Below are 82,212 nucleotides of genomic sequence, written 5' to 3'. Positions count from 1 at the left end.
GAAGGAAGGGGAAGAAGAGGGTAGTAAGAAAGGGGGGGGGGCGGGGAGAAGGGAAAGGGGTGGATGGGTGGGGGGTAGGGGGGGGGAGGGGGCGGGAGCCCGGCTGTTGGCCGACGGCCCGCGCACCCCGTTCGACGGTCACCGTCATTGCTTCGGCGCGCCCTTGTCGTAGGCCTGCTGGAGGGCGTCGAGATACGCGTCCGGCTTCTCGCCGCCCGTCATCAGCTTCTGCGTCTCGGAGACCAGGACGTCGTAGAAGCCGTTGACCGGCCAGTCCGGGTAGAACGCGAGCCCGTCCCGGCCGCTGACGGTGTTGAAGTTGGAGATCAGCTCCTTGGACTTCGGGTCGGTGATGGCGGCGGTGTCGGCCGCGACGGGGATGCCGCCCTTGTTGCCGAGCAGGTTCTGGATCTTCTTCGACATGGTGATGTCGATGAAGTCGTAGGCCAGTTCCTTGTTCTTGGCGTTCTTCGGGACGACCCAGAGGTTGCCGCCGGAGCCCGGGGTCAGGTTCGAGCCGGGCCACAGGGTGGAGTCCCAGTCGAACTTGGCCTCCGTCTGGAAGCGGCCGTACCACCAGCTGCCGGAGAACAGGATCGGAGACTTGCCCTGGATGAAGGAGACGCCCGCGTCCTCGGCCTTGGTGCTGGTGGACTTCTTGCTGATGTAGCCCTTCTTCACCCAGTCCGCGAAGGTGGTCGCGCCGTACGTCCAGGCCGCGTCGTGGAAGTCGGTCCTGCCCTTGTACAGCTCGTAGGAGTCGACCCACGAGCGGTCGGCCTTGGAGAGGGCGAGCTGGTACAGGTACTGCTGCGCCATGTACTCGGCGCCGGCGTTGGCGAGCGGGGTGACGCCCTTCTTCACGAAGGCGTCCATGGCCGCCGTGAGCTGCGCGAACGTCTTCGGCTCGGCGATGTTGTACTTCTTGAAGAGGTCCTTGTTGTAGTAGACCATCGTGTACTCGGCGTAGTTGGGCACGCCGTACCACTTGCCGGAGCCCATCACGCCGTTCGTGTCGTACCGGCTGGTCGTGGCCACGCCCGCGCTGAGCTTCTTGTCCCAGCCGTGCTGGGCCGCCTCGGCGCTCAGATCGGTGAGCAGGCCCTGCTTGGCGAGCTGTCCCGCGGTCGCGTTGCCCTTGTTGTACTCCATGATGTCGGGCGCGTCCGAGGAGTTGAGGATCATGGGCGCGGTCTTCTGGATCTGTTCGAAGCCCTTCTCCTCGAACTTCACCTTCACGCCCGGATGCTTCGCCTCGAACTCCTTGATCGCCTCTTTCCAGGCCACGCCCATCGCGCTGTCGGGGCCTTCGTAGTGCCAGAGCCGGAGCGTCTTGGCGTCGGAGGACGAACCTCCGTCCGAGCCGCCGCAACCCGCCATGACCAGCGATCCACCCAGGATCGTGGCCGTGATCGTCATCACACGCCTTCGTGCCGTCAACATCCCTGCCTCCAGGAGAGCCGGACAGGTATCAGTGCGCCACGCGGCGATCCTGCCCTCGTGTCGAATCGATTCGATGCGTGACGTCGAAGCGCTTCGACGGGCGAAGGTAGGTGGGGTCGGCGGGCCCGTCAATGCATCGGACGGGAAATCCTGTTCGGATCTGTGGGGATGCGGTGGGCGAGGGAGATCATCAGGGCCACCGCCGCGGCCGTCGCGGGCACCCCGAACCCGGCCTCGGGCGAGAGGTGGTCGACCGTCCAGCCGCCGGTCGCGGAGCCGCAGGCGATACCGCCGAGCAGGCCCGTCACGGCGAGCGTCATGCCCTCGTTCAGCCGGCCCTCGGGGGTGCGCCGCTGCACCAGCGTCATGGTCGTGACCATGGTCGGGGCGGTCGCCATGCCGGCGACGAGCAGGGCACCCGCGAGCAGCAGGAGCGAACCGGTGAGGGAGGCGGCGAGCAGGGGGAGGGTGAGCAGGGCCGTCATCGCCGCGACGCACCACGGCAGCCGGGCGGCGGCGGGCCCGGTCAGCGGCAGCGCGCCGAACAGCAGCCCGGCAGCGCACGAGCCCGCCGCCTGCAGCGCGAGCACGACGCCCGCCGCCGAGCGGTGCCCCTGCTCGTCCGCGAAGGCGATCGTGACGACCTCCGTGGACCCGAACACCGCGCCCGTCGCGAGGCAGACGGCGAGCAGCGGGGGCATGCCGGGGGCGCGGAACGGGGACCGGGCGCGGGTGTGCGGCCGTACCGGCGGCTCGGTCGAGCGCTGTGCCGCGAACAGCAGCATGCCGCTCAGCAGCAGCACCGCCCCGGCCAGCGTGCCCGCCTCCGGGAAGAACGTGCCGCACAGGAAGGCCGCGAGCACCGGGCCGAGCATGAAGCACAGCTCGTCGGCGGCCTGTTCGAAGGAGTTCGCGGTGTGCACTGCACGGTCGTCGCCCTTGAGCAGATGGGCCCAGCGGGCGCGGGACATGCCGCCGGTGTTCGGGGTCGTGGCGGTGGCGGCGTAGGAGGCGAACAGGGTCCAGGCGGGGGCGCGCAGATGCACGCACAGGACGAGGGCGAGCGAGCCGAGCACGGCGAGGGCCGTCGCCGGTACGGCGATCCGCGCCTGGCCGTGCCGGTCGACGAGCCGCGCGGTCCACGGCGCCACCACCGCGGTCGCCGCGAGACCGGTCGCGGTGACGGCGCCGGCGAGCGCGTACGAGCCGCGCGCCCCGGCGATCATCACGACCGCGCTGAGGCTGAACATGCCCATGGGCAGCCGGGCCAGCAGGTTGCCGGCGGTGAAGGCGCGGGCACCGGGGACGGTGAAGAGGCGGCGGTAGGGGCCGGGCGGGCGGTGGCCGGTACGGGGGCGGAGGTCGACGGCGACGAGGGTGTCGGCGGTGACGGTGAACAGCAGGTCTTTCCGGGGCGTCGGCTGCGGCATGGCCACCACCGTCGCGCGTACCCGATCAAGGGGTCCAACACCTTCTGCGTACCGATTGACGCACTCCTGTTGTAAGTTCGCCGGATGCCCGCGTCCGGTCACCTCGACCCCCGCCTCCTGCGCGCCTTCGTCACCGTCGCCGAGGAGCTGCACTTCACCCGCGCCGCCGCCCGGCTCTACGTCGCCCAGCAGGCGCTCAGCCGGGACGTGCGGCGGCTGGAACGGGAGCTCGGCACCGCTGTGTTCGTGCGCTCCACCCGGCAGGTCGCGCTGACCGCCGACGGCGAGCGGCTGCTGCCGTACGCGCGAAGGGTGCTGGACGCGCAGGACGCGCTGCTCGCCGCCTTCGGGCAGGCGCGGCCCCTGCTGGTCGACCTCAACTACCGGGACCAGGTGACCGCGCGCCGCGTGCTGCACCGGGCCCGTGAACTCGCCCCCGACCAGGAGCTGATGGCCCGCTACGAGAGCGGCCTGACCGGCGCCGCCGGCGAGCTGCTCGCGGGGCGGCTCGACGCGTCCTTCGGGCGGTTCGCGGGCCTCGACCCGGCGCTGCGGTCCGGCCTGGAGCACCAGCTCGTGCGCTACGAGCCGATGGCGGTCGTGCTGCCCGCGGACCACCGGCTGGCCGCGCGCGAGGCGGTGCCGCTCGCCGCGCTCGCGGGGGAGACGGTGTACGCGGGGGCCGGGAACCCGCGGACGACCGAATGGACCGATCTGGCTCGGCGATTGTTCGACGGTCGTGGCATCGATATCGCGCCGCCCGTTCCCCTGGCCGTCGGGGACGAGGAATTCCAGCGGATCATGGCCAAGGCGCGGAACCCGATTCTGGCGGTGGTGGATTTTCCGGCCATGCCGGGAACGATCAGGCGGCCTCTGGTGGACCCTGTTCCTTTGTCACCCGTGTCGCTTGTATGGCGGAAGGGCCTGGTGCACCCCGGATTCGACGCGCTTCGACGGGCGGCGCGTGAGTTGTCGGCCGCGGAAGGGTGGCTTCAGGTACCGACTGATGGGTGGTTTCCAGCCATCGATGCGGCTCTCAGCCGTCCCATTAATTGACACGTGGCCAACACAGGACCTGCCCGTGCGCTACATTCTTCGTCCGAGCACGTTGTGGTAAAGGGGGCGCTCGAATCCAGTGGGGGCTGGGTTCGGTCGACGTGTGCTCGAGTCGTACGCGCACCCGGAACAGTCCCGTGGGGGGATGTGCGTGCATGTGAAAAAGTGGCGGAAAGACGCCCAACTGGAATGGCCCGAGCCTGCATCAGGGACCCAGGTCGTTCCGACATCGGGGGACGTCGGCGGAGAGTCGACCACCCAGTCGTTTCCGGACACCCGGGCAAGCGGAGTCTCTCGTGGGGACTTCGCCGGCCTCGGCCCCGGGGACTTCCCCGACCTCGACCGCAAGCAGCCGCCGACCGACAGCACCGAGGTGCTGACCGGCGGCTCCAGAGCCGTGGCCGGATACGGCAGAGCCGCGGCCGGGCACGACCGGGCCGCCGGGCTGCGCGACCCGTGGGAGCCGGTGGGCGAGTCCGCCCACTCCCACGATCCGCACGAGGTGACCGTCCAGCTCGACGCCGTGAGCCTGCACGACGCCCGGCTGCGTTCGGCCGCCGGCGAACCGGGCGGCGGCTCCGAGAGCTCCGACAGACCGGTCTTCGTCGACGAGTCGGGCCGGCGCAGCCGCCGCTTCCGCCGCCTGGGCATAGCCGTCGGCATCGCCTGCGCGGTCTACGCCGTGGTCATCGTCGCCACGCTGCTCTCCGGCAGCTCCGACGCGCCCTGGCTGCCGGTGCCCGGCCAGAAGGACGAGAAGCCGGCCGGCCAGGTCGAGCCCACCACGCGCCCCGCCGACTCGGCGGTGCCGTCCGGCACCTCCGGTCTGCCGGCCGGTGCGACGCCGACGGCCGCCGACGGTTCGACGCCGTCGCCGGGTGCGAGCGCCGCGGCTCCCGGCGCGTCCTCCGGCCCGACCACGCCGGGGGCGTCCACCTCTCCCGACGCCAAGCCGTCCAAGTCGACCAGCAAGCCGACGTCCGGCCTGGGTGACCCGAAACCGACGACGACGGCCGGCTCGACCAAGCCGGCCACCTCGGACCCGACCCCCACCGAGACCACCGTCGCGCCCACCGAGACCCCGGTCGACGGCTCGGGCGGCAACGCCCCCGTGGCCAACGACGCCGGCAGTCCCTCGCCCGTCGCCGAGGGCCCGGCCACCGCCCTCGCCTCCTTCGCGCCGTCCCCGGAGACCACCCTCTGATGGCATCCCGCACCCGCCGTCACGGGCCCGCCACCACGGCCCGTGGCGGCTCCCCGCGTCGCCGCCTGCCCATGCGCCTGCTGCTGCCCATGCTCCTGCTCGTCGCCCTGGTGGCGATGCTGATGCTGCGCGGCTACGTGCACAGCGAGATCCTCGCCGACCACCGCATCCAGCCCGAGGCGGCCACCGACAAGGTCCCGGAGAAGATCCTGGACGGCGGCCCGGTCATCGACACCCGCAGCGGCCGTACCACCAGCCTGAAGGTGCCCGACCACCGCCTGGTCCTCACCTTCGACGACGGCCCCGACCCGACCTGGACCCCCAAGGTCCTGGACGTGCTCAAGAAGCACCACGCGCACGCGGTCTTCTTCGTCACCGGCACGATGACCTCGCGCTACCCCGAGCTCGTCAGGCGCATGGTCGACGAGGGTCACGAGGTGGGCCTGCACACCTTCAACCACCCCGACCTCTCCTACCAGTCCAAGAGCCGTATCGACTGGGAGCTGTCGCAGAACCAGCTGGCGCTCGCCGGCGCGGCCGGCATCCGCAGCTCGCTCTTCCGCCCGCCCTACTCCTCCTTCGCCGACGCCATGGACGACAAGTCGTGGCCGGTGACGGAGTACATCGGCACCAAGGGCTATCTCACCGTCGTCAACAACACCGACAGTGAGGACTGGCAGAAGCCGGGCGTCGACCGGATCATCCGCAACGCCACCCCGCACGGCGGCAAGGGCGCCATCGTGCTGATGCACGACTCCGGCGGCGACCGCCACCAGACCGTCGAGGCCCTCGACACATTCCTGCCGGAGATGCAGGAGAAGGGCTACCGGTTCGACAACCTCACCGAGGCGCTCGACGCTCCCAGCGCGCTGACCCCGGTCACCGGCGTCGACCTGTGGAAGGGCAGGGCGTGGATCTTCCTGGTCGGCGCCTCGGACGACATCACCGGCGTGATGGTCGTCGCCCTCGCGGTCGTCGGCGCCACGGTCATCGGCCGCTTCGTGCTGATGCTCCTGCTGTCCGGGGCCCATGCGCGCCGGGTGCGCCGCAAGGGCTTCCGCTGGGGACCGCCGGTCACCGAACCGGTGACGGTGCTGGTGCCGGCGTACAACGAGGCCAAGTGCATCGAGAACACGGTGCGTTCACTGATGGCGAGCGAGCACCCCGTCGAGGTGATCGTCGTCGACGACGGCTCCAGCGACGGCACGGCGCGCATCGTGGAGGCGATGGGCCTGCCGAACGTGCGGGTCGTGCGCCAGCTGAACGCGGGCAAGCCCGCCGCCCTCAACCGCGGCCTGGCCAACGCCAGTCACGACATCATCGTGATGATGGACGGCGACACCGTCTTCGAACCGGCCACCGTACGGGAGCTCGTGCAGCCCTTCGGCGACCCGAAGGTCGGCGCGGTGGCCGGCAACGCCAAGGTCGGCAACCGGGACTCGATGATCGGCGCCTGGCAGCACATCGAGTACGTGATGGGCTTCAACCTCGACCGCAGGATGTACGACATCCTGCGCTGCATGCCGACGATCCCCGGCGCGGTCGGCGCCTTCCGGCGCTCGGCGCTGGAGCGGGTCGGCGGCATGAGCGACGACACGCTCGCCGAGGACACCGACATCACCATGGCCATGCACCGCGACGGCTGGCGCGTCGTCTACGCCGAGAACGCGCGGGCCTGGACGGAGGCGCCGGAGTCGGTCCAGCAGCTGTGGTCGCAGCGCTACCGCTGGTCGTACGGCACCATGCAGGCGATCTGGAAGCACCGCCGGGCGATCGTGGAGAAGGGCCCCTCGGGCCGCTTCGGCCGCGTCGGACTGCCCCTGGTGGCGATGTTCATGGTCGTCGCGCCGCTGCTCGCGCCCCTCATCGACGTCTTCCTGCTGTACGGCGTCGTGTTCGGCCCCACACAGAAGACGATCGTGGCGTGGCTCGGCGTGCTCGCCGTCCAGCTGGTCTGCGCGGCGTACGCCTTCCGCCTCGACCGCGAACGCATGACCCATCTCATCTCGCTGCCCCTGCAGCAGATCCTCTACCGCCAACTCATGTACGTCGTGCTGCTCCAGTCCTGGATCACGGCGCTCACCGGCGGCCGCCTGCGCTGGCAGAAGCTGCGGCGCACGGGTGTCGTGGAGGCACCCGGCGGCCCGGTGCCCTCCCAGCGGACGCGCAGCAGTGATCGGAGGCCCGTGGCATGACCCACGGATACACGACCGGGACCGGGACCCCGGAGTCGACGCCGGCGTACGGCGTCCAGCAGCAGCGGCCGCCGGCCTGGCCCCAGCAGCGGGCCCGGACCGGGGCACCGGCGCCCGAAGCGGCCCCGGCGCCCGAGGCCGCGCCGGCTCCCGGGACCGGGCCCGCGCCCAAGAAGCCGGGCCGGGACCGCTACCTGGACCTGCTGCGCTCGATCGCGCTGGTCCGCGTGGTCGTCTACCACCTGTTCGGCTGGGCCTGGCTGTCGGTGCTGTTCCCCTCCATGGGTGTGATGTTCGCGCTCGCCGGCTCGTTGATGGCGCGCTCGCTCAGCCGTCCGGCGGTGAGCGTGATCCGGGGCAGGCTGCGCAGGCTGCTGCCGCCGCTGTGGGCGTTCAGCGCGGTGGTGCTGGTGATGATGTTCGCCGGCGGCTACAACCCGGTGAAGGACCCGGACACCGGCGGCACCTGGGGCATCGTCGACCTGTTCAACTACCTCGTGCCGATCGGCGCTCCGCCCTACCCCTGGCATATCGGCTCCAAGTCGGGCCTGCTGGAGGACAGTTGGGCGGTGCAGGCGTGCGGCCCGCTGTGGTACCTGCGGGCGTACCTGTGGTTCGTGGTCGCCTCGCCCCTGCTGCTGTGGGCGTTCCGCCGCGTGCCGTGGGCGACGCTGCTCGCCCCGCTGGCCCTGACGGCGGTCGTCGGCACGGGCCTGGTGTCCATCCCCGGCGAGACCGGCAACGCCATCACCGACTTCACCGTCTACGGCGGCTGCTGGGTGCTGGGCTTCGCCCACCACGAGGGCCTGCTCCAGCGCGTCCCGCGCTACATCGCCGTCTCCTGCGCGACGCTGGTGATGGCCTTCGGCCTGTGGTGGGCGTCGGGCCATCTCGGCCCCGACGGCTGGGACCTCAACGACATCCCGCTGGCCCAGGCCACCTGGTCCTTCGGCTTCGTCGTGATCCTGCTCCAGTACTCGCCGTCCTGGCAGCAGCTCCCGGGCCGCCTCGCCAGGTGGGACAAGCTGGTGACCCTGGCCAACAACCGGGCCGTCACCATCTACCTCTGGCACAACCTGCTGATCATGGCCACGGTCCCGATCATCGACCAGGCCTACAACCTCCCCTTCATGCAGAGCGACCGGGCCTCCGCGACCCTCGACTCCACCTACATGCTCTGGATGTTCGTCCTCGTCTGGCCGCTGATCGGCCTGGCGATCGTCTCCTTCGGCTGGATCGAGGACATCGCGGCGAAGCGGAGCCCCCGGCTGTGGCCGAACGGGGCGAAGCGCGGGGGACGCCGGAGGGCGTGACGGGTCGATGTGGGTTCCGTGCCACCCGGCTGTCGATCGCTAAGATGCGCCAGGCATGACGGGGGCTCCGTCGCCAGGTCCAGGACCAGCCAGTTCTGCAGGGCGGGCAGCGCCACGCGGCATTCGGTCCAGTCCCCGAGGCCTGGGCCCGCGCCCTCGCCGACGAGCACCTCGACAGCGGGGCGCGGCCTCAGTGGCGTGAGGCATTCACCTCGGATCTGCTCTGGTACTGGGGCGGGGCACGGCGGCAGGGTGCCCTGTGCGCGGCCCTGCTGGCACCGGCCGACGGCGCGGTCATGGCGAGCTACACCGTGCGGGAGCTCAGAGTTCCGCCGGAGTGCCTGACCATGGCGGCGTTCCGGGCCGAGGTCGCGGGGGCGGAGGGGCCGTTCTTCGGGGAGCAGGACCTCGATGTGGTCGACCTCCCCCTCGGACCGGCACTGCGCGTCCACCGCCTGGAACCCACGGCCCCCGAGTCCGACAGCGGCGGTGTCCTTGAAGGGATGGCCCACTACGTCCTGGCGAGCCGCCACTCCACGGCGCTGGAATGCCGGCTGCTGTGGTCGACGCTGGGCTTCGGCGAGGAACTGGAGAAGGTCGCGGACGGGCTGGCGGAGTCACTCAGCCTGACGTGAAGGCAGCCCGAGCCTCTCCCGGGGGATCATGGCCAGGGGAGGAGCCAGCCGAGCTGGGCCACGACCACCGCGAGGATCAGCACGTAGACATCGAAGGCCAGCAGGGCGAACAGCTTCCGCCCGGCCGCGCCGGCGCCGACCCTGGGTGTCTCCTCGCTGCCCTTCACCATGCCGAACAACACCACCGGCAGCACCAGTCCGGTGGCCCCGCCGAGTGCGATCCCCCCGATCACCAGGGCGTTGCGCCCGTCGTCGGGGATCGCCGAGGACAGCGGTCCTGTGTCGGCCGCGTCGAGGAGAAGCGCAACCGCCGCGAAGGCGCCGAGGACCGTGGTCGCCAGAACGACGATCAACCCCAGGGCGAAGACGGCATTCCCGGCAGCGGAGCGCTGTGTTTCGAGTGCTCGGGCCTCGACTCGGCCGACATGGACTCTCCCATTCCTGTGCGGGGTCCGGTAGAGAATAACCGGGCCAGGGGCGCGGCCCCCTGTGCGTACGACGGTCAAGCCCCCGTCAAGTGCCCCAGCCGCGATTCCCTGCCGCCTCGCGTGCATGACAGACTGCCCCGGTTGCTGAAGTGAACGGCGTGTCCACGGGGGAGCAGGAGCGATGAGCAAGCGGCAGGTCCAGAAGATGCTGCGGTTGATGGCGGGCGGGGAGCCCGTCGAACTCACCAGTCCGATGGCGTCCGTGAAGAAGCTGTCCCGGCTCGCCTTCGTCGCCCAGCAGTTCGGCTACGAGTACATGGACGCCCGGCACACCGGCTCCCGCAACAACCAGCTGAAGATGCTGATCGTGCCCGACCCGAGCCCGCAGGCGCGGGCCCGGGCGGCGCAGAACTGGGCGCAGTACCCGAACGCCGGGGACGGGGTGTCCCTGCCGCCGCTCGTCCCCGACGCCCTCGAACTCCTCAAGGCCCGCATCCAGTTCGACCTCACCGGCAAGAACGCCGAGAAGCGGATGGGGTACGGAGCACTGGGGGTCACCGCCGCCTGCGCGATCGCCGGGGTGCGGGCGGGCGGCGAGGTCGTCGACTTCGTGGTGGCGGGCATCGTCTGGGTCCTGCTCATGGGGATCTTCGGCATCGGCCTGCTCGTGAACCGCAAGCGCAACGCCAAGTTCGCCCAGCGGCTCCAGGCGGCCGGCTTCATGCCGATCACGGACGAGACCGGCCGGCAGCGGTATCTGCCGCCGGGGATGCAGGCGCCGGGTGCGCAGATGCCGGGGATGCCGGGCCAGGGCAACCCCTTCGCGAACGGCCCGTACGGCGCGCAGCCGCAGCCCCAGCAGCCACCGTACGGATACCCTCAGCAGCCGCCCCAGCCCTACGGCCAGCCGCAGGGTCACGGTCAGCCCCAGCCCTACGGGCAGCCCGCGCAGGCCTCCGGCCCCTACGCCCCGCAGCAGCCGTACCCGCAGCAGCCCTACCCCCAGCAGCCGTACCCGCCGCAGCAGCCCTACCCCCAGCAGAACCCCAACTGGCAGTCGCCCCAGCGCTGAGAGCTGTTCGTAACGTACGAGCGCGGTACCTCTCATCCCGCCGGCGTGCGGGGTGAGAGCAACGTTCCCTTCCGGTCACCCGGTGCCACAGCGCGGAAACTCTGCCTCCCTAACTTCGGGACATCACCCCGGAGCACGTGGAGGCGCCATGAAAGCCGCTGGCCGCTGGATCCAGCAGTGGGATCCCGAGGACGAGACCTTCTGGAACGAGACCGGAGAGAAGGTCGCACGCCGCAACCTCCTCTTCTCCGTGCTCTCCGAGCACATCGGCTTCTCGATCTGGACCCTGTGGTCCGTGCTGGTGCTCTTCATGGGCCCGGAGTACGGGCTCACCCCGGCCGACAAGTTCCTGCTGACGTCGATGGTGACCCTGGTCGGCGCGGTCGTCCGGGTGCCCTACACCTTCGCCGTCGCGGTCTTCGGCGGCCGGAACTGGACGGTCATCTCGGCCGGCCTGCTGCTCGTGCCGAGCGTGGCCGCGTTCGCGGTCATGGAGCCCGGGACCTCCTTCTCCACCTTCCTGCTGGTCGGCCTGCTGGCCGGCATCGGCGGCGGCAACTTCGCCTCCTCCATGACCAACATCAACGCCTTCTTCCCGCTGCGGAAGAAGGGGTGGGCGCTCGGGCTCAACGCCGGCGGCGGCAACATCGGCGTGGCCGCGATCCAGCTGGTGGCCCTCGCGGTCATCGGTGCCGGCGGCGGTCCGCGGGTGCTGCTCGGGATCTACATCCCGCTGATCGTCGTCGCGGCCGTCCTCGCCGCGTCCTTCATGGACAACATCGAGAACGTGAAGAACGACACCGGCGCGGCCAAGGACGCCGCCAGGGACCCGCACACCTGGATCATGTCCGTCCTCTACATCGGGACGTTCGGTTCCTTCATCGGCTACAGCTTCGCCTTCGGGCAGGTGCTGACGAACCAGTTCGGCCGCACCCCGCTGCAGGCCACGTACCTCACCTTCGTCGGCCCGCTGCTCGGCTCGCTGATCCGCCCGGTGGGCGGCTGGCTCGCCGACAAGTACGGCGGCGCGAAGATCACCCTCTACAACTACGTGGCCATGGCCGCCGCCACCGCGGTCCTGGTCGCCGCCGGCATGCAGAAGTCGCTGCCGCTGTTCGTGAGCGCCTTCGTGGTCCTGTTCTCGCTGACCGGCATCGGGAACGGCTCCACGTTCAAGATGATCCCGGGCATCTTCCAGGCCAAGGCCCTGGCCAAGGGGCTGGAGGGCGAGGAGGCCGCCAAGTACGGGCGCCGGCTCTCCGGCGCCTCCATGGGCCTGATCGGCGCGGTCGGCGCGCTCGGCGGTGTCGGCATCAACCTGGCCTTCCGCCAGTCCTTCCTCTCCTACGGCTCCGGCACGGGCGCCTTCGTCGCCTTCCTCGCCTACTACGCGCTCTGCTTCATGGTCACCTGGGCCGTATACCTTCGAAGGGCGGCGGCGAACACCACGACGACAGCCGCCGCAGAGGCGAAGCCGCAGCTCAGCTATGCCGAGGTGTGACGTAACACCGGCGACATCAAGCCGAACCGAGCCTGTCACGGACCGTTGACAGGCTCGATCGGCATGCAGGCAGTACCGCCGTACTGCAGGCACGACGACTCTTCGGGACGAGAGCCATGTACGACGAACAGCAGCAACCCGACACCGGCCGGCACGGGCCGCTCTCCGGCTTCACGGTCGGCGTGACGGCCGCGCGCCGCGCCGACGAGCTGGGCGCGCTGCTGCAGCGACGGGGAGCCGCCGTCCTGCACGCACCCGCCCTGCGCATCGTTCCGCTGGCCGACGACAGCGAACTGCTCGCGGCGACCAAGGATCTGCTCGACCAGGCACCGGACGTGGTCGTGGCCACCACCGCCATCGGCTTCCGGGGGTGGGTGGAGGCCGCCGAGGGCTGGGGGCTCGGCGAGTCGCTGCTCGCACGGCTGCGCGAGGTCGAGCTGCTCGCGCGCGGGCCCAAGGTCAAGGGCGCGATCCGGGCCGCCGGGCTGACGGAGGACTGGTCGCCGTCGAGCGAGTCCATGGCCGAGGTGCTGGACCGGCTGCTGGAGGAGGGCGTCGACGGGCGCCGGGTCGCCGTACAGCTGCACGGCGAGCCGCTGCCCGGGTTCGTGGAGTCGCTGCGGGCCGGGGGAGCGGAGGTCGTCGGGGTGCCGGTGTACCGGTGGATGCCGCCGGAGGACATCGGGCCGGTGGACCGGCTGCTGGACGCCGCCGTCTCGCGCGGCCTGGACGCGATCACCTTCACCAGCGCGCCCGCCGCGGTGTCGCTGCTGGACCGGGCCGAGCGGCGGGGGCTGACGGCCGAGCTGCTCGCCGCGCTCCACCACGACGTGCTGCCGGCCTGCGTGGGCCCGGTGACCGCGCTGCCGCTGCAGGCCCACGGCATCGACACCGTCCAGCCCGAGCGGTTCCGGCTCGGGCCCCTTGTGCAGCTGCTCTGCCAGGAGCTGCCGGGGCGGGCGCGCTCGCTGCCCGTCGCCGGGCACCGGATGGAGATCCGCGGCCACGCGGTCCTCGTCGACGGCGAGCTCAAGCCGGTGCCGCCGGCCGGGATGTCGCTGCTGCGGGCGCTGTCGCGGCGGCCGGGCTGGGTGGTGGCGCGGTCGGAGCTGCTGCGGGCGCTTCCCGGCGCCGGGCGCGACGAGCACGCGGTGGAGACCGCGATGGCCCGCCTGCGCACGGCACTCGGTGCTCCGAAACTGATCCAGACGGTGGTGAAGCGCGGCTACCGCCTGGCACTGGACCCGGCGGCCGACGCGAAGTACGCGGACGCGTGAGGAAGGCACCCGGCGTCGGTGGCGACGTCGCTGGGGGCTTGCGGCCCCCAGACCCCCGCTTCGGCCTGAACGGCCTCGTCCTCAAGCACCGGACGGGCTGAGAGTGTCTGCCCGGTGCTCACAGGCCCCCCGAGTCATGCGGCCGTAGAGCACCAGCGCCCGCGCCAGACAGCCCAGCGCCACCGTCGTGAGCACCGCCCGCACCACGTTCCATGCCACCCACGGGTCCTCGAAGTGCGCGCGGGCCGCCGTCGGGTCGGTCATGTGGGACAGGTCGTCGTTGAGGGGGATGTTGACGGCGATCGTGGTGAGGAAGCCGAGGGCGTAGGCCGCGAGCCCCGCCCACACCCACCAGCGGTGGGGCAGGCCCCGCAGCTGCCAGGCCGACACCGCCGTCAGCAGCAGCGCGCCCAGGAAGCTGAGGAAGAAGACCGGGTTCTGGATCACGTCGTTGATGTTGCGCATCACCTCGACGTAGACCCGGTCGTCGCTGCGGGCCAGCGCCGGCATCACGCAGCACGCGAAGATGTAGTAGACCCCGGCGATCAGGCCCATGGCGACCGTGGCCGCGCCCAGTACGAGTCCCGTACTCCTGCTGTGGGTTGTCATGGAACCCAGTCAACGGACGGCGCCCGGCCCGGAACATCGCCGAGACGCGCACCCGCATAAGCGGCCGTCCACCGGCCGCCGTTCCGAGGGGTTCCGGCCGCGCGAACGGGCATGCACTGTAGAGGGATCGGTTCTCCCCCCTCTCGGGTCCCCTAGCCAGGCGGTGACAGGCACATGGCACTGGGTACGGCCACGGTCGCGTACGAGTTGCGGTTCGATGCCGGGCGGATCTGCCTGGACCTCCTCGCGACCACCCATCCCGAGGAACGGTTCGACTCCCTCGACGTGCTGCGCGCCTGGATCACCGCGGCCGGCCTCGCCCCGCCCGGCACCCCGCTCGCCCACGCCGACGCGTCCTGGCTGATGGGCTTCCGCGAACTGCGCGGACACGTGGGCGAGTTGATCCGCGGCCGGTTCGCGGTCGAGCCCCGCCCCTCGTACGACATCGCGCTCGCCCGGGTGAACGAGGCCGCCCGCGTCGCACCGCCCGCCCCGCGGGCCGCACGCACCCCGGACGGCTCCCTCGTCCGCGAGCTGGACGCGCCGCCCGAGTGCGCGCAGCTGCTGGGAGCGATCGCCCGGGACGCCGTGGAGCTGCTCACCGACCCCGTCGCCTGGGCCGGCCTGCGGCAGTGCGAGGGCGACAACTGCCCGATCGTCTACGTCGATTCGTCCCGGGGACGCAGGAGGCGATGGTGCTCCAGTGAGGTCTGTGGGAACCGGGAGAGGGTGGCCCGGCACCGCCGGAGGGCCGCGCTGGCACGCGCCTGACATCCCTTATGTCGCTTCTATGCTGTTTCTGTGAAACTGCTGTCGAAGTGATTTCGATTACACACCGTTTGCCTCAGGCGTGACACGGGCACCAGCGCAGATCTTGCCAGTGTGGCGGAAATGTAAAGATCGCCGGGTGGGAATGTGACCGCATGTCCCCCCTCGTCACGTCACGCCGCAGAAAACTGTCACCCCACTTTGAACATGGCGCGCACCACATCCGTACGTGTGGGCGAGCGACCGGCTGGGGGAACCCCCGGACATCGGAGGTGGGCGTGCGCAAGGATTCCGTCGTGGCCAATGAACGTGGATCGAGGGCCCGACATCGCATGTCCCAGCCCTCGGAACCAGATGAGGAGCTGATGCGTGCCCTGTATCGAGAGCACGCCGGACCTCTCCTTGCGTACGTCCTCCGGCTCGTGGCCGGAGACCGGCAACGCGCCGAGGACGTGGTTCAGGAGACGCTAATCCGTGCCTGGAAGAACGCCGGTCAGCTCAATCGAGCGACCGGATCGGTACGCCCCTGGCTGGTGACGGTCGCGCGTCGCATCGTCATCGACGGCCACCGCAGCCGGCAGGCCCGGCCGCAGGAGGTCGATCCGTCGCCGCTGGAGGTCATCCCCGCGGAGGACGAGATCGACAAGGCGCTGTGGTTGATGACGCTGTCGGACGCGCTGGACGACCTGACCCCGGCCCACCGGGAGGTGCTCGTCGAGACGTATTTCAAGGGGCGTACGGTCAATGAGGCGGCTGAGACGCTGGGCATCCCCAGTGGCACGGTGCGGTCTCGGGTGTTCTACGCCCTGCGGTCGATGAAGCTGGCACTGGAGGAGCGGGGGGTGACGGCGTGATGAGTGTTTACGGGGGTAACCAGGGATTCGGCACAGGTGGTTCGGGTATGTCTGGCTCCATGATGGGATCTCCGGGCCCGAGCGAGCACGAGACGGTCGGTGCCTACGCCCTCGGCATCCTGGACGACGCCGAGGCCACGGCCTTCGAGGCACACCTCGCCACCTGTGAATGGTGCGCCCAGCAGCTCGACGAGCTGGCCGGGATGGAGCCCATGCTGGCCGCCCTCGCGGACCTGCCGGGCACCGGATCGCCCGCGATCGGCGAGTCCCTCTCCGCACGGCCCAGCCCACGGCTCGCGGAGAAGCTCGTCGACGAGGTCTCCGAGCGCCGGGCGCAGAAGCGCCGCAAGGGCTTCTACCTCGTGGCGGCCGCGGCCGCGCTGATCATCGGCGGCCCGCTGACGGTCATGGCGGCCAGTGGCGGCAACGACTCCGGCACCCAGGCCACCCCGCTGGCGGCGGGCGCCAAGGCGGCCTTCGGCACCATCTCCGACAAGGTGACGGCGACCGACGCCTCCACCAAGGTCAAGGCGACCGTGGCGATGGAGAAGAAGGACTGGGGCACCTGGGGCGTCGTCGAGCTCAGCAACGTCAAGGGCCCGCTGAAGTGCTCGCTCATCGCCGTCGGCAAGAACGGCGAGCGCGAGACGATGTCGTCCTGGTCCGTCCCCAAGTGGGGCTACGGCATCCCGAACGCCAAGGCACCCGAGGCCAAGCTGCCCCTCTACGCGCAGGGCGGCGCCGCCTTCCAGCCCAACCAGATCGACCACTTCGAGGTCATGACCTTCGACGGCAAGAAGCTGGTGCAGATCGACGCGTAGCCTACGTAGCTTTGCCGGGTCCCCTTCGCGTACGGTTGACGGCTGCCCAGCACGTCAGAAGGGGGCCCGGTGGCCGCACAGGCTCAGCAGGAAACCGCGGTCGGCCCGGATCACGACTCACGTCGCGACCGGGAGATCAGCGTCGAACAGGAACACCTCGACCGGGTGTACCGGCGCCTCGAGGAGAAGATCCACGAGGCCGAGTTCCTGATGAACGACGCGGCCCAGCGCGGCCAGGTCGGCACACCCGGCGCCCTCGCCGAACGGGACGCCCAGGTCTTCCGGGCCGGCATCCATCTCAACCGCCTGAACAACGAGTTCGAGGACTTCCTCTTCGGCCGGATCGACCTGCTGCTCGGCAAGGACGGCAAGAAGGGGCCCGACGGCGCCTACACCGCCGTGGAACCCGCCGAGGGAGCCGTGCGCGAGGACGGCACGGCCGACATCGCCGAGACCCTGCACATCGGCCGGATCGGCGTCCTCGACTCCGAGTACGCCCCGCTCGTCATCGACTGGCGGGCGCCCGCGGCCGCCCCCTTCTACCGCTCCACCCCCGTCGACCCCGGCCGGGTCGTGCGCCGCCGCGTCATCCGCTCCAAGGGCCGCAAGGTCCTCGGCGTCGAGGACGACCTGATGCGCCCCGAGCTCAAGGCCTTCCTCGGCGGCGACGAGCTGGCCGTGGTCGGCGACGGCGCCCTGATGGCCGCGCTCGGCCAGGCCCGCAGCCACACCATGCGGGACATCGTCGCCTCCATCCAGGCCGAGCAGGACCTGGTCATCCGCGCCCCCGCCGCCTCCGTGACCTACGTGGAGGGCGGCCCCGGCACCGGCAAGACGGCCGTCGCCCTGCACCGCGCCGCCTACCTCCTCTACCAGGACCGGCGCCGTTACTCGGGCGGCATCCTCATCGTCTCCCCGACCCCGCTGCTGGTCGCCTACACCGAGGGCGTCCTGCCCTCGCTCGGAGAGGAGGGCCAGGTCGCCATCCGCGCGATCGGCTCGCTGGTCGACGGCGCCGAGGCCACGCTCTACGACTCCCCGTCCACCGCCCGCGCCAAGGGCTCGTACCGCATGCTCAAGGTGCTGCGGAAGGCGGCGCGGGGCGCGCTGGAGCGGGACGGCGCGCCGCAGCGGCTGCGCGTGGTGGCCTTCGGGCGCCGTCTGGAGCTGGAGGCGGAAGCGCTGGAACGCATCCGCCGCGCCGCCCTCGGCGGCACCGCGCCCGTGAACCTGCTGCGCCCGCGCGCCCGCAAGCTGCTGCTCGACGCGCTGTGGGAGCAGTCGGGCTCCGCCGCCCGCCACACCGACCCGGAACTCGCCGCCGAACTGCGCTCCTCCTTCGACGACGACATCTCCTCCGAGGACCCCTTCATCGAGTTCCTCGACGCCTGGTGGCCGGAGCTGACCCCCAGGTCCGTGCTGGAGGCGATGGCGGACGAGCGGCGCCTGGGCCGCTGGGCCCGCCGCATCCTGAACCCCGGCGAGGTCCGCCGTGTCGCCCGCTCGCTCAGACGCGACGGCCTCTCGGTGCACGACATCGCCATGCTCGACGAGCTCCAGGCGATCCTCGGCCTCCCGGCCCGCCCGAAGCGGAGGCGCGAGCTGGACCCGCTCGACCAGCTGACCGGCTTGGAGGAACTGATGCCGGTGCGCGAGGAGTCGCAGCGCGAGCGCGCCGAGCGGCTGGCGCAGGAGCGCACCGAGTACGCGCACGTCATCGTCGACGAGGCCCAGGACCTCACGCCGATGCAGTGGCGCATGGTCGGCCGCCGCGGCCGGCACGCCACCTGGACGGTCGTCGGCGACCCGGCCCAGTCCTCCTGGTCCGACGTGGACGAGGCGGCCGAGGCCCGCGACGAGGCCCTCGGCACCCGCCCCCGCCGCCGCTTCCAGCTGACCGTGAACTACCGCAACCCGGCCGAGATCGCCGAGCTGGCCGCCAAGGTGCTCGCCCTCGCCATGCCCGGCACCGAGTCCCCGGCGGCCGTGCGGTCCACGGGGGTGCGCCCCCGCTTCACGGTCGTGGAGACGTCTCTCGCACAGACCGTCCGCCAGGAGGCCGCCCGGCTCCTCGACCGCGTCGACGGCACCGTCGGCGTCGTCGTCGCCATGCAGCGCCGGGAGGAGGCCGCGCGCTGGCTCACCGGGCTCGACGACCGGGTGGTGGCCCTCGGCAGCCTGGAGGCGAAGGGCCTGGAGTACGACGCGACCGTCGTCGTCTCCCCGGCCGAGATCGCCGACGAGTCCCCGGCCGGACTGCGGGTGCTCTACGTCGCGCTCACCCGAGCGACCCAGCAGCTGACGGTGGTGTCGGGTGACCGGGACCAGCCGGACGCGGACGGCGTGCCCGACCTGCTGCGCGATTGATGAGAACCGGATGAACTCTCGGCACGGGAATGGCCCTACGGGATCTGTTTGTTAGCCTGGATGTGGCACCGGCTCGATCCAAGCCCCCGGGCCCAACCTTCGTCGCTACGAGCGACCACTTGCCGCGAGGCGAGCATGGCGGGTCGGTGCCACTTGAACTGCGGGAGGCCCGCGTCACTCACTCTGTGACGCGGGCCTCTTCTCGTCGTGAACAAAACGTTCGCAATCCGGGGCGACTAACGCCTACTCGACAGTAGGTGCGACGATCGGACGGCAAATCCAGCGTCACGGTGAAAGCAGAGGAAGTCGGCCATGGCAACGGCGCCCAGCGTCTCCTACTCGATTACGGTCCGGTTGGAGGTGCCCGCGAGCGGCACCGCGGTCTCCCAGATCACCACCGCCGTGGAGTCCCACGGAGGCTCGGTGACCGGCCTCGACGTCACCGCCTCCGGCCACGAGAAGCTCCGTATCGACGTCACGATCGCGGCGAGTTCCACGGCCCACGCCGACGAGATCGTCCAGCAGCTGCGCGGCATCGAGGGCGTGACCCTCGGCAAGGTGTCCGACCGTACGTTCCTGATGCACCTCGGCGGCAAGATCGAGATGGCGTCGAAGCACCCCATCCGCAACCGTGACGACCTGTCCATGGTCTACACGCCCGGTGTGGCCCGCGTGTGCATGGCGATCGCGGAGAACCCCGAGGACGCCCGCCGGCTGACCATCAAGCGCAACTCCGTTGCGGTCGTGACGGACGGCTCGGCGGTGCTGGGCCTGGGCAACATCGGCCCGAAGGCCGCGCTGCCGGTCATGGAGGGCAAGGCGGCCCTCTTCAAGCGGTTCGCCGGCATCGACGCCTGGCCCATCTGCCTGGACACCCAGGACTCCGACGCGATCGTCGAGATCGTGAAGGCGATCGCCCCCGGCTTCGCCGGCATCAACCTGGAGGACATCTCCGCGCCGCGCTGCTTCGAGATCGAGGCGCGGCTGCGTGAGGCCCTGGACATCCCGGTCTTCCACGACGACCAGCACGGCACCGCGATCGTCGTCCTCGCCGCCCTGACGAACGCACTGCGCGTCACGGACAAGGCGATGGAGAACATCCGGGTCGTCATGTCCGGTGCGGGCGCGGCCGGTACGGCCATCCTGAAGCTGCTGCTGGCCGCGGGTGTGAAGAACGCCGTCGTGGCCGACATCCACGGCGTCGTGCACGCGGGCCGCGAGGACCTGCGCGAGGCGCCCGCGGACTCGCCGCTGCGCTGGATCGCCGACAACACCAACCCCGAGGGCCTGACCGGCACGCTGAAGGAGGCCGTGCGCGGCGCCGACGTGTTCATCGGCGTCTCGGCCCCGAACGTGCTGGACGGCGACGACGTGGCCGCCATGGCGGACGGCGCCATCGTGTTCGCGCTCGCGAACCCCGACCCCGAGGTGGACCCGGCAATCGCCCGTCAGACGGCGGCGGTTGTGGCCACCGGCCGCTCCGACTTCCCGAACCAGATCAACAACGTGCTGGTCTTCCCGGGTGTCTTCCGCGGTCTGCTGGACGCGCAGTCCCGCACCGTCAACACGGACATGATGCTTGCGGCCGCGACGGCCCTCGCGGACGTGGTCACCGAGGACGAGCTCAACCCGAACTACATCATCCCGAGCGTGTTCAACGACAAGGTCGCGGGCGCGGTGGCGGGTGCGGTGCGGGATGCCGCGAAGGCCGCGACGGGGGCGTAATCGCCGGGGCGGCGCGGATGTGCGTAGGCTGTGAGTATCGCCACGGCAAGGCCTTGCACCGGCGCGTCGTGGAACCAGGGCCTGCCGATCGCCGTTTATCGTGTCGGCCAGGCTCAGGCCCTCTTTTCGTGTGACTCCCAAGGGTGTTCTCACGACTCCTGCGGGTGCCGGATTGGCTTTCGCGCCGCAGGTGGGGGCAGGATGCGTCTCTGGGCGCGAGGGTCTGACGTCGGACCCGGGTCCGGGGCCTCACCGAGGGCCCTGGCAGCATCGGCTTCACCGTGCCCACTCGCGGCTCCGCCGCGTGGCACGCCTCAACGGCAAGAAGAACACGGGAGTAACAACATGAACCGCAGTGAGCTGGTGGCCGCGCTGGCCGACCGCGCCGAGGTGACCCGCAAGGACGCCGACGCCGTGCTGGCCGCGTTCGCCGAGACCGTCGGCGAGATCGTCGCCAAGGGCGACGAGAAGGTCACCATCCCTGGCTTCCTGACCTTCGAGCGCACCCACCGTGCCGCTCGCACCGCGCGCAACCCGCAGACCGGCGACCCGATCCAGATCCCGGCCGGCTACAGCGTGAAGGTCTCCGCGGGCAGCAAGCTCAAGGAAGCCGCGAAGGGCAAGTGACCCCGCCGTCTGTGCATCACGGGACGATGTACGGCGCGTAGCACGTCCGGACGATGCACGGCGCAAGAACGCCAATGGGGCGGCACCCACCAGGGTGCCGCCCCATCGTCGTGCGGATCGCCGTCCGGCAGGCCCTGGGCGTCAGCCGCGCTGTGTCTGCCCGGGGGACGACCCCCGGGCGTCCGGCCGGAAACGGCGCGACCCCGTGCCGCGGCGCGACGCGGCCTGTCGGGCCATGTCCTGCCGCGGGGCGCTCCCCGGGGGCCGGCTCAGCCGAGGGCCTTGCCCGGGAGTTCGACCTTGGCGCCGAGTTCGACCAGCTTCTCCATGAAGTTCTCGTAGCCGCGGTTGATGAGGTCGATGCCGTGGACCCGGGACGTGCCCTGGGCCGCGAGGGCGGCGATGAGGTACGAGAAACCGCCGCGCAGGTCGGGAATGACCAGGTCGGCGCCCTGCAGCTTGGTGGGGCCCGAGACGACGGCCGAGTGCAGGAAGTTGCGCTGGCCGAAGCGGCAGTCCGAGCCGCCCAGGCACTCGCGGTACAGCTGGATGTGAGCACCCATCTGGTTGAGCGCGGAGGTGAAGCCGAGCCGGGACTCGTAGACCGTCTCGTGGATGATCGAGAGGCCGGTGGCCTGGGTCAGGGCGACCACCAGCGGCTGCTGCCAGTCCGTCTGGAAGCCCGGGTGCACGTCCGTCTCCAGCGCGATGGACTTCAACTGGCCGCCGGGGTGCCAGAACCGGATGCCCTGGTCGTCGATCTCGAAGGCGCCACCCACCTTCCGGTAGGTGTTGAGGAACGTCATCATCGAGCGCTGCTGGGCGCCGCGGACGTAGATGTTGCCCTCGGTCGCGAGCGCGGCGGACGCCCACGAGGCGGCCTCCAGGCGGTCGGAGAGGGCGCGGTGGGTGTAACCGCCCAGTTTGTCCACGCCGGTGATGCGGATGGTGCGGTCGGTGTCCATCGCGATGATGGCGCCCATCTTCTGCAGGACGCAGATCAGGTCCTCGATCTCCGGCTCCACGGCCGCGTTCGAGAGCTCCGTGACACCTTCGGCCAGCACCGCGGTGAGCAGTACCTGTTCGGTCGCGCCGACGGACGGGTACGGCAGCCGGATCTTCGTGCCGCGCAGCCGCTGCGGCGCCTCCAGGTACTGCCCGTCCGCCCGCTTCTCGATCCGCGCGCCGAACTGCCGCAGCACGTCGAAGTGGAAGTCGATGGGCCGGCCGCCGATGTCGCAGCCGCCGAGACCCGGGATGAACGCGTGCCCGAGGCGGTGCAGCAGCGGCCCGCAGAAGAGGATCGGGATGCGGCTCGAGCCCGCGTGGGCATCGATGTCAGCCACGTTGGCGCTCTCGACATGCGTCGGGTCCATGACCAGTTCGCCCGGCTCCTCACCCGGACGGACCGTCACACCGTGCAGCTGCAGGAGTCCGCGTACGACACGAACGTCACGGATGTCCGGTACGTTGCGCAGCCGACTCGGTTCACTGCCCAGCAGGGCGGCGACCATGGCCTTCGGTACGAGGTTCTTCGCACCGCGGACACGGATCTCGCCCTCCAGCGGGGTTCCGCCGTGGACAAGCAGGACATCGTCAGAGCCGTTGACGGTCATGTATCTCGCGTTCCGATAAGTGGGACAGGGGCCGGAAGGGAAAGGGTAATCGCCGCCTACCCCCCTTCTGTAAGCCCAAGGCCCACCCAGGTACGTCATAGCTTCGTCACAACACGAACCGCTCCTGGCCGGGCACATGGGGTCACCGAGGCCCATTGTGCGCCGGGCATGCCTCATTCCGCCCTGAGCTGCAATCACCCTTCTTACCCGCATTGCCTCCCCCAGCCCAGGCAAGATGCGGGATCATGTCTGCCATGACCGAGGTGTCCTCGCTCACAGGGCGGTTGCTCGTGGCAACGCCCGCCCTGGCGGACCCGAACTTCGACCGCGCGGTGGTGCTCCTTCTCGACCACGACGAGGAGGGGTCCCTCGGTGTCGTCCTCAATCGCCCGACCCCGGTGGACGTCGGCGACATCCTGGAGGGCTGGGCGGACCTCGCCGGTGAGCCGGGCGTCGTCTTCCAGGGCGGCCCGGTGTCCCTGGACTCGGCGCTGGGGGTGGCGGTCATCCCCGGCGGAGCGAGCGCGGACGGAGCGCCGCTGGGCTGGCGCAGAGTGCACGGCGCGATCGGGCTGGTCGACCTGGAGGCACCGCCGGAGCTGCTCGCCTCGGCCCTCGGTTCCCTGCGGATCTTCGCCGGATACGCGGGCTGGGGTCCCGGCCAGCTGGAGGACGAGCTGGTCGAGGGTGCGTGGTACGTCGTCGAGTCGGAGCCCGGTGACGTCTCGTCCCCGTCGCCGGAAAGACTCTGGCGCGAGGTCCTGCGCCGGCAGCGCAACGAGCTCGCGATGGTGGCCACGTACCCGGACGACCCATCGCTCAACTGATCCGGGTGACCTTCAGTACCCTTGGCACTTATGAGCACTCTTGAGCCCGAGCGCGGGACTGGTACGGGGACCCTCGTTGAGCCGACGCCACAGGTGTCCCACGGCGACGGCGACCACGAGCGCTTCGCCCACTACGTCCAGAAGGACAAGATCATGGCGAGTGCCCTCGACGGGACCCCCGTCGTGGCGCTGTGCGGCAAGGTGTGGGTGCCCGGCCGCGATCCGAAGAAGTACCCCGTGTGTCCCATGTGCAAGGAGATCTACGAGTCCATGGGCGCCGGCGGCGGCGACGACAAGGGCAAGGGCGGCGACAAGTAGCCCTGCTCGCTCCCGCCTGAGAGCCGCGAGGCCCCCGGGGCGCGTTTTGACGCGCTTCGGGGGCCTTTGTGCTGCCCGCCGTTGCAGGGGATGCGTCGGCCGGTCACGAAGTGGTTGAGACCTCTTGTGGTCATGTTCATGTGATCCCTAGCCTCCGTGGTGTTGTGCAGAGCGAAACCGTCATTGCATATGTTGCAACGCCTGCCCGGAGGGTCACTCCATGAAGCTGTCCCCGCGTCTCGCCGTCCTGCTCGCGGCCCTGGCCGTCAGCGCCTGCGCCCCCCAGACGTCCTCCAACTCCTCCTCCGACAAGGACGAGAAGACCGGCACGCTGCGGGTCTGGCTCTTCCAGGAGGTCGGCAACAAGCCGAAGGAGAAGGCCGTCGACGCCGTGGTGGCCGACTTCGAGAAGGCCCACAAGGGCACCAGGGTCCACGTCGAGTACATCCCGGTCGAGACCCGGGCCCAGCGCGTCAAGGCCGCCTTCAACGACCCGAAGTCCGCGCCCGACGTGATGGAGTTCGGCAACACCGACACGGCCGGCTACGTGAAGGACGGCGGACTCCTCGACGTCACCAAGGAGTTCGGCGCCTGGAAGGAGTCCAAGGACACCGACCCCACCGCGAAGACGTCCGTCACCGTCGACGGCCGGCTCTACGGCTCCCCGTACTACGTCGGCGTCCGCGCCCTGTACTACCGCACGGACGTCTTCAAGGACCTGGGCCTGCAACCGCCGAGGACCATGGACGAGTTGGCGTCCACCGCCCGCAAGATCCACGCCGCGAGGCCCGGTCTCTACGGCATCGTCGTCGGCGGCGCCTACACGTACGGCGCCATGCCCTTCGTCTGGGCCAACGGCGGTGAACTCGCCACCGGCAAGGGCGGTTCGTACGCCTCCGCCATCGACAGCGCGGCCGCGCAGAAGGGCATCAAGGCGTACACCTCGCTCTTCGGCGACGCCAACTGCCCCGCGGCCAAGTGCGCGGGCATGGGCGGCAACGACACGATCACCGCGTTCGCGGCCGGCAAGGCCGGCATGGCGATCGGCGGCGACTTCAGCCACACCGCCGTCGAGGCCGGCAAGGTCAAGGGCAAGTACGCCGTCGTACCGCTGCCTGGCGTGAAGTCCGGGTCGATCGCACCCGCCTTCGCGGGCGGCAACAACATCGGCGTGCTCAGGAGCACCTCGCACCGCACCCTCGCCGTCGACCTGATGGAACAGCTCACCTCGAAGAAGACGCAGGCCGCCATGTTCGGCGCGATGGGCTTCCTGCCGACGTTCGCGGACGTCCGTGCGCAGGTGGCCGCGGAGCACCCGTACGTGAAGCCGTTCGCGCAGACCCTCTCCGCCGGGACCAAGTTCGTGCCGGCCTCGGCGGGTTGGTCCCAGATCGACTCCCAGCTGGTGCTGCCGACGATGCTCCAGGAGGTCATCAGCGGCAAGAAGGACGTGGGCGCCGCCGCTGAGGAGGCGGCGAAGAAGATGAACGACGCGTTCGGCTCCGTCGGATGACGGCGCCTGCCGGCTCGGGGGTCGCCGAGCGCCGGCGGGAGCGGGTCGTCGGTGGCCGATCGCACAGTTCCCCGCGCCCCTTGAGGGGGTGGGCCGTCCCCTGGCTCTATCTGGCGCCGGCGCTCGTCGTTCTTGGCGGGCTGCTGCTCTATCCGATCTACCAGCTCGGGCTGATCTCGTTCTTCCACTACACGCAGGCGCAGGTCAGCGGGGGCGAGCCGACCACCTTCGAGGGGTTCGGGAACTACTCCCGGCTGTTCTCCGACGGAGAGTTCTGGCGCGTGCTGCTGGCCACCGTGCTGTTCGCGGCGGCTTGCGTCGTGTCGACGCTCGCCGTCGGGTGCGCGCTCGCGGTGCTGCTCACCCGGGTGCGGGCGCTGCCGCGGCTGGCGCTGATGCTGGCCGCGCTGGGCGCGTGGGCGACCCCGGCCGTCACGGGGTCGACGGTCTGGCTGTTCCTCTTCGACCCCGACTTCGGGCCGGTCGACCGCGTGCTCGGGCTCGGCGACCACTCCTGGACGTACGGACGGCTGAGCGCCTTCCTCCTCGTCCTGCTCGAAGTGGTGTGGTGCTCCTTCCCGTTCGTCATGGTCACGGTGTACGCCGGCATCCGCGCCGTACCGGCCGAGGTGCTGGAGGCCGCCGCGCTCGACGGCGCCTCGCAGTGGCGCATCTGGCGCTCGGTGCTCGCGCCGATGCTGCGCCCGATCCTGACCGTCGTCACCATCCAGTCGGTCATCTGGGACTTCAAGGTCTTCACGCAGATCTACGTCATGACGGGGGGCGGCGGCATCGCGGGCCAGAACCTGGTCCTGAACGTCTACGCCTACCAGCAGGCGTTCGCGTCCTCGCAGTACAGCCTGGGCTCGGCGATCGGCGTGGTGATGCTGCTGATCCTGCTCGCCGTGACGCTGGTGTACCTGCGGCTGCTGCGCCGCCAGGGGGAGGAGCTGTGAATCTTCTGCGCGCGCGTGTGCGGCGCCCGGGGCGGCTCGCGGCGGAGGCCTCGGCGCTGCTGATCGCCGTCGTCGTGGCCTTCCCGCTGTACTGGATGGTGCTGAGCGCCTTCAAGCCGGCCGGAGAGATCGAGTCGAGCGAGCCGCGGCCGTGGACCAGGGCGCCTTCGCTGGATTCCTTCCGGCGGGTGTTCGGGCAGCAGGATTTCGGCCGGTATTTCGTCAACAGCCTGGTGGTGGCGGGCAGTGTCGTGCTCGTCTCGGCGTTCATCGCCTTTCTCGCCGCGACCGCCGTGACCCGATTCCGCTTCCGCTTCCGGACCACCCTGCTGATCATGTTTCTGGTGGCGCAGATGGTGCCGGTGGAGGCGCTCACCATCCCCTTGTTCTTCCAGATGCGGGACTTCGGTCTGCTGAACACACTCGGCTCGCTGATCCTGCCGCACATCGCCTTCTCGCTGCCGTTCGCGATCTGGATGCTGCGGGGGTTTGTGAAGGCGGTTCCGGAAGCCCTGGAGGAGGCCGCCTACCTCGACGGCGCGAGCCGTGCGCGATTTCTGTGGCAGATCCTTTTCCCGCTCGTCCTGCCGGGCCTCGTGGCGACGAGCGTGTTCTCCTTCATCTCCGCCTGGAACGACTTCCTCTACGCCAAGTCCTTCATCATCAGCGACACTTCGCAGTCGACCCTGCCGATGGCGTTGCTGGTGTTCTACAAGCCGGACGACCCGGACTGGGGAGGCGTCATGGCCGCCTCCACGGTGATGACCGTTCCGGTGCTGGTGTTCTTCGTACTCGTACAGCGACGGCTGGTCTCCGGACTGGGCGGAGCGGTAAAGGACTGACGTGACTTCAGAGACGGAACTGATTCCCGCGCCGAACAGCATCGCGCAGGCACTGCCCGGCGGGGGCGTGGGCTACGTCCTCGACGCCGGGACGGAGGTCGACGCGGGTCCCGGCACCGAGCGGGTCGCGCAGTGGCTGCGCGCCACCGTCGGTGCGGCGACCGGACTTCCGCTGCGGCCCCACACCGACAGCGGCAGCCGCATCATGCTGCGCATCGACCCGCGGGACGCCGAAGGCCCGGAGGCCTACGGCCTGGTCGTCGACGGGTATCTGATCCAGCTCAGAGGGGCCGACGAGGCCGGGCTGTTCTACGCCGCCCAGACCTTCCGCCAGCTCCTCGGCCCCGACGCCTTCCGACGGGCGCCGGTCACCCCGAAGCGGCGGTGGGAGGTGCCCGCGGTCAGCATCGGCGACGCGCCCCGCTTCCGCTGGCGCGGCCTCATGCTCGACGTCGCCCGGCACTTCATGCCCAAGGACGGCGTCCTGCGCCAGCTCGACCTGATGGCCGCGCACAAACTCAACGTCCTCCACTTCCACTTGACGGACGACCAGGGCTGGCGCATCGAGATCCGGCGGTACCCGAAGCTGACGGAGACCGGCTCCTGGCGGGTGCGCACCAAATTCGGCCACCGCGCCTCACCGCTGTGGGAGGACAAGCCGCACGGCGGCTTCTACACCCAGGACGACATCCGCGAGATCGTCGCCTACGCCGCCGAGCGGCATATCACCGTCGTCCCCGAAATCGACGTACCGGGACACTCGCAGGCCGCCATCGCCGCGTACCCGGAACTCGGCAACACCGACGTCATCGACACCACCGCCCTCTCCGTCTGGGACTCCTGGGGAATCTCTCCCAACGTACTCGCGCCCACCGACAACACCCTTCGCTTCTACGAGGGGGTGTTCGAGGAAGTGCTGGAGCTGTTCCCCTCGGAGTTCGTCCACGTGGGCGGCGACGAATGCCGCAAGGACCAGTGGCGGCAGTCGCCGGCCGCGCAGGCCCGTATCGCGGAACTCGGGCTGGCGGACGAGGACGCGTTGCAGTCCTGGTTCGTCGGGCACTTCGACAGCTGGCTGAGCGCGCGCGGGCGCCGGCTCATCGGCTGGGACGAAATCATCGAGGGCGGTCTCGCCAAGGGCGCGGCGGTGTCCTCGTGGCGCGGCTACGCGGGCGGGGTCGCCGCCGCGCGGGCGGGCCACGACGTCGTCATGTGCCCCGAGCAGTACGTGTATCTGGACCACCGGCAGGCGGCGGGCGAGGAGGAGCCGGTGCCGATCGGCTTCGTCCGCACCCTGGAGGACGTCTACCGGTTCGAGCCGGTGCCCGCGCAGCTCACCGGGGACGAGGCCCGTCATGTGCTCGGCACGCAGGCCAACGTGTGGACCGAGGTGATGGAGGATCAGGGGCGCGTGGACTACCAGACGTACCCGAGGCTCTCGGCCTTCGCGGAGGTGGCCTGGAGCGACCTGCCCGCCCCGGCCGAGCGGGACTTCGCCGGCTTCGAGCGGCGGATGTCCGCGCACTACCGGCGACTTGACGCCCTGGGGGTGGGCTACCGGCCGCCGGCCGGCCCGCTGCCCTGGCAGCAGCGCCCCGGGGTGCTCGGGCGGCCCATCGAGGGAGCGCCCCCGAACAGGTAGCCCAGCTCCCGAACAGGTGAGGCAAAAGCATCGTAAGCATCACCGAAGAGTGCCAATCGGAGCGCTTCGGTGATGCCGTGCGAAAACGGGCCATCTCGCTGGTGAGGTGGGCGAATGCCTCCTAGTGGACCCCTGTCTTCGGCCCTTGCGAAGATGTGCCAGAGTTGCCACGTCCGCCCTGTCAGCACGTACCGTACGGCAACACAGGTGGGACCAGGTGGGGCAGCGGGAAGGGGCAGCCGGTTTGACCACGCACGCACCGCAGGCGGCGCAGGCCGTCACGCTGCCCACGACGCTCGACGAGGCCGTGGCGGCGCTCACCGCCGTGCCCACCGCCGTGCCGGTGGCAGGCGGCACCGATCTCATGGCCGCCGTCAACTCCGGGCAGCTCCGGCCGTCCGCGCTGGTCGGGCTCGGCAGGATCAGCGAGATCCGCGGCTGGCAGTACCAGGACGGACACGCCCTGCTGGGCGCCGGGCTCACGCACGCGCGCATGGGCCGCCCCGACTTCGCCGCGCTGATCCCGGCGCTCGCCGCCGCCGCGCGCGCGGCCGGCCCGCCGCAGATCCGCAATGCGGGCACCCTGGGCGGCAACATCGCCTCGGCCGCCCCCACCGGGGACGCGCTGCCGGTGCTGGCCGCCCTGGAGGCGACCCTGATCATCGCGGGCCCGGGCGGGGCCCGCCGCGAGCTGCCGGTGTCGCACCTGCTGGCGGGTGTGGACATGCTGCGCGGCGGCGAACTCATCGGGTACGTGCGCGTGCCGCTGCTGCACGCGCCGCAGGTCTTCCTGAAGGCGACCGGCCGCACCGGCCCCGGGCGCGCGGTCGCCTCCGTCGCCCTCGTCCTCGACCCCGCCCGGCGCGGAGTGCGGTGCGCCGTCGGTGCCATAGCGCCGATGCCGCTCAGGCCCCTGGACGCCGAGCAGTGGGTCGCCCGGCTCATCGACTGGGACAACGGCCGCACGATCGTCCCGGACGCGCTGAACGCCTTCGGGGAGTACGTCGCCGCGGCCTGCATCCCCGACCCCGTCCCCGAGGCGGACGGCAGCGTCCAGCCGCTCCCGCCCGCCGTACTGCACCTGCGGCGCACCGTCGCCGCGCTGGCCCGACGAGCACTGGGGAGGGCGCTGTCGTGAGCGACGACCAGCACGGAGAGGGCACGCCCCGCAGCGGCGGCCGCTGGGACCCGCTGCCCCAGGGCGACTACGACGACGGCGCCACCGCCTTCGTGAAACTCCCGGAGGGCGGCATCGAAGCCCTGCTGGCCGGCGAGGGCAGCCCGCTCGCGGCGCCCGGCCACGGGTACGTGCCGCCGCCGATAACGCCCGACCCGGAGTCGGCCGCGGGGGGCGACCCGAACGCCGGCGCCTGGGGGGCGCCCGCCGACGGTGGCCGGTGGCCCGACCCGAACGCCGTGCCGCAGGAGGGCGCGGACGACCGGTTCTCGTACAACCCGGCGGCCACCCAGCAGTGGAACTTCGAGGAGCCCGCGGGCACAGAGCCGGGGTCCGCCCCCGGGCACGACGTGACCGGGCAGTGGTCGATCCCCGTCGCCGGAGGCGACCTTCCGGACGAATCGGGCGAGTTCACCACGTCGTCCCTGGTGCAGCAGTGGGGCGGTACCCCGCCCGCCACGCTTCCCGGCGGCGCCGCGGCCCCCTGGGCGACGGACGGCGCGGGACAGCAGTGGGCCCCGCCGCAGTCCGAGGAGCAGGCCCCGCACGGCGAGGAGTCCGGACCGGGGCACGCGCCCGCCGAGACTCCCGGCCACCCGTACGAGCGCCCCGCGGCGCACCCCGGCGGCCGCCCGCCCGCGGAGCCGGACCCGGCCGCGCACGAGGCGGACGGCGCGCGGGCGCACACCGCGGACCGGTCCCGGGCGCGGGCCGCCGAGGACCACGCCCGCCCGCACAGCAGCGATCCGTACGCGGAGGCGCCCGCCGACGGCCGCTACGCCGAGACGCCCGCCGAGGGCACCGTGGACGCCGCACAGGACCCGCACGGGCCCGGTGAGGTCCCTGGGGCGGACGAGGCCTCCCAGGGGCCCGCAGAGGCGCCTGAGGAGGCCGTGGAGCGGCGTGCGGAGCCCGCGGCGGACGCCGCCCCCGCACCCGCCGCCCCCAACGCGCCCGCGCCCGACGGGAGTTCGGCCGGACCGCAGTCCGCCGACGAGCAGGACGCCGAGGGCGAGGCGCCGCCGCCGTTCCCCGGCGAGGAGCACCCCCTCGCCTCCTACGTGCTGCGCGTGAACGGCGTGGAGCGCCCCGTCTCGGACGCCTGGATCGGCGAGTCGCTGCTGTACGTGCTGCGCGAGCGCCTGGGGCTCGCGGGCGCCAAGGACGGCTGCTCGCAGGGCGAGTGCGGGGCGTGCAACGTGCAGGTCGACGGGCGGCTCGTGGCCTCCTGCCTGGTACCCGCCGTGACCGCCGCCGGCAGCGAGGTCCGCACGGTCGAGGGGCTCGCCGTCGACGGCCAGCCCTCCGACGTGCAGCGCGCGCTCGCCCGGTGCGGCGCCGTGCAGTGCGGCTTCTGCGTGCCCGGCATGGCGATGACCGTGCACGACCTGCTGGAGGGCAACCCGGCGCCCACCCGCCTGGAGACCCGCCAGGCGCTGTGCGGCAACCTGTGCCGCTGCTCCGGCTACCGCGGCGTGGTGGAGGCCGTCCAGGAGGTCGTCGCCGAACGCGAGGCGCTGTCCGCGGGCGACCCCTCCGAACAGGACGGCGACGAGGCCCGTATCCCTCACCAGGCGGGCCCGGGAGCCGGCGGCGTCAACGCGTCGGGGTTCGAGTCACCCGGTGCCCAGGCGGCGCCGGGACCGCATGACCAGCCGTACGGCCAGGACGGAGGCCAGGCGTGAGCAACGAAACCGTGACAGCGACCGCCGCGACGGAGCCGGTACCCGCCCCCGAGCCCCTGCCGCACGGCCTCGGCGCCTCCCTGCCGGCCGCGGACACCCGCGCCAAGACCGAGGGCACCTTCCCGTACGCGGCCGACCTGTGGGCCGAGGGCCTGCTGTGGGCCGCCGTGCTGCGCTCCCCGCACCCGCACGCGCGCATCGTCTCCATCGACACCACCCACGCGCGCGAGATGCCCGGCGTACGCGCCGTCGTCACGCACGAGGACGTGCCGGGCGACGCGCGCTACGGCCGCGGCAGCGCCGACCGGCCGGTGTTCGCCTCCGAGGTCGTACGCCACCACGGCGAGCCCATCGCCGCCGTGGCCGCCGACCACCCCGACACCGCGCGGATGGCCGCCGCGGCCGTCATCGTCGAGTACGAGGTGCTCGACCCGGTGATCGACCCCGAGCTGGCCTTCGAGGCCGAGCCGCTGCACCCCGACGGCAACCTGATCCGGCACATCCCGCTGCGCCACGGCGACCCGGAGGCGGCCGGCGACATCGTCGTCGAGGGCCAGTACCGCATCGGCCGGCAGGACCCGGCCCCCATCGGCGCCGAGGCCGGCCTCGCCGTGCCCCGCCCCGACGGCGGCGTCGAGCTCTACCTGGCCTCCACCGACCCGCACGCCGACCGCGACACCGCCGCCGCCTGCTTCGGCCTCGAACCCGAGCGCGTCAAGATCGTCGTCACCGGTGTGCCCGGCGCGACCGCCGACCGCGAGGACCAGGGCTTCCAGCTGCCGCTCGGCCTGCTCGCGCTCAGAACGGGCTGCCCGGTGAAGCTCACCGCGACGCGCGAAGAGTCCTTCCTCGGCCACACCCACCGGCACCCGACGCTCCTGCGCTACCGCCACCACGCCGACGCCGAGGGCAGGCTGGTGAAGGTCGAGGCGCAGATCCTGCTCGACGCGGGCGCCTACGCCGACACCTCCGCCGAGGCACTGGCCGCCGCCGTGGCCTTCGCCTGTGGCCCCTACGTCGTCCCGAACGCCTTCATCGAGGGCTGGGCCGTACGCACCAACAACCCGCCCTCCGGCCATGTGCGCGGCGAGGGCGCGATGCAGGTCTGCGCCGCCTACGAGGCGCAGATGGACAAGCTCGCCAAGAAGCTGGGCATCGACCCGGCGGAGCTGCGCCTGCGCAACGCCATGGCCACCGGGGACGTCCTGCCGACGGGACAGACGGTGACCTGCCCGGCGCCGGTCGCCGAACTCCTGCAAGCGGTACGGGACTTCCCCCTGCCGCCGCTGCCCAAGGACACCCCCGAGGACGAGTGGCTGCTGCCGGGCGGCCCCGAGGGCGCGGGCGAACCGGGCGCGGTGCGCCGGGGCGTGGGCTACGGCCTGGGCATGGTGCACATGCTCGGCACCGAGGGCGCCGACGAGGTCTCCACGGCCACCGTCAAGGTCCAGGACGGTGTGGCGACCGTGCTCTGCGCGGCCGTCGAGACCGGCCAGGGGTTCACCACGCTGGCCCGCCAGATCGTCCAGGAGACCCTCGGCATCGACGAGGTGCACGTCGCGCCCGTCGACACCGACCAGCCTCCGGCCGGCGCGGGCTGCCGCGGCCGTCACACCTGGGTGTCGGGCGGGGCGGTGGAGCGCGCGGCGAAGATGGTCCGCACCCAGCTCCTGCAGCCCCTCGCCCACAAGTTCGGCATGTCGACGGAGCTGCTGCAGATCACCGACGGCAAGATCACGTCGTACGACGGCGTCCTGTCGACCACCGTCACCGAGGCGATGGACGGCAAGGAGCTGTGGGCGACCGCGCAGTGCCGTCCGCACCCCACCGAGCCGCTGAACGAGGCCGGTCAGGGCGACGCGTTCGTGGGCATGTCCTTCTGCGCGATCCGCGCGGTGGTGGACGTGGACATCGAACTCGGTTCGGTACGGGTCGTGGAGCTGGCGCTCGCGCAGGACGTGGGCCGGGTGCTCAACCCCGCCCAGCTGGCCGCCCGGATCGAGGCCGGCGTCACCCAGGGCGTGGGCATCGCGCTGACGGAGAACCTGCGCACCGCGCGCGGGCTGATCCGCCACCCGGACCTCACGGGCTACGCGCTCCCGACCGCCCTGGACGCCCCGGACCTCCGGATCGTCAAGCTCGTCGAGGAGCGCGACGTGGTCGCCCCCTTCGGCGCGAAGGCGGTCAGCGCGGTCCCGGTGGTCACCTCCCCGGCGGCGATCGCCTCCGCGGTGCGCGCCGCCACGGGACGCCCGGTGAACCGACTCCCGATAAGGCCCCAGGCAGCGGTGGTGACGGACCGATGACCAACCCGGAACCCGAACCCGGCTCCGACGAACCCCGCTACGAACCCCCGCCCAGCGTCGGCAAGTTGCTGGTCTGGCTGCTGGTGTTCATGGTGGCGGCGCTGGCTGTCGTGCTGGGCGGCGTGTACTTCACCTAGGCCGTCCGCCGGTGCCTGTGCTTTTACCGCTGCCGCTGCCGCTGCCGCTGCCGGTTGGGGTGATCCTTCGATCCTTGCCGCACGGGAACGGACGAGGCGATCTCTGCGTCCTGTGATCCAGAGGGCGTTGTCAGTGGCGAGGCGTAGTGTTCTGGGCAGTGGGGACGGCTGCCCGGGTCGTACGGCGTCATGACGCGCACCCGGCCGTGCCCTGCACGGGGACTGTGGGCAAGCACATGCGGGGGACGCAATGAGCACGACCGGTGCCGCCATGACGGCGATCACCCTGAGCGAGGACCAGCTCGATCCGTACGTCACGCACGCGCCGACGCGCCGCCGGCTGACGGGGCCCGGACTGCCGGGCGACTGCCACCTGTTCACCTTCGAGGAGCTGTGCCGGGAGGGCCTGCGCACGGTCGGGGACTCCACGGGTGACCCCGGCGGGCGCCTGACGGCGGAGCTGCGGGACCAGCTGGTGATCGGCGCGCTGCTCGATCCGCGGGGCGCGGCGGGGGAGTCGGTGCTGCTGGACGGCGCGACGGGCGCGGTGACGACGACGTCCTTCCTCCACGACCGCCCGGACCTGATGGACCGCCGGCCCCTCGCCCCGTCCCTCACGACGCTGGTGCGCTTCGCCACGGCCGCGGACGAACTGGCCGGGCTGCGGGGCCAGTTCGCCTCCTACGCCGGCCGGTACGGCCCGAAGGCGGCGGCGGAGGCGACCCGTCATCTGCTGGCGCTGTTCGAGGAGGGCACGGACGGCGAGATCCCGCCGTTCTGGAAGGCGGCCGCGCTGATCCGCCCCCTCGCCCTGGTGCCGGGCCCGGGTGCCGCCTCCGGGCTCGCCCTGGACCTTCCCGCCCGGCTGCTGGACCGGGAGTTCGGCCCCGGCAGGATGTGGCGCTTCGAGGACGTCGACTTCCCCTCGACGCTCACGCACGAGCCGACCCGCCGCTTCCTGCGCGAGACGGGACTGCCGGAGGGCGGCACCCTGCTCCACCTCGACACGGACGTACCCCTGCCGACCCTGGCCGAGCACTACGCGTACCAGGGCCCCTACGGCTTCGACCCCGCCCGGCTGCCGCACAGGGCCTCGCACCTGATCCGGCTCGGCCACCTCGTCGAGGGCAACAGCCTGGTCGTGGACGGCGAGACGGGCGAGGTCCTCAACTGGAGCGAGCCGGACGCCGTCCTGTTCCCGCTGAACACGGACGTCTCCACGCTGGCCTTCACCCTCTGGCTCCTGCACCGCGAGAGAGCCATGGGCGCGAACCTGCCGGGCGAGCCGATGAGCGACGCCCACGATCAGCTGGCCCTGGCGATGATCCACACCTTGTCGTCGATCGACCCGGCCACCATGACGACGCCCCCGGCCCATCACTACTGGACGAGGGCGTTCCTGGAGGAGGGGTGCGGAGTGCTGTGACGGGAGCGGCGCCGCACCCGGCCGCGCCGCGGGGCACGTCATCCGGCTGCGGCGCGGGGCACCTCATCCGGTCGCGGCGCGCGGCACGTCATCCGGTTGCGCGCTCTCGGCCTCCCAGCGCAGCAGGTCGCCCGGCTGGCACTCGAGCACCTCGCAGAGGGCGGCGAGCGTGGCGAAGCGCACCGCCTTGGCGCGGCCGTTCTTGAGGACCGCCAGGTTGGCCGGCGTGATCCCCACGCGGTCCGCGAGCTCGCCCACGGACATCTTCCGCCTGGCCAGCATCACGTCGATGTCGACGGCGATCGGCATCAGATCACCTCGTCCAACTCGGCCTGCATCTGCGTCGCTTCGACATCGCGGGCGACGGCCTGGGCGAGCAGCATCCGCAGGACGAGCACGATGAGCGCGACCCCCAGGATGGCCACGCCGATCCCGGCCATGATGACGGTGACACCCGGATCGTCCCGCTGGCCCGGCGCGTTGACGGCGGTGACCGCGAACCACACGCAGGCGGCTCCGACGATCGCGCCGATGACCCCGTTCACGTAGCGGAAGGCGTCGTCGGAGAACACGGTTCCGCGCCGCACCATCGCCACCAGCCGCCAGACGCAGACCAGTGCGACCTGGACGCAGACCATGCCCAGGATCGTGATCACCCGCAGCGAGGTCAGCGGCAGCGACCCGTCCTCCTGGTCCTTCCCGCCGATCAGCACCCAGACCAGACCCGCCTGCACGAACACGGTGCCGGCGAACACCACCACGAGCACGGCGCGCAGCGCACGCACGGCCAGCTTTCCCATGACCCACCATCCCATCGAGTTGCGATGGGAATCTATCGAATATCGATAGGTCACGCAAGACCGGAATCACTGAGGTCTCCCGTGGGACGCTCCGGTGTGACCGCTCCGGTGTGACCACTCCAGGAAGGCCCGGTGAACGGCCGGTGACGAAGAGCGGGCTTTCGGCGCTGAGACGGAAGGGGCGCACCTGGTGTCCCTTCCGTCTCATGTTCCTCAGGGGGGACCTTCGTGACCACGACCCCGTCCGGCGGCCGTCACAGACGCCGGATACGCCTCGCCCTGCCCCTCGCCGCCGCCGGTGTCGCCGCGGCCGTCGCCGCCGCGGTGATGACCTCGTCCGCCGGAGCGGCCACGGCCCTGCCGGCGCCGGCGGCCAAGCCGGTCATCAGCTCGCTCTCGCTCTCCACCCTGGAGAAGCGCGTGGCGGGCGCCCTGGACGGCGGAGCCGCCGCGGACGGGACGACCGGGAAGGCGGCGCTGAGCTCGGGTACGACCACGTCGGGCGTGGACCCGAAGATCATCGGCGGGGCCACGACCACCATCGCCTCGGCCCCCTGGGCGGCCCAGCTCTGGTACCACGACGACAGGGGCACCACCGACACCGCCGACGACGTGAGCTTCCTCTGCGGCGGCGCGGTCGTGGCGCCGACGAAGATCCTCACCGCCGCCCGCTGCGTCAGGAACGAGAACAAGAGCTACAACTGGCAGGCCTACGGCGCCGTCGTCACCGGCACCGACCAGCTGCCCACCACCGACGCCGCCGGCACCACGGACCTGCACGGCGGTCAGGCCACGGCCGTGCTGCGCCAGTGGTGGCAGCCGGGGTACGACCCGGTGGACAAGGAGTCGGGCAGGAACGGCGACGACCTCGGCATGCTGACCCTGGCGGTCCCGGTGAAGGCCACGCCGATCCGCATGGTCACCTCCGGCGACACCGCCTCGTACGCCGCCGGGACCAGCGCCAAGGTCTACGGCTGGGGCCGTACCAGCTCCACCGGCCAGGACGTCTCCCAGACGCTGCGCACGGCCTCGCTGACCCTGCAGTCCGACAGCACCTGCTCCGCCACCTACGACCTGGGGTTCGTCGCGCGCGAGATGGTCTGCGCGGGCACCCAGACCGGCAGCGACGACGGCACCAGCGCGGTGTGCGACGGTGACTGGGGCGGGCCGCTCGTGGTGGGCGGCAGGATCATCGGCGTGGCCTCCTGGGGCTACTACGGCGACTGCGCGGCGAAGGCCAAGTACAGCGTCTTCACCAGGGTGAGCTCCTACGTCGGCTCCGCCTACGCACAGATCGACGACACCAACCTGAGCATCTTCAACAAGAAGAACGACGGCAGGGCCGACATCTTCGTCCGGGAGCACTCCACGAAGACCGGCTACGAGAAGGACTCCGGCGGCACCGCCTTCGGCGCCCGCGCCTCGTGGGGCAACTGGGGCGCCGTCAACGCGGTCGTCCAGACGGACCTCAACCGGGACGGCTTCCAGGACCTGCTCTACCGGGTGAGCTCCACCGGTGACGTGTACTGGGAGCACTTCGTCCTCAACAGCGCCCGCACGGGCGGGTCCTGGACCGACACGAAGATCGCCACCGCCTGGAAGACCCGCACCCGGATCATCGCGCCGGGCGACGTCAACGGCGACTACGTGCCCGACCTCCTGTCGGTGGACTCCGCCGGCACGATGTGGGTCTACCCGGGCAAGGGCAACGGCACCTTCTCCACCCGCTACTCGGTGCGCACCGGCTGGAACCAGTACAACTCCGTGCGCGGCCACGGCGACTTCACCGGCGACGGCAAGGCGGACCTGATCGCCCGCCAGGCCGGCACGGGCGACCTGTACCTCTACAAGGGCACCGGCAAGACCGGCTCCGAGGCCTTCTCGTCCCGGATCAAGGTCCGCAGCGCCTGGACCGGCTACAACGCCTTCGACGCGGTCGGCGACATCACCGGCGACGGCATCGCCGACTACCTGGCCCGCACCCCGTCCGGCACGCTCTACCTCTACAAGGGCACAGCCCAGGCAACGACGGCCGTCTTCGCCGCCCGCCTCTCGGTCGGCAACGGGTTCCAGTACTACGACATCTGGGGCTGAGCCCGAAGACGCCCGGACCAGGTTGAACCAGCGGAGGCCGTGGCGGGAATCGAACCCGCGTAACTCGCTTTGCAGGCGAGTCCCTCAACCACTCGGGCACACGGCCGGGGAACCGGAGCGGGGTGGTGCGCTCCGGGCTCGGTGGATCGACCGTACGGCGGGGCGGGAAGGGGGCTCAAGGGAAACGCGGGGGCCGCAACGGGACTGCCATACGCCGTTCATGAACAGGGCGGCCGGGGCGGTGGGGTGCGGTGTGAAGTAAGTCGCACCCTTGTCCGGTCCGGCCCCGTCCGGGCATGGGTGACGGGGGGCCGCCGGTAGGGTGGCCCGGTTGTCATACGTAGCCGAGAGACCCCGTAAGCGAGAGATCCCGTAGCCGAGAGCCCTCTCGTCGTAACGAGCCGCCCGACCCCATATCCCCGGAGACCGTGACTACCACCGCCGCCAGCTCTGCCTCGCACTCCCACCACCTCTCTCCCGCCTTCCCCGGCCGCGCCCCCTGGGGCACCGCCAGCAAGCTGCGTGCCTGGCAGCAGGGGGCGATGGAGAAGTACATCCAGGAGCAGCCGCGTGACTTCCTCGCGGTCGCGACCCCGGGCGCCGGGAAGACGACCTTCGCGCTGACCCTCGCCTCCTGGCTGCTGCACCACCACGTCGTGCAGCAGGTGACCGTGGTCGCGCCGACCGAGCACCTGAAGAAGCAGTGGGCGGAGGCGGCGGCGCGGATAGGGATCAAGCTCGACCCCGAGTACAGCGCCGGACCGCTCGGCAAGGACTACCAGGGCGTGGCCGTCACGTACGCCGGCGTCGGGGTGCGGCCCATGCTGCACCGCAACCGCGTGGAGCAGCGCAAGACCCTCGTCATCCTCGACGAGATCCACCACGCCGGTGACTCCAAGTCCTGGGGCGAGGCCTGCCTCGAGGCCTTCGAGCCCGCCACCCGGCGGCTCGCGCTCACCGGTACGCCGTTCCGCTCCGACACCAACCCGATCCCCTTCGTCGTGTACGAAGAGGGCAACGACGGGATCCGGCGCTCCGCCGCCGACTACACGTACGGCTACGGCAGCGCGCTGACCGACGGGGTCGTGCGCCCCGTCATCTTCCTCTCCTACAGCGGCAACATGCGCTGGCGCACCAAGGCCGGCGACGAGATCGCCGCCCGGCTCGGCGAGCCGATGACCAAGGACGCCGTCAGCCAGGCCTGGCGCACCGCGCTCGACCCGCGCGGCGAGTGGATGCCGAGCGTGCTGCGCGCCGCCGACCAGCGGCTGACCGAGGTCCGCAAGGGCATCCCGGACGCCGGCGCCCTCGTCATCGCCTCCGACCAGGACTCCGCCCGCGCCTACGCCAAGCTCATCCGTGAGATCACCGGCAGCAAGGCGACGCTCGTCCTGTCCGACGACGCGGGCGCGTCCAAGCGGATCGACGACTTCAGCGGCAGCAACGACCGGTGGATGGTCGCCGTCCGGATGGTGTCCGAGGGCGTCGACGTGCCCCGCCTCGCGGTCGGGGTCTACGCCACCACCATCTCCACGCCGCTGTTCTTCGCCCAGGCCGTCGGCCGTTTCGTACGGTCCAGGCGCCGCGGCGAGACCGCCTCCGTCTTCCTGCCCACCGTCCCCGACCTCCTCACGTTCGCCAACGAGATGGAGGTCGAGCGCGACCACGCCCTCGACAAGCCGAAGAAGGAGGGCGAGGAGGACCCGTACGCCGAGTCCGAGCAGGAGATGGAGGAGGCGAACAAGGAGCAGGACGAGGACACCGGCGAGCAGGAGCAGTTCGCCTTCGAGGCGCTGGAGTCCGAGGCGGTCTTCGACCGCGTCCTCTACGACGGCGCCGAGTTCGGCATGCAGGCCCACCCGGGGAGCGAGGAGGAGCAGGACTACCTCGGCATCCCCGGCCTCCTCGAACCCGACCAGGTGCAGCTGCTGCTGCAGAAGCGGCAGGCGCGGCAGATCGCGCACAGCCGCAAGAAGCCGGACACCGAGGCCGACCTGCTCGAACTGCCCGCCGAGCGCCGGCCGGTCGTCTCGCACAAGGAGATGATGGAGCTGCGCAAGCAGCTCAACACGATGGTGAGCGCCTACGTCCATCAGAGCGGCAAGCCGCACGGGGTCATCCACACCGAGCTGCGGCGCACCTGCGGCGGACCGCCGAGCGCCGAGGCCACGGCGGGGCAGCTGAAGCAGCGGATCGCCAAGGTGCAGGAGTGGGCGACGCGGATGCGCTGACCCGGCGCACGCCTGGTCAGGGGGGCGCAGCATCCTGGTGCAGCCGCTTGTTGCGCCCCGTACGAATCACGACATACGGACGTAGTCCGGCCCTGGTGGTGCCCGGATTCTGGACGGAGCCTTCCGCTGAGCGAACTCGTTTCGCTAGTGTCCCGCTACGCAAACGCCCCGTGGCAGAGCCGCCGCGGAGCGCAGCCGTGAAGCGACGCGGCTCGGTACAGGCCGGGCCGCCGGCCGATCGGCGGCCTCTGTGCGCGTCACTGACGGGACTCGGTGACGCACCGCCGCGTGGAGGTCCGCCGACCTCACCACTTGGAGGAGTGGGCGTCGTGACCGCGGAGACCTCTCAGACGCTCGACCGGGGACTGCGTGTCCTCAAGCTGCTGGCCGACACCGACCACGGGCTGACCGTCACCGAGCTTTCCCATCGACTGGGCGTGAACCGGACCGTGGTGTACCGGTTGCTGGCCACGCTCGAACAACATGCCCTGGTACGACGGGACTTGGGCGGCCGCGCCCGGGTGGGACTCGGCGTGCTGCGACTGGGCCGCCAGGTGCATCCGCTGGTGCGGGAGGCCGCGCTGCCGGCGCTCCGGTCGCTGGCCGAGGACATCGGGGCGACCGCGCATCTCACGCTCGTCGACGGGACGGACGCGTTGGCCGTGGCCGTCGTCGAGCCGACCTGGACCGACTACCACGTGGCCTACCGGGCCGGGTTCCGGCATCCCCTGGACCGGGGCGCCGCGGGCAAGGCGATCCTCGCCGCGCGCGCCAGGCCGGTGGAGGAGCCGGGCTACACCCTTACGCACGGGGAGCTGGAGGCGGGCGCCAGCGGGGCGGCCGCGCCGCTGCTGGGGGTCACGGGCGTCGAGGGCAGCGTCGGCGTGGTGATGCTCGCCGACGCGGTTCCGGAACGGGTGGGCCCCCGGGTGGTCGACGCCGCGAAGGAGGTCGCGGAAGCGCTGCGCTAGGACTTTGTCGGTCTGGCGGACGGCACGGTCCGGTCACGCTTCGGCCGTAGGTGCCGTCCGCGGGCCGTTTCGGGCACCTCCCTCAAACGGCCGTTCGGCGACCGGGGGAGAACCGGGGCTCCGGTGAACCGCCGCTCGGCGGCCGTGAGCCATCCGCGCGCCCGTCCCGCGGGGGCTCCCCCGAAGCGGTCTTTCGCGGGGAGACTGTAGGTGAGTGGACCGGCACCTGGCCGGATGTCGTCGTCACGTTAGATTGATCCCGTGCTCTCACGCCTCACACGCCCCCAGGCCCTCGCCGTATACGCGCTGCCCGTCGTGGCCCTGATCGCCACGACGGTGTTCGCGCCGCTGCCCTTCTCGCTGGCGCAGCCCGGTATGACGGCGAACGTGCTCGGGGAGAACGCGGGCACCCCCGTGATCACGATCTCGGGTGCGAAGACCCGCGCGACCAGCGGGCAGCTGCGGATGACCACGATCGAGGCGACCAGCCCGGACACGCATGTGTCGCTGGGCGACGTGGTCAGCGCCTGGTTCGCCACCGACCGGGCGGTCCTGCCGCGCGACTCGGTCTATCCGAGCGGTGACACCACCAAGCAGATCGAGGAGCACAACCGCGCGCAGATGAAGGAGTCGCAGGACGCGGCGACGCAGGCCGCGCTGGACTATCTGCACCTCGGCTCCGACAAGATCAAGGTCACGCTGAAGCTGGCGGACGTGGGCGGTCCGAGCGCCGGGCTGCTGTTCACGCTCGGCATCATCGACAAGCTGGACGGCAACGGCAGCGGCGGCGACCTCACGGGCGGCCGCACCGTCGCCGGTACGGGCACCATCAGCGACGACGGGACGGTGGGCGCGGTCGGCGGCGTGGCGCTGAAGACGCAGGCGGCGCACCGGGACGGGGCGACCGTGTTCCTGGTGCCGAAGGCCGAGTGCTCCGACGCCAAGTCCGAGTTGCCGAAGGGGCTGCGGCTGATCCCGGTGAAGACGCTGGACGGCGCGGTGGACTCCCTGGTCGCCCTGGAAACCGGCAAGGGCTCCGTCCCCTCCTGCTGAACCGCTCCCTCCTGCTGACGGAGCCCTGCAGCCCGTACGGCCTGCTCAGCCCGACTTCACCAGGCCCTCCTGCTTCATCCAGTCCAGCGCCACCTGGTGCGGGTCCTGCCCGTCGACGTCGACCTTCGCGTTGAGCGTCTGCGCGACGTCGTTGTTGAGCTTCTTCGTGACCGGGTTGAGGACCTGGGCGATCGCCGGCCACTTCTTCAGCGCCTTCGTGTTGATCATCGGCGCGACGTTGTAGTTGGGGAAGAAGCTCTTGTCGTCCTCCATCACCACCAGGTTCATCGACTTGATGCGCCCGTCGGTGGTGAACACTTCGCCGTAGGTGCACTTCCCCTTCGCCACCTGGGTGTAGATGATCCCGGTGTCCATCTGCGTGATGTTCTTCGCCGGGACGCTCATCCCGTACGCCTTCTCCATTCCCGGCAGCCCGTCCGCCCGGTTGGCGAACTCGCCCTCCACGCACAGGGTCACGGCGCCCGGGTCCTTCTTGGCCAGCGCCGCCACGTCGGACAGCGTCCTGGTGCCGTACTTCTTGTAGTTGGCCTGGTTCATGGCCAGCGCGTAGGTGTTGTCGAGCTTGGAGGGCGGCAGCCAGGTCACGCCGTTCTTCAGGTCGGCGGCGCGCACGGCCTCCCACTGCTTCTGCGGGTCGGTGATCGGCTTGCTGTTGCCGAGGTAGGTGATCCAGGCCGTGCCCGTGTACTCGTAACCGGCGTCCGCCTCACCGGACTTGACCGCCTCCCGGGAGCCGATGGACCCCTGGATGCCGGTGCGGTCGACGACGTCGGCGCCGGCCGCCTGGAAGGCGATGCCCATGATCGCGCCGAGGATCAGCTGCTCGGTGAACTCCTTGGAGGTGACGGTCAGATGGGCGCCCTTGAGGGGCTCGCCCCCGCCGATCGTGCCGGGCTGTACGGAGTCGGTCATGGGGGAGCCGCTCTGCAGGCCGCAGCCGGACGCGGCTACCAGCACGCCGGCCAGCAGCAGGCCCGTGGCCCGTCTCATGCCTCCACCTCCAACCCGCGCGGCCGCAGCAGGAGTTCGGCCAGCGAGGCGAGCCAGTCCACCAGGAGCGCCAGGACGACGGTGAGGATGGAGCCCAGCATCAGCACCGGCATGCGCTGGTTGGTGATGCCGGTGGTGATCAGCACCCCGAGGCCGCCGCCCCCGCCGAAGGTGGCCAGGGTCGAGGTGCCGACGTTCAGGACCAGGGCGGTGCGGACACCGGCGAGGATCAGCGGGACGGCCAGCGGCAGTTCGACCCTGCGCAGCACGTCGAGCGCGGACATGCCGATGCCGCGGGCGGCCTCCAGCAGCGTCGGGTCGTTCGCCTTCAGGCCGGTGATGGTGTTCGACAGCACGGGCAGGATCGCGTAGACGATGATGCCGATCAGGGCCGCCTTCGTGCCGGTGCCGAGCCAGATCACCAGCAGAGCCAGCAGGCCGAGCGCCGGGGTCGCCTGGCCCATGTTGGCGATCGTCATGGCCACCGGGGTCGCCTTCCGGAAGGCCTTGCGGGTGAGCAGGATGCCCAGCGGGATCGCGATGATCAGCACGAAGAAGGTGGAGATCACGGTCAGCTTGATCGACTGCCACAGGGCCTTGGAGACCTGGCCGTTGGAGAGGGCGTTCTCGGAGATCGGGTCGAGGTCGGCCTGCCGGAACCACAGCCAGGTGGCGAGCAGGACGGCGACGATCACCGTGGGCAGGAAGGTCAGCTTCCGCCAGGTGATGCGCGCCTTCGGGCGTTGCGGCGGACGCGGCGTCTGCGTGCCGGTCTCCTCCCGCACCTCCGGCTCGTCCAGCTCGGGGGTGGTCACGCCTTCACCACCCCTCCGGGTCCCTCCTGCTCGGCGTGGGTCTGGGCGGAGCGCGTCTCCTCCAGCTCGTGCTGGTGCTCCAGCGCCTCGAGCCGGTCGGCCTCCAGCAGCTCGTGCACGGAGTTCATCAGGGTCTCCATGTCGACGACGCCCTCGTAGGCGCCACGCCGTCCGGTGACCGCGACGCGCCCGGCGTTGTCGGTCAGCACGGCCTCCAGCGCGTCGCGCAGGGTCGCGTCCCGGGTCACCGTGTCGCTGACCAGCGTGCCCGCCCGGGCGAGCGAGCCGCGGGCGCGCATCAGGTCGCCGCGTCTGAGCCACTTGTAGGGGCGGTGGCGCTTGTCGAGGAGCAGGATCTCGTTGGTGCCGCTGCTGCGCAGCCGGTTGAAGATCTCCTGGAGCGGGTCGTCGAGGGTGACGGTCGGGTAGTCGGTGATCTCGACGTCCCGTACGCGGGTGAGGTTCAGCCGCTTCAGGGCCGCCCCCGCGCCCACGAACCCGGACACGAAGTCGTCGGCCGGGTTGGTGAGGATCGCCTCCGGGGTGTCGAACTGCGCGATGTGCGAGCGTTCGCGCAGGACCGCGATGCGGTCGCCGAGCTTGATCGCCTCGTCGAAGTCGTGCGTGACGAACACGATCGTCTTGTGCAGCTCGTGCTGCAGCCGGATCAGCTCGTCCTGGAGGTGGTCGCGGGTGATCGGGTCGACCGCGCCGAACGGCTCGTCCATCAGCAGCACCGGCGGATCGGCGGACAGCGCCCGCGCCACGCCCACGCGCTGCTGCTGGCCGCCCGACAGCTGGCGCGGATAGCGCCCGTGGAACTCGCCCGGGTCGAGGCCGACGAGGTCCAGCAGCTCCTCGACCCGCGTCCTGATGCGGGCCTTCGGCCAGCCGACCATCTTCGGTACGAGGGCGATGTTCTGGGCGACCGTCATGTGCGGGAAGAGCCCGGCGGACTGGATGGCGTAGCCGATCTTGCGGCGCAGCTTCACCGGGTCCATGTCGGTGACGTCCTCGCCGCCGATGCGGATGCGGCCGCCGGTCGGCTCGATCAGCCGGTTGATCATCTTCAGGGTCGTGGACTTCCCGCAGCCGGACGGGCCGACGAAGATGACGATCTCGCCCGCCTTGATCTCCATGGAGACGTTGTCGACCGCGGGCGCGGGGCTGCCCGGGTACTGCTTGGAGAGGTTGTCGAGCTCGATGGTCGCCCCGGTGGCGGCCGGGCCGGCAGAGGTGTCAGGCACGGATCCCCCTGGAGATGGTCAGCCGTCCGATCAGGACGTACGCGGCGTCGAACAGCAGCGCAAGGATGACGATCCCCAGCGTGCCCGCGAGGACCTGGTTCAGGGCGTTCTTGCTGCCCAGGGAGCCGATGCCGCGGAAGATCTCGTTGCCGAGGCCGGGCCCGGAGGCGTAGGCGGCGATCGCGGCGATGCCCATCAGCATCTGTGTGGCGATCCGGATGCCGGTCAGGATCGGCGGCCAGGCGAGCGGCAGCTCGATGCGCACCAGCCGCGCCGGCCGCGACATCCCGATGCCCCGCGCCGCGTCCACCAGGGAGGCGTCGACGCCGCGCAGTCCGACGATCGCGTTGCGCACGATGGGCAGCAGCCCGTACAGGGTCAGCGCGATGACCGTGGGCGCGACGCCCAGGCCCACGAGCGGGATGAGCAGGCCGATCATGGCGAGCGACGGGATGGTCAGGAGGGTCGAGGTGGTCACGGTCGCAAGGCTCGCGGCCCACTCGGTGCGGTAGGTGACGACCCCGATCAGCACGCCGAGGACGGTCGCCACGACCATGCACTGGAAGACGGCGCTGGCGTGCTGGTAGGCGTCCGTGAGCAGCTGCTGGTGACGACTGCTCAGATACTCCCAGAAGCTCACGCGCGCTCACCCCAGGATCGGCTAGGTCCGCTCCGGTTCCTCCGCCGCCTGCTCCACCAACGGGATGATCCGCAGCGGAACGGGATTTTCCATGACGATAGCGGTGGCAGCCCGGACAATGCCATCAAACCCGACAACCCGGTCGATGACCCGCTGGAGATCGGCGTTGGAGCGGGCCACCAGGCGGCAGAGCATGTCCCCGCTGCCGGTGGTGGTGTGCAGTTCCAGCACCTCGGGCACGGTCGCCAAGTGGGCCCGTACGTCCGGCCCTTGGCCCTGCCGGATCTGCAGGGTGGCGAAGGCGGTGACCGGGTATCCGAGCGCGGCCGGATCCACCTGGGGGCCGAAGCCGCGGATGACGCCATTCGACTGAAGCCGGTCCAGCCGGGCCTGCACCGTCCCGCGGGCCACTCCGAGTCGCCGGGACATCTCCAGCACCCCGATCCGCGGCTCCCGTGCCAGCAGCACGATGATCCGGCCGTCCAGCTGGTCGATCGCCACATCAGCCTCCCGATCGAGTGGTCATCCTGTACAGAAAGACCGCGGATACGCGTCCCTCGCCGAGCAGATTGCCCAGCAATTTCGCAAACTATTGCGCACCTTGCGTACGCAGGCCAGGCTGCCGCTATGACGCAGACCACACACCACACTCCCGACACCGCCCGGCAGGCCGACCCCTTCCCGGTCAAGGGAATGGACGCGGTCGTCTTCGCCGTGGGCAACGCCAAGCAGGCGGCGCACTACTACTCCAGCGCCTTCGGCATGCAGCTGGTCGCCTACTCCGGACCGGAGAACGGCAGCCGCGAGACCGCGAGCTACGTCCTGGAGAACGGCTCCGCCCGCTTCGTGTTCACCTCGGTGATCAAGCCCGCCACCACCTGGGGCCACTTCCTGGCGCAGCACGTGGCCGAGCACGGCGACGGCGTCGTCGACCTCGCCATCGAGGTCCCGGACGCCCGCGCCGCCTACACCTACGCAATCGAGCACGGTGCCCGCTCGGTGGCCGAGCCCTACGAGATGAAGGACGAGCACGGCACGGTCGTGCTCGCCGCGATCGCCACCTACGGCGAGACCCGCCACACCCTCGTCGAGCGCTCCGGCTACGACGGCCCGTACCTGCCCGGCTTCGTCGCCGCGGCGCCGATCGTCGAGCCGCCCGCCCACCGCACCTTCCAGGCGGTCGACCACTGCGTCGGCAACGTCGAGCTCGGCAGGATGAACGAGTGGGTCGGCTTCTACAACAAGGTCATGGGCTTCACGAACATGAAGGAGTTCGTGGGCGACGACATCGCCACCGAGTACAGCGCGCTGATGTCGAAGGTGGTGGCCGACGGCACGCTCAAGGTGAAGTTCCCGATCAACGAGCCCGCCGTCGCCAAGAAGAAGTCCCAGATCGACGAGTACCTGGAGTTCTACGGCGGCGCGGGCGTGCAGCACATCGCGCTCAACACCGGCGACATCGTGCAGACGGTCCGCACGATGCGCGCGGCCGGCGTGGAGTTCCTCAACACCCCGGACTCCTACTACGACACCCTCGGCGAGTGGGTCGGCGACACCCGGGTGCCCGTCGAGACGCTGCGCGAGCTGAAGATCCTGGCCGACCGTGACGAGGACGGCTACCTGCTGCAGATCTTCACCAAGCCGGTCCAGGACCGCCCGACCGTCTTCTTCGAGATCATCGAGCGGCACGGCTCGATGGGCTTCGGCAAGGGCAACTTCAAGGCCCTGTTCGAGGCGATCGAGCGGGAGCAGGAGAAGCGCGGCAACCTGTGAGGCCGACGGCGGACCTGTGAGCTCGTAGAGCTTGCAACCATTGAACGGACCTTGACAACCTCATGTCCTGTGGGTGCCGCGCGGGCATCCACAGGACAGTGGGGGGACCGGTGTCCGCTGCGATCAACCTCGCCGTGCCGTCCAGGCGCTGGCTCTGGCAGAAGGCCACGCTCAAGGAGCCGACGGTGCTCCAGTCGTTCGCCTTCGACGAGCCGGCCGAGCGCCTCTACGTCCTCCAGGTCACCGCCACCGGTCACGCCGCCGGCGACCTGTGCCTCAACCAGCTCGACTACACAGGCCGGTTGCTCGGCCACATGTATCTCAGACGGTTCGGCCACGGCGTCAGCATCGGCGTCCAGCGCGACGCCAAGGACGGCAGCACCTGGATCTGGACCGAGGCCGACGCCGCGAACGGCTTCGGCCAGGGCGTCGCCCGCTTCCACTTCAGGAACGGTGCCGTGCGCACCCGTTCGCAGGTCGCCGTCCGCCACCCGGTGCCGGACTCGATCAACAACCAGCCGTCGGTGTGCATGACGTCCGGGCGCATCGCCGTCCGCTACCGCGACAAGGCCAACCGGCCGCGCTACCGCGTCTGGGCCCTCGACGCCTTCGTGGCCGGCCATTACACCGACCCGGTCACCGACATCGCCCAGGTGGGCGCGCACCCCGACCCGGCCGTCCCGTTCCAGGGGTACGCCCTGCACGGCGACGTCATCTACCAGGTCGCCGGCTCGGCCTACGACGCGCGGACCAACCCGGCGGCGGGGCGCGGCAACGCCTACCTCTCCAGCGTCTCCCTGTCCGGCGGCGAGCTCCTCCAGCAGGAGCGCACCGTCGCCGGGTACCAGCTCAGCCACCGCGAGCCGGAGGGCGTGGCCGTGCGCGGCGGCGCCGACCCGAAGGTCTACTTCGGCCTGGCGTCGGGGGCGGTGGGCTCGCGCCGTTTCTCGATCCTCGTCAAGGACGACGCCGCGGCGGCCCGGCCGTAGGCTTGCCGCATGGCCAGGATCAACGACGTGGGCGGCTTCCAGGGCTTCGGCGCGATCGACATCAGCGAGGACGCGGAACCCTTCCACGCGGACTGGGAGGCGCGCGTGGTCGGGCTCGTCAACGCCCTGCGCGCCCAGGGGATCTTCAACACCAACGAGTTCCGGGACGCGATCGAGTCGATGCCGCCGTCGGAGTACCTCTCGACGTCGTACTACGAGCGCTGGTTCCTCGCCGTGCGCACGCTGCTGGAGCGCAAGGGCGTGCTCAGGCCGGGTGAACTCGATGACTGACCGCTTCCCGCCGGGCACGGCCGTTCGCACCTACCGCCACGACCCGCCGCACCACACCCGCCTGCCGCGCTACGCCCGCGGCAAGCGGGGCGTCGTCGTCGAGCCGGAGGGCCCGGCCGAACTCGCCGACGTCAGCGCGCAGGGCCGCGGGGACGCGCCCGTCGAGCAGATCTACGCCGTCCGGTTCGCGGCCCGCGACCTGTGGGGCGAGGGCGACCACCACGTCGTACTGGATCTGTGGGAAAGCTATCTGGAAGCCGACGAAGAGGATGCGGCCGATGAGCGGTGACCACGCGGACGCGACGATCGCGCGGCGGGTGCGGCGGCTGGAGACGCTGCTGGAGGAGAAGGGCGTGCTCTCCGGCGCCCGGCTCGACGAGGTCATCGACGCCTCGCTGTCCGGGGCGTCGCCCGCGAACGGTGCGCGGGTCGTCGCCCGGGCCTGGACCGACCCGGAGTTCAGGGCGCGTCTGCTCGCGGACGGCACCGCGGCCGTGCGCGAACTCGGCTTCATGGAGGGCTCGTACCAGCGCCTGCGGGTCGTCGAGAACACGCGGACGACGCACAACGTCATCGTCTGCACCCTCTGCTCCTGCTACCCGCTGCGACTGCTCGGCCCGTCCCCGAGCTGGTACAAGTCCGAGGCCTACCGCTCCCGTGTGGTGCGCGAACCCCGGGCCGTGCTGGCCGAGTTCGGCGTCGAGCTGCCCGCGGACACGGAGATCACGGTGTGGGACTCCAGCGCCGAGACCCGCTACATGGTCCTGCCGCGCCGCCCGGAGGGCACGGACGGCCTGGGGGAGGAGCAGCTGGCCGCGCTCGTCACCCGCAACGCCCTGATCGGCACCGCCGCGGTCTGACTCAACGGGTCCGCCGCGGCGCCTTGCCGTCCTCGTCGTCCTTGCCCGGCGTCCGCGTGGGCACCGGCTCGTCGGGCGGCGCACCGAGCACGGCGAGCGCCTGCCGGGCCTGCGGCACGGCGAGCGGCGAGAAGTACGGGTTGATGCGCAGCGCCTCCTGAAGGTGCCGCCGCGCGGGCGCGGACAGGTCCAGCGCCTGCTCGATCATGCCCCGGTGGTAGGAGTACGGCGCACTGCGGACGCCGCCCCCGTGCGCCCGGTCCGTCGCGATCGTGGCGAACTTCAGCGCCTGCTTGTCGTCGCCGGCCCGGTGCAGCGCCCACCCCAGCGCGTCGGCCACGTCGATCCCCGGCTGCCGCTGCCACTCCGCGCGCAGCCGGCGCACGGCCACCTGCGCGTCCCCGTGGTCGGCCTCGAAGATCCCGAGCACCAGCTCGTCGTCCATCCCGCCCGCCGCGTCGTCCGCCGCCCGGGTGCGCAGCAGGTCGTACTCCACCCGGGCCGCCTGCTCCAGCCCCAGCGACTCGTACAACTCGCCCAGTTCCAGGGCGTACTGAGGACACGGCTGCTTGTCGAGCGCCACCCGGTAGGCGTTCAGCGCCTCCGTCGTGCGGCCCAGCGCGGCCAGCGTCCGCCCCTGCCCGGCCTGCGCCGCCCGCTGGTCCGGGTCGAGGCGCACCGCCGCCTGGAAGCGCCGCAGGGCCTCGTCCAGATCCCCGCGCTCCCAGGCCAGCTGCCCGGCCCGCTCCAGATACGCCGCCTGCTCGGCGGGCTGGGCCGCGGCCGCCGCCGCGTCCGAGAGGGCGGCCGCCGCGTCCTCGCGATAGCCCCGGTCGCGGTAGACGGCCGCGGCGACCCCCTGCACCGCCGCCCCGGTGTGCAGGTCCAGCAGCCGGTCCAGCGTCCGCTTGGCCGCCTTGTAGTCCCCGAGCCCGGTGTAGGCGTCGATCAGCGGCGGATACGCCGTCCAGCGCTTCGCGTCGAGCTTCAGCGCCGCCTCGCCCCAGGACCGCGCCGACCGGAAGTCGCGGCGCGCGTTCGCCAGGACCGCCAGGCCGTCCAGCGCGGCCGGGTTCCGCGGCAGCACGGCCAGCGAGGTGCGCAGGGCCTTCTCGGCGCGCGGGTAGTTCCCGGCGTCCGCCGTGCGCCGCCCCTGCTCGACGTAGGCCGCGCCGAGCACCGCCCACGACCGCGCGTCCCGGGGATGCGTGCGCAGCAGGGCCTCGCGCTCGCCGATCAGCGTCGCCAGCTCGGGCAGCCCGGCCGGCACGCCCGCGGTGACCGCCGTCAGCGCCTGCGCGCCCGGCGCCGGCGCGGCCGGCGGGCGCTCGGCGGACCGCTGCCAGGGCCACAGGGTCAGCGTCCCGCCGAGCACGGCGCACCCCATGACGGCGGCGACCAGCACCCGCCGGCCTCTTCCGCCCCGCGCCCGGCCGGCGGCCTCCGCTTGCTTCTCCATGGCGATCACTGTGCGTCAGTACGACGAACACCTCACGGCTTACGTCCAGTGCCGTGGACGGGGTTCACACCGATGGCCCCGGGTGCGAACCTGTGATCATGAGCCGTATCGAAGCGCGTCGCGATGAGGACACAGCTGTGAACGGAAACCTCGTCGACCGGCTCCTGGCCGGTCTGCCCGCCGAGGCCGTCCTGACCGACCCGGACATCACGGTCTCCTACGCCAACGACATGGCCAGCTTCTGCCCGGCCGGCGCCCCGGCGGTGGTCGTGCTGCCGCGCACGGTCGAGCAGGTGCAGCACGTGATGCGCGTCGCCACCGAGCTGCGCGTGCCGGTCGTTCCGCAGGGCGCCCGCACCGGGCTGTCGGGCGGCGCCAACGCCTCCGACGGCTGCATCGTGCTGTCGCTGACGAAGATGGACAGGATCCTCGAGATCAACCCGGTCGACCGCATCGCCGTGGTGGAGCCGGGCGTCATCAACGCCGTCCTGTCCCGCGCGGTCGGCGAGCACGGCCTGTACTACCCGCCGGACCCCTCCAGCTGGGAGATGTGCACCATCGGCGGCAACATCGGGACGGCCTCGGGCGGCCTGTGCTGCGTGAAGTACGGGGTCACCGCCGAGTACGTGCTCGGCCTGGAGGTGGTGCTGGCCGACGGACGGCTGATGTCCACCGGCCGCCGTACGGCCAAGGGCGTCGCCGGCTACGACCTCACCCGTCTCTTCGTCGGCTCCGAGGGCTCGCTGGGCATCGTCGTCCGGGCCATCCTGGCGCTCAGGCCGCAGCCGCCGCAGCAGCTGGTGCTGGCGGCCGAGTTCGCGTCGGCGGCCGCCGCCTGCGACGCGGTGTGCCGGATCATGGCGGGCGGCCATGTGCCGTCCCTGCTGGAGCTCATGGACCGCACGACGGTCAAGGCGGTCAACGACATGGCGCAGATGGGCCTGCCGGAGACCACCGAGGCCCTGCTGCTCGCCGCCTTCGACACCCCCGACCCGGCCGCCGACCTGGCCGCCGTCGGCGAGCTGTGCGAGGCGGCGGGCGCCACCCAGGTCGTCCCCGCCGACGACTTCGCCGAGTCCGAACTGCTGCTCCAGGCGCGGCGGTTGTCGCTCACCGCGCTGGAGGCCGTCAGCGGCACCACGATGATCGACGACGTGTGCGTGCCCCGGTCCCGGCTCGCCGACATGCTCGAGGGCACCGAGCGGATCGCCGAGAAGTACCAGCTGACCATCGGGGTCGTCGCGCACGCGGGCGACGGCAACACGCACCCGACGGTCTGCTTCGACGCGGCCGACCCCGAGGAGTCCCGGCGCGCCCGCGAGTCCTTCGACGAGATCATGGCCCTCGGTCTGGAGCTCGGCGGCACGATCACCGGGGAGCACGGCGTGGGCGTTCTGAAGAAGGAGTGGCTGGCGCGCGAGATCGGCCCGGTGGGGGTGGAGATGCAGCGGCAGATCAAGCGGGTCTTCGATCCGCTGGACATCCTGAACCCGGGCAAGCTGTTCTGATCCGGCCCCGCAGGCGTCACTGGGCGAGCAGCTGATCGAGCGCGTCGTCGATCCCCAGCTGCTCGCCCTCAGTCCCCGGGGGCACCACCCGCAGCGTCCGCTCCAGCCAGGCCGAGACCTGGGCGGCCGGTGCCTCCAGCAGGGCGTCACCGTCGGGTGAACTCAGCGCCATCAGGACGACGCTGCGGCCGTCCGACTTGGCCGGCCACACCCGCACGTCCCCGGTTCCGCACGGCCGGAACACCCCCTCCACCAGCAGGTCGCGGGAGAAGGTCCAGAACACGGGGCTCTCGGAGTTGATGTGGAAGGTGACGTGGACGGCGTACGGGTCGTCGGTGCGGTAGCTCAGCCGGGCCGGGACCGGGACGCTGCGCCCCGGGGACAGGATCAGTCTGAGCTCCAGTTCGCGTTCCACCACGGTGTAGTGCATGGCGTGCGGTTCCTCTCTCGGGCAGGTGTACGGGCCCCGCGGTGGGCCCGTACGAGGAGAGAGGGGGCGGCCGCCGGATCATTACGCGGGTTGCCGGAACTTTTTTCCGGGTCTGTGAAGGCCGTGCACGGGGTTGCCCGGAAAGGGGTGGGTCCGGCGGGACTGGCGGTGGGGGAGCAGCGGGTCTGATAGATGTGGACCCCCCATACACACCCCCGAGCAGATACGGGACGACGGACATGAGTGCCCCAACCCCGGCCCCCGGTGACAACAGGCCCCGCGAGGGGTATTACCCGGATCCGTCCATTCCTGGATATGTCCGGTACTGGAACGGCGCGGCCTGGGTTCCGGGCACCAGCCGTCCGGCGCCGGCGGACGGCGAGTCGCTCGCGCCGCCGCCCGGTGCGCACCCGGCTCCGGTGGAGGAGACGGGACCGCACTTCTTCGACGAGGACCCCGAGCCCGGCCCGTCCCCGGCCGAGGCCCAGCACGGCGCCCGTCCCGAACCGGCCTCCGCCTGGGGCGCCGACGCCGCCCGCCAGTCCGGCTTCGGCGGCGACCAGGACCGCCGGGTGTCGTGGGGCTCCCCGCCGGCCGCCGACCCGCGCGTGCCCGCCACTCCGCCGTCCCAGCAGTCCCCGCCGTCCCAGCCGGACGGCCACGCCGCCCGCACGGACGGCACGGCGACCATCCCGCCGGCCGACCAGGGCGGCGGCGACGTGGACTCCGGCGGCACGTTCGTCTTCCGCCGGCCGACCGGGCCGGCCGCGGGGACGGGCGCCGCGGGAGCCAAGGGCGCGGCCGCTCCCGGCATCCCCGGCCCCGGCGGCCCCGTGGGCGACGAGGGCACCATGACCTTCCGCGCGGTGGCCCCGCGCACGGGAGCGCAGGGCGGGGCGCAGGCCGCGGATGCGCAGAAGCCCGGTTTCGGCGCGGGCAAGGCGGCGGCCGAGCGGGCCGCCACGGCGCAGCCCTCCGCCGCACCGCCCGCGCAGCCCGGGTTCTCCGGCCCCCAGCAGGCCGCCCCGACGGTGCCGCCGCAGTCCGGCGGCGCCCGGCCCGCCGCGACCGGGCAGCCGGCGGTCTCCCAACCTCCCGCCGCGCAGGCGCCCTTGGGGCAGCCCGCGCCGGCTCCCATGACCAGCGGCCCCGGCGGCGGCCAGTCCTCCTGGGCGCAGCAGGTGCACCGGCTCGCCGGCGCCGAGGAGGAGCAGCCGGTCGCCCCGTGGAAGCCGCCGGTTGAGGACGTCTTCACGGCCGCCGCCCGCCGGCAGTCCGCGGCCCGCCCCGCCTCCCTCGGCAGGCGGCTGGCCGCCCGGCTGCTGGACACCGTCGTCCTCCTCGGCGTCACGGCCGTGGCCGCCGTACCGCTGGGCACCAAGGCGCTCGACCACGTCGACGAGAAGATCGACGCGGCCAAGCTCTCCGGCCAGGCCGTGACCGTATGGCTGCTGGACGGCACGACCTCGGTGTACCTGGGCGTCGTGCTCGCCGTACTGCTCCTGTTCGGTGTCCTCTACGAGGCGCTGCCGACCGCCAGATGGGGCCGCACCCTGGGCAAGAAGCTGCTCGGGGTCCAGGTGCGCGACATCGAGGGGCACGAGCCCCCGTCGTTCGGCGCGGCGCTGCGCCGCTGGCTGGTGTACAGCGTGCCGGGTCTGCTCGTGGTGGGTGTCGTGGGCGTGGCCTGGTGCCTGTTCGACCGCCCCTGGCGCCAGTGCTGGCACGACAAGGCGGCGGGTACGTTCGTCGCGGGATGACGGCATACGGCGTACGCGTCAGCTGATTCGGTACTCCGGACGGCCGTTCGCCGGATGCGGGGGGCGGACGTTCGCGGTCCACTCGGGCCATGAGCACCGAACCGCCCCCGGGCTCCGGACAGCCGCCGGACGACGATCCGTTCAGGAAGCAGCCCCCGCCCGGCCAGGGGTCGGGCTCACCGTACGACGCCCCGGGAGGCGGCGGACAGCCTCCCCCGGGCGGGCAGCCTCCCCCGGGCGGGCAGCCTCCCCCGGGCGGGCAGCCGCCGCCCTATCAGCAGCCGCCGCCGGGCCAGCAGCCTCCGCCCTACGGCGGCGGCCCGTACACCGCCGGTGACCCCCACGGCGGTGGCGCCTACCCCAACGACCCGCTCGCCGGCATGCCCCCGCTCGCCGAAAGCGGCAAGCGCACGCTGGCCCGGATCGTCGACATGATCCTGGTCGGCATCGTCGTGTGGCTGCTGACCTGGCCGATGGGCGTGCACGAGTACAGCGTGAACGGCAACAACATCGAGTACGGCAAGTCCTTCGCGCAGTCCGTCGTCGCGGCCGTCCTCTACATCGCCTACGACACGTATCTGATCAGCAAGTCGGGACAGACGCTCGGCAAGAAGTGGCTGAACATGCGGGTCGCCAACCTCAACGACGGCTCCACGCCGTCCGTGCAGACCTCGCTGGCCCGCGCGGCCGTGCTGTGGCTCCCGTTCGCCTTCTGCTGCGCCTGCATCTGGACCGCGATCTGCGGCGGCTGGAGCTTCTTCGACCGGCCCTACAAGATGGGCCTGCACGACAAGGCCGCCAAGACGGTGGTGGTCAGCGTCCGTTGACGCGGGCGCGCGGCGGCTCCGGCCGGGGCGGCGTCAGGAGGCGGCGCGTTCGTGGACCTGCCGGGACGCCGCCGTGCCGACCGCGGCCGGTACGGGCGTCTCCTGCTCGGCCGGCCGCTCCACCGCGACCACCCTGGACCTGGGCAGTGGCACCGTCATGGCGACCAGCAGGCCGAGGGCGAGTGCGGCGACGGCGATGACGGCGATCCCCACGCCCGAACTCGTCTGCGACAGCAGCAGCATGGCGAGCGTCGAGAAGATCACGGTGCACGAACCGTAGACGAGCTGGGCGGGCGTCGGACGAGGCATGGCAATCGTGTCCTCGGAAGTGGGGGTCCACGGGGGTGTCGGCCTGGCTTTCCGCCGTTTTCAAGGCTGTCCGCCAACCGACTCTAATCGCGTGTGTGCCCGAGTGGAACGAACAGTAAGCGTGACCTAACCAACAGTGCCGGTGCACAGGGGGCGCACGGAGTCATGGCGTCCACCACATGGACGGGCGAACGCGCCGGTCGGGGCGTTCGCAAAGCGGACGCCCCTTCCGCATAGTGCACTTGTCCTGTTCAAGTCAAGGTCTGTCTTTTCTTACCGACCTCTAGTCAAATTGCGTCACTTGACTGGCCACCTTGACCAAGAGGAACTCAAGTGACCCATAGACCTTGGACGTTCAGAGCGACCGCAATAGGGGTAGCGCTCGCGGCGGCCACCGCCACCTTCTCGACGTTCGCCATGGCGCAGGCGGCCGAACCGGCCAAGTCCGCCACCGTCGACCGCCACGACCCGGCCGCGGTCGCCGCCCTGCAGGAGCACAACCTCGACGGTCCGCTCTCCAAGACCCAGGAGGCCCAGCGCCAGGAGGCGCTGAGCGAGGTCATATCCGGCCGGACCCAGGTCAAGGACCGCCACGGTTCGCAGGTCGTCCAGCTCAAGAGCCGCAAGGGCGACAGCAAGTACGTCGAGCTGGGCCGGGAGAAGACCGACAAGATCTTCACCATCCTGGCGGAGTTCGGCGACAAGACGGACCCGAAGTACGGCGGCACCGCCGGCCCCCTGCACAACCAGATAGCCGCGCCCGACCGCGCCAAGGACAACTCCACGGCCTGGCAGGCGGACTACAACCAGAAGCACTTCCAGGACCTCTACTTCGGCACCGGCAACAAGACCGAGTCGCTGAAGAAGTACTACGAGAAGCAGTCCTCCGGCCGCTACTCGGTCAACGGCGAGGTCAGCGACTGGGTCAAGGTCCCCTACAACGAGGCCCGTTACGGCAACAACGCCTGCGGCTCCACCACCTGCTCCACCGCCTGGAACCTGGTGCGCGACGGCCTGGACGCCTGGGTCGCCGACCAGAAGGCGGCCGGCAAGTCGGACGCCGCCATCAAGGCGGACCTCGCCCAGTACGACCAGTGGGACCGCTACGACTACGACGGCGACGGCAACTTCAACGAGCCCGACGGCTACATCGACCACTTCCAGATCGTGCACGCCGGCGAGGACGAGTCCGCGGGCGGCGGCGCGCAGGGCACCGACGCGATCTGGGCGCACCGCTGGTACGCCTTCGGCACCGACGCCGGCGCCACCGGTCCCGACAGCAACAAGCTCGGCGGCACCCAGGTCGGTAACACCGGCATCTGGGTCGGCGACTACACGATGCAGCCGGAGAACGGCGGACTGGGCGTCTACGCCCACGAGTACGGCCACGACCTCGGCCTGCCGGACGAGTACGACACCAACGGCGGGGACAACTCCACCGGTTTCTGGACCCTGATGTCCTCCGGCTCCTGGCTCGGCACCGGCAAGCAGGCCATCGGCGACCTGCCGGGCGACATGAACGCCTGGGACAAGCTCCAGCTCGGCTGGCTCAACTACGGCACGGCGAAGGCCGGCAAGAAGGCCAAGCAGACGCTGGGCGTCGCCGAGTACAACACCAAGAACAAGCAGGCCCTGGTGGTCTCGCTGCCCGACAAGGCGGTCACCACCGAGGTCGTCGCGCCGGCGCAGGGCTCGACCCAGTGGTGGAGCGGCAGCGGCAACGACCTGAAGAACACGCTGACCCGTGAGGTCGACCTGACCGGCAAGAAGTCGGCCACCCTCTCGCTCGACGGCTGGTACGACATCGAGGCGGGCTACGACTACCTCTACGCCGAGGTGTCGACGGACGGCGGCGCCAACTGGACCGCCCTGGACGGCACGGTGGACGGCCAGGCCATCCCGCGCGACGGCAGCGACAAGCCCGCGCTCACCGGCACGACCGACGCGTACAAGAAGCTCTCGTACCCGCTCGACGCCTACGCGGGCCAGAAGGTCCAGCTGCGTTTCCGCTACCAGACCGACGGCGGTGTGGCGCAGAAGGGCTTCGCGGCCGACGAGATCACGGTGACCGCGGACGGCGCGGCGGTCTTCTCCGACAACGCCGAGGCGGCGGACGCGGGTTGGACCGCGAACGGCTTCTCGCGCATCGGCGCGTCCTTCACCAAGGACTACAAGCAGTACTACATCGCCGAGAACCGCCAGTACGTGTCGTACGACAAGACGCTGAAGACCGGCCCGTACAACTTCGGCTTCTCGACGACCCGTCCGGACTGGGTGGAGCACTACCCGTACCAGAACGGCCTGTTGATCTGGAAGTGGGACACCTCCCAGCAGGACAACAACACCACCCAGCACCCGGGCACCGGCCTGATCCTTCCGGTCGACTCGCACGCGAAGCCGCTGAAGTGGTCCAACGGCACGGTGATGCGCAACCGCATCCAGGCCTACGACTCGCCGTTCAGCCGGTACCCGACCGACGGCATCACGCTGCACAGCGCGGATGTGGCGACCAAGATCAAGGGCTCGGCCGGCGTGCCGGTCTTCGACGACCACGCCAGCACCTACTACGACGCGTCGAACCCGACGGGTGGCGTCAAGATCACTGACACCAACACCAAGATCAAGATCGTCCGCGAGGCCAAGGACGGCTCGACGATCAAGGTCGAGGTCGGCCCCGCGGCGAAGTAGTCGGTATTACCGCAGGTCAGAAGCGTATCGGCGGCAACCCCCTGGCGGGTTGCCGCCGATCGTGTTTAGGTGCGTCCTGTGCTTCGCTTATTGACACCGACTCGCACGGGGGTGTGACCTGCATGGCCGCAGGAGGTTTCTGCAAGCTGCCGACCGGCAGCGTGGTGGTGGCTCTGAACCTGCCCAGACCCGCCACCGACGGCACGGACTGCGTCCGTGTCCTCGTCCACGCCCGCAACCGGGCGCGCGCCCTGACCAGGCTGCGCAACCTCGGCATGCGGGCGGTCTATCTGCGCGGCAACGCCGCCCCGCCCACCCCGGACGAGATCACCGCGGTCCTGCACCATCCCGACGGCCTGATATGGCGAACCGCCCCTGACAACGGTGTCGTGCCCGGACCCGAGCTGCCCCAGGAGCTGTGGCACCCCATCAGGGCCCTCCTGCGGCGCCCCACGGCCCCCGCCCCGTCGGCCGGCCCCTACGGGGCCCCGGCCCGGCCCTAGGCGACGACGGGCTTCCCGGAGAGCTCCACGCCCGCCTCGCGCATCTCCTCGAGCGCCCGCTCGGTGGTCTCCGCGGCCACCCCGGCGGTCAGCTCGAGCAGGACCTGCGTACGGAAGCCCTCCCGCACCCCGTCCAGCGCGGTGGCGCGCACGCAGTGGTCGGTGGCGATCCCGACGACGTCCACCTCGGTGACGTCGCGGGCGCGCAGCCAGTCGGCGAGCTTGACGCCGTTCTCGTCGGCCCCCTCGAAGCCGCTGTAGGCCGCCGCGTACGCCCCCTTGTCGAAGACGGCGTCGATGGCGCCGGAGACGACGGCGGGCGCGAAGTTCGGGTGGAAGCCGACCCCCTCGGTGCCCGCGACGCAGTGCGCGGGCCAGGAGTGGACGAAGTCGGGGTTGTCGGCGAAATGGCCGCCGGGGGCGATGTGGTGGTCGCGGGTGGCCACCACGTGCTGGTAGCCGGAGCCGGCCGCCTGCCCGATCAGCTCGGTCACGGCGGCGGCCACGTCGGCACCCCCGGCCACGGCGAGGCTGCCCCCCTCGCAGAAGTCGTTCTGTACGTCGACGACGATCAAGGCGCGGCGCATGCGGGTGTCCTTCGACTGTGTGTGAGGTTCGAGCCTAGAGACTTCACGGGCGGTGCGGGAGAGGGCGCGGGGGGTGCACGCCCGGCCACCCCCCTTCGGTCACTGGCTGTCAGCTACCCGAGCCGCGGGTCACGTACTCCGTCGGAATCACCGCGTCCCCGCGCGAGAGCTGGGTGGCGGAGAGCGGCAGACCGGCCAGCGCGGTCACGTGCCGGTCGCGTACGACGTCCAGCGGCTCGCGGAAGACCACGTCACCGCCCTTGATCAGCTCGACCAGCAGCTGCCGGTCGGCGAGCTCGGCCGGCACGCTCCCCGTGCCCACGACCTCGGCCTCCGCGACCCCGTCCGCGTCCAGCCGCCGCGCCGCCCACTTGCGGCCGCCGACGGAGGTCTTGCCGCCGCTGGACTTCTTGGCCACCGGCACCAGCGGCGCCTTCGGGTCGTCGGACTCGGCGCGGGCGACCAGCTTGTAGACCATCGAGGCCGTCGGGTGCCCGGACCCGGTCACCAGCTGGGTGCCGACGCCGTACGCGTCCACCGGCGCCGCCGCCAGCGAGGCGATGGCGTACTCGTCCAGGTCCGAGGTCACGATGATCTTCGTGTCGCGGGCGCCCAGCTCGTCCAGCTGCTGGCGCACCCGGTGCGCGACCAGCAGCAGGTCGCCGGAGTCGATGCGTACGGCGCCCAGCTCGGGCCCGGCGATCTCGACGGCCAGGCGGACGGCCTCGGCGACGTCGTAGGTGTCCACGAGCAGGGTGGTGCCCCGCCCGAGCGAGTCGACCTGGGCCCGGAAGGCGTCCCGCTCGTGGTCGTGGAGCAGGGTGAAGGCGTGCGCGGAGGTGCCCACGGTCGGGATGTTGTAGCGGAAGCCGGCCGCCAGGTCGGAGGTGGAGGCGAACCCGCCGACGTACGCGGCGCGCGAGGCGGCCACGGCGGCCAGCTCGTGGGTGCGGCGGGCGCCCATCTCGATCAGCGGGCGGGTGCCCGCGGCCGAGGACATCCGGGAGGCGGCCGCGGCGATCGCGGAGTCGTGGTTGAGGATCGACAGGATCACGGTCTCCAGCAGCACGCACTCGGCGAACGAGCCCTCGACGCGCATGATCGGCGACCCCGGGAAGTAGACCTCGCCCTCGGGATAGCCCCACACGTCGCCGCCGAACCGGTAGCCGGCCAGCCACTCGAGCGTCGCCTCGTCGACGATGTTCCGCTCCTCGAGGAAGCCGAGGACGCCCGCGTCGAAGCGGAAGTTCTCGACGGCGTCCAGGACGCGTCCGGTGCCCGCGACGACGCCGTAGCGCCGTCCGTCGGGCAGCCGCCGGGTGAAGACCTCGAAGACGCTGCGCCGCTCGGCGGTGCCGGCCTTGAGGGCGGCCTGCAGCATCGTGAGCTCGTACTGGTCCGTGAAGAGCGCCGTCGAGGGAACGTCCACCGGCAGCCCAAGGTCCGCTGTGTTCATGGCAACAGATGCTACCCCACTTCGCGTCAGTGTGACGATTTGTGGGGGCCATGGCAGCATGGGCACTGTGACGTCACCCGCTCCCCTTGAGATCGAACGGACCGAATCGGCGGAGGAGGTCTCCGCCGTACCCGAGCCGGACGTCCCCTGGGTCACGATCGTCCACAACGACCCGGTCAACCTCATGAGCTACGTGACGTACGTCTTCCAGACGTACTTCGGCTACTCGAAGGACAAGGCCACCAAGCTCATGCTCGACGTCCACCACAAGGGCCGGGCGGTCGTCTCCAGCGGCTCTCGCGAGGAGATGGAACGCGACGTGCAGGCCATGCACGGCTACGGTCTGTGGGCCACCCTCCAGCAGGACCGGAAGTAGCGAACCGACTTCATGCCAGGACACTTCGAACCGCTCCCCGGCGGCGGCGCGGCCGTCGCCCTCGACGACGTCGAGATCTCCATCATCCGGTCGCTGGCCGTGCAGCTCCTGGAGCTGGTCGGACCCGGCCCCGGTGAGGACGCGCCCGACGACCCGCTGGCCGAGCTCTTCGCCGAGGGCCCCAGCGAGCCCCCCGCGGACCCGGTGCTGCGGCGCCTCTTCCCGGACGCCTACACCGATCCGGACGGCCCGCCCGCCCGGCCGCAGGACGCGGAGGAGCAGCGGGCGTACTCCGCCGAGTTCCGCCGCTACACCGAGAACGACCTGCGTGCCGGCAAGCGCGAGAACGCGCTCGCGGTCGTCCGCTCCCTGGACGCGCTGACACCGGCGGCCGACGGCGGGGCGGTCCTCACGCTGTCGGGCGAGGAGTCCCGGCAGTGGCTGAGCTCCCTCAACGACCTGCGCCTGGCGATCGGCTCCCGGCTGGAGATCACCGACGAGGACGACACCGACCTCCTCTACCGGCTCCCCGACGAGGACCCGCGCAAGCCGATGGTGATGGCGTACCTGTGGCTCGGCGGCCTCCAGGAGACGCTCGTCTCGACGCTGATGTCCTGATTCGCGGCGATCCGGCGTTCGCTCAGAGGACGCTCAAATCCGGATAACGATCACGTCACCGCGGCGGCCTCCTATGCTCCGCCAGGCGACCTTTGTCCGCTTCTTCCTGTGTGCTGCGCCACATGTCACAGCGATGATCACTGTTGCGGCCGTGATAAATCTTCACGACCGCCCGGCGAACACCACCCATGTTCAGCCGGGTGCGCCACCGAGCCGGCGGATCGCCGGCCAGGCACGGACGGGTCCGCGAAACCCGCCCAGCTCCATCAATCCGGGGGGATCGAGACCCGATCCGAGGCCGACGAGAGGCCCGGGTCGGCATGGAGAAAGGCGCACCACACATGACCTCCGCTCAGGTCGAGCACGAGGAGGCCCCGCAGCGGGCCGAAGAGGGGTACGAGCGTGGACTCGGCAGCCGCCAGGTCCAGATGATCGCCATCGGCGGCGCCGTCGGCGTCGGCCTCTTCCTGGGAGCCGGGGCGAACATCGCCAAGGCCGGTCCCAGCCTCATCTTCATGTACGCCCTCGCGGGCGTGATCATCTTCTTCATCATGCGGGCACTCGGCGAGCTGCTCCTGTACCGCCCGGTCTCGGGCTCCTTCGCGGAGTACTCCCGCGAGTTCCTCGGCCCGTTCTTCGGCTACTTCACCGCCTGGACGTACTGGCTGATGTGGGTGGTGACCGGCATGGCCGAGCTGACGGCCGCCGCGATCTACGTCAACTACTGGTTCCCGTCCGTCCCCCAGTGGACCACCGCCCTGGTCTTCCTGGTGGTGCTGTTCGGGGTCAACCTGATCTCCGTGAAGCTCTTCGGCGAGCTGGAGTTCTGGTTCTCGATGGTCAAGGTCACCGCGCTGATCGGCATGATCGTCATCGGTCTCGGCGTGCTCACCTTCGGCTTCAGCGCCGCCGGCGACACCGCCTCCGTGGCCAACCTCTGGCAGTTCGACGGCTTCTTCCCCAAGGGCATCGGCTCGTCCCTGATGACGCTCCAGGGCGTCATGTTCGCCTACCTCGCCGTCGAGCTGGTCGGCGTCACGGCCGGCGAGTCCGAGAACCCGGAGAAGACCCTCCCCAAGGCGATCAACACCCTGCCCTGGCGCATCGCGCTGTTCTACGTGGGCGCCCTCACCGTCATCCTGTGCGTCGTGAAGTGGACCGAGTTCGCGGAGGGCGTCAGCCCCTTCGTGAAGGCGTTCGCGGTGATCGGCATCCCGGCCGGCGCGGGCATCGTCAACTTCGTCGTGCTGACCGCGGCCCTGTCCTCCTGCAACTCCGGCATGTACTCCACGGGCCGCATGCTGCGGAACCTGGCCGACAACGGCGAGGCTCCGAAGGTCTTCAGCAGGCTGTCCGCCTCCAAGACCCCGGCGCTCGGCATCACCGTCTCGGTGCTCTTCATGGGCATCGGCGTGGTCCTGAACTACGTGGTCCCGGAGAAGGCCTTCGGCTACGTCACCTCGGTGGCCACCGCGGCCGGCATCTGGACCTGGCTGATGATCCTGGTCAGCCATGTCCTCTACCGCCGCGCGGTCGACGCGGGCCGGCTGCCCGCCTCGTCCTTCCCGGCCCCGGGCGGCGCGGTGTGCTCGTACATCGCCATCGCGTTCCTGCTCTTCGTCACCGGCCTGATCGCCTACGACGCCGACTCCCGGATCTGCCTCTACGTGATGGCAGGCTGGGCGGTCGCCCTCGGCATCGGCTGGGCGGTCCTCAAGGCCCGCAGCCCCGAAGTGACGGAACGGCGCGAGCCGACGCTGGAGAAGGTGGGCTGACGCCCGCCCCGCGTCCTCACCGCGGGACGCCGGCCGCGGCGGACACTCGTGGCCTCCGCCGCGGCACCGCTCACGGCGTCCGGCATTCGGGCCGTCCCGTACCACGCCTCGGTACGGGACGGCCCTTCTGCATATCCTGGCGAACATGCTGACCATCACCCAGGCCCTCGTGGACCAGATCGTCGCGCACGCGCGCAAGGACCACCCCGACGAGGCGTGCGGCGTCGTCGCGGGCCCGGCGGGCTCCGACCGCCCCGAGCGCTTCATCCCGATGCTGAACGCGGCCATGTCGCCCACGTTCTACGAGTTCGACTCCGGCGACCTGCTCAAGCTCTACCGCGAGATGGACGACCGCGACGAGGAGCCGGTGATCGTCTACCACTCGCACACCGCGACCGAGGCCTACCCCTCCCGCACGGACATCTCCTACGCCAACGAGCCGGGCGCCCACTACGTGCTGGTCTCCACCGCCGACACCGACGGCCTCGGCGACTTCCAGTTCCGCTCGTTCCGGATCGTGGAGGGCGAGGTCACGGAGGAGGAGGTCACGGTGGTCGAGGCGTACTGATCTCGAACACTGGATGAAAACCGTCCGCCATGTGAGATCACACTCCGGGCGGCCGACCGGGAATCGATACGATGACCCCATGGTTCTGAACGACGTGAGCGAGAAGACGCCGGGCATGCTGCTCGTGGCGCGGCTGCACGTCGACCTGTGCAGGCTCGCCAGCGCCATCTGTTGACGCTGCCCCTGCCGCCGTACGGCCGTGAGCCGCGGCACCGACGTACCACCCCGAACGCCGCGCCGCCGCGCGCCCACAGACCCGACGTAATCATCGACAGGAGCCCTCAGCCATGGCCATCGAGGTCCGCATCCCGACCATCCTCCGCACGTACACCGACGGGCAGAAGGCCGTGGAGGGCAACGGGGACACCCTCGCCGCGCTCTTCACCGACCTCGAGTCCCGGCACGCGGGCATCCAGGCCCGCATCGTGGACAACGGCGAGCTGCGCCGCTTCGTCAACGTCTACCTGAACGACGAGGACGTCCGCTTCCTCGACGGCATCAACACCAAGGTCGCCGACGGCGACAACGTCACGATCCTGCCGGCCGTGGCCGGCGGCATGGCCTGATCCGGATGCGTTACGACTCCCCGCTGGCCGCGGTGGGCAACACCCCTCTGGTGCGCCTGCCGCGGCTGTCGCCGTCCGCCGACGTGCGGATCTGGGCCAAGCTCGAGGACCGCAACCCCACCGGCTCGGTCAAGGACCGCCCCGCGCTGCACATGATCGAGCAGGCGGAGAAGGACGGCCGGCTCACCCCCGGCTGCACGATCCTGGAGCCGACCTCCGGCAACACCGGCATCTCGCTCGCCATGGCCGCGAAGCTCAAGGGCTACCGCATGGTGTGCGTGATGCCCGAGAACACCTCGCAGGAGCGCCGCGACCTGCTCGCCATGTGGGGCGCGGAGATCATCTCCAGCCCGGCCGCGGGCGGCTCCAACACCGCCGTACGGGTCGCCAAGGAGCTCTCCGCCGAGCACCCGGACTGGGTGATGCTCTACCAGTACGGCAACCTCGACAACGCCGGCGCGCACTACGCGAGCACCGGCCCGGAGATCCTTTCCGACCTCCCCTCCGTCACCCACTTCGTCGCGGGCCTCGGCACCACCGGCACTCTCATGGGCGTCGGCCGCTACCTGCGCGAGCACAAGCCGGACGTCAGGATCGTCGCCGCCGAACCGCGCTACGACGACCTGGTCTACGGCCTGCGCAACCTCGACGAGGGCTTCGTCCCCGAGCTCTACGACGCCTCCGTCCTCACCACTCGCTTCTCGGTCGGCTCCGCGGACGCGGTCACCCGCACCCGTGAACTGCTCCAGCAGGAGGGCATCTTCGCGGGCGTCTCCACCGGCGCGGCCCTGCACGCGGCGATCGGCGTCGGCAACAAGGCGCTGAAGGCGGGCGAGAGCGCGGACATCGTGTTCGTCGTGGCCGACGGCGGCTGGAAGTACCTGTCGACCGGCGTCTACACGGCGGCGACCACGGAGGAAGCGATCGAGACGCTGCACGGCCAGCTCTGGGCGTAAGGCTTCGCCGGGCTTCCTAGGTAGCCAGGTGACGGACCTGGTCCCACAGGACCGGGTCCACCACACCCACCCGCCGGCGGAACTCCCACACCGCCACCTCGCGGAGCTCGTCGGTCTCCAGGAAGCTGGCGCGCCCCTGCGCGTCGCCCACCGCACCCGGGGGCAGCGGGATCACCCCGGCCCGTTCGTCGTGGTATCTGCTGGTGATCTTCGCGACGGTCGCCCGCTCCCCGTGCACCACCAGCACCAGACAGGGCCGGTCCTTGGCGCCCGGCCCGTCCTCGTAGGGCACGTTCGCCCACCAGATCTCCGCGGGCCGCGGCCGTGACCGCGGCCGGCCGCCCGGCCGGCCCGGCGGCCGCGTCCGGCGTCCCGCGGGCCGCCGCCCCCGCCCCCAGCCGTCGACGAGCGTGGCGACCAGCGCGAGCAGCACCACGGCCGCGAGCGCGAGCCACCATGACGTGTCCATACGGACGACGGTACCGGCGCGCGATGGGCGACGCGCGCCCTCTGTCGAACCCGTGCTCGCTCCCCGGCGTCCCACCGGCCCCTGTTCCAGCCGAACCGGTGACACCACAGGTGAGTTCGCCCACAACAGCCCTTGCCGGAGGAGCGACCGGGCGTTTTGCGCCTTACGCTCGACGAACCGCACGACCCCCGTCTCCCGCCAGAAAAGTTCCCGCCCGCGGAGGTTTCTGCTCCATGAAGCTCACCGTCGTCGGTTGCTCGGGGTCGTTCCCGTCCGCGGAATCGGCCTGCTCGAGCTACCTCGTAGAGGCCGACGGCTTCCGGCTGCTCCTCGACATGGGCAACGGTGCCCTTGGCGAGCTGCAGCGCCACTGCGGTCTTTACGACCTCGACGCGATCTTCCTCAGCCATCTGCACGCCGACCACTGCATCGACATGTGCGCCTACTTCGTGGCGCGCTACTACCGCCACGACGGCGGCCGCTGCGACCCGATCCCCGTCTACGGCCCCGAAGGCACCGAGCACCGCCTGACCACGGCGTACGCCGACACCCCCACCGCCTCCTCCATGAGCGAGGTCTTCGACTTCCACACGGTCAAGCCGTCCACCTTCGAGATCGGCCCGTTCACGGTGCACACGGAGCGCGTGGCCCATCCGGTGGAGGCGTACGGCATCCGGGTCGAACACGGCGGGTCGGTGCTGACGTACTCCGGCGACACGGGGATCAGCCCCGCGCTGGACGAACTCGCCCGCGACAGCGACCTGTTCCTGTGCGAGGCGGCCTTCACGCACGGCAAGGAGAACATCCCGGACCTGCACCTCAACGGCCGCGAGGCGGGTGAGACGGCGGCCCGCGCCGGCGCGCGCCGTCTGGTCCTCACCCACATCCCGCCGTGGACGGACCCCCAGGCCAACCTCCGCGACGCCCGCGAGGTCTTCACCGGGCCGGTGGAGCTGGCGGCACCGAGGCGCACGTACGAGATCTGACACCGGGCATGACGAAGGCCCCGGCACCTTTCGGGTGCCGGGGCCTTCGCACGGGTGCAGGTCGGGGCTACTTGGCCTCCGCCTTCTGCAGTTCGGCGAGTTCCTCGTCGGACTCACGGCCCGGAGTGGGCAGGTTGAACTTGATGATGGCGAAGCGGAAGACCACGTAGTAGACGGCCGCGAAGCACAGGCCGACCAGGACCAGGCCCCACGGGTTGCTGGCGATGCCGAGGTTCAGCCCGAAGTCGACGGCACCCGCGGAGAAGCCGAAGCCGTCCCGCATGCCCAGCGACCAGGTCAGCGCCATCGAGACTCCGGTGAGGACCGCGTGGATCGCGTAGAGGACCGGCGCGATGAACATGAAGGTGAACTCGATGGGCTCGGTGACGCCGGTGACGAAGGACGTCAGGGCCAGCGAGAACATCATGCCGCCGATCACCTTGCGGCGCTCCGGGCGGGCGCAGTGGGTGATGGCCAGGCACGCGGCCGGCAGGGCGAACATCATGATCGGGAAGAACCCGGTCATGAACTGACCCGCGTGCGGGTCGCCGGCCAGGAAGCGCGCGATGTCGCCGCTCTTGCCGTGGTAGTCGCCCGCCTGGAACCACGGGAAGGAGTTGAGCAGGTGGTGCATGCCGATCGGGATCAGCGCACGGTTGGCGACACCGAAGATGCCCGCGCCGACGGCGCCCGATCCGACCAGCCACTCACCGAAGTTGTGCAGACCCGTGCCGAGGACCGGCCAGATGTAGCCGAAGACGATGCCGAGCACGAGACCCGCGAACGCCGACAGGATCGGGACGAGACGGCGGCCGCCGAAGAAACCCGCCCAGTCGGGCAGTTTGGTGCGGTAGAAGCGCTGGTACAGCAGGGCCACGACTATGCCCATCACCACACCGCCGAGGACCTTGGCGTCCACGGGTGCGTTCACCATGACGACCTTGCCGTCGACGGCGGTCGCCACCTTGGGCAGGTTCTTGTCCGTGAACGTGGCGAGGACGTTCTTGAAGACCAGATAGCCGACGACCGCCGCGAGGGCCGTGGAGCCGTCCGACTTCTTCGCGAAGCCGATCGCGATACCCACGGCGAACAGCAGCGCCATGTTGTCGAGGATCGCGTTGCCACCGGCCGCCATGAAGGACGCGATCTTCGTCAGGAACGTCGGGAAGGAGGGACGGCCCAGCATGTCGGTGTTGCCGAGGCGCACCAGGAGAGCCGCGGCGGGCAGCACGGCCACCGGCAGCATCAGACTGCGGCCGATGCGCTGCAACACAGCCATCGCACCGGCGCCCTTCTTCTTCTCGGCCGCAGGTGCGGCGCTCGCCGTGGTCACAACTTCCTCCAGGGGGCATGCAAGGCGCCGCCCAGGGATCCATGGGAAGGGGGACGGCAGCGTCTCTGGTCTACACCACTCAGTGGTGTAGACCTGTTGTAGCACGATGAAGGCGGTGTAAGGAACCTCCGAATCCGCAACCGCGGCGCTACGCCTCGTGCTCGTCCGGAGGAGGAAAGTGCGCGCGTCCACGCGGACGGGTTCGGTGTCTCTCGGGTTCCAGATCATTGTGCGAAAGCAATGTGATCTTATCCTCCGGTCCGTCCCGCGGTCGCACCTTGAAAGCGATCATGCCCGATGGTTGTCTAGACCTGTCGCCGGGTGGAACGGCGTCAACCGACCAGAACGGGAGCTGAGTTATGAGTCTCGCGAACCTTAGCGAAATGGGCGTTTCCCTCCTGGAGGACGAGGAGGCGGCGCAGGTCGTCGGCGGCGCGATGTCGAAGACCCAGTGCAAGGTGCTCTACAACGAGATCACCGCGGGTGCGTTCGACATGTACGGCAGTGCGGACACCTCGCAGTACATCGCCCTCTACCGCAGCATGTGCAAGGGCAAAGGTCCCAAGCTCTGATCACTGACGGACCGGTCACCGGGCCCCGTTCCCCAGGAGCGGGGCCCGGCCCGTGCGGGCCTCGGGGGAGGGAACCCAAGCCATGAAGTGGCAGCGCCACCATGTGCACCAGGAGGGGGAGACGGACTGCGGCCCGGCGAGTGTCCGCATCCTCCTCAAGCGACACGGAGTACTGGTCGACACCGCCGTGCTGCGCGAGTCGGTCGGGCTCGGCGAGGACGGCGCCTCACTGCTGCGGCTGAGGGACGTCCTCGCCGGGTACGGCGTCGAATCCCTGCTGGTGAGTGCCGACCCGGAGGAACTGGGCGCCGTGCTCGGCGCCGCCGGACCGTCTGTCGCCGTCCTGGACGAGGAAGGGCTGACCCACTTCGTCGTCGTCCATGAGATACGCGCCGACGGCACCCTGGTCATCAGTGACCCCGCCCGCTACCGGCCCGAAGTCCGCTCCATGGAGGACTTCCTGGCTTCCTTCGGCGGACAGCTGCTGGTGACGGAGGTTCCGACGGGCCGCGGCATCGGGCTGCGGCCGCTGCTCGGAGACCTGCGCTCCCGGAGCGTGGTGTGGCGTCTCGCGGTGGAACACCGCCGGCGGCTGCTGGCCACAGGCCTGCTGACGGCCGCGACCGCGGCACTCCTCGTCGCCGCCTCGACCTTCTTCCTCCAGCTGGCGGTCGACACCTACCTGCCCCGCTCGGACGTCCACGGCCTCACCCTGGCCGCCCTCGGTGCCGTCCTGGTCGTCGTGTGCGGTGCCCTCCTGCAGTACGTACGGGGCCGCGTCGTCGTCACCCTCGGGCGACGGCTGCAGCGCCGGCTGACCCGTGCGTACACGCGTAAGCTCATGCGCCTGCCGCTGTCCTTCTACGCCACCCGGCGCACCGGAGACCTGGTCAGCCGGTTCGGGGACGTCCAGGCGATCCAGGCTCTGCTCGCCACGCTGACGGTCGGAGCGGCCATCGACCTGAGCACGGTGCTGCTCTCCGGCGTCTACCTCGGCTGGGTGGCGCCCGCGCTCTTCCTGGCGCTGCTGCTGTCGGCCGCCATCGACGCGTCCATCTCGTATGCGGTGTATCCCGCGGTGCGCGAGCAGGCCGAGGAGGCGCTGCAGCGCGACTCCTCCCTCAGGGCCGAGGCGTACAACCTGCTGCGCGGCCATCTCGACCTCGCCGCGCACGGCCGGCGGGCGTACGCAGTCGAACGGCTGGACCGGGCCGTGGAACGACTGGTCGACGCCGAGACCAGGCTGGGCCGGCTCGACAACATCAGCGGTGCCGCCAAGGCCGCGAACCAGGGCGCTTTCGTCATCGTCGCCGCCTGGCTCGGCACGCTCCAGGTGAACGCCGGGTCCCTGGCCTTGGGGCAGCTCATGGCCTTCCTCACGCTCTCCGGCTACTTCCTCACCTCCGCCGAGAACCTCGCCGTGCTCCAGGTCAGGGTCCAGCGCGCCGCCGCCGCGCTCGGCCGCTACCGCGACGTCATGTCGCAGCGCGAGGATCCACGGGCCGACGCGGCAAACAGAAGTGAGGTCGCCGGCGGCCCCGAATCAGGCCTCGCCAGCGGTGCGTTGCGCGTCTTCTCGCTCGGCTTCCGGCACCCCGGCGCCTCGCACCACGTCTTCCAGAACCTCACCTTCACCCTGCCGGAACGGGGCCGCGCCCTGGTGCGTGGAGCCAACGGAGCCGGCAAGAGCACGCTGCTGAAGGTGCTGGCGGGCCTGTACCCCGAACACGAGGGCAGTGTCGCCGTCGGCGAACGCGAGATCCGGGAGATGGCGGAGGCCGAGCGCGCGCGGCACGTCGTGTACGTGCCCGAGGAGCCCCTCCTCGTGGCCGCCAGCGTCCGCGAGAATCTCACGCTCGGTGTGCCGCGCGCCCAGGCCGACATCGACCACGCCTGCCGGATCGCGTGCTTCGACGAGGTCGTGAACGGCCTCTCCCGCGGTTACGACACCTACCTCAAGGAGGACGGCGGACGGCTCTCGCGGGGCCAGGTGCAGCGGCTCGCGGTGGCCCGGGCCGTACTGCTCGCCCCCGCCGTCCTGCTCTTCGACGAGACCTTCAGCGGAATCGACGAGGACACCTTCCGCCGCGTCTGGAAGAACCTGCGCGAGACGCCCGGCGCGAAGGTGCTCGTCTCCCACCGCGAGGTACCGGAGGCCGACTTCGACACCACCCTCACCATCGGGTCCTGAGACAGGAGAACCATGCCCACCGCCGACCACCCGGTCATCACCGCGGTCGTCCTCACCTGGAACGAGGCGGAGAACATCGCCGCCGCCGTCACGTCCCTGGCCGGTGCCGTGGACCGGATCCTGCTGATCGACGCCTGCTCCACCGACGCCACCGTGCACGTGGCCGCCGCGGCCGCCGAATCCGTCGCCCTGCCCCTGCGGACCGTACGCAGGCCGTGGACCGACGACTTCTCGGCCCAGCGCAATCAGGCCTTCTCGGAGGTGACGGACGGCTGGCTGCTCTTCGTCGACGCCGACGAACGCCTCCGCGAGGGTCATGCCGCGCTGCTCCGCCAGGCGGTGCGCGGAGCGCATGACGACCCGGCCCACCGTGACAAGGTGCTGTCGCCCCGCGTCGTCGACGTGGCGGGCGGCGGTGTCTACGACCGCACCAGAAGAGTGCTGCGCGCCGACACCCGTCTCCGCTTCCGCGGCCGGATCCACGAGCAGCCCTTCCACCCCGACGGCAGCGCCCCCACGGCGACGGAACTGGACGTGGAGCTGATCCACCACGGCTACCTGCCCGATGTCATCGCCGCCCGGTCCAAGCGCACCAGGGACGGAGCGCTCATCGCCCGCTGCCGCCGCGAAGAACCGGCCAACCCGGTCTGGGCCTTCTACGCCGGCCGCGAGATCCTCGCCGGACAGGTCACCGACCCCGAGGCGATCGCCCGGGCCTACGAAGACCTCCGCGAGGCGCTGGACCGGTACACCGAAGCCTCGCTGACGGACTACGAGCGTCAGCGCGAGGACGAGGCCTACGCGCTGCTCGCCGAACTTGCCCTGCGCAGCGGCGCGCGCTCACGGATCGACGCATGCCTGGCACTGCTCCGCCGGTCGGGCCGGACCGGCGAGGCCGCCTACTACGGAGCGCTCGTCGACAGCGGCGTGCTGCTGGCCCGGCTGTCCGCACTGATCGACGGACTGGACCAGGCGGCGGAGGCGGCGGGGCCGGTACGTACACGCCTTGCGGGCCGTCACGCCGAGCTGCGCGCCTTGATCGCGCTCGCCTGCGGACGTTACGACGAGGTGCCCGAGGCCTACCGCCACGCCGTGCGCTGCGGTGCGGGCGGCGAGGTGCGTCAGGCCCTCGCCGACCTGCGCGGCGTCCTGGCGGACGTGTCCGGCGCCGGACTCACTTGACGTTGTCGCGCTCCATCTCCTCCGCCAGCTCGTCCGGCTCCCGCCCCGGCGTCTTCAGGTCGAACCTCGTGATCGCGAAGCGGAAGATCACGTAGTAGACGGCCGCGAAACACAATCCGATCGGAATGATCGCCCACGGTTTCGTCGCCAGGTTCCAGTTGATGATGTAGTCGATCAGGCCCGCCGAGAAGCTGAAGCCGTCGTGGACGCCGAGGCCCCAGGTCACCGCCATCGACACGCCCGTGAGCACCGCGTGGATCGCGTACAGCAGCGGGGCGATGAACAGGAACGAGTACTCGATCGGTTCCGTGATGCCGGTGACGAAGGAGGTCAGGGCCACCGACAGCATCAGGCCGCCGATCTCCTTGCGGCGGTGCGGCTTGGCGCAGTGCGTCATGGCGAGCGCCGCCGCCGGCAGCGCGAACATCATGATCGGGAAGAAGCCCGAGGTGAACAGGCCGGCGTTCGGATCGCCGGCCAGGAACATGTTGATGTCGCCGTGCACCACCGTGCCGTCCGGCTTGGTGTAGCTGCCGAACTGGAACCAGATGGGCACGTTCAGGAACTGGTGCAGCCCCACGACCAGCAGCGCCCGGTTGGCGACCCCGAACACGCCCGCGCCCCACGCGCCCAGGTCGTGCATCCAGTCGCTGAAGCTCTCCAGCGCGTCACCGATCGGCGGCCAGACCCACAGGCTCAGCGCCGCGACGCCGATCGCCACGAACGACATGATGATCGGCACCAGCCGCCGCCCGTTGAAGAAGCCGAGCCAGTCCACCAGCTTCGTACGGTGATAACGGGCCCAGAAGTACGCGGACAGCAGGCCGATGACGATGCCGCCGAAGACGCCCGGGTTCTGGTACGTGAAGGTGCTGAACGTCCCGTCGGGGCCCTGGCAGCCCACCCCGGCCAGCGTCTTGCCCCCGCCCGGGCAGTCCTTCGGGAACTGGCGCAGCACGTTGTAGTAGACGAGGAAGCCCGCGACCGCCGCCAGCGCGGTCGAGCCGTCCGCCTTCTTCGCCATGCCGATGGCCACGCCCACGCAGAACAGCAGCGGCAGCCCGAGCTGGCCGTCGAGCAGCGCGCCGCCCGCCCCCGCCATCACCTTGGAGACATTGGTCCAGCCCAGGCCCTCGTCGCCGAACACGTCGGGCTGGCCGAGCCGGTTGAGGATGCCCGCCGCCGGCAGCACCGCGATCGGGAGCTGGAGGCTGCGGCCCATCTTCTGCAGGCCCTGGAACGCCGACTGCCACCGGCGACGGGCGGGGGAGATCTCGGTCTCGGCACTCATGAGTTGGCGACCGCCTGCGAGGTGGTGTAGACCAGTTACGGACGATGGGGATGCTGTGACGCCATCTTTGGGTACGCACGGCGCCGTCGCTCGTGAAGTTGGGCCAACTGTGCGTGAGGAGACGTCATGGCCAGCAAGGCTGAGAAGATCGTTGCCGGACTCGGCGGCATCGAGAACATCGAAGAGGTGGAGGGCTGCATCACGCGGCTGCGGACCGAGGTCCTGGACGCCTCCAAGGTGGACGAGGCCGCTCTGAAGGCCGCGGGCGCGCACGGTGTCGTCAAGATGGGCACCGCGATCCAGGTCGTCATCGGCACCGACGCCGACCCCATCGCCGCGGAGATCGAAGACATGATGTGAGCCTCCGGTCCGCCCGGACCGGCGCACGGACGAGGGCCCCTCCCGGCGGGAGGGGCCCTCGTCCGTTCTGCGACTAGGCTCGTCGCCATGTCTCGAATCGACGGTCGCACCCCCGAACAACTCCGCCCGGTCAGCATCGAGCGCGGCTGGAGCAAGCACGCCGAGGGCTCGGTCCTCGTCTCCTTCGGCGACACCAAGGTCCTGTGCACGGCCTCCGTCACGGAGGGCGTCCCCCGCTGGCGTAAGGGCAGCGGCGAAGGCTGGGTCACCGCCGAGTACGCCATGCTGCCCCGCGCCACCAACACCCGCGGCGACCGCGAGTCCGTCAAGGGCAGGATCGGCGGCCGCACCCACGAGATCAGCCGCCTCATCGGCCGCTCCCTGCGCGCCGTCGTCGACTACAAGGCGCTCGGCGAGAACACGATCGTCCTCGACTGCGACGTGCTCCAGGCGGACGGCGGCACCCGCACGGCCGCGATCACCGGCGCCTACGTGGCCCTCGCCGACGCCGTCGCCTGGGCCCAGGGCAAGAAGCTGATCAAGGCCGGCCGCCAGCCGCTCACCGGCACCGTCTCGGCGGTCTCCGTCGGCATCGTCGGCAAGGTGCCGCTGCTCGACCTCTGCTACGAGGAGGACGTCCGCGCCGAGACCGACATGAACGTCGTCTGCACCGGCGACGGCCGCTTCGTCGAGGTGCAGGGCACCGCGGAGGCCGAGCCGTTCGCCCGCGACGAGCTCAACTCCCTGCTGGACCTTGCCGTTTCCGGCTGCACGGAACTCGCTGTCCTTCAGCAGAAGGCACTTGGTACCGTCCTCGAAAGGTAAAGGGCGCACCAAGCAGAGCGGCGGCCCGGGGCAACCCCGCCGCCCGCCCTCGCGTCCCTACGAGTGCGGGCGCACGGCACACCACCGTGCGCCCGACCAGTACGGGGGGCCTCACCGGGGCCTGGAGACAGGAGGGACCGCAGTCATGGCCGTGAGCCGAGGCCGCCGTATCACCATCGCCGTCGCAGCACTGGCCGCCGTCGGGCTGACCGCCGGACTCACCACCGGGTGCGACGCCGTGGACAAGGCGCTGGACTGCGTCCAGACCGCCGACACCATCGCCGACAGCGTCACCGACCTCCAGCAGGCCGTGGAGAACGCCTCCAACGACCCGAGCCGACTCGACGAGTCCCTCGCCTCCATCGACAAGAACCTCGGCAAGATCGGCGACAAGACCGACAACGCCGACGTCAACAAGGCCGTCGACGACCTGGACCGGGCCGTCGCCAACGTCCGCAAGGCGGTCAGGAACGGCGACAACACACCGGACATCAGCCCGGTCACGGACGCGGCCGGCGAGCTGACGAAGGTGTGCACCTCGTAGGAGACCGGCACGGGGAGGCGAGCGCGGGGAGACGGGCGGGGGAGAGGGGCCGGGGGAGCCGGACCGGGCGAGGCGGAATACTGGCCCCCATGACGCGCTTGATCCTCGCCACCCGCAACGCCGGAAAAATCACCGAACTCAGGGCGATCCTCGCCGACGCAGGCCTGAACCACGAGCTGGTGGGGGCGGACGCCTACCCCGACATCCCCGACGTCAAGGAAACCGGCGTCACCTTCGCGGAGAACGCGCTGCTGAAGGCGCACGCCCTGGCCCAGGCGACCGGCCTGCCCGCCGTCTCCGACGACTCCGGCCTGTGCGTCGACGTCCTGAACGGCGCGCCCGGCATCTTCTCCGCCCGCTGGGCCGGCCGGCACGGCGACGACAAGGCCAACCTCGACCTGCTGCTGGCCCAGCTGTCGGACATCGCCGAGGAGCACCGCGCTGCGCACTTCGCGTGCGCGGCCGCACTCGCCCTCCCGGACGGCACGGAGCGGGTGGTCGAGGGCCAACTGCGCGGCGTGCTGCGCCACACCCCCGAGGGCACCGGCGGCTTCGGCTACGACCCGATCCTCCAGCCGGACGGCGACACCCGCACCTGCGCCCAGCTGACCCCCCAGGAGAAGAACGCGATCAGCCACCGCGGCAAGGCGTTCCGCGCTCTGGTACCGGTGGTGCGGGAGCTGCTGGGCTGAGGCACACCAAGGGGCGCGGCGCCCGACGGGGAGCCGCGCCCTGAAGGTGGGGCCGACGAGACTCGAACTCGCACTGTCCACTACCTAAAAGTGGTGCCTCCTGCCAGTTGGGCTACGGCCCCGCGTACAGCTTACTGGCACGCGGCGAGCGGTCGTCGCTGGTAGCCTCCCCTGCACCAGGTGCTGGTGATCGCGTGGCAGTTGGGACACAGCAAGCGCAGATTCTCCCGCCAGTCGTCGCTCCAGTCCCCGTTGATGTGATCGATCTCCAGCGTCGTGGGCCTGCCGAGCCATTCGGGGCCGGTCCCGCATTCCGCGCACTCCTCCGCTTGGCCCACCTCCAGGAGCGCCCTGCGCAGCAGGTGAGTTCGCGTCCGACGGGTGCCGTCGTGCCGGACGAGGATGTCCGCCGCGCGCCTGAGCGGAACGGTGCCAGGCTTCCCTCGTCGGTGCGCCCGCCCCAGGAAATGGGAGATGTCGAGCCCGTCCTCGGCGATCCAACGGCGAAGCTGAGTGCGCAGTCTGCTGTTGTACGGCTCCATTCCCAGGGCGCGCAGTGTCTCTGCGAGAGAGGATGCCCCCTCGACCGCGCCGCGCAGCACCTCGGCGGTCGGTCTGCCAGGTGTCGCCCCCGGCTTTCTGCCACGAGGCATGTCGCGGCTGCTCATGAAGCACCGCCTCGAGCGGTCCTCTTTCCGCGTCCTCGGTAACTGTCGGTCGTCGAATGGCAGTTGGGGCACAGGAGCCGCAGGTTGCCGATTCTGTTGCCGCGCCAGTTGCCGTCGATGTGGTCGACCTCCAGCGGGAGCGGCCGCCCCCGCCATACCGGTTCCACGCCGCACAATGCGCACCGCTCGGGCACGCCGGTCGACACCATGGCCCGCTTGAGCCGATCGCCGGGGATACGTCGAGCCCGGTCGGCTCGCTGCTCGACGAGCAAGTCCTCGGACGTTCGGGGGCGCCATGCCTTCCCTGGCCGGGCCGGCACCTGGAAGTGGGAGGTGTCGATCCCGTACGCCTTGATGCGGCGGCTGATGTGCGTGTGATGCCCGCCGACCACCTCGAGCCCGAGATGGCGCAGCACCTCGCACATGTTCGTCGACGCCGAGACCGCCGCCTGCAGGATCTCCCTCGTCCACGTGACCCCCGCTCGCTCGAAGTGCGCGACATCCACCCCGAGCTTCCTCATCCGCTCCCACACGTATCGCCGCGTGGAGCTCCGCGGGTCCACCCCCAAGCGTTCCAACGCCTCCGCCAACGTCCGAGCCCCCCGAGCCGCCTCCTCCAGCCGCTCCTTGGTGTACGCGCCGACCCCCACGAGTTCCTCCGTCCCGGCCGCACGTTCGCAGCTCGTACGGAGCAACGATGGGCTGATCGGACAGTCACGCCGGGAATGTGAAGCGGCCCGCACCGGGTAAGCCGGTACGGGCCGCTCACAGGGGGAAACGGGACCTCAGATCCCCAGATCCTTGATGATCTTCGCCACGTGGCCGGTCGCGCGGACGTTGTAGAGGGCGCGTTCGACCTTGCCCTCCTCGTCCACGATCACCGTGGAGCGGATGACGCCCATGTACGTCTTGCCGTAGTTCTTCTTCTCGCCGTAGGCGCCGTACGCCTCGGTGACGGTCTTCTCCGGGTCGGCCAGGAGCGTGACCTTCAGGGACTCCTTCTCGCGGAACGTGGCCAGCTTCTCCGGCTTGTCGGGCGAGATGCCGATGACGTCGTAGCCGGCGCCCGCCAGCAGTTCCAGGTTGTCCGTGAAGTCGCAGGCCTGCTTGGTGCAGCCGGGCGTCAGGGCCGCGGGGTAGAAGTAGACGATGACCTTGCGGCCCTTGTGGGCCGACAGGGACACCTCGGTGCCGTCGGCGTCGGGGAGGGTGAAGTCGGGGGCCACGTCCCCGGGCTGGAGTCGCTCGCTCATCGGGCTAGCGTAACCGGGGGTCCTGACAGTGCAGGCGCGGGCGGAACTGACAGACTGTCCAGAACAAGCGGCACCACGTACCAGCTGACTCGGAGGCCCTACGGTGGCGGACACGTCGGACACCAGAACCCCGGCGCAGATCGAGGCGGACATCAAGAGCCGCCGCGCAGTGCTGGCCGAGACCCTCGACGAGATCGGGGTGCGGGTGCACCCGAAGACGATCGTCGGGGACGCCAAGGCCAAGGTCGTCTCCAACATCGATCACACGCTGGGTCGCGCCTACGTCGGGGTCAACAAGGTCGTGAGCGACGTCAGGGCCCAGTTCGTCGACGAGGAGGGCGCGCCCCGGCTGGAGCGGATCGTGCCGGTCGCGGCCGTCGCCGTCGGACTCGTCGGTCTGCTGGCTCTCGGCACCCGGCGGCGCCGGAAGTGAGCGGAGACAGGTAGGTTCATGGCGTGAGCGCCAACAGAAACGAGCACAGCACCCCGCAGCACGACAAGCTGCCCATCCGGATGCTGCACGACCGGGTTCTCGTGCGGCAGGAGACGGGTGAGGGGGAGCGCCGGTCCGGCGGGGGCATCCTGATCCCCGCCACCGCCGCGGTCGGGCGGCGTCTGGCCTGGGCCGAGGTCGTCGCCGTCGGGCAGAACGTACGGACGGTGGAGCCCGGCGACCGGGTCCTGTTCGACCCGGAGGACCGGGCCGAGGTGGAGGTCAGGGGCGTGGCGTACGTGCTCATGCGCGAGCGCGATCTGCACGCCGTGGCCGCCGACCGCTTCGAGGGCTCCGAGGACACGACGGGCCTGTACCTATAGCGCGGCCGAACGCAGTGGCAGAAGGGCTGGTGACCATCGTCACCAGCCCTTTTTGTCATTCCTTTGCTAGCTTGGAGGGAGCCCGACGAGACGCGCCGTACCGGGATTCGCAGGCAAAGACGACGCACCCCGCGAGTCAGTCACGCGTTTCGGAGGTGCCGTCATGGCCTGGGTTCTGCTTGTCGTCGCCGGTCTGCTCGAGGTCGGCTGGTCGATCGGGATGAAGTACACCGACGGGTTCACCCGTCTCGTCCCCAGCCTTCTCACCGGCGCCGGGATCGTCACCAGCATGCTGCTGCTGTCGTACGCCGCCAGGTCCCTCCCCATCGGCACCGCCTACGGCGTCTGGGTCGGGATCGGGGCGGCCGGTGCGGCGGTGCTCGGCATGGTGGTGCTGGGTGAGCCGGTCACCGCCGCCCGTGTCTTCTTCGTCTGCCTGCTGCTGGTCGCCGTCGTGGGGCTGAAGGCGACCTCCGGTCACTGACGTGTCACCGACGCGTCAGCGTCGGCGGGTCGTCTGCGGGCCGCCCGGACCCACCGTCGTCCCGCCGGTGTCGGTGCCGGTCGTGGTGCCGCCGTCCGTCGTGTTCCCGGTGGTGCCCGTCGTCCCGCCGTCCGTGGTGCCCCCGTCGGTGGTGCCGCCCGTGTCGGTCGTCCCGCCGTCGCCGGTGGTCCCGCCGTTCGCCGTGCCGCCGGTGGTGGTGCCGTCGGTGGTGCCGCCGGTGCTGGGCGACTGGCCCCCGGTCGTGGTGCCGTCGGTGGTGCCGCCCGTGGTGGGCGTCGGGCTGCCGGTCGTGCCGCCGTTGTCCTGGCCGCCGGTGCCCGGCTGCTGCGGCGGCTCGGTGGTGGCGGGCGGCGCGGTCTCCTCGGCGCCGGCCTGGAGCTGGAGGTCGAAGTCCGTCGCCGGCTTCCCCTTCAGGGCGTCGCGGGTGTACTGCGCCCAGATTTCGGCGGGCGGGCCGCCGCCGTTGACGCGGTCCAGGCCCATCGCGCCGTAGAGCGACTTGTGGGCGGCGGTCACCGGGTCCTGGCCCATCACCGAGACGACGGTGGCGAGGTCGGGCGTGTAGCCGGCGAACAGGGCGGCCGTGTCCTCCTCCGCGGTGCCGGTCTTGCCGGCGGCGGGGCGGTCGGCGGCCTGCGCGGCGGTCGCGGTGCCGTTGTCGACGACGCTCTGCAGGATCGAGGTGGTGGTGTCGGCGGCCTCGCGGCTGACGGCCTGGCTGGTCTGCGCCTTGGGCAGGTCGACGACGTCCTTGCCGTCCTTGGTGATCGAGTCGATCATCGTGTACGTGGCGCGCTCACCGTGGTTGGCGAGGGTCGCGTACGCCTCGGCCATGTCCAGCACGCTGGCCCGGGCGACGCCGAGCGCGATCGACGGGGTGGGGGTCAGCTCCGGGGTGTCGGAGGGGATGCCCAGGCCGATCGACGTCTGCCTCACCTTCGCGGAGCCGACGTCCACGGCCATCTGCGCGTACACCGCGTTGACGGACTTGTCGGTGGCGGTGCGCACGGTGATGTCGCCGTAGGAGCGGTCGTCCTCGTTGGCGGGCGCGTAGCTGCCGCTCCAGCCCTCGACGGGGCGCCTGTTGGTGCCGTCGTAGTAGGTGTTCGGCGTGATGGTCTCGCCGTCCTGGGTCTCGGAGTGGTTCTGTACGGCCGAGGTGAACACGAACGGCTTGAAGGTGGAGCCCACTTGGAAGTCCTCGCGGGTCGCGCCGTTGGTGTACTGCTTGACGTAGTCGATGCCGCCGTACATCGCGACGAGCTTGCCGGTCTTCGGGTCGACGGAGGCGCCGCCCGCGCGGACGTAGGTGTCGACCTTGTTGTTCTTCTTGTCGAGCTTCGACATCACCTTGTCGTTCACCGCCTTCACGAAGGCGTCCTGCTTGCTCTTCTGCAGGGTGGTGGTGATGCGGTAGCCGCCCCGGTCGAGCTCGTCGGCGGTGACGATCTTGTTCTTGGTGAGGTAGTCCTTGACGGCGTTGACGATGTAGCCGCGCTGCCCGGACATGCCGGTGGAGGCCGTCTGCTGCTTCGGCATCGGGAACTTGAGGCCGGCCCGCTTCGTCTCGGTCAGCCAGCCCTTCTTGACCATG

Annotated in this window: 81 protein-coding genes, 2 tRNA genes and 1 riboswitch (1 of these 84 cut by a window edge); of the genes, 57 read left to right on the top strand and 26 right to left on the bottom strand. The window is 70.9% G+C overall.

Annotation, left to right across the window (positions count from 1 at the left end):
* Window positions 1-144: 144 nt before the first annotated feature.
* Window positions 145-1,443, bottom strand: a complete 1,299-nt coding sequence (locus tag ACFU97_RS03250) for an ABC transporter substrate-binding protein (RefSeq protein ID WP_384250160.1) — start codon at window positions 1,441-1,443, stop codon at window positions 145-147.
* Between the two features lie 128 nt (window positions 1,444-1,571).
* Window positions 1,572-2,873 carry an MFS transporter gene (locus ACFU97_RS03245; protein WP_384250157.1) on the bottom strand — a complete coding sequence of 434 codons (1,302 nt, stop codon included), beginning with the start codon at window positions 2,871-2,873 and terminating at the stop codon, window positions 1,572-1,574.
* Between the two features lie 84 nt (window positions 2,874-2,957).
* Between ACFU97_RS03245 and ACFU97_RS03240 the strand changes: the two genes are divergently transcribed.
* The 5 genes from ACFU97_RS03240 to ACFU97_RS03220 all read left to right on the top strand — a co-directional run bounded on the left by ACFU97_RS03240 (window position 2,958) and on the right by ACFU97_RS03220 (window position 9,276).
* Entirely contained in the window at window positions 2,958-3,929 is a 972-nt protein-coding gene (locus tag ACFU97_RS03240) for a LysR family transcriptional regulator (RefSeq protein WP_384250154.1), read from the top strand.
* A gap of 145 nt (window positions 3,930-4,074) precedes the next feature.
* Window positions 4,075-5,133, top strand: coding sequence for a hypothetical protein (locus ACFU97_RS03235; protein ID WP_384250151.1), 1,059 nt, complete (start codon window positions 4,075-4,077; stop codon window positions 5,131-5,133).
* Window positions 5,133-7,328, top strand: a complete 2,196-nt coding sequence (locus ACFU97_RS03230) for a glycosyltransferase (RefSeq protein ID WP_384250148.1) — start codon at window positions 5,133-5,135, stop codon at window positions 7,326-7,328. Before ACFU97_RS03235 ends, ACFU97_RS03230 begins: the two co-directional genes overlap by 1 nt.
* The gene (locus ACFU97_RS03225; protein ID WP_384250145.1) at window positions 7,325-8,641 is read left to right on the top strand and encodes an acyltransferase; all 1,317 of its coding nucleotides are present in this window, start codon (window positions 7,325-7,327) and stop codon (window positions 8,639-8,641) included. The genes ACFU97_RS03230 and ACFU97_RS03225 overlap by 4 nt, the downstream gene beginning before the upstream one ends.
* A 296-nt stretch (window positions 8,642-8,937) precedes the next feature.
* The gene (locus ACFU97_RS03220; protein WP_384250143.1) at window positions 8,938-9,276 is read left to right on the top strand and encodes a hypothetical protein; all 339 of its coding nucleotides are present in this window, start codon (window positions 8,938-8,940) and stop codon (window positions 9,274-9,276) included.
* Between the two features lie 26 nt (window positions 9,277-9,302).
* Here ACFU97_RS03220 and ACFU97_RS03215 read toward each other — a convergent pair whose 3' ends face one another.
* Window positions 9,303-9,629, bottom strand: a complete 327-nt coding sequence (locus ACFU97_RS03215) for a hypothetical protein (RefSeq protein ID WP_384250140.1) — start codon at window positions 9,627-9,629, stop codon at window positions 9,303-9,305.
* A gap of 256 nt (window positions 9,630-9,885) precedes the next feature.
* Here ACFU97_RS03215 and ACFU97_RS03210 point away from each other — a divergent pair, with 256 nt between their 5' ends.
* The 3 genes from ACFU97_RS03210 (at window position 9,886) to ACFU97_RS03200 (ending at window position 13,554) form a co-directional block, all read left to right on the top strand.
* Window positions 9,886-10,776 (top strand): hypothetical protein, encoded by an 891-nt coding sequence (locus ACFU97_RS03210; RefSeq protein WP_384250138.1) that lies wholly within the window; start codon window positions 9,886-9,888, stop codon window positions 10,774-10,776.
* Between the two features lie 148 nt (window positions 10,777-10,924).
* The gene (locus ACFU97_RS03205) at window positions 10,925-12,277 is read left to right on the top strand and encodes a nitrate/nitrite transporter (protein ID WP_384250135.1); all 1,353 of its coding nucleotides are present in this window, start codon (window positions 10,925-10,927) and stop codon (window positions 12,275-12,277) included.
* 116 nt (window positions 12,278-12,393) lie between these two features.
* A complete protein-coding gene (locus ACFU97_RS03200) occupies window positions 12,394-13,554 on the top strand; it encodes a uroporphyrinogen-III synthase (protein ID WP_384250132.1) in 1,161 nt (386 codons plus the stop codon).
* A gap of 81 nt (window positions 13,555-13,635) precedes the next feature.
* On the opposite strand, the gene ACFU97_RS03195 is transcribed toward ACFU97_RS03200, so the two are convergent.
* A complete protein-coding gene (locus tag ACFU97_RS03195; RefSeq protein WP_384250129.1) occupies window positions 13,636-14,163 on the bottom strand; it encodes a DUF1772 domain-containing protein in 528 nt (175 codons plus the stop codon).
* 174 nt (window positions 14,164-14,337) lie between these two features.
* Here ACFU97_RS03195 and ACFU97_RS03190 point away from each other — a divergent pair, with 174 nt between their 5' ends.
* From ACFU97_RS03190 to ACFU97_RS03165, 6 genes are all read left to right on the top strand, one after another.
* Entirely contained in the window at window positions 14,338-14,934 is a 597-nt protein-coding gene (locus tag ACFU97_RS03190; protein WP_384250127.1) for a CGNR zinc finger domain-containing protein, read from the top strand.
* Between the two features lie 329 nt (window positions 14,935-15,263).
* A complete protein-coding gene (locus tag ACFU97_RS03185) occupies window positions 15,264-15,785 on the top strand; it encodes a sigma-70 family RNA polymerase sigma factor (protein ID WP_010039908.1) in 522 nt (173 codons plus the stop codon).
* A complete protein-coding gene (locus tag ACFU97_RS03180; protein WP_384250124.1) occupies window positions 15,785-16,606 on the top strand; it encodes an anti-sigma factor family protein in 822 nt (273 codons plus the stop codon). Before ACFU97_RS03185 ends, ACFU97_RS03180 begins: the two co-directional genes overlap by 1 nt.
* A 69-nt stretch (window positions 16,607-16,675) precedes the next feature.
* Window positions 16,676-18,973 carry a HelD family protein gene (locus ACFU97_RS03175; RefSeq protein ID WP_384250121.1) on the top strand — a complete coding sequence of 766 codons (2,298 nt, stop codon included), beginning with the start codon at window positions 16,676-16,678 and terminating at the stop codon, window positions 18,971-18,973.
* A 312-nt stretch (window positions 18,974-19,285) separates the two neighbouring features.
* Window positions 19,286-20,698 (top strand): NAD-dependent malic enzyme, encoded by a 1,413-nt coding sequence (locus tag ACFU97_RS03170; RefSeq protein WP_384250118.1) that lies wholly within the window; start codon window positions 19,286-19,288, stop codon window positions 20,696-20,698.
* 345 nt (window positions 20,699-21,043) lie between these two features.
* Window positions 21,044-21,325: an HU family DNA-binding protein gene (locus ACFU97_RS03165; protein ID WP_007382399.1), complete on the top strand. Its 282-nt coding sequence runs from the start codon at window positions 21,044-21,046 to the stop codon at window positions 21,323-21,325.
* A gap of 269 nt (window positions 21,326-21,594) precedes the next feature.
* Here the strand turns inward: ACFU97_RS03165 and murA are convergent, their stop codons facing one another.
* On the bottom strand, window positions 21,595-22,941 hold the full coding sequence (murA, locus tag ACFU97_RS03160) for a UDP-N-acetylglucosamine 1-carboxyvinyltransferase (RefSeq protein WP_384250115.1): 1,347 nt from the start codon (window positions 22,939-22,941) through the stop codon (window positions 21,595-21,597).
* A 254-nt stretch (window positions 22,942-23,195) separates the two neighbouring features.
* Between murA and ACFU97_RS03155 the strand changes: the two genes are divergently transcribed.
* The 11 genes from ACFU97_RS03155 (at window position 23,196) to ACFU97_RS03105 (ending at window position 35,770) form a co-directional block, all read left to right on the top strand.
* Window positions 23,196-23,768 (top strand): YqgE/AlgH family protein, encoded by a 573-nt coding sequence (locus tag ACFU97_RS03155; protein ID WP_384250304.1) that lies wholly within the window; start codon window positions 23,196-23,198, stop codon window positions 23,766-23,768.
* Window positions 23,769-23,798: 30 nt separating this feature from the next.
* Window positions 23,799-24,086: a DUF3039 domain-containing protein gene (locus tag ACFU97_RS03150; protein WP_384250112.1), complete on the top strand. Its 288-nt coding sequence runs from the start codon at window positions 23,799-23,801 to the stop codon at window positions 24,084-24,086.
* Window positions 24,087-24,306: 220 nt separating this feature from the next.
* Window positions 24,307-25,599 carry an extracellular solute-binding protein gene (locus ACFU97_RS03145; RefSeq protein WP_384250109.1) on the top strand — a complete coding sequence of 431 codons (1,293 nt, stop codon included), beginning with the start codon at window positions 24,307-24,309 and terminating at the stop codon, window positions 25,597-25,599.
* Window positions 25,596-26,555: a carbohydrate ABC transporter permease gene (locus ACFU97_RS03140; RefSeq protein ID WP_384250106.1), complete on the top strand. Its 960-nt coding sequence runs from the start codon at window positions 25,596-25,598 to the stop codon at window positions 26,553-26,555. The genes ACFU97_RS03145 and ACFU97_RS03140 overlap by 4 nt, the downstream gene beginning before the upstream one ends.
* Entirely contained in the window at window positions 26,552-27,397 is an 846-nt protein-coding gene (locus ACFU97_RS03135; RefSeq protein ID WP_384250103.1) for a carbohydrate ABC transporter permease, read from the top strand. Before ACFU97_RS03140 ends, ACFU97_RS03135 begins: the two co-directional genes overlap by 4 nt.
* Window position 27,398: 1 nt before the next feature.
* Window positions 27,399-29,039 carry a beta-N-acetylhexosaminidase gene (locus tag ACFU97_RS03130; protein WP_384250101.1) on the top strand — a complete coding sequence of 547 codons (1,641 nt, stop codon included), beginning with the start codon at window positions 27,399-27,401 and terminating at the stop codon, window positions 29,037-29,039.
* Window positions 29,040-29,283: 244 nt separating this feature from the next.
* Window positions 29,284-30,177, top strand: coding sequence for an FAD binding domain-containing protein (locus ACFU97_RS03125; protein WP_384250099.1), 894 nt, complete (start codon window positions 29,284-29,286; stop codon window positions 30,175-30,177).
* On the top strand, window positions 30,174-31,901 hold the full coding sequence (locus ACFU97_RS03120) for a 2Fe-2S iron-sulfur cluster-binding protein (RefSeq protein ID WP_384250096.1): 1,728 nt from the start codon (window positions 30,174-30,176) through the stop codon (window positions 31,899-31,901). Before ACFU97_RS03125 ends, ACFU97_RS03120 begins: the two co-directional genes overlap by 4 nt.
* The gene (locus ACFU97_RS03115; protein WP_384250094.1) at window positions 31,898-34,207 is read left to right on the top strand and encodes a xanthine dehydrogenase family protein molybdopterin-binding subunit; all 2,310 of its coding nucleotides are present in this window, start codon (window positions 31,898-31,900) and stop codon (window positions 34,205-34,207) included. The genes ACFU97_RS03120 and ACFU97_RS03115 overlap by 4 nt, the downstream gene beginning before the upstream one ends.
* Window positions 34,204-34,344, top strand: a complete 141-nt coding sequence (locus ACFU97_RS03110) for a hypothetical protein (RefSeq protein ID WP_384250091.1) — start codon at window positions 34,204-34,206, stop codon at window positions 34,342-34,344. The genes ACFU97_RS03115 and ACFU97_RS03110 overlap by 4 nt, the downstream gene beginning before the upstream one ends.
* Window positions 34,345-34,594: 250 nt before the next feature.
* Window positions 34,595-35,770, top strand: coding sequence for an SUKH-4 family immunity protein (locus ACFU97_RS03105; protein WP_384250089.1), 1,176 nt, complete (start codon window positions 34,595-34,597; stop codon window positions 35,768-35,770).
* 63 nt (window positions 35,771-35,833) lie between these two features.
* Here ACFU97_RS03105 and ACFU97_RS03100 read toward each other — a convergent pair whose 3' ends face one another.
* Window positions 35,834-36,079, bottom strand: coding sequence for a helix-turn-helix domain-containing protein (locus ACFU97_RS03100; protein WP_384250086.1), 246 nt, complete (start codon window positions 36,077-36,079; stop codon window positions 35,834-35,836).
* The gene (locus ACFU97_RS03095) at window positions 36,079-36,570 is read right to left on the bottom strand and encodes a DUF2975 domain-containing protein (protein WP_384250084.1); all 492 of its coding nucleotides are present in this window, start codon (window positions 36,568-36,570) and stop codon (window positions 36,079-36,081) included. Before ACFU97_RS03095 ends, ACFU97_RS03100 begins: the two co-directional genes overlap by 1 nt.
* A gap of 327 nt (window positions 36,571-36,897) precedes the next feature.
* Between ACFU97_RS03095 and ACFU97_RS03090 the strand changes: the two genes are divergently transcribed.
* Window positions 36,898-38,664 (top strand): trypsin-like serine protease, encoded by a 1,767-nt coding sequence (locus tag ACFU97_RS03090; RefSeq protein ID WP_384250302.1) that lies wholly within the window; start codon window positions 36,898-36,900, stop codon window positions 38,662-38,664.
* A gap of 34 nt (window positions 38,665-38,698) precedes the next feature.
* Here the strand turns inward: ACFU97_RS03090 and ACFU97_RS03085 are convergent.
* Window positions 38,699-38,770, bottom strand: a tRNA-Cys gene (locus tag ACFU97_RS03085).
* Window positions 38,771-39,092: 322 nt separating this feature from the next.
* Between ACFU97_RS03085 and ACFU97_RS03080 the strand changes: the two genes are divergently transcribed.
* From ACFU97_RS03080 to ACFU97_RS03070, 3 genes are all read left to right on the top strand, one after another.
* The gene (locus tag ACFU97_RS03080) at window positions 39,093-40,895 is read left to right on the top strand and encodes a DEAD/DEAH box helicase (RefSeq protein WP_384250081.1); all 1,803 of its coding nucleotides are present in this window, start codon (window positions 39,093-39,095) and stop codon (window positions 40,893-40,895) included.
* A gap of 329 nt (window positions 40,896-41,224) precedes the next feature.
* Window positions 41,225-41,866, top strand: coding sequence for an IclR family transcriptional regulator (locus ACFU97_RS03075; protein ID WP_384250078.1), 642 nt, complete (start codon window positions 41,225-41,227; stop codon window positions 41,864-41,866).
* Between the two features lie 261 nt (window positions 41,867-42,127).
* A complete protein-coding gene (locus tag ACFU97_RS03070) occupies window positions 42,128-42,919 on the top strand; it encodes a S16 family serine protease (protein WP_384250075.1) in 792 nt (263 codons plus the stop codon).
* Between the two features lie 45 nt (window positions 42,920-42,964).
* Here the strand turns inward: ACFU97_RS03070 and ACFU97_RS03065 are convergent, their stop codons facing one another.
* Genes ACFU97_RS03065 through ACFU97_RS03045 form a run of 5 tightly spaced genes read right to left on the bottom strand, consistent with a single transcriptional unit; the run spans window position 42,965 to window position 47,133 of the window.
* Window positions 42,965-43,930, bottom strand: coding sequence for a glycine betaine ABC transporter substrate-binding protein (locus ACFU97_RS03065; protein ID WP_384250073.1), 966 nt, complete (start codon window positions 43,928-43,930; stop codon window positions 42,965-42,967).
* A complete protein-coding gene (locus ACFU97_RS03060) occupies window positions 43,927-44,745 on the bottom strand; it encodes an ABC transporter permease (RefSeq protein ID WP_384250070.1) in 819 nt (272 codons plus the stop codon). The genes ACFU97_RS03065 and ACFU97_RS03060 overlap by 4 nt, the downstream gene beginning before the upstream one ends.
* Window positions 44,742-45,992: a betaine/proline/choline family ABC transporter ATP-binding protein gene (locus ACFU97_RS03055; protein WP_384250068.1), complete on the bottom strand. Its 1,251-nt coding sequence runs from the start codon at window positions 45,990-45,992 to the stop codon at window positions 44,742-44,744. Before ACFU97_RS03055 ends, ACFU97_RS03060 begins: the two co-directional genes overlap by 4 nt.
* Complete coding sequence (locus tag ACFU97_RS03050) at window positions 45,985-46,632, bottom strand: ABC transporter permease (RefSeq protein WP_384250065.1); 648 nt, start codon at window positions 46,630-46,632, stop codon at window positions 45,985-45,987. The genes ACFU97_RS03055 and ACFU97_RS03050 overlap by 8 nt, the downstream gene beginning before the upstream one ends.
* 21 nt (window positions 46,633-46,653) lie before the next feature.
* Entirely contained in the window at window positions 46,654-47,133 is a 480-nt protein-coding gene (locus ACFU97_RS03045) for an Lrp/AsnC family transcriptional regulator (protein ID WP_384250063.1), read from the bottom strand.
* A 126-nt stretch (window positions 47,134-47,259) separates the two neighbouring features.
* Between ACFU97_RS03045 and hppD the strand changes: the two genes are divergently transcribed.
* From hppD to nthA, 5 genes are all read left to right on the top strand, one after another.
* Window positions 47,260-48,405 (top strand): 4-hydroxyphenylpyruvate dioxygenase, encoded by a 1,146-nt coding sequence (gene hppD / locus ACFU97_RS03040; protein ID WP_384250060.1) that lies wholly within the window; start codon window positions 47,260-47,262, stop codon window positions 48,403-48,405.
* Between the two features lie 110 nt (window positions 48,406-48,515).
* Complete coding sequence (locus ACFU97_RS03035; protein ID WP_384250057.1) at window positions 48,516-49,394, top strand: Teichoic acid biosynthesis protein C (Precursor); 879 nt, start codon at window positions 48,516-48,518, stop codon at window positions 49,392-49,394.
* A gap of 9 nt (window positions 49,395-49,403) precedes the next feature.
* A complete protein-coding gene (locus tag ACFU97_RS03030) occupies window positions 49,404-49,685 on the top strand; it encodes a hypothetical protein (RefSeq protein WP_384250054.1) in 282 nt (93 codons plus the stop codon).
* The gene (locus tag ACFU97_RS03025) at window positions 49,678-49,974 is read left to right on the top strand and encodes an SH3-like domain-containing protein (RefSeq protein WP_384250051.1); all 297 of its coding nucleotides are present in this window, start codon (window positions 49,678-49,680) and stop codon (window positions 49,972-49,974) included. Before ACFU97_RS03030 ends, ACFU97_RS03025 begins: the two co-directional genes overlap by 8 nt.
* Window positions 49,964-50,545 (top strand): nitrile hydratase subunit alpha, encoded by a 582-nt coding sequence (gene nthA / locus ACFU97_RS03020; protein ID WP_384250048.1) that lies wholly within the window; start codon window positions 49,964-49,966, stop codon window positions 50,543-50,545. The genes ACFU97_RS03025 and nthA overlap by 11 nt, the downstream gene beginning before the upstream one ends.
* A 1-nt stretch (window position 50,546) precedes the next feature.
* Here nthA and ACFU97_RS03015 read toward each other — a convergent pair whose 3' ends face one another.
* Entirely contained in the window at window positions 50,547-52,004 is a 1,458-nt protein-coding gene (locus tag ACFU97_RS03015) for a tetratricopeptide repeat protein (RefSeq protein WP_384250045.1), read from the bottom strand.
* Window positions 52,005-52,096: 92 nt separating this feature from the next.
* On the opposite strand from ACFU97_RS03015, the gene ACFU97_RS03010 reads away from it, so the two are divergent.
* Window positions 52,097-53,512: an FAD-binding oxidoreductase gene (locus tag ACFU97_RS03010; protein WP_384250042.1), complete on the top strand. Its 1,416-nt coding sequence runs from the start codon at window positions 52,097-52,099 to the stop codon at window positions 53,510-53,512.
* A 16-nt stretch (window positions 53,513-53,528) separates the two neighbouring features.
* Here the strand turns inward: ACFU97_RS03010 and ACFU97_RS03005 are convergent, their stop codons facing one another.
* Entirely contained in the window at window positions 53,529-53,942 is a 414-nt protein-coding gene (locus ACFU97_RS03005) for an SsgA family sporulation/cell division regulator (protein ID WP_384250039.1), read from the bottom strand.
* Between the two features lie 239 nt (window positions 53,943-54,181).
* Here ACFU97_RS03005 and ACFU97_RS03000 point away from each other — a divergent pair, with 239 nt between their 5' ends.
* The gene (locus tag ACFU97_RS03000) at window positions 54,182-55,702 is read left to right on the top strand and encodes an RDD family protein (RefSeq protein ID WP_384250036.1); all 1,521 of its coding nucleotides are present in this window, start codon (window positions 54,182-54,184) and stop codon (window positions 55,700-55,702) included.
* 89 nt (window positions 55,703-55,791) lie between these two features.
* A complete protein-coding gene (locus tag ACFU97_RS02995; protein WP_384250033.1) occupies window positions 55,792-56,529 on the top strand; it encodes an RDD family protein in 738 nt (245 codons plus the stop codon).
* A 33-nt stretch (window positions 56,530-56,562) separates the two neighbouring features.
* Here the strand turns inward: ACFU97_RS02995 and ACFU97_RS02990 are convergent, their stop codons facing one another.
* Window positions 56,563-56,838, bottom strand: coding sequence for a hypothetical protein (locus tag ACFU97_RS02990; protein WP_384250031.1), 276 nt, complete (start codon window positions 56,836-56,838; stop codon window positions 56,563-56,565).
* A 333-nt stretch (window positions 56,839-57,171) separates the two neighbouring features.
* On the opposite strand from ACFU97_RS02990, the gene ACFU97_RS02985 reads away from it, so the two are divergent.
* Both ACFU97_RS02985 and ACFU97_RS02980 read left to right on the top strand, forming a co-directional pair.
* Window positions 57,172-59,526, top strand: coding sequence for an immune inhibitor A domain-containing protein (locus ACFU97_RS02985; RefSeq protein ID WP_384250028.1), 2,355 nt, complete (start codon window positions 57,172-57,174; stop codon window positions 59,524-59,526).
* Window positions 59,527-59,648: 122 nt separating this feature from the next.
* A complete protein-coding gene (locus ACFU97_RS02980; protein ID WP_384250026.1) occupies window positions 59,649-60,029 on the top strand; it encodes a hypothetical protein in 381 nt (126 codons plus the stop codon).
* Here the strand turns inward: ACFU97_RS02980 and ACFU97_RS02975 are convergent.
* Both ACFU97_RS02975 and ACFU97_RS02970 read right to left on the bottom strand, forming a co-directional pair.
* On the bottom strand, window positions 60,026-60,616 hold the full coding sequence (locus ACFU97_RS02975) for an isochorismatase family protein (RefSeq protein ID WP_384250024.1): 591 nt from the start codon (window positions 60,614-60,616) through the stop codon (window positions 60,026-60,028). The two genes, ACFU97_RS02980 and ACFU97_RS02975, sit on opposite strands and share 4 nt — an antisense overlap.
* Window positions 60,617-60,725: 109 nt before the next feature.
* Window positions 60,726-62,072, bottom strand: a complete 1,347-nt coding sequence (locus tag ACFU97_RS02970; protein ID WP_384250021.1) for a nicotinate phosphoribosyltransferase — start codon at window positions 62,070-62,072, stop codon at window positions 60,726-60,728.
* A 58-nt stretch (window positions 62,073-62,130) separates the two neighbouring features.
* On the opposite strand from ACFU97_RS02970, the gene clpS reads away from it, so the two are divergent.
* From clpS to ACFU97_RS02935, 7 genes are all read left to right on the top strand, one after another.
* Window positions 62,131-62,448: an ATP-dependent Clp protease adapter ClpS gene (gene clpS / locus ACFU97_RS02965; RefSeq protein ID WP_384250019.1), complete on the top strand. Its 318-nt coding sequence runs from the start codon at window positions 62,131-62,133 to the stop codon at window positions 62,446-62,448.
* Between the two features lie 12 nt (window positions 62,449-62,460).
* Window positions 62,461-63,066, top strand: coding sequence for a DUF2017 domain-containing protein (locus tag ACFU97_RS02960; RefSeq protein ID WP_384250017.1), 606 nt, complete (start codon window positions 62,461-62,463; stop codon window positions 63,064-63,066).
* Window positions 63,067-63,407: 341 nt separating this feature from the next.
* On the top strand, window positions 63,408-64,841 hold the full coding sequence (locus ACFU97_RS02955; RefSeq protein ID WP_384250014.1) for an amino acid permease: 1,434 nt from the start codon (window positions 63,408-63,410) through the stop codon (window positions 64,839-64,841).
* A gap of 145 nt (window positions 64,842-64,986) precedes the next feature.
* Window positions 64,987-65,409 (top strand): Mov34/MPN/PAD-1 family protein, encoded by a 423-nt coding sequence (locus ACFU97_RS02950; protein WP_384250011.1) that lies wholly within the window; start codon window positions 64,987-64,989, stop codon window positions 65,407-65,409.
* A gap of 79 nt (window positions 65,410-65,488) precedes the next feature.
* Window positions 65,489-65,584, top strand: coding sequence for a putative leader peptide (locus tag ACFU97_RS02945; RefSeq protein WP_317633465.1), 96 nt, complete (start codon window positions 65,489-65,491; stop codon window positions 65,582-65,584).
* A gap of 112 nt (window positions 65,585-65,696) precedes the next feature.
* The gene (locus tag ACFU97_RS02940; protein ID WP_384250009.1) at window positions 65,697-65,975 is read left to right on the top strand and encodes a MoaD/ThiS family protein; all 279 of its coding nucleotides are present in this window, start codon (window positions 65,697-65,699) and stop codon (window positions 65,973-65,975) included.
* Window positions 65,976-65,980: 5 nt separating this feature from the next.
* Complete coding sequence (locus tag ACFU97_RS02935; protein ID WP_384250007.1) at window positions 65,981-66,931, top strand: PLP-dependent cysteine synthase family protein; 951 nt, start codon at window positions 65,981-65,983, stop codon at window positions 66,929-66,931.
* A 16-nt stretch (window positions 66,932-66,947) separates the two neighbouring features.
* On the opposite strand, the gene ACFU97_RS02930 is transcribed toward ACFU97_RS02935, so the two are convergent.
* A complete protein-coding gene (locus ACFU97_RS02930; protein WP_384250004.1) occupies window positions 66,948-67,400 on the bottom strand; it encodes a type II toxin-antitoxin system PemK/MazF family toxin in 453 nt (150 codons plus the stop codon).
* A gap of 233 nt (window positions 67,401-67,633) precedes the next feature.
* On the opposite strand from ACFU97_RS02930, the gene ACFU97_RS02925 reads away from it, so the two are divergent.
* Window positions 67,634-68,386 carry an MBL fold metallo-hydrolase gene (locus ACFU97_RS02925; protein ID WP_384250002.1) on the top strand — a complete coding sequence of 251 codons (753 nt, stop codon included), beginning with the start codon at window positions 67,634-67,636 and terminating at the stop codon, window positions 68,384-68,386.
* Window positions 68,387-68,453: 67 nt separating this feature from the next.
* Here the strand turns inward: ACFU97_RS02925 and ACFU97_RS02920 are convergent, their stop codons facing one another.
* Entirely contained in the window at window positions 68,454-69,719 is a 1,266-nt protein-coding gene (locus ACFU97_RS02920; protein WP_384250000.1) for a PTS transporter subunit EIIC, read from the bottom strand.
* Between the two features lie 383 nt (window positions 69,720-70,102).
* On the opposite strand from ACFU97_RS02920, the gene ACFU97_RS02915 reads away from it, so the two are divergent.
* The 3 genes from ACFU97_RS02915 to ACFU97_RS02905 all read left to right on the top strand — a co-directional run bounded on the left by ACFU97_RS02915 (window position 70,103) and on the right by ACFU97_RS02905 (window position 73,664).
* Window positions 70,103-70,291, top strand: a complete 189-nt coding sequence (locus ACFU97_RS02915) for a hypothetical protein (protein ID WP_384249997.1) — start codon at window positions 70,103-70,105, stop codon at window positions 70,289-70,291.
* 82 nt (window positions 70,292-70,373) lie between these two features.
* A complete protein-coding gene (locus ACFU97_RS02910; protein WP_384249995.1) occupies window positions 70,374-72,482 on the top strand; it encodes a peptidase domain-containing ABC transporter in 2,109 nt (702 codons plus the stop codon).
* A 12-nt stretch (window positions 72,483-72,494) separates the two neighbouring features.
* On the top strand, window positions 72,495-73,664 hold the full coding sequence (locus ACFU97_RS02905; protein ID WP_384249992.1) for a glycosyltransferase: 1,170 nt from the start codon (window positions 72,495-72,497) through the stop codon (window positions 73,662-73,664).
* Here ACFU97_RS02905 and ACFU97_RS02900 read toward each other — a convergent pair.
* The gene (locus tag ACFU97_RS02900) at window positions 73,657-74,955 is read right to left on the bottom strand and encodes a PTS transporter subunit EIIC (RefSeq protein ID WP_384249990.1); all 1,299 of its coding nucleotides are present in this window, start codon (window positions 74,953-74,955) and stop codon (window positions 73,657-73,659) included. The genes ACFU97_RS02905 and ACFU97_RS02900 overlap by 8 nt on opposite strands.
* Window positions 74,956-75,081: 126 nt before the next feature.
* On the opposite strand from ACFU97_RS02900, the gene ACFU97_RS02895 reads away from it, so the two are divergent.
* The 4 genes from ACFU97_RS02895 (at window position 75,082) to rdgB (ending at window position 77,376) form a co-directional block, all read left to right on the top strand.
* Window positions 75,082-75,315 (top strand): glucose PTS transporter subunit EIIB, encoded by a 234-nt coding sequence (locus tag ACFU97_RS02895; RefSeq protein WP_164433485.1) that lies wholly within the window; start codon window positions 75,082-75,084, stop codon window positions 75,313-75,315.
* Window positions 75,316-75,402: 87 nt separating this feature from the next.
* Window positions 75,403-76,140, top strand: a complete 738-nt coding sequence (rph, locus tag ACFU97_RS02890) for a ribonuclease PH (protein WP_384249988.1) — start codon at window positions 75,403-75,405, stop codon at window positions 76,138-76,140.
* Between the two features lie 145 nt (window positions 76,141-76,285).
* Window positions 76,286-76,684, top strand: a complete 399-nt coding sequence (locus ACFU97_RS02885) for a hypothetical protein (protein WP_384249985.1) — start codon at window positions 76,286-76,288, stop codon at window positions 76,682-76,684.
* Window positions 76,685-76,773: 89 nt separating this feature from the next.
* Entirely contained in the window at window positions 76,774-77,376 is a 603-nt protein-coding gene (gene rdgB, locus ACFU97_RS02880) for an RdgB/HAM1 family non-canonical purine NTP pyrophosphatase (RefSeq protein WP_384249984.1), read from the top strand.
* Between the two features lie 47 nt (window positions 77,377-77,423).
* Here rdgB and ACFU97_RS02875 read toward each other — a convergent pair.
* The 4 genes from ACFU97_RS02875 to bcp form a co-directional block, all read right to left on the bottom strand.
* A tRNA-Leu gene (locus ACFU97_RS02875) sits at window positions 77,424-77,498 on the bottom strand.
* Between the two features lie 9 nt (window positions 77,499-77,507).
* The gene (locus tag ACFU97_RS02870; protein ID WP_384249981.1) at window positions 77,508-78,044 is read right to left on the bottom strand and encodes an HNH endonuclease; all 537 of its coding nucleotides are present in this window, start codon (window positions 78,042-78,044) and stop codon (window positions 77,508-77,510) included.
* Window positions 78,041-78,694 carry an HNH endonuclease signature motif containing protein gene (locus ACFU97_RS02865; protein WP_384249979.1) on the bottom strand — a complete coding sequence of 218 codons (654 nt, stop codon included), beginning with the start codon at window positions 78,692-78,694 and terminating at the stop codon, window positions 78,041-78,043. The genes ACFU97_RS02870 and ACFU97_RS02865 overlap by 4 nt, the downstream gene beginning before the upstream one ends.
* A 135-nt stretch (window positions 78,695-78,829) precedes the next feature.
* Window positions 78,830-79,297 carry a thioredoxin-dependent thiol peroxidase gene (bcp, locus tag ACFU97_RS02860; protein ID WP_384249976.1) on the bottom strand — a complete coding sequence of 156 codons (468 nt, stop codon included), beginning with the start codon at window positions 79,295-79,297 and terminating at the stop codon, window positions 78,830-78,832.
* A gap of 103 nt (window positions 79,298-79,400) precedes the next feature.
* On the opposite strand from bcp, the gene ACFU97_RS02855 reads away from it, so the two are divergent.
* From ACFU97_RS02855 to ACFU97_RS02845, 3 genes are all read left to right on the top strand, one after another.
* Window positions 79,401-79,730: a DUF3618 domain-containing protein gene (locus ACFU97_RS02855; RefSeq protein ID WP_384249974.1), complete on the top strand. Its 330-nt coding sequence runs from the start codon at window positions 79,401-79,403 to the stop codon at window positions 79,728-79,730.
* Window positions 79,731-79,753: 23 nt separating this feature from the next.
* The gene (locus ACFU97_RS02850) at window positions 79,754-80,113 is read left to right on the top strand and encodes a GroES family chaperonin (protein WP_384249971.1); all 360 of its coding nucleotides are present in this window, start codon (window positions 79,754-79,756) and stop codon (window positions 80,111-80,113) included.
* A gap of 55 nt (window positions 80,114-80,168) precedes the next feature.
* A riboswitch (guanidine-III (ykkC-III) riboswitch) is annotated at window positions 80,169-80,242 on the top strand.
* Between the two features lie 34 nt (window positions 80,243-80,276).
* Entirely contained in the window at window positions 80,277-80,597 is a 321-nt protein-coding gene (locus ACFU97_RS02845; RefSeq protein WP_384249969.1) for a DMT family transporter, read from the top strand.
* Window positions 80,598-80,612: 15 nt separating this feature from the next.
* Here ACFU97_RS02845 and ACFU97_RS02840 read toward each other — a convergent pair whose 3' ends face one another.
* A protein-coding gene (locus ACFU97_RS02840) for a transglycosylase domain-containing protein (RefSeq protein ID WP_384249966.1) crosses the window boundary here: on the bottom strand, window positions 80,613-82,212 show its 3' portion. It continues 815 nt past the right edge of the window; the window shows 1,600 of its 2,415 coding nt (coding positions 816-2,415); its start codon lies beyond the right edge, outside the window — the gene reads right to left on this strand; the stop codon is at window positions 80,613-80,615.

Origin of the sequence: Streptomyces sp. NPDC057616 (assembly GCF_042800575.1) — a bacterium.
Classification (GTDB): Bacteria; Actinomycetota; Actinomycetes; order Streptomycetales; family Streptomycetaceae; genus Streptomyces.
The sequence above is the reverse complement of the archived record's forward strand: the minus strand, read 5'-3'. Positions and strand labels throughout refer to the sequence as shown.

Coding starts and splice junctions, on each gene's coding strand:
- ACFU97_RS03250 (WP_384250160.1), bottom strand. CDS start 1,443: ATGTTGACGGCACGAAGGCGTGTGATGACGATCACGGCCACGATCCTG.
- ACFU97_RS03245 (WP_384250157.1), bottom strand. CDS start 2,873: ATGCCGCAGCCGACGCCCCGGAAAGACCTGCTGTTCACCGTCACCGCC.
- ACFU97_RS03240 (WP_384250154.1), top strand. CDS start 2,958: ATGCCCGCGTCCGGTCACCTCGACCCCCGCCTCCTGCGCGCCTTCGTC.
- ACFU97_RS03235 (WP_384250151.1), top strand. CDS start 4,075: ATGTGCGTGCATGTGAAAAAGTGGCGGAAAGACGCCCAACTGGAATGG.
- ACFU97_RS03230 (WP_384250148.1), top strand. CDS start 5,133: ATGGCATCCCGCACCCGCCGTCACGGGCCCGCCACCACGGCCCGTGGC.
- ACFU97_RS03225 (WP_384250145.1), top strand. CDS start 7,325: ATGACCCACGGATACACGACCGGGACCGGGACCCCGGAGTCGACGCCG.
- ACFU97_RS03220 (WP_384250143.1), top strand. CDS start 8,938: ATGGCGAGCTACACCGTGCGGGAGCTCAGAGTTCCGCCGGAGTGCCTG.
- ACFU97_RS03210 (WP_384250138.1), top strand. CDS start 9,886: ATGAGCAAGCGGCAGGTCCAGAAGATGCTGCGGTTGATGGCGGGCGGG.
- ACFU97_RS03205 (WP_384250135.1), top strand. CDS start 10,925: ATGAAAGCCGCTGGCCGCTGGATCCAGCAGTGGGATCCCGAGGACGAG.
- ACFU97_RS03200 (WP_384250132.1), top strand. CDS start 12,394: ATGTACGACGAACAGCAGCAACCCGACACCGGCCGGCACGGGCCGCTC.
- ACFU97_RS03195 (WP_384250129.1), bottom strand. CDS start 14,163: ATGACAACCCACAGCAGGAGTACGGGACTCGTACTGGGCGCGGCCACG.
- ACFU97_RS03190 (WP_384250127.1), top strand. CDS start 14,338: ATGGCACTGGGTACGGCCACGGTCGCGTACGAGTTGCGGTTCGATGCC.
- ACFU97_RS03185 (WP_010039908.1), top strand. CDS start 15,264: ATGTCCCAGCCCTCGGAACCAGATGAGGAGCTGATGCGTGCCCTGTAT.
- ACFU97_RS03180 (WP_384250124.1), top strand. CDS start 15,785: ATGAGTGTTTACGGGGGTAACCAGGGATTCGGCACAGGTGGTTCGGGT.
- ACFU97_RS03170 (WP_384250118.1), top strand. CDS start 19,286: ATGGCAACGGCGCCCAGCGTCTCCTACTCGATTACGGTCCGGTTGGAG.
- ACFU97_RS03165 (WP_007382399.1), top strand. CDS start 21,044: ATGAACCGCAGTGAGCTGGTGGCCGCGCTGGCCGACCGCGCCGAGGTG.
- murA (WP_384250115.1), bottom strand. CDS start 22,941: ATGACCGTCAACGGCTCTGACGATGTCCTGCTTGTCCACGGCGGAACC.
- ACFU97_RS03155 (WP_384250304.1), top strand. CDS start 23,196: ATGACCGAGGTGTCCTCGCTCACAGGGCGGTTGCTCGTGGCAACGCCC.
- ACFU97_RS03150 (WP_384250112.1), top strand. CDS start 23,799: ATGAGCACTCTTGAGCCCGAGCGCGGGACTGGTACGGGGACCCTCGTT.
- ACFU97_RS03145 (WP_384250109.1), top strand. CDS start 24,307: ATGAAGCTGTCCCCGCGTCTCGCCGTCCTGCTCGCGGCCCTGGCCGTC.
- ACFU97_RS03140 (WP_384250106.1), top strand. CDS start 25,596: ATGACGGCGCCTGCCGGCTCGGGGGTCGCCGAGCGCCGGCGGGAGCGG.
- ACFU97_RS03110 (WP_384250091.1), top strand. CDS start 34,204: ATGACCAACCCGGAACCCGAACCCGGCTCCGACGAACCCCGCTACGAA.
- ACFU97_RS03105 (WP_384250089.1), top strand. CDS start 34,595: ATGAGCACGACCGGTGCCGCCATGACGGCGATCACCCTGAGCGAGGAC.
- ACFU97_RS03100 (WP_384250086.1), bottom strand. CDS start 36,079: ATGCCGATCGCCGTCGACATCGACGTGATGCTGGCCAGGCGGAAGATG.
- ACFU97_RS03095 (WP_384250084.1), bottom strand. CDS start 36,570: ATGGGAAAGCTGGCCGTGCGTGCGCTGCGCGCCGTGCTCGTGGTGGTG.
- ACFU97_RS03090 (WP_384250302.1), top strand. CDS start 36,898: ATGACCTCGTCCGCCGGAGCGGCCACGGCCCTGCCGGCGCCGGCGGCC.
- ACFU97_RS03065 (WP_384250073.1), bottom strand. CDS start 43,930: ATGAGACGGGCCACGGGCCTGCTGCTGGCCGGCGTGCTGGTAGCCGCG.
- hppD (WP_384250060.1), top strand. CDS start 47,260: ATGACGCAGACCACACACCACACTCCCGACACCGCCCGGCAGGCCGAC.
- ACFU97_RS03030 (WP_384250054.1), top strand. CDS start 49,404: ATGGCCAGGATCAACGACGTGGGCGGCTTCCAGGGCTTCGGCGCGATC.
- ACFU97_RS03025 (WP_384250051.1), top strand. CDS start 49,678: ATGACTGACCGCTTCCCGCCGGGCACGGCCGTTCGCACCTACCGCCAC.
- nthA (WP_384250048.1), top strand. CDS start 49,964: ATGAGCGGTGACCACGCGGACGCGACGATCGCGCGGCGGGTGCGGCGG.
- ACFU97_RS03015 (WP_384250045.1), bottom strand. CDS start 52,004: ATGGAGAAGCAAGCGGAGGCCGCCGGCCGGGCGCGGGGCGGAAGAGGC.
- ACFU97_RS03005 (WP_384250039.1), bottom strand. CDS start 53,942: ATGCACTACACCGTGGTGGAACGCGAACTGGAGCTCAGACTGATCCTG.
- ACFU97_RS03000 (WP_384250036.1), top strand. CDS start 54,182: ATGAGTGCCCCAACCCCGGCCCCCGGTGACAACAGGCCCCGCGAGGGG.
- ACFU97_RS02995 (WP_384250033.1), top strand. CDS start 55,792: ATGAGCACCGAACCGCCCCCGGGCTCCGGACAGCCGCCGGACGACGAT.
- ACFU97_RS02990 (WP_384250031.1), bottom strand. CDS start 56,838: ATGCCTCGTCCGACGCCCGCCCAGCTCGTCTACGGTTCGTGCACCGTG.
- ACFU97_RS02980 (WP_384250026.1), top strand. CDS start 59,649: ATGGCCGCAGGAGGTTTCTGCAAGCTGCCGACCGGCAGCGTGGTGGTG.
- ACFU97_RS02975 (WP_384250024.1), bottom strand. CDS start 60,616: ATGCGCCGCGCCTTGATCGTCGTCGACGTACAGAACGACTTCTGCGAG.
- ACFU97_RS02970 (WP_384250021.1), bottom strand. CDS start 62,072: ATGAACACAGCGGACCTTGGGCTGCCGGTGGACGTTCCCTCGACGGCG.
- clpS (WP_384250019.1), top strand. CDS start 62,131: ATGGGCACTGTGACGTCACCCGCTCCCCTTGAGATCGAACGGACCGAA.
- ACFU97_RS02960 (WP_384250017.1), top strand. CDS start 62,461: ATGCCAGGACACTTCGAACCGCTCCCCGGCGGCGGCGCGGCCGTCGCC.
- ACFU97_RS02955 (WP_384250014.1), top strand. CDS start 63,408: ATGACCTCCGCTCAGGTCGAGCACGAGGAGGCCCCGCAGCGGGCCGAA.
- ACFU97_RS02950 (WP_384250011.1), top strand. CDS start 64,987: ATGCTGACCATCACCCAGGCCCTCGTGGACCAGATCGTCGCGCACGCG.
- ACFU97_RS02945 (WP_317633465.1), top strand. CDS start 65,489: ATGGTTCTGAACGACGTGAGCGAGAAGACGCCGGGCATGCTGCTCGTG.
- ACFU97_RS02940 (WP_384250009.1), top strand. CDS start 65,697: ATGGCCATCGAGGTCCGCATCCCGACCATCCTCCGCACGTACACCGAC.
- ACFU97_RS02935 (WP_384250007.1), top strand. CDS start 65,981: ATGCGTTACGACTCCCCGCTGGCCGCGGTGGGCAACACCCCTCTGGTG.
- ACFU97_RS02930 (WP_384250004.1), bottom strand. CDS start 67,400: ATGGACACGTCATGGTGGCTCGCGCTCGCGGCCGTGGTGCTGCTCGCG.
- ACFU97_RS02925 (WP_384250002.1), top strand. CDS start 67,634: ATGAAGCTCACCGTCGTCGGTTGCTCGGGGTCGTTCCCGTCCGCGGAA.
- ACFU97_RS02915 (WP_384249997.1), top strand. CDS start 70,103: ATGGGCGTTTCCCTCCTGGAGGACGAGGAGGCGGCGCAGGTCGTCGGC.
- ACFU97_RS02910 (WP_384249995.1), top strand. CDS start 70,374: ATGAAGTGGCAGCGCCACCATGTGCACCAGGAGGGGGAGACGGACTGC.
- ACFU97_RS02905 (WP_384249992.1), top strand. CDS start 72,495: ATGCCCACCGCCGACCACCCGGTCATCACCGCGGTCGTCCTCACCTGG.
- ACFU97_RS02900 (WP_384249990.1), bottom strand. CDS start 74,955: ATGAGTGCCGAGACCGAGATCTCCCCCGCCCGTCGCCGGTGGCAGTCG.
- ACFU97_RS02895 (WP_164433485.1), top strand. CDS start 75,082: ATGGCCAGCAAGGCTGAGAAGATCGTTGCCGGACTCGGCGGCATCGAG.
- rph (WP_384249988.1), top strand. CDS start 75,403: ATGTCTCGAATCGACGGTCGCACCCCCGAACAACTCCGCCCGGTCAGC.
- ACFU97_RS02885 (WP_384249985.1), top strand. CDS start 76,286: ATGGCCGTGAGCCGAGGCCGCCGTATCACCATCGCCGTCGCAGCACTG.
- rdgB (WP_384249984.1), top strand. CDS start 76,774: ATGACGCGCTTGATCCTCGCCACCCGCAACGCCGGAAAAATCACCGAA.
- ACFU97_RS02870 (WP_384249981.1), bottom strand. CDS start 78,044: ATGAGCAGCCGCGACATGCCTCGTGGCAGAAAGCCGGGGGCGACACCT.
- bcp (WP_384249976.1), bottom strand. CDS start 79,297: ATGAGCGAGCGACTCCAGCCCGGGGACGTGGCCCCCGACTTCACCCTC.
- ACFU97_RS02845 (WP_384249969.1), top strand. CDS start 80,277: ATGGCCTGGGTTCTGCTTGTCGTCGCCGGTCTGCTCGAGGTCGGCTGG.